108 protein-coding genes (2 of these 108 only partly in view) are annotated in these 115,343 nt (G+C 45.7%); 83 read left to right on the forward strand and 25 right to left on the reverse strand.

Features of this window, described 5'->3' with window-relative positions:
* Positions 1 to 888 carry the 3' portion of an MFS transporter gene (locus strainIA91_RS01200; RefSeq protein ID WP_400167270.1) on the forward strand. It extends 963 nt beyond the left edge of the window, so only the last 888 of its 1,851 coding nucleotides appear in the window; the start codon falls outside the window, past its left edge; its stop codon occupies positions 886 to 888.
* Positions 889 to 957: 69 nt separating this feature from the next.
* On the opposite strand, the gene strainIA91_RS01205 is transcribed toward strainIA91_RS01200, so the two are convergent.
* From strainIA91_RS01205 to strainIA91_RS01220, 4 genes are all read right to left on the reverse strand, one after another.
* Positions 958 to 2,361, reverse strand: a complete 1,404-nt coding sequence (locus strainIA91_RS01205; RefSeq protein WP_400167271.1) for an FAD-binding oxidoreductase — start codon at positions 2,359 to 2,361, stop codon at positions 958 to 960.
* A complete protein-coding gene (locus strainIA91_RS01210) occupies positions 2,358 to 3,566 on the reverse strand; it encodes an FAD-binding protein (protein WP_400167272.1) in 1,209 nt (402 codons plus the stop codon). The genes strainIA91_RS01205 and strainIA91_RS01210 overlap by 4 nt, the downstream gene beginning before the upstream one ends.
* A 2-nt stretch (positions 3,567 to 3,568) precedes the next feature.
* On the reverse strand, positions 3,569 to 4,363 hold the full coding sequence (locus strainIA91_RS01215; RefSeq protein WP_400167273.1) for an electron transfer flavoprotein subunit beta/FixA family protein: 795 nt from the start codon (positions 4,361 to 4,363) through the stop codon (positions 3,569 to 3,571).
* 116 nt (positions 4,364 to 4,479) lie between these two features.
* Positions 4,480 to 8,322, reverse strand: coding sequence for an Ig domain-containing protein (locus strainIA91_RS01220; RefSeq protein ID WP_400167274.1), 3,843 nt, complete (start codon positions 8,320 to 8,322; stop codon positions 4,480 to 4,482).
* Between the two features lie 188 nt (positions 8,323 to 8,510).
* On the opposite strand from strainIA91_RS01220, the gene strainIA91_RS01225 reads away from it, so the two are divergent.
* Both strainIA91_RS01225 and strainIA91_RS01230 read left to right on the forward strand, forming a co-directional pair.
* The gene (locus tag strainIA91_RS01225; RefSeq protein WP_400167275.1) at positions 8,511 to 9,236 is read left to right on the forward strand and encodes a hypothetical protein; all 726 of its coding nucleotides are present in this window, start codon (positions 8,511 to 8,513) and stop codon (positions 9,234 to 9,236) included.
* A complete protein-coding gene (locus strainIA91_RS01230; RefSeq protein ID WP_400167276.1) occupies positions 9,236 to 9,940 on the forward strand; it encodes a hypothetical protein in 705 nt (234 codons plus the stop codon). Before strainIA91_RS01225 ends, strainIA91_RS01230 begins: the two co-directional genes overlap by 1 nt.
* 3 nt (positions 9,941 to 9,943) lie before the next feature.
* Here the strand turns inward: strainIA91_RS01230 and strainIA91_RS01235 are convergent, their stop codons facing one another.
* Together strainIA91_RS01235 and strainIA91_RS01240 are read right to left on the reverse strand one after the other, a co-directional pair.
* On the reverse strand, positions 9,944 to 10,729 hold the full coding sequence (locus tag strainIA91_RS01235) for a prolyl oligopeptidase family serine peptidase (RefSeq protein WP_400167277.1): 786 nt from the start codon (positions 10,727 to 10,729) through the stop codon (positions 9,944 to 9,946).
* Positions 10,730 to 10,744: 15 nt separating this feature from the next.
* Positions 10,745 to 11,644, reverse strand: a complete 900-nt coding sequence (locus strainIA91_RS01240) for an N-acetylmuramoyl-L-alanine amidase-like domain-containing protein (protein WP_400167278.1) — start codon at positions 11,642 to 11,644, stop codon at positions 10,745 to 10,747.
* A gap of 125 nt (positions 11,645 to 11,769) precedes the next feature.
* Here strainIA91_RS01240 and strainIA91_RS01245 point away from each other — a divergent pair, with 125 nt between their 5' ends.
* The 3 genes from strainIA91_RS01245 to lipB are packed head-to-tail and all read left to right on the forward strand — an operon-like array spanning position 11,770 to position 14,779.
* On the forward strand, positions 11,770 to 12,840 hold the full coding sequence (locus strainIA91_RS01245) for an alcohol dehydrogenase catalytic domain-containing protein (RefSeq protein ID WP_400167279.1): 1,071 nt from the start codon (positions 11,770 to 11,772) through the stop codon (positions 12,838 to 12,840).
* Positions 12,841 to 12,842: 2 nt separating this feature from the next.
* Positions 12,843 to 14,087, forward strand: a complete 1,245-nt coding sequence (gene dgt, locus strainIA91_RS01250; RefSeq protein ID WP_400167280.1) for a dGTP triphosphohydrolase — start codon at positions 12,843 to 12,845, stop codon at positions 14,085 to 14,087.
* Positions 14,084 to 14,779, forward strand: a complete 696-nt coding sequence (gene lipB / locus strainIA91_RS01255) for a lipoyl(octanoyl) transferase LipB (protein WP_400167281.1) — start codon at positions 14,084 to 14,086, stop codon at positions 14,777 to 14,779. The genes dgt and lipB overlap by 4 nt, the downstream gene beginning before the upstream one ends.
* Here the strand turns inward: lipB and strainIA91_RS01260 are convergent.
* Positions 14,737 to 16,044, reverse strand: a complete 1,308-nt coding sequence (locus strainIA91_RS01260; RefSeq protein WP_400167282.1) for a DNA recombination protein RmuC — start codon at positions 16,042 to 16,044, stop codon at positions 14,737 to 14,739. The two genes, lipB and strainIA91_RS01260, sit on opposite strands and share 43 nt — an antisense overlap.
* 140 nt (positions 16,045 to 16,184) lie before the next feature.
* Here strainIA91_RS01260 and strainIA91_RS01265 point away from each other — a divergent pair, with 140 nt between their 5' ends.
* Entirely contained in the window at positions 16,185 to 16,682 is a 498-nt protein-coding gene (locus strainIA91_RS01265; protein ID WP_400167283.1) for an STAS domain-containing protein, read from the forward strand.
* 4 nt (positions 16,683 to 16,686) lie between these two features.
* Positions 16,687 to 17,448 carry a phosphatase PAP2 family protein gene (locus strainIA91_RS01270; protein ID WP_400167284.1) on the forward strand — a complete coding sequence of 254 codons (762 nt, stop codon included), beginning with the start codon at positions 16,687 to 16,689 and terminating at the stop codon, positions 17,446 to 17,448.
* Here strainIA91_RS01270 and strainIA91_RS01275 read toward each other — a convergent pair.
* From strainIA91_RS01275 to strainIA91_RS01285, 3 genes are all read right to left on the reverse strand, one after another.
* Complete coding sequence (locus tag strainIA91_RS01275) at positions 17,445 to 17,768, reverse strand: DUF3467 domain-containing protein (RefSeq protein ID WP_400167285.1); 324 nt, start codon at positions 17,766 to 17,768, stop codon at positions 17,445 to 17,447. The genes strainIA91_RS01270 and strainIA91_RS01275 overlap by 4 nt on opposite strands.
* 9 nt (positions 17,769 to 17,777) lie before the next feature.
* The gene (locus tag strainIA91_RS01280) at positions 17,778 to 18,206 is read right to left on the reverse strand and encodes a hypothetical protein (RefSeq protein WP_400167286.1); all 429 of its coding nucleotides are present in this window, start codon (positions 18,204 to 18,206) and stop codon (positions 17,778 to 17,780) included.
* Between the two features lie 109 nt (positions 18,207 to 18,315).
* Positions 18,316 to 18,879, reverse strand: a complete 564-nt coding sequence (locus strainIA91_RS01285) for a hypothetical protein (protein WP_400167287.1) — start codon at positions 18,877 to 18,879, stop codon at positions 18,316 to 18,318.
* Positions 18,880 to 19,134: 255 nt separating this feature from the next.
* Between strainIA91_RS01285 and strainIA91_RS01290 the strand changes: the two genes are divergently transcribed.
* The 5 genes from strainIA91_RS01290 to strainIA91_RS01310 all read left to right on the forward strand — a co-directional run bounded on the left by strainIA91_RS01290 (position 19,135) and on the right by strainIA91_RS01310 (position 25,585).
* Positions 19,135 to 21,630, forward strand: coding sequence for an adenosylcobalamin-dependent ribonucleoside-diphosphate reductase (locus strainIA91_RS01290; protein ID WP_400167288.1), 2,496 nt, complete (start codon positions 19,135 to 19,137; stop codon positions 21,628 to 21,630).
* A complete protein-coding gene (locus tag strainIA91_RS01295) occupies positions 21,630 to 22,286 on the forward strand; it encodes a hypothetical protein (RefSeq protein ID WP_400167289.1) in 657 nt (218 codons plus the stop codon). The genes strainIA91_RS01290 and strainIA91_RS01295 overlap by 1 nt, the downstream gene beginning before the upstream one ends.
* A complete protein-coding gene (gene dut, locus strainIA91_RS01300) occupies positions 22,283 to 22,714 on the forward strand; it encodes a dUTP diphosphatase (RefSeq protein WP_400167290.1) in 432 nt (143 codons plus the stop codon). Before strainIA91_RS01295 ends, dut begins: the two co-directional genes overlap by 4 nt.
* A gap of 26 nt (positions 22,715 to 22,740) precedes the next feature.
* Positions 22,741 to 23,274, forward strand: coding sequence for a nitroreductase family protein (locus tag strainIA91_RS01305; RefSeq protein WP_400167291.1), 534 nt, complete (start codon positions 22,741 to 22,743; stop codon positions 23,272 to 23,274).
* A gap of 724 nt (positions 23,275 to 23,998) precedes the next feature.
* Positions 23,999 to 25,585 (forward strand): peptide chain release factor 3, encoded by a 1,587-nt coding sequence (locus strainIA91_RS01310; protein ID WP_400167292.1) that lies wholly within the window; start codon positions 23,999 to 24,001, stop codon positions 25,583 to 25,585.
* Position 25,586: 1 nt separating this feature from the next.
* On the opposite strand, the gene serB is transcribed toward strainIA91_RS01310, so the two are convergent.
* Positions 25,587 to 26,804: a phosphoserine phosphatase SerB gene (gene serB / locus strainIA91_RS01315; RefSeq protein ID WP_400167293.1), complete on the reverse strand. Its 1,218-nt coding sequence runs from the start codon at positions 26,802 to 26,804 to the stop codon at positions 25,587 to 25,589.
* 160 nt (positions 26,805 to 26,964) lie between these two features.
* Here serB and strainIA91_RS01320 point away from each other — a divergent pair, with 160 nt between their 5' ends.
* Genes strainIA91_RS01320 through strainIA91_RS01345 form a run of 6 tightly spaced genes read left to right on the forward strand, consistent with a single transcriptional unit; the run spans position 26,965 to position 32,941 of the window.
* A complete protein-coding gene (locus strainIA91_RS01320) occupies positions 26,965 to 27,861 on the forward strand; it encodes a D-2-hydroxyacid dehydrogenase (protein ID WP_400167294.1) in 897 nt (298 codons plus the stop codon).
* 21 nt (positions 27,862 to 27,882) lie between these two features.
* Positions 27,883 to 29,133 carry a DUF1015 domain-containing protein gene (locus tag strainIA91_RS01325; RefSeq protein ID WP_400167295.1) on the forward strand — a complete coding sequence of 417 codons (1,251 nt, stop codon included), beginning with the start codon at positions 27,883 to 27,885 and terminating at the stop codon, positions 29,131 to 29,133.
* Positions 29,133 to 29,642 (forward strand): rhodanese-like domain-containing protein, encoded by a 510-nt coding sequence (locus strainIA91_RS01330; RefSeq protein WP_400167296.1) that lies wholly within the window; start codon positions 29,133 to 29,135, stop codon positions 29,640 to 29,642. Before strainIA91_RS01325 ends, strainIA91_RS01330 begins: the two co-directional genes overlap by 1 nt.
* Positions 29,643 to 30,071, forward strand: coding sequence for a MauE/DoxX family redox-associated membrane protein (locus strainIA91_RS01335; protein WP_400167297.1), 429 nt, complete (start codon positions 29,643 to 29,645; stop codon positions 30,069 to 30,071).
* Between the two features lie 23 nt (positions 30,072 to 30,094).
* Complete coding sequence (locus tag strainIA91_RS01340) at positions 30,095 to 31,372, forward strand: amidohydrolase family protein (protein ID WP_400167298.1); 1,278 nt, start codon at positions 30,095 to 30,097, stop codon at positions 31,370 to 31,372.
* A 39-nt stretch (positions 31,373 to 31,411) separates the two neighbouring features.
* On the forward strand, positions 31,412 to 32,941 hold the full coding sequence (locus strainIA91_RS01345) for a nucleotide sugar dehydrogenase (protein ID WP_400167299.1): 1,530 nt from the start codon (positions 31,412 to 31,414) through the stop codon (positions 32,939 to 32,941).
* Positions 32,942 to 33,255: 314 nt separating this feature from the next.
* Here strainIA91_RS01345 and strainIA91_RS01350 read toward each other — a convergent pair whose 3' ends face one another.
* Positions 33,256 to 34,962 carry a transposase gene (locus strainIA91_RS01350; protein ID WP_400165908.1) on the reverse strand — a complete coding sequence of 569 codons (1,707 nt, stop codon included), beginning with the start codon at positions 34,960 to 34,962 and terminating at the stop codon, positions 33,256 to 33,258.
* Positions 34,963 to 35,546: 584 nt separating this feature from the next.
* Here strainIA91_RS01350 and strainIA91_RS01355 point away from each other — a divergent pair.
* The 20 genes from strainIA91_RS01355 to strainIA91_RS01450 all read left to right on the forward strand — a co-directional run bounded on the left by strainIA91_RS01355 (position 35,547) and on the right by strainIA91_RS01450 (position 53,925).
* A complete protein-coding gene (locus strainIA91_RS01355; protein ID WP_400167300.1) occupies positions 35,547 to 36,377 on the forward strand; it encodes an endonuclease/exonuclease/phosphatase family protein in 831 nt (276 codons plus the stop codon).
* 64 nt (positions 36,378 to 36,441) lie between these two features.
* Positions 36,442 to 37,059, forward strand: a complete 618-nt coding sequence (locus strainIA91_RS01360; protein ID WP_400167301.1) for a DUF975 family protein — start codon at positions 36,442 to 36,444, stop codon at positions 37,057 to 37,059.
* 31 nt (positions 37,060 to 37,090) lie between these two features.
* Positions 37,091 to 38,155 carry a magnesium/cobalt transporter CorA gene (gene corA, locus strainIA91_RS01365; protein WP_400167302.1) on the forward strand — a complete coding sequence of 355 codons (1,065 nt, stop codon included), beginning with the start codon at positions 37,091 to 37,093 and terminating at the stop codon, positions 38,153 to 38,155.
* 91 nt (positions 38,156 to 38,246) lie between these two features.
* On the forward strand, positions 38,247 to 38,561 hold the full coding sequence (gene rplU, locus strainIA91_RS01370) for a 50S ribosomal protein L21 (RefSeq protein WP_400167303.1): 315 nt from the start codon (positions 38,247 to 38,249) through the stop codon (positions 38,559 to 38,561).
* A gap of 13 nt (positions 38,562 to 38,574) precedes the next feature.
* Entirely contained in the window at positions 38,575 to 38,826 is a 252-nt protein-coding gene (gene rpmA, locus strainIA91_RS01375) for a 50S ribosomal protein L27 (protein WP_400167304.1), read from the forward strand.
* A 180-nt stretch (positions 38,827 to 39,006) separates the two neighbouring features.
* Positions 39,007 to 39,975 (forward strand): malate dehydrogenase, encoded by a 969-nt coding sequence (gene mdh / locus strainIA91_RS01380; protein ID WP_400167305.1) that lies wholly within the window; start codon positions 39,007 to 39,009, stop codon positions 39,973 to 39,975.
* A 377-nt stretch (positions 39,976 to 40,352) separates the two neighbouring features.
* Positions 40,353 to 41,915, forward strand: coding sequence for a tetratricopeptide repeat protein (locus strainIA91_RS01385; protein ID WP_400167306.1), 1,563 nt, complete (start codon positions 40,353 to 40,355; stop codon positions 41,913 to 41,915).
* Between the two features lie 22 nt (positions 41,916 to 41,937).
* Positions 41,938 to 43,746, forward strand: a complete 1,809-nt coding sequence (locus tag strainIA91_RS01390) for a GAF domain-containing protein (RefSeq protein ID WP_400167307.1) — start codon at positions 41,938 to 41,940, stop codon at positions 43,744 to 43,746.
* Positions 43,739 to 44,953: a sensor histidine kinase gene (locus strainIA91_RS01395; protein WP_400167308.1), complete on the forward strand. Its 1,215-nt coding sequence runs from the start codon at positions 43,739 to 43,741 to the stop codon at positions 44,951 to 44,953. Before strainIA91_RS01390 ends, strainIA91_RS01395 begins: the two co-directional genes overlap by 8 nt.
* 9 nt (positions 44,954 to 44,962) lie before the next feature.
* Positions 44,963 to 45,574 (forward strand): response regulator, encoded by a 612-nt coding sequence (locus strainIA91_RS01400; RefSeq protein WP_400167309.1) that lies wholly within the window; start codon positions 44,963 to 44,965, stop codon positions 45,572 to 45,574.
* Positions 45,575 to 45,704: 130 nt separating this feature from the next.
* The gene (gene ffh, locus strainIA91_RS01405; RefSeq protein ID WP_400167310.1) at positions 45,705 to 47,030 is read left to right on the forward strand and encodes a signal recognition particle protein; all 1,326 of its coding nucleotides are present in this window, start codon (positions 45,705 to 45,707) and stop codon (positions 47,028 to 47,030) included.
* An 11-nt stretch (positions 47,031 to 47,041) separates the two neighbouring features.
* Entirely contained in the window at positions 47,042 to 47,752 is a 711-nt protein-coding gene (rpsP, locus tag strainIA91_RS01410) for a 30S ribosomal protein S16 (RefSeq protein WP_400167311.1), read from the forward strand.
* Positions 47,753 to 47,778: 26 nt separating this feature from the next.
* A complete protein-coding gene (locus strainIA91_RS01415) occupies positions 47,779 to 48,015 on the forward strand; it encodes a KH domain-containing protein (RefSeq protein ID WP_400167312.1) in 237 nt (78 codons plus the stop codon).
* A 26-nt stretch (positions 48,016 to 48,041) separates the two neighbouring features.
* Positions 48,042 to 48,554 carry a ribosome maturation factor RimM gene (gene rimM, locus strainIA91_RS01420; RefSeq protein WP_400167313.1) on the forward strand — a complete coding sequence of 171 codons (513 nt, stop codon included), beginning with the start codon at positions 48,042 to 48,044 and terminating at the stop codon, positions 48,552 to 48,554.
* The gene (gene trmD / locus strainIA91_RS01425) at positions 48,544 to 49,251 is read left to right on the forward strand and encodes a tRNA (guanosine(37)-N1)-methyltransferase TrmD (protein WP_400167314.1); all 708 of its coding nucleotides are present in this window, start codon (positions 48,544 to 48,546) and stop codon (positions 49,249 to 49,251) included. Before rimM ends, trmD begins: the two co-directional genes overlap by 11 nt.
* An 18-nt stretch (positions 49,252 to 49,269) precedes the next feature.
* On the forward strand, positions 49,270 to 49,614 hold the full coding sequence (rplS, locus tag strainIA91_RS01430; protein ID WP_400167315.1) for a 50S ribosomal protein L19: 345 nt from the start codon (positions 49,270 to 49,272) through the stop codon (positions 49,612 to 49,614).
* Positions 49,615 to 49,752: 138 nt separating this feature from the next.
* The gene (locus strainIA91_RS01435) at positions 49,753 to 50,691 is read left to right on the forward strand and encodes a hypothetical protein (protein WP_400167316.1); all 939 of its coding nucleotides are present in this window, start codon (positions 49,753 to 49,755) and stop codon (positions 50,689 to 50,691) included.
* A complete protein-coding gene (locus tag strainIA91_RS01440; RefSeq protein WP_400167317.1) occupies positions 50,681 to 51,601 on the forward strand; it encodes a hypothetical protein in 921 nt (306 codons plus the stop codon). The genes strainIA91_RS01435 and strainIA91_RS01440 overlap by 11 nt, the downstream gene beginning before the upstream one ends.
* Positions 51,602 to 51,611: 10 nt before the next feature.
* Positions 51,612 to 53,453: a tetratricopeptide repeat protein gene (locus tag strainIA91_RS01445; RefSeq protein ID WP_400167318.1), complete on the forward strand. Its 1,842-nt coding sequence runs from the start codon at positions 51,612 to 51,614 to the stop codon at positions 53,451 to 53,453.
* A 19-nt stretch (positions 53,454 to 53,472) separates the two neighbouring features.
* Positions 53,473 to 53,925 carry a septal ring lytic transglycosylase RlpA family protein gene (locus tag strainIA91_RS01450; protein WP_400167319.1) on the forward strand — a complete coding sequence of 151 codons (453 nt, stop codon included), beginning with the start codon at positions 53,473 to 53,475 and terminating at the stop codon, positions 53,923 to 53,925.
* Positions 53,926 to 53,945: 20 nt separating this feature from the next.
* Here strainIA91_RS01450 and strainIA91_RS01455 read toward each other — a convergent pair whose 3' ends face one another.
* The 9 genes from strainIA91_RS01455 to hflK form a co-directional block, all read right to left on the reverse strand.
* Positions 53,946 to 54,734 (reverse strand): inositol monophosphatase family protein, encoded by a 789-nt coding sequence (locus strainIA91_RS01455; protein WP_400167320.1) that lies wholly within the window; start codon positions 54,732 to 54,734, stop codon positions 53,946 to 53,948.
* Positions 54,727 to 55,371, reverse strand: coding sequence for a hypothetical protein (locus strainIA91_RS01460; RefSeq protein ID WP_400167321.1), 645 nt, complete (start codon positions 55,369 to 55,371; stop codon positions 54,727 to 54,729). Before strainIA91_RS01460 ends, strainIA91_RS01455 begins: the two co-directional genes overlap by 8 nt.
* A 7-nt stretch (positions 55,372 to 55,378) precedes the next feature.
* The gene (locus tag strainIA91_RS01465) at positions 55,379 to 57,154 is read right to left on the reverse strand and encodes a hypothetical protein (RefSeq protein ID WP_400167322.1); all 1,776 of its coding nucleotides are present in this window, start codon (positions 57,152 to 57,154) and stop codon (positions 55,379 to 55,381) included.
* 39 nt (positions 57,155 to 57,193) lie between these two features.
* Complete coding sequence (locus tag strainIA91_RS01470; RefSeq protein ID WP_400167323.1) at positions 57,194 to 57,523, reverse strand: septum formation initiator family protein; 330 nt, start codon at positions 57,521 to 57,523, stop codon at positions 57,194 to 57,196.
* Positions 57,524 to 58,804: a phosphopyruvate hydratase gene (eno, locus tag strainIA91_RS01475; protein ID WP_400167324.1), complete on the reverse strand. Its 1,281-nt coding sequence runs from the start codon at positions 58,802 to 58,804 to the stop codon at positions 57,524 to 57,526.
* A 67-nt stretch (positions 58,805 to 58,871) separates the two neighbouring features.
* Complete coding sequence (locus strainIA91_RS01480) at positions 58,872 to 59,585, reverse strand: TIGR02206 family membrane protein (protein WP_400167325.1); 714 nt, start codon at positions 59,583 to 59,585, stop codon at positions 58,872 to 58,874.
* A 101-nt stretch (positions 59,586 to 59,686) separates the two neighbouring features.
* The gene (locus strainIA91_RS01485) at positions 59,687 to 60,343 is read right to left on the reverse strand and encodes a peroxiredoxin (protein ID WP_400167326.1); all 657 of its coding nucleotides are present in this window, start codon (positions 60,341 to 60,343) and stop codon (positions 59,687 to 59,689) included.
* Between the two features lie 64 nt (positions 60,344 to 60,407).
* Positions 60,408 to 61,346: a protease modulator HflC gene (hflC, locus tag strainIA91_RS01490; protein WP_400167327.1), complete on the reverse strand. Its 939-nt coding sequence runs from the start codon at positions 61,344 to 61,346 to the stop codon at positions 60,408 to 60,410.
* 23 nt (positions 61,347 to 61,369) lie between these two features.
* The gene (gene hflK, locus strainIA91_RS01495; RefSeq protein WP_400167328.1) at positions 61,370 to 62,335 is read right to left on the reverse strand and encodes an FtsH protease activity modulator HflK; all 966 of its coding nucleotides are present in this window, start codon (positions 62,333 to 62,335) and stop codon (positions 61,370 to 61,372) included.
* Positions 62,336 to 62,498: 163 nt separating this feature from the next.
* Between hflK and strainIA91_RS01500 the strand changes: the two genes are divergently transcribed.
* Positions 62,499 to 63,074: a GNAT family N-acetyltransferase gene (locus strainIA91_RS01500; RefSeq protein WP_400167329.1), complete on the forward strand. Its 576-nt coding sequence runs from the start codon at positions 62,499 to 62,501 to the stop codon at positions 63,072 to 63,074.
* Between the two features lies 1 nt (position 63,075).
* On the opposite strand, the gene malQ is transcribed toward strainIA91_RS01500, so the two are convergent.
* The 3 genes from malQ to strainIA91_RS01515 all read right to left on the reverse strand — a co-directional run bounded on the left by malQ (position 63,076) and on the right by strainIA91_RS01515 (position 66,949).
* Entirely contained in the window at positions 63,076 to 64,551 is a 1,476-nt protein-coding gene (gene malQ, locus strainIA91_RS01505) for a 4-alpha-glucanotransferase (RefSeq protein WP_400167330.1), read from the reverse strand.
* Positions 64,552 to 64,566: 15 nt separating this feature from the next.
* On the reverse strand, positions 64,567 to 64,959 hold the full coding sequence (locus strainIA91_RS01510) for a YkvA family protein (protein ID WP_400167331.1): 393 nt from the start codon (positions 64,957 to 64,959) through the stop codon (positions 64,567 to 64,569).
* Positions 64,960 to 65,575: 616 nt separating this feature from the next.
* Positions 65,576 to 66,949 carry a DegQ family serine endoprotease gene (locus tag strainIA91_RS01515; RefSeq protein WP_400167332.1) on the reverse strand — a complete coding sequence of 458 codons (1,374 nt, stop codon included), beginning with the start codon at positions 66,947 to 66,949 and terminating at the stop codon, positions 65,576 to 65,578.
* A 129-nt stretch (positions 66,950 to 67,078) separates the two neighbouring features.
* On the opposite strand from strainIA91_RS01515, the gene strainIA91_RS01520 reads away from it, so the two are divergent.
* The 30 genes from strainIA91_RS01520 (at position 67,079) to strainIA91_RS01665 (ending at position 97,406) form a co-directional block, all read left to right on the forward strand.
* Entirely contained in the window at positions 67,079 to 68,644 is a 1,566-nt protein-coding gene (locus strainIA91_RS01520) for a response regulator (RefSeq protein ID WP_400167333.1), read from the forward strand.
* A 2-nt stretch (positions 68,645 to 68,646) separates the two neighbouring features.
* Complete coding sequence (tsaE, locus tag strainIA91_RS01525) at positions 68,647 to 69,108, forward strand: tRNA (adenosine(37)-N6)-threonylcarbamoyltransferase complex ATPase subunit type 1 TsaE (protein WP_400167334.1); 462 nt, start codon at positions 68,647 to 68,649, stop codon at positions 69,106 to 69,108.
* Complete coding sequence (gene tsaB / locus strainIA91_RS01530; RefSeq protein WP_400167335.1) at positions 69,056 to 69,724, forward strand: tRNA (adenosine(37)-N6)-threonylcarbamoyltransferase complex dimerization subunit type 1 TsaB; 669 nt, start codon at positions 69,056 to 69,058, stop codon at positions 69,722 to 69,724. Before tsaE ends, tsaB begins: the two co-directional genes overlap by 53 nt.
* Positions 69,684 to 70,178 carry a ribosomal protein S18-alanine N-acetyltransferase gene (rimI, locus tag strainIA91_RS01535; protein ID WP_400167336.1) on the forward strand — a complete coding sequence of 165 codons (495 nt, stop codon included), beginning with the start codon at positions 69,684 to 69,686 and terminating at the stop codon, positions 70,176 to 70,178. The genes tsaB and rimI overlap by 41 nt, the downstream gene beginning before the upstream one ends.
* A gap of 4 nt (positions 70,179 to 70,182) precedes the next feature.
* Positions 70,183 to 71,025, forward strand: coding sequence for an acetyl-CoA carboxylase, carboxyltransferase subunit beta (gene accD, locus strainIA91_RS01540; protein ID WP_400167337.1), 843 nt, complete (start codon positions 70,183 to 70,185; stop codon positions 71,023 to 71,025).
* Positions 71,018 to 71,809, forward strand: a complete 792-nt coding sequence (gene surE, locus strainIA91_RS01545; RefSeq protein ID WP_400167338.1) for a 5'/3'-nucleotidase SurE — start codon at positions 71,018 to 71,020, stop codon at positions 71,807 to 71,809. The genes accD and surE overlap by 8 nt, the downstream gene beginning before the upstream one ends.
* The gene (locus tag strainIA91_RS01550) at positions 71,806 to 73,611 is read left to right on the forward strand and encodes a penicillin-binding protein activator (protein WP_400167339.1); all 1,806 of its coding nucleotides are present in this window, start codon (positions 71,806 to 71,808) and stop codon (positions 73,609 to 73,611) included. The genes surE and strainIA91_RS01550 overlap by 4 nt, the downstream gene beginning before the upstream one ends.
* Positions 73,612 to 73,613: 2 nt before the next feature.
* Positions 73,614 to 74,297 (forward strand): polyphenol oxidase family protein, encoded by a 684-nt coding sequence (locus tag strainIA91_RS01555; protein WP_400167340.1) that lies wholly within the window; start codon positions 73,614 to 73,616, stop codon positions 74,295 to 74,297.
* A complete protein-coding gene (locus strainIA91_RS01560) occupies positions 74,298 to 75,101 on the forward strand; it encodes an undecaprenyl-diphosphate phosphatase (protein ID WP_400167341.1) in 804 nt (267 codons plus the stop codon).
* Positions 75,101 to 76,081, forward strand: coding sequence for a DNA polymerase III subunit delta (gene holA, locus strainIA91_RS01565; RefSeq protein ID WP_400167342.1), 981 nt, complete (start codon positions 75,101 to 75,103; stop codon positions 76,079 to 76,081). The genes strainIA91_RS01560 and holA overlap by 1 nt, the downstream gene beginning before the upstream one ends.
* A gap of 1 nt (position 76,082) precedes the next feature.
* The gene (locus strainIA91_RS01570) at positions 76,083 to 76,661 is read left to right on the forward strand and encodes a sigma-70 family RNA polymerase sigma factor (protein ID WP_400168225.1); all 579 of its coding nucleotides are present in this window, start codon (positions 76,083 to 76,085) and stop codon (positions 76,659 to 76,661) included.
* 18 nt (positions 76,662 to 76,679) lie between these two features.
* On the forward strand, positions 76,680 to 77,255 hold the full coding sequence (locus strainIA91_RS01575; protein WP_400167343.1) for an anti-sigma factor family protein: 576 nt from the start codon (positions 76,680 to 76,682) through the stop codon (positions 77,253 to 77,255).
* Positions 77,256 to 77,309: 54 nt separating this feature from the next.
* Positions 77,310 to 78,512: a diguanylate cyclase gene (locus strainIA91_RS01580; RefSeq protein ID WP_400167344.1), complete on the forward strand. Its 1,203-nt coding sequence runs from the start codon at positions 77,310 to 77,312 to the stop codon at positions 78,510 to 78,512.
* Positions 78,512 to 78,703, forward strand: coding sequence for a hypothetical protein (locus tag strainIA91_RS01585; RefSeq protein WP_400167345.1), 192 nt, complete (start codon positions 78,512 to 78,514; stop codon positions 78,701 to 78,703). Before strainIA91_RS01580 ends, strainIA91_RS01585 begins: the two co-directional genes overlap by 1 nt.
* A 98-nt stretch (positions 78,704 to 78,801) precedes the next feature.
* Positions 78,802 to 80,394 (forward strand): tetratricopeptide repeat protein, encoded by a 1,593-nt coding sequence (locus strainIA91_RS01590; RefSeq protein ID WP_400167346.1) that lies wholly within the window; start codon positions 78,802 to 78,804, stop codon positions 80,392 to 80,394.
* Complete coding sequence (locus strainIA91_RS01595; RefSeq protein ID WP_400167347.1) at positions 80,387 to 81,322, forward strand: glycosyltransferase family 2 protein; 936 nt, start codon at positions 80,387 to 80,389, stop codon at positions 81,320 to 81,322. The genes strainIA91_RS01590 and strainIA91_RS01595 overlap by 8 nt, the downstream gene beginning before the upstream one ends.
* A complete protein-coding gene (locus strainIA91_RS01600; RefSeq protein WP_400167348.1) occupies positions 81,306 to 82,343 on the forward strand; it encodes a glycosyltransferase in 1,038 nt (345 codons plus the stop codon). The genes strainIA91_RS01595 and strainIA91_RS01600 overlap by 17 nt, the downstream gene beginning before the upstream one ends.
* Positions 82,344 to 82,361: 18 nt before the next feature.
* Positions 82,362 to 84,818 carry a YfhO family protein gene (locus strainIA91_RS01605; RefSeq protein ID WP_400167349.1) on the forward strand — a complete coding sequence of 819 codons (2,457 nt, stop codon included), beginning with the start codon at positions 82,362 to 82,364 and terminating at the stop codon, positions 84,816 to 84,818.
* Positions 84,811 to 86,100, forward strand: coding sequence for a glycosyltransferase (locus strainIA91_RS01610; RefSeq protein WP_400167350.1), 1,290 nt, complete (start codon positions 84,811 to 84,813; stop codon positions 86,098 to 86,100). The genes strainIA91_RS01605 and strainIA91_RS01610 overlap by 8 nt, the downstream gene beginning before the upstream one ends.
* Positions 86,101 to 86,122: 22 nt before the next feature.
* Positions 86,123 to 87,103: a D-glucuronyl C5-epimerase family protein gene (locus strainIA91_RS01615; protein ID WP_400167351.1), complete on the forward strand. Its 981-nt coding sequence runs from the start codon at positions 86,123 to 86,125 to the stop codon at positions 87,101 to 87,103.
* Positions 87,103 to 89,043 (forward strand): asparagine synthase (glutamine-hydrolyzing), encoded by a 1,941-nt coding sequence (asnB, locus tag strainIA91_RS01620; protein ID WP_400167352.1) that lies wholly within the window; start codon positions 87,103 to 87,105, stop codon positions 89,041 to 89,043. The genes strainIA91_RS01615 and asnB overlap by 1 nt, the downstream gene beginning before the upstream one ends.
* Positions 89,044 to 89,051: 8 nt before the next feature.
* The gene (locus strainIA91_RS01625) at positions 89,052 to 89,684 is read left to right on the forward strand and encodes a PIG-L deacetylase family protein (protein ID WP_400167353.1); all 633 of its coding nucleotides are present in this window, start codon (positions 89,052 to 89,054) and stop codon (positions 89,682 to 89,684) included.
* 10 nt (positions 89,685 to 89,694) lie between these two features.
* On the forward strand, positions 89,695 to 90,744 hold the full coding sequence (locus strainIA91_RS01630) for an ATP-grasp domain-containing protein (protein WP_400167354.1): 1,050 nt from the start codon (positions 89,695 to 89,697) through the stop codon (positions 90,742 to 90,744).
* Between the two features lie 21 nt (positions 90,745 to 90,765).
* Entirely contained in the window at positions 90,766 to 91,608 is an 843-nt protein-coding gene (locus strainIA91_RS01635) for a LysR family transcriptional regulator (RefSeq protein WP_400167355.1), read from the forward strand.
* 69 nt (positions 91,609 to 91,677) lie between these two features.
* Entirely contained in the window at positions 91,678 to 92,724 is a 1,047-nt protein-coding gene (locus strainIA91_RS01640; protein WP_400167356.1) for a hypothetical protein, read from the forward strand.
* A 12-nt stretch (positions 92,725 to 92,736) separates the two neighbouring features.
* Positions 92,737 to 93,702: an ABC transporter substrate-binding protein gene (locus tag strainIA91_RS01645; protein ID WP_400167357.1), complete on the forward strand. Its 966-nt coding sequence runs from the start codon at positions 92,737 to 92,739 to the stop codon at positions 93,700 to 93,702.
* Between the two features lie 17 nt (positions 93,703 to 93,719).
* Positions 93,720 to 94,511 (forward strand): ABC transporter permease, encoded by a 792-nt coding sequence (locus tag strainIA91_RS01650; RefSeq protein WP_400167358.1) that lies wholly within the window; start codon positions 93,720 to 93,722, stop codon positions 94,509 to 94,511.
* Entirely contained in the window at positions 94,511 to 95,272 is a 762-nt protein-coding gene (locus strainIA91_RS01655; RefSeq protein WP_400167359.1) for an ABC transporter ATP-binding protein, read from the forward strand. Before strainIA91_RS01650 ends, strainIA91_RS01655 begins: the two co-directional genes overlap by 1 nt.
* 68 nt (positions 95,273 to 95,340) lie before the next feature.
* Complete coding sequence (locus strainIA91_RS01660) at positions 95,341 to 96,420, forward strand: glycosyltransferase family 4 protein (RefSeq protein ID WP_400167360.1); 1,080 nt, start codon at positions 95,341 to 95,343, stop codon at positions 96,418 to 96,420.
* Positions 96,417 to 97,406, forward strand: coding sequence for a sulfotransferase family protein (locus strainIA91_RS01665; protein ID WP_400167361.1), 990 nt, complete (start codon positions 96,417 to 96,419; stop codon positions 97,404 to 97,406). Before strainIA91_RS01660 ends, strainIA91_RS01665 begins: the two co-directional genes overlap by 4 nt.
* Here strainIA91_RS01665 and strainIA91_RS01670 read toward each other — a convergent pair.
* Entirely contained in the window at positions 97,386 to 98,048 is a 663-nt protein-coding gene (locus strainIA91_RS01670; protein ID WP_400167362.1) for a sulfotransferase domain-containing protein, read from the reverse strand. The two genes, strainIA91_RS01665 and strainIA91_RS01670, sit on opposite strands and share 21 nt — an antisense overlap.
* Before the next feature lie 138 nt (positions 98,049 to 98,186).
* Between strainIA91_RS01670 and strainIA91_RS01675 the strand changes: the two genes are divergently transcribed.
* The 13 genes from strainIA91_RS01675 to strainIA91_RS01735 form a co-directional block, all read left to right on the forward strand.
* Positions 98,187 to 99,635, forward strand: a complete 1,449-nt coding sequence (locus tag strainIA91_RS01675) for a lipopolysaccharide biosynthesis protein (protein WP_400167363.1) — start codon at positions 98,187 to 98,189, stop codon at positions 99,633 to 99,635.
* A gap of 78 nt (positions 99,636 to 99,713) precedes the next feature.
* Positions 99,714 to 102,704: a sugar-binding domain-containing protein gene (locus strainIA91_RS01680; protein ID WP_400167364.1), complete on the forward strand. Its 2,991-nt coding sequence runs from the start codon at positions 99,714 to 99,716 to the stop codon at positions 102,702 to 102,704.
* A 46-nt stretch (positions 102,705 to 102,750) separates the two neighbouring features.
* On the forward strand, positions 102,751 to 105,012 hold the full coding sequence (locus strainIA91_RS01685) for a patatin-like phospholipase family protein (RefSeq protein WP_400167365.1): 2,262 nt from the start codon (positions 102,751 to 102,753) through the stop codon (positions 105,010 to 105,012).
* A gap of 22 nt (positions 105,013 to 105,034) precedes the next feature.
* Positions 105,035 to 105,736 carry a LiaF transmembrane domain-containing protein gene (locus strainIA91_RS01690; RefSeq protein ID WP_400167366.1) on the forward strand — a complete coding sequence of 234 codons (702 nt, stop codon included), beginning with the start codon at positions 105,035 to 105,037 and terminating at the stop codon, positions 105,734 to 105,736.
* Between the two features lie 29 nt (positions 105,737 to 105,765).
* Complete coding sequence (locus strainIA91_RS01695; protein ID WP_400167367.1) at positions 105,766 to 107,103, forward strand: LPP20 family lipoprotein; 1,338 nt, start codon at positions 105,766 to 105,768, stop codon at positions 107,101 to 107,103.
* A gap of 33 nt (positions 107,104 to 107,136) precedes the next feature.
* Positions 107,137 to 108,591 (forward strand): YhjD/YihY/BrkB family envelope integrity protein, encoded by a 1,455-nt coding sequence (locus strainIA91_RS01700; RefSeq protein ID WP_400167368.1) that lies wholly within the window; start codon positions 107,137 to 107,139, stop codon positions 108,589 to 108,591.
* Complete coding sequence (locus strainIA91_RS01705) at positions 108,584 to 109,159, forward strand: DNA-3-methyladenine glycosylase I (protein WP_400167369.1); 576 nt, start codon at positions 108,584 to 108,586, stop codon at positions 109,157 to 109,159. Before strainIA91_RS01700 ends, strainIA91_RS01705 begins: the two co-directional genes overlap by 8 nt.
* A gap of 7 nt (positions 109,160 to 109,166) precedes the next feature.
* Positions 109,167 to 109,766 (forward strand): hypothetical protein, encoded by a 600-nt coding sequence (locus tag strainIA91_RS01710; protein ID WP_400167370.1) that lies wholly within the window; start codon positions 109,167 to 109,169, stop codon positions 109,764 to 109,766.
* A complete protein-coding gene (locus strainIA91_RS01715; protein WP_400167371.1) occupies positions 109,747 to 110,244 on the forward strand; it encodes a hypothetical protein in 498 nt (165 codons plus the stop codon). Before strainIA91_RS01710 ends, strainIA91_RS01715 begins: the two co-directional genes overlap by 20 nt.
* Positions 110,234 to 110,953 carry an RsmE family RNA methyltransferase gene (locus strainIA91_RS01720; RefSeq protein WP_400167372.1) on the forward strand — a complete coding sequence of 240 codons (720 nt, stop codon included), beginning with the start codon at positions 110,234 to 110,236 and terminating at the stop codon, positions 110,951 to 110,953. The genes strainIA91_RS01715 and strainIA91_RS01720 overlap by 11 nt, the downstream gene beginning before the upstream one ends.
* Positions 110,950 to 111,291, forward strand: a complete 342-nt coding sequence (locus strainIA91_RS01725) for a histidine triad nucleotide-binding protein (protein ID WP_400167373.1) — start codon at positions 110,950 to 110,952, stop codon at positions 111,289 to 111,291. Before strainIA91_RS01720 ends, strainIA91_RS01725 begins: the two co-directional genes overlap by 4 nt.
* Before the next feature lie 227 nt (positions 111,292 to 111,518).
* A complete protein-coding gene (gene smc, locus strainIA91_RS01730) occupies positions 111,519 to 115,076 on the forward strand; it encodes a chromosome segregation protein SMC (protein WP_400167374.1) in 3,558 nt (1,185 codons plus the stop codon).
* Positions 115,077 to 115,088: 12 nt separating this feature from the next.
* A protein-coding gene (locus tag strainIA91_RS01735) for a GWxTD domain-containing protein (RefSeq protein ID WP_400167376.1) crosses the window boundary here: on the forward strand, positions 115,089 to 115,343 show its start. The gene runs 1,119 nt beyond the window's last position; 255 of the gene's 1,374 nt are visible here — the first part of the coding sequence; it begins with the start codon at positions 115,089 to 115,091; the stop codon falls past the right edge of the window.

Here is a 115,343-nt window from a genome sequence, read left to right on the forward strand (position 1 = left end):
GGTACCCGCTTTGTGTTTACCCGGGAAAACTGGGATCAGCCGGCCATGGCGTTGATCCAGCTGGATCCCAAACTCGATCAAAGGGAATTTGCCACCTTTGAGGCAAACAGCGGCAATATTGTGCTAAGCTGGTCCGTCACTTTTATCGTCCTTTTTGCCCTTTTCATGTTCTTTGCTGTGTATCATCTCTTTGTCCTGCCGAAAGATGTGGAGGAAGAACGGAAGCAAAGCTCCCTCCTTGAATTCATGAAAAATTTCTTCGGGACTTTTAAAGATTTCTTCACAAAAGAAAAAATCGGCATTTCCATTGCCTTTCTCCTCTTATACCGCCTGGGTGAATCCCAGTTGGTAAAACTGGCGGCACCCTTTATTCTGGATGCCCAGGAAGCCGGTGGATTGGGGCTGACTACGCAGGAATATGGATTTATCTATGGAACGGTTGGTCTTCTTATGCTTACCGTGGGCGGAATTCTGGGTGGTTTTGCCGCAGCCAAACATGGACTGAAATACTGGATCTGGTGGATGGCGATCGCCATGAATATTCCAAATGCCGTCTATATCTACATGTCCTCAGCCCTCCCAACCAGTACCTTTGTTGTGGCTTTTTGTGTCGGTCTTGAACAATTTGGCTACGGATTTGGTTTTACCGCCTATATGCTGTACATGATCTCCGTGGCCGAAGGCAAGTTTAAAACCGCTCATTACGCTCTGTGTACAGGTTTTATGGCCTTGGGCATGATGATTCCGGGAATGATCAGTGGATGGATCCAGGAAATTGTGGGCTACCAGAATTTCTTTATCTGGGTTGTATTGGCAACTATCCCAGGCTTTTTGCTGATCCGCTATCTGCCCATCAGTGCTGATTTCGGGAAAAAGCAGGACGTCTAAACGTTTAAACGTTGAGACGTTCAGATGTTTAAAGTTTGGAGAGACGCTGGAAACGGCGTCTCTCTGTTGTTAACAGCAGATTTTTTCCGGATTGAGGATGTTTTTTGGGTCAAAGGCTGTTTTTATGTTGCGTAGAAGTTGCATATAGGTATCCCCGGCGGTTTTCTTCAGGTATTCCCGTTTGGCGTAACCAATACCATGTTCACCTGAAACGTGTCCCCCCAGTTCTTCACCTTTTTGATATAACCGGTCAAAGGCAGCTGTCAGCTTTTTCCGATACGTTTCATCATCCATCTCATCTTTCAGCAGATAGACATGGAGATTTCCGTCTCCGGCATGGCCAAAGCTGGCAATGCGGATATCCAGCTCTTTTTCTATCTGGCGGGTATAACGGATAAAGCTTGCAATATTTTTCCGTGGAACCACCACATCGCATTCATCCATTTCTGTTGTGGATGCCTTGATGGCCTCCAGAAATGCACCCCGGGCGCTCCAGATCGAATCCTGCCTTTCCTCGGTATCTGAAATAAAAACATCCAGGGCACCGGCATCCAGGCAGATATGGGCAACCTTTTCATACTGTTTTTCTACTTCTTCCCGTGTGTTTCCATCAAAAGTGAGCAGAAGATAGGCATCCGATGTGGCATCCGGGAATTTCTTTCCCAAATAATCTTCGGCATTCAGAATCACCCGCCGTTCCATGTATTCAATGGCTGTGGGAATATTTTTGGATTTGATGATTTTGGGCACGGTTTCGATGGCTGTTTCCATGGTTGGAAAGGGAATCAGCAGGCTGATGGCAATCCGGGGCAGGGGCAAAAGCCGCAGGGTAGCCGCGGTCACAATCCCAAGGGTTCCCTCGGAACCGATGATTAAATCCTTCAAACTATAACCGGAGCTGTCTTTTACAATTTTGCCGCCCATTTTTACGACTTCACCATTGGGAAGCACTACTTCAAGTCCCCGGACAAAATCCCGGGTGACTCCGTATTTCACAGCCCGCATCCCGCCGGCGTTGGTGTTGATATTTCCTCCAATGGTGGCACTTTTTTCTCCGGGATCGGGAGGATAAAAAAGATCATGGGATTCCACGTATTTTGAGATTTCCATCAGCAAAACCCCCGGTTCAACAGTCAGGGTCAGATTGTCTTCATCCAGTTCAAGGATTTTATTCATTCTCACCAGGCTCAGGAGGATACCTCCTTGAACCGGCACCGCCGCTCCGACCAGTCCGGTTCCCTGTCCACGAGGTGTGACGGGAATAGAATTCTTCCAGGCGTATTTCATGATCTCTGCAACTTCTTCCCGGCTTTCCACTTCCACCACCACATCCGGATAACGGTGTATCCCAGCCAGCTCGTCGTGACTGTAATCCTCATGAATTGATTCACCTGTCATCACCCGTTCCGGGTCACAGACCGATTTTAAATATTCAATATCTCTGGCATCTACCGGTTTATATGTGAAACTCATGATGGATCTCCTTTGTGAGCCTGGCCTTCCCGGGCCGGCAGGTTCTTCAATAAAGCGGGAATAACTTCATAGATATCCCCGATAATGGCATAATGGGCAACATCAAAGATGGACGCTTTCGGATCTGTATTGATGGCGATGATATTTTCCGAGTTGTTCATGCCGGCTACAAACTGGACTGATCCGGAAACACCGCATGTGATGATAAGCTTGGGTTTTACCGTTCGTCCGCTAAGGCCGATTTGGGTTCGGGGATCTGTCCAGCCGGCTTCAATCAGGGGCCGGGTTGTGGCCATCATGCCGCCTAACCGGTCTGCCAGTTCACGAATCATGGATAAATCCGCCTCCTTTTTGACCCCTTTACCGGCAACGACAATGACTTCGGCATCTTCAATAGACTGGACTTTCTCTTTTTTCCGTACTTCCAATACCTGGATACGGCTCTCCAGGCGTTGAGATGAAATATCTTCTAAAACAAGCTCTCCCGATGGTTTCTCCGTCCGTTCCGGTGCATTGAATATTTTATATCGGACTGTAGCAAACTGAGGCCGGTGATTCGGTGTATGAATATGAGCCATGATGTTACCGCCAAAGGCAGGCCGTATCTGATCCAGATCGGTGTTGTCCTGGACATCCAGAATGGTACAGTCTGCCGTGAGTCCCGTCCGGAATCTTGCAGCTGTCCGGGGCGCCAAAGACCGTCCCACTGTGGTACCACCCACCAAAACGATGGATGGGCGGACTTTGTTGATGAAATCCTCAAAAACAGCGGTATAAGGCTCAATCCGGAAGTCCTTGAGCTCCGGTTTATCATAAACAAATATTTTATCGGCACCGTAATGCCGGAGTTCCTCCGCCTTGTCTGAAATGTGGTCTCCCATCATCAGGCAGTACACGGGGTGACCGATTTTTGCTGCCATTTCCCTGGCTTTCCCTAAAAGTTCAAACGTGACGGGATGAATCTCTCCCTCTACATGATCTGTGTAAACGGCGATACCCTGCCAGGCTGATTTGTCCACCTGAGGGCGCTCTTCTTCTACGTATTCAAAGACATCCGGATATTTTTTAACACAAATCCTGCACATCTTGCAGGCGGCATTGATACTCAGATACTCGTTAATGTATTCAATGGCATTGAATGGACAGACCTCTACCAGCGCTTTGGGATTTTGGATCTTTTCCTGATGTATGATGATTTTTGCCATGATTACTCCCGGACAAATTTCAGTTCTTTGAGTTTTTCCGCCAACCTTTTTCCCAATTCATCACCGTTTCCGGTCCAAACTTCACTCACGTCTTTTTTAGGTGGAGGAAAGACTTTCAGGACCTGTGTGGGAGATCCATTGAGTCCGTAATGATAGATATCCTGATCTTCCAGATCCTTGAAGGTGATGTGGGGGATTTCCTGGTTGTATGTTTTCAATTTCAGCTTAAAGGATGGGAGCCTGGGTGTATAAATGTCTTTTTCCACCGTGATGAGACACGGGAACAAAACTTCCTGGATTTCAACCGTTTCGGGCATGTCCATTTCAACAGTAATCGCCTTTTCATCCATGGAAAGAATTTTCCGGACATTGGATACATGGGGGATTTGTAAGAATTCGGCAATTTCCGGACCGACCTGGGCCGTATCGCCGTCCGTTGTCATTTTACCACAGAGAAGCAAATCGAAATCCCCCATTTTCCGGATTCCCTGGGAAAGGGTATAGGCCGTAGCAAGCACATCCGCTCCGGCAAATTTCCGGTCTGTCAATAAAGCCCCTTCGTCCACTCCCATCATATAGGCTTCCCGAATGACCTGGGCTGCCTGAGGTGGACCCATACTTAAAACTTTTATTTTCCCTCCCTGTGTTTCCCGGATTTTCAGGGCTGTTTCAATAGCATATAAATCGTATGGATTCATTTTGGAATCAATGCCGTCCCGCTTTAAAACACCGGTCTTTTCATCAACCTCCACCTCTGATGTTCCGGGAACCTGCTTGATGCACACAAGAATATTCAAAGGTCTCTCCTTTCATGCATTCCAGTCATGTTTAAAACCTTAAAATTTAATAAAACAAACCCTCAGCTTCATGGCTTTTCATGAGCTGAGGGATAAAAGGAGGATGGTTTTATGGATTATAAGAGTACCGCCACAACAATGATTCCTGCAAAGGTGATCATCAGGGGAAAGATGGCAATACTGAATTTTTTGGAGGATGGATCCTCAAAAACCTGTACATCAAATTCATGGATAGTGACTTTTTGATGGGCATCGATACATTCAATCCGGAATGTATTCATACCCCGCTCGCTGTTACGGGGCTTCCAGGTGATCAGTCCTGTTTGTTCGTTCAATTCAGCCCACCGGGGCATCTTGACGGCTTTATAACGGACCTTGTCTCCGTTCAGATCCTCAGCAGTGATTTGATAGGAATAATCATAACCTGTCAAAGCCACCAGGATGGGTTTGGATGTAATTTCAGGTGGAATGTTGACAAACACCTTAAAGGATTGACGATCTGTCTGATACCCGTCACTGACTTCGATCTCAACGGGCCAGAACCCTTTTTGGCTGATATCGGGTGACCACATAATGGTTTTGGTGGAAGGATAAAGCTTTACCCCTTTGGGCGCGGAAACCAGGCGGAGTTCCATCTCCTGTTCGGCATTTAAATCCTCAATTTCCACGGGATACTGCCATACATCTCCATGATGGACAATGTTTTCAGGAACGGATACGATGTGTGGCGGGCTGTTCACGTAGACCTGAAACGTAAGGGTATCTGAAACAATGGCATCGGTCGCGCGGACTGTCACGGGATAGGTTCCGAATTGAAAAGATTTTGGTGTCCACCGGATTTCTCCTCCAGCACTGACACTGAGTCCTTCCGGTCCCTCAATCAGGGCAAATTCCACCGTTTTATCCCGCCAGATTTTGTGAAGGGGCAGATATTCCACGGGTTTACCCAAAATACCTGCAAAAATTTCCCGAAGGGATATTTTTCCCGCATATTCGGGATTCACTTCCACAAAAAGATCAGGTCCTCCATGGTATAAGTGCCGGACAGCCGGACGGACGTCCACTGTTTCTGAGTCTTTCTGACTCGACAGCATCACTGGTACCGATTGTCTGCGGAGAAAGGTTTTTATCTGACGATCTATCTGGGAAAATTCATCTTCATGTTCTACCTGGATGCGATACAAATGAGTGGCATTTTTGTCTTCGTATTGCAAAGGATATGTCCAAAGGCTGTCCGTAAAAGCGATGGGTGACGGAGGAGGGATAATCCGGACCGGGTCATTTACGTACAACATCATCCGGATAGAATCAGCGGCGAATCCGTCATGGGCGATGACAGTTAACTGGTGGTAATCGTAATCGTCTTCACCTACACTCCACACAACACGTCCCAGGCTGTCTACATGTGCCGGGGGCGATTGCCTGCCGATGGAAAATCGGATGCGGGCATCGGAATTTTGATCTTCCACCTTGCATGTGTATCCAAACATATCCCCGGGCATGAGAATTTTATCAACAGGCCCGGATACAATCTTCGGCGGACTGTTGACATACAGTTTTAATTGCTGCACATCCGATGACAAATCATCACTGGCAGTCACAACAACCTGATGACTGTCCAGCTGGCTTATATCCGGTACCCATTTGATAAGCCCTTCCGGGGATATTTCCATTCCCTCCGGAGTGTTGCTATCCAGGGCAAACCGGACACTTTTCACCTGACGGACAGTGTAGCGGGGCAGATTTTGTACCGGACGCTCCAGGCATCCTGCCAGAATCTCTCCCAGGGTAATCTTTTCCTTTTCCTCATTTCCTGTCAGGGTTACCAGCAGGTTTTTTCCATAGTAAGTGATGTTTTCAATCACCGGGCGGACATTCACATAACGATCCGGTTCCCCCTCACGTGCCACTGAAAGTGCGTCTCCGGATAAAATTTGCTCCGGTTTTATGGTGACAGGTCTATCAAAAGTAAATTCATACAGGTTGGCTTGATTGCGATCCTGAACGGCTACCGGGTAAACCCAGGGTTTCTGAACCGGTAACACCACAGAGGTGGGGGATGAAACAATTTCTACCGGATCATTGACATAAATCATAAAACGTGCCGAATCAATGGAAAAACCATCTGTTACGCGGACAGTTGCGATGTTTTCATCCAGGTTATCCATCCCGGGAGTCCAGTGTACCTTGCCCTCTTCTGTGATAAATCCCTTTTCAAGACCTTCCAATTCAAATTGAAATTCAGAATTTGAATTATTGTCGCGGAGTTCCACCTGAAAAGAAAAGGTTTTGTTCACCGGGGTTGTTAAAAGCCGTTCCTTGTTTACAATTTTTACCGGATCGTTCACATAGACGGACCAGATGGTGCGGCTGGTATCTTTTTTATCACTGATGGACAGATAGATGGCATGGGAATCCAGTTGTTCCGGCATGATTTTCCAGGTGATGAGACCGGTTCTGAGGTTGTATACAGCCCCTTCAGGAGCAATCCATTCCAGATTCAAAGAGCCGGGATCCAGTTGATCCAGCGCGACGGTTCTTGAAAAGATCTCACCGGGTTCCAGGACGGCATCAAAAGCCATACGACGATTTCGGACCCGGGTCATGATATCTGTATCCTCTGTTTCAGAGGGAATGATTACCAGGGAATCCCCCTGTTCTGTTTTCTGAAGTCCCATATCCTGTGTTGTGGTTTTGCTTGTATCCAAAAGGGATTTCAGCTCTTCCAGCATGTTTTCCCTGTCCGTTGCCACAAAAATTTCTTCATCGGGTGATGCGGTACCCAGGGGACTCAATGTCAACACACGATTCCCAGCATCTGTCCCGGCGGCCAAAATCCGGTTCTGAGCAGGAGCATATGCATAGCCCTCTGTCGGTTCAAAGGGGATATGTTGCGATCTCCGGAATGTATATTGCCCTGATTCACGATCTTTTTTAAACACATGGACCGAATCGCGATAAAAGGTAAGAAGGGAGCGGCCATCTGTATCCACCCGGGTCAGGGGTCCCTTCATTTCCAAAGGTAAAAAGACAAGCCCTTTTTCTGTATCGTTTCTAATCAGGGCTCCCCGGTTCTGTTCGTTGATAAGTAACACATCTTCACGGCTGCCCGGAAAAGGTTTCAGTGTTTCAAACCGAAGAGATTGGGTGGGAAAAGATTTGCCTGCCGTACTTAAACGGGCCTTTTCAATGCTTTTTCCATCCTGAAGGGTCACCAGGGTGAAATCACAGGACTTATCAGAAATATTTTGCATGGTGAATATGATATCCGCCAGAGGTTCCCTATCCCAGTAAACCACAGAAAAATTGAGTTTTCCGGCTTCAGACAGGAAAGTACCCGAGCTGATTTCAGAACCCAGGGACCAGTCCTTATTTTCTATACCTCCGTTTCCTCTTAAAATAAAAATCTTACGGAGTGATCCACGAAATAAAATGGCCAGTTCGGTCTCATCGGCCGTTGTGTAATAACCAGGTGCGATTTTTACCGGTTGGGCCCGTGTAAACCGATCCACCCTGAGGGATACACGGCTTGTGGGTGTGTTGGGGAAAGCATTCCCCGTCCATTCAAACACCCGAAGCCAATCTGCCTCATCCATTCCACGGGGAACCACATCGTTATTCAGCAGAAGACATATTTCAGGACGACCATTTTCGTTCAAATCGGTCACGGCAAAATCACTGAACATTCCCTGCCGGTCATCGGGATATGCCGTACGCCAGATTTCTGTTACCCCGGTTTGCTCGTCCAGACGATAGACTATCAGGGTAGATTTTCCCCTGAACCGGGAAGCCGGAGAGAGTAATACGGCGGTGACAAGTGAATGGTCATCACTCAGGCTTTCGATGATTTCCCATTTGTCCACCTGACTACCGTGGATGGGGATTTCCCATACCGGAGAAGCAACAACACCGCTCACAAGAGCAAGTGTTAGCAAAAGAACCATCAGGGTTTGTTTCATAGGCTTCCACTCAGGTATAGCTTAATGAAGATTGATGTTTAACCGAAATATATTCAACCTTATCAATATAGGTTCACACCCCTTGAAAATCAAGGGAAATCGCAGGCTGTCACAACAATTTATATTGATATATGGCCACCTAACCCGCTAAATTTGATACGTCCATGAATATTTGATTGGAATGATCCGTGAAAACTTTCCGTGATTTCCTGCGAATCCTAATCATTGTGCTTGTCTTTTTCCGGTTTCTGCCTGCCGGGGAGGAGAATGTTTTTGAAGGAGGTATTTCCTATATCCCTTCTGTTTTAAATCTCCGTGGAGATGGTTTTCAGAATTTGCCGGATATGTATCGCGGCGGAAACTCAAGCTGGTCTGGTGAGGATTTGACAGGTATCTGGTTTCTTCATGGGGTGGAAGGGTATCTGCGCTTTGTGGGAAATACCCTCCTGGGTGTGGAAGTATTTGCCGGTGAAAAAAATTTTTCGGGTACGGCACAGGATACCTCACTTTTTGCCGGTGCCGATCTGGCCGGTGTGGCCGCATTTATAGAATGGGGTGTACCTGCAGGGCGGCGTTTTGAAGTGTTGGTGGGGGGAAGCCTCGGACTGAATCGTTTCCGGATTCATTACTCCGCTGTGAAACAGGTTCCCGCCTGGAATGAACTGACAAATGCCCGCATCAGCCCCCTGACGTGTACCACGATGGATTCAGGGTTCCGGGCCTGCCTTAAACCGTATATCTCTTTGAAATACCGTATCATGGATCGTCTGGGTTTTGAAATGTCCACATCCCTGCTGGTCAGCCGCTATCCCCAGTCCGGATGGACCATCAACGGACACATCCCCCTGGGTGACGGTGTGGAAATGTCTGTCTATTCACCGGGTATTCATCTGGGACTTATGTTAGGATTGTAATGATGAAAAAAATACTTTTATTTTCGGTGCTTATTTTTTCCATGTTTCTGCCCCTTTCCGGGTCTGCCGAGTTTTATGAAGAATTCAGGGGAGGTGGTATTGGTTATGCCCCTACACTTATCATTTATGATGCAAAAGAGTTTGGCCTTCCGGGCATGAATATGAGCTACGATTTCTCCGGAAACCGTTATTTTCATGGCCTTCAGGGATGGGGAGATATCAATGACCGGTGGCGGATTGGTGCATCCCTTTTGGCAGGAACAGCGGAAAATTCAGAAGCATCAGGAGGGATGGTCTGCTATGCCGTGTTTTCACAGGTCAGTGGTTTTCTCTTTCTTGAAGGAATTATCCCCTTCTCCTATCATGCCCAGCTTGCCCTGAACCTGTCTGCAGGTGTATCGGCTCTTTCTGCCGAGTATTTCGAATCAAGCCCCACCCGGGACTGGACCACACTCTTTGTGGGCCCCCTCACCTCCACTAAACTTACTGCCCGGAAAATTCCTACCCTCATGCCTCAACTCTCTTTCCTGTACCAGTTTTCCAGGAGATCCGGTGTGAGAATCAACGGAGGACTTCTTTTTATGGCCGTCAGTACAGATCAATGGAAAGTCAACGACAGGGTTACCGTTTCCAACGGGTTTGATGGGGAATTACTAAAGGTTATGGCCCCGGTTTTACAGATGATGATCTATTTCGGTATGTAAACCTTATTTACTTTGGGATTTTTTATGTGAAAACAACCAGGGGAGCAGCTCCGGTTCTTCATACGCCGGTTTCCAGGAACCATGTCCCGCATCGTTGTATTCCGTATACCTGAATGTTGCACCGGCTTTTTCAAGAGCCAGGGCCATCGAGCGGGATAATTCCACCGGGACTACCCCATCATCCGAACTGTGGAAAATCCATACCGGGATATGGGCAATCCGGGGTGCTTTGGATGTGTCACCACCTCCGCAAATGGGGACTCCGGCAGCAAACAGATCCGGCCAGCGTGCCAGCATATCCCAGGTGCCGTAACCCCCCATGGACAGACCGGTCACATATATCCGGTCCGGATCAACAGGAAGGCTTTCTGTTAGTTTCACAACCAGATCGTGGACCATGCTTAAGGGTTTTGAAGGATTATCCGGCATGTGGTGGGTGGAAGAATCCCAGGCTGCTTCGACCCAGCGGTTGCCTTCAGGACACTGGGGAGCCAGGACAAAACAGGGGTAATTTTTGACATTTTCGGGTTTTTGAAACAGGTAGGTTCCGTGAGTCAACTGCCGAAGATTGTCATTTCCCCTTTCTCCGGAGCCGTGGAGAAAAACAACCAGAGGATACAACTCACCCCGCCGGATTTTAACCGGTTCCAGTAAGCAGTACGGCAGTGTATCGGTTCCAGTGGTATATACATGAGGTGTATATTCGGGAATGCCTGGCTCCGGCGGCCGGATAGACGCACATCCTGCCAGACAAAGCATACAGATCAATATAAAGATGGGGCCTTTCACAGTTACCTCCTCATTTTATTTCATGGATTGGATATCCCAGGGAAGGATAATCCGGCCGGGTGTATTCAGTTCCGGATGAATCCGCATCACTGCCAGTCCGGCATAGCGGGAACTTCCTGCAGTTTTTTTCAGCCATGTTTCCCAGGGGGTTTCAAAGGTAGTCCACCGGCTGTTGGAGGCTTCGCGGATGAACATTCCACTCTCATTTTTTATCATGATCAGCATGTGGGCCGAAAAGATATCCTCTTTATTGGCAAACAGCAGCGCCAGGATATCCCCGTTTTGAAAACGGTTTTCCACGGCCTCCAGATCCTTCAGGGGGATATAATCCACCTTGAGGGTCCTGTCCGGTTTAATATAGCGCAGGTCACGAATGCCCTTATCCCGGAAAAAGGCTCTGTGCGAAATGGTTCGGGTCAGAGTTCGGGTGTATTGTCCCCCGACTTTTTTACTTACATTGCTTAAAAGCCAGCGGTTTTCCGGCAACCAGTCTGCCATGGTGTAATGATTTCGTGTCCGCATACCCATGATGCCGTTTTGATAACGGATTTGTTGAAGATTGTTGAAAAAATTGTCCCAACTGTCAGAGATGGATAACGCCAGCACATGTTCGCAATACACCATGCAGTTGGTGGAATCCAGGTTATACAAAGGCTGGTTTTCCAGCAACGCCCATTCACCATCTCCTGTCGCGGTCCAGCTGTAAGGCATTCCCAGAAAAAGACGGGAATAATAGGCGATTCGGTCTGTTATCGTGGCGTCGCCTGAAGCATTCTCCCGAAGCATGGAATCGATCCGGGCATGGGAAAAGGTGGATATGATTGCCGTATTTTCCGGGATTTTTCCGCCCTGAACCGATATAAGGGGAAGGGCCAGCAGGATTAACAGGGTCAGGATCTTTTTTTTATGTAGCATGGTTTCCTCCGGTTTTAAAATGCAAATTAGAATTTTTAACCGGGAAAGTCTATGGAATCCCCGCTGGTAATTCCGATTGAGAAAAATTCTTCTCTTATGACAAATAAAAATTATACATTCAGGCTATGACAGAAAAGAAAACAGAATCAAAAGCCAGCATGAAAGCGGCTGTCTTTCGTCATGCGTATGAACCCCTTACCATAGAAGATATCCCCCTTAAGCCCCTCAAAAGCACCGATGCCCGTATCCGCATTGAAACCTGTTCGGTATGTCATACGGATCTGCAGTTTATTGACAGGGGTTTGGCCACATCCAAGACCCCGCCCCTGATTTTGGGACATGAAATTGCCGGTGTAGTTGAGGAAACGGGAAAAAATGTGACCAGTTTCGGTGTTGGGGACCGCGTGATTGTTCCGGCGACTATCAGTTGTGGTAAATGTCTGGCCTGCAAATCCTGGAATGAAACCCAGTGTGACAACCTGAAAATCTTGGGAAATCATATCGATGGAGGATATGCCGAATACATTGCTGTGGACCAGAATCAGCTGATTCACCTGCCGGATGAATTTCCCTTCGAATTGGGAAGTCTTATCAGCAATGTTTTTGTCGGTGCCTTTCATTTAGTGTATGACCGTGTGAATATCCGGCAGGGTGAAACGGTGGTTATTTTCGGATGTGGTGGTTTTGGTCTTTCCCTGCTTCAGATGGCAAAGCTGAAACAGGCCCAGGTGTTCATGGTGGATATTTTTGATTGGAAGCTGAATATTGCCCGGGATTATGGTGCGGATGGGGTGCTGAATTCCAACAAGTGTAAAGTGTGTGAAGAAGGGGTATGCGACATGATTCGGGGGAAAGCCGACGTAGTGATTGAAACCATCGGAACCCCCAGGACCATGGTTCAGGCTATGAATGTCCTGCATAAGGGCGGACGGCTGGTGCTGAGCGGCTATTCAGACAACACCATTCCCTTTCTGGCGGGACGGATTATCATGGATGAGATGTCCCTCATCGGTTCAGTTGGGGCACCTATGCGGGAAATCCCCGATGTGATTAAACTTTTAAAAGACCGTAAGATCCGCTGGCAGGAAATGGTATCCGGCCATTATCCCTTGTCACAGATCAACGAAGCCTTCAACACCCTGAGAATGGGGCATTCCATACGGACGATGGTTCACCCCAATCAACAGGAAACCTGAATATGTCAGATGTGATGCAAACTGATTTTTATAATGATTTTGACCGTGAAACCCTGGAGCCGCGGGGCAAAAAAGATTACCGGTCGGTATTCCAGGTGGATCGTGACCGGATTTTATACAGCCCGGCCTTCCGGAAACTCCAGAGTAAAACCCAGGTTTTTCTTAGCGGAACCTATGATTTCTACCGCACCCGCCTGACCCACAGCCTGGAAGTCGCCCAGATCGGCCGCTCCATAGCAAATGTCCTGAATCGCAATGTCCTCAGAGAAAATGCTATTGATTCGGATCTGATCGAGGGAATCTGCCTGACTCATGATATTGGTAATCCCCCCTTTGGTCATGCCGGTGAAGCGGCCTTGAACGAACTCATGCGTCATGCCGGCGGTTTCGAGGGGAATGCCCAGACATTAAAAATTGTCACGGAAAAAATTCATGACAGTGATGAAGGGGACGAAGGGATGAAACCCTCCCGGGCTTTTATCGACGGGATTATGAAATATAAGATTCTGTGGTCTGAAAGTGACCAAAAGGGCAAATTTCTCTACGATGACCAGAAGTCTTATGTGGAATTCCTCAGTCCTGACGGAACCTTGTATCGTGAGCGGAGCCTGGAATGCAGTATTATGAACTGGGCCGATGATGTGGCCTATGCTCTCCATGATCTGCTGGACGGTTATCAGGCAGGCTTTATTTCCCGGAAAAATGTCTACGAATGGGCCGTAAATCACCATATTCAGGGGCAAGAAGAGCAGGTGATACAGCGCCTGTTGGATCCACTGGAATACAAAGTGCGCTTTGAAAAATACATAGCTGCCCGAACGGGTGATTATATTGAAAATGTGACCCTGACCCCTTCGGATCATCCCATGAAAGATATCAGTAACCGATATAAATACACTCTTAAAATCCCCGAAGAAATTATCCGGGAAATTGAGGTATACAAGCAGGTTGCCGTGGATCTGATGTTTAAGTCCCCACAGCTGGAGCAAATTGAATTTAAGGGACAGTATATTCTGAAACGGATTTTTTCTACTTTTCTCCAGGGGAATCCTGAATCATTTCATCTGAACCGCCGCATACTCCCCGAAGAGGTCCGAAGCCGGCTCAATAAAATCCCCGAAAATGATTATACCCAATCCGCCCGGATCATCTGTGATTACCTGGCAGAACAAACGGACCAGTCTTTGCCGCGACTGTATAAACGACTTTTCGATCCGGATTACGGTTCTTTTTCTGATTTGATATGAAAACGCTTACCCTTTGGACTCCGGGCCTTGTAGAATACGGAAAAGCCTGGGACGCACAAAAACGAATCCATGCCCTTCGCCGTGAAGACAAAATCGGTGATACTTTAATTCTTTTGGAACATCCCCATGTATATACCATCGGTCGTCATGGGGACCGGAGCAATATCCTGTTTGATGATGAAACGCTTCGGGAAAAGGGGATTTCTGTATATCACATTGACCGGGGAGGCGATGTGACCTATCACGGGCCAGGTCAGTTGGTGGGATATCCCATTTTTCACTATAAAAATTTAGGCTTTTCAACCCGTCGCTTTGTTCATTCCATTGAAGAGGTAATGATCATAACTCTTGCCCGTTTCGGACTGACAGCAAAACGGGATCCCCTATATCCCGGTGTGTGGATCGGTTCCAATAAAATCTGTGCCATTGGTCTCCGGGTGATTGACGGCGTGTCCATGCACGGATTTGCCCTGAATCTTCGAACCGATCCGGCCTATTTCGGGGGAATTATTGCCTGTGGTATTCAGGACCGGGGGGTAACATCCCTTGAAATGGAAATGAAAAAGCAAGGAAATCCTATGCCGGATCAAAAAACCGTTATTTCAGAACTCACGACCACTTTTAAAGAAGTGTATGGATTTCACCGGATTCAGTCGTTTTCAGACAAATCATCTGTTCCCGGTTTAAGTTGACTTACCGCTTCATCTTCCCGTTCAATTTCCACATTAGAAATTCGGTCAAAAGATTTGGTGATTTTTTCTGTGGATGTATGTATCTCTTTCACATCTTTTTGAACGGTATCGATATGTTTTGTCAGGTTATCCCATCGTAATCGGTACCGCTTAAAATCCTCGGCCAGTTTCATGATCTCTTTCTGGATGATATCCGCGTATTCTTTTCGTTTCATATCATTGAGGATGGTCTGGGTGGTGTTTAAAAGGGCCAGAAAGGTAGAAGGAGAGACCATACTGACTCTGTGTTTCCAGGAGTAATCCACCAGATCATAATGATAGGCGTGAAGTTCGGCAAAAATTGCTTCTGCAGGTAAAAACATGATAGCCTGCGAGGATGTTTCGCCGGGTATAATATATTTGGAGGCGATATCATCGATGTGTTTTCGGATGTCTTTCTTAAACAGGTCAGCACTCCGCTTACGCTGCAATTCATCCAAAGACCGGTCCGTCATGCGTTTGAAATTTTCCAGGGGAAATTTGGAATCAATGCAAATCATCCCGGTAGGTTCGGGAATAAAGAGAACGGCATCCGCCACCATTCCATTGGATAAGGTATACTGCAGACGGTAAATCTGCTCGTTCCGGTCCCCGAAGACGGCACTTAAAATCTGGTGAAGCTGGACCTCTCCGAAAATCCCCCGGCTTTTTTTATCTGTGAGGATATCCTGAAGGGAAATGACGTTGGTGGAAAGGCTGTCGATTTTTCGTTGGGCCTCATCGATCTTTGCCAACCGCTCAATCACGTTGTTAAAGGTTTCGTTGGTCTTTTTAAAACCCTCATTCAGGTTTTCCAGTACTTTTTGGTCTATCTGGGTCAGCTTGCTTTCTGTTGTCTCCGTCAGTTTTTCAAAATTTCGGGTTAAAATCTGGTTCAGGTTATCTTTAAACAGGCCGAATTCTTCTGTCAGCTGTTTGCTGTTTTTTCCCAGGACGGTGGACAAATGTTCCTGGAAGTTGCTGATTTGACGGGTGGATTCAAGCTGGGCATGGTGGAGAATATCTTTCAGTTCCGTAAAAAGGCGGGATTGGTGCTCTTTCAGGCGGGATTCGGTTTTTTCCGGCAGGTCTTCGATTTTCCCCTGCTGGATGATGAGGGAATCCCGAAGAGGTGTGAATTCCTCCCGGATGACCGATTCAAACCGTTTTGGCCTTAGGCGGATGAGGAGAATGATGAGGAAAACAAGAATAAGAACTGTACTTCCGATGACCAGAATATCTGTCATAGAATGACTCCGGTTTATGGTTAACACAAGAAGTTAACCAAATTCATGAAAGATATCATCGGTGAATGCATACCAATTCCTTGAATTCATCCCGGAATTAGTCATAAATTCCCTGTGATAAAACAAGGACAGGTGATTCTATGGATTTTTTCAGCAGATTTTATGGTGACACCCTGATTTTTAAACCGAAGAATGTCCTTCTCGATGATTTGGGAACCCTGAGGTTTAAAAGGGAATTGATGATGGCTCTCGGAAAAGGGGAGATTAAAACCATCATTATCAATTTATCCACGGTAAAGATGCAGGACAGTACGGGATTGGGAGCTTTGTTGTTTGCCCGGCGATATGCGATCGGAAAAGGCGGAGAGTGTGTGCTTGTATTTCCGGCCCCCAAGGTCATGAATCAGCTGAAACAATCTAAGCTCACAGACTCTTTCCGGATTATTGATAAAGATGAAGAGTATCAGGCCTTGAAAAAAGAGCTCGAGGAATCCCTGAACATTCCGGAACCGTTGGAAGAGGAAGAAGAGCTGGAGGAATTGGAAGAAGAGGAGGATAACGGGCAGGATAAGTTGATATACAACGGTATGCCTGAACCGGCTGTCCCCAACGATGATGATTTTACTTTTGAAGAGTAAATAAATGCTGTTGTCATTGGATCTGATCTTTTTTCGTCTCATCAATCAGGTATGGGTGCATCCCTGGCTGGATGTTTTGTTTACGTTTATCACCCAGGCGGAAACCTGGATCCCTGTATGGCTTGGCATGTCTGTGTATTTTCTGGTCTGGGGTAAACGAAAAGGCCGGGTAACTTTTTTGATGATGGTACTTGCCTTTGGAATCACTGATTTTACGGCAGCCCGGCTGATCAAACCCCATGCCGGTCGTATCCGTCCCAGCCGGCTTCTAAGGGAATACGAACCGATAAAAGAGAAACAGGAAATGCTCCGTACTAAAATCCTCTCCATGGAGAGGGTTCCGCCATCCCTGGAAGATTCTTTAGCCGTGTTGACGGCACAAGTCCGCCATTTTGAGGATTCCCTTTCCCTTACACCTGAAAAAATACGCGCTCTGGAACACATTCGCCGTCTGGATGGTTATGGCGGACGGTGGACCTTTCCCTCAAATCATGCTGCCAATTTTTTTGCCCTGGCAGCTGTTTTGACCTTTTTTTACCGCAAACGGCGCTGGATCCCTTTGTTCATAGCTGTTTTGGTTGCTTATTCCCGGGTTTATGTAGGCCGCCACTATCCCCTGGATGTTTTGGCCGGTGCTGTCCTTGGATTTATCATCGGCCGGGCGTTGTGTACCCTTTGGCAGGCCTGGTTGTATCGTAAAATTCTGGGAAAACAAAAAAGCGCCGAAACGGCGCTTTCTGATGAATCATTGGATGTTAAGTCTTAGTTGATGATATCTTTTTTAGGCTTCAGATTGATGGTCTGATTCTGGGGATGACGGATTTCTTTGATTTCCCCAAAAGATTGTTCATACCGGTGAATGTTGACTTCAAGAGTCTTTAAAAGGGCTTTGGCATGTTGCGGATTCAAAATGATCCTGGATGCCACGTTTGCTTTAGGCATACCGGGAAGGACCTGGCAGAAGTCCAGAATAAACTCCGACGCGGAATGGGTAACAATGGCCAGGTTTGAGTAATCACCTGAAGCTTTTTGTTCACTCAGGTTGATCTCCATCTTCTTCGATTTTTGATTCTTTTCGTCGTTCATAAATCCCCCTTAATCATCATCGTCTTCTGAACCGGCATCATCTTCGGACATATCGTCAATTTCAGAAGGATCAAAAATCGTATAGTCTTCCGGAGCATCCTGATCTTCATCAATGTCCTTGATGTACTCTTCCTCAACACTCATCATATTGTTGGATAAAAAGCCACCCGGTTTCTGAGGTGCTTCCACATCTGCAATGTCTTCTTCGTCCAGTTCGTTGGTTTCATATTTCATAAAATCACTGCCATACAAATCCGTATCGAAAAAATCAATGTCCTCAACAATCCCCTGGGCCACCAGGTATTCAAGGAATTCAATATACTTGGGATCCCTCAGTTTTGTTTTGCAATGGGGACACACCAGATTTTTCTGGAGGTCTTCGGCCGTGAGGGGTTCTTCGCATTCGGGACAAATGAGTTCATTAAAGTATTTGGTCATACAAGCCTCTCCTAATTTGGGCGATAATCTACATTTCCAAATGCTCTATTGCAATGAAAATGTCTTTCCTTCTTCTCTTTATTAACAATGTGCTCTAAATAATAAAAGGTTACAGCGCTTTTTGTTCCGGAACAGGCAGCCCGGCCATCATAAACAGAGATTCAAATCCATTGTCGTATGAACTGGTTTCTCCCAGTTTCAAGGTCATGCTCAACAGGGGAGCGCTGAAAGGATTGTAAAAACCCAGGGACGCTTTTTCTGACCGGGTGGCAATCAGGTAATGAGACAGGATATACGGGGAGATGTTCAGATCAATGCCGATATCACATGTCTCTACCACTGTTCCTGCCACCATCTCTTCCGTAATAGGAAAGGTTGTCGGTTTGACTGCCGGGAGAATCTGAATACTTGTGTAACACCGCATTCCCCGGATAAAATCTTCAAAAGCGGGAGGGACCAGGACGGAAATATGCAGGGAAGGATTTTCTGATAAAATCCGACTCAGCATGTGGTTGACCACATGAATATGCCGGGTATCATCAGGAAGAGAAATATAAAATTTGTTCACATCCGCCTTGAGTGTGTTCCAGTTTAAAGGTGCTGTAGGTTCAGGCAGGATGTTTTTTCCTCTTAACAGGCGGACCCAATTTGTGTAACGAAAGTGTTTAAACATGCTTTCTCCGTAACCGCAAAAATTACACGCGTCCATGTGATTTAACAAGTCCCGTTTCAGTCAAAAAAATTTTTTCTCTATAGATCCGCACATATCAGTCACTTAGAAAGAGACAAGAAAAAACTGAAGGAAAAATCAAAAATTCACTTTGACTTTAATTTCCCTATATTGTATCATACCTAAGATCAAACACAATATCTTGTGTTAGAAAGTTAAAAATAACAAGTCAACGCAACCAGGGTCCGGAGTCTTCTCATGTTTGAAAAAATGTTTTTGCACCAGGGTAAGCTGTCTCGGATGGTAGGAGAAAAGAAGATTGAAACCTACCGAACTATTTATGAACATCTGAAAACGGCCATTGAAAATCAGGAACTACCTTTGCACCCCGATTACCTGTGCGGGAATGATCTGGCAAATAGTATTTATAAAAAGAAATATTTTTTAAAAGATATTAATGGTGAAATCATTGAAAAGCGTCCTGAGGATGTCTTTTGCCGAATTGCCTCATTTGTCGCGTCCCAGGAAACTACAAAGATTAAGCAGAAAAAATGGGCTGAGGCTTTTTACAAAGATTTATATGAGGGATACTGGATGCCGGGAGGGCGGGTTTTGGCAGGTGCCGGTGATCTGTACCGCTTGAAGACGCTGGCAAACTGTTTTGTTACCCAGATTGAGGATGACGATATTGAAGCCATTTACAAGGCAGCGGCTGAGTGTGCCCGGACCTATTCCTATGGGGGCGGGATTGGTGTGGATATTACGCCTCTGCGTCCACGGGGATCTGTTGTACACAATGCTGCCGATACATCCACCGGAGCCGTATCTTTTATGGAACTCTATTCCATGACGACAGGACTCATCGGTCAATCGGGCCGCCGTGGAGCCCTCATGCTGACTATCGATATTAAACACCCTGATATTTTCCACTTTCTCAGTGTCAAAAAATCGCCCAACTGGGTCTCGCAACAAATTGTTGAGCAATGCCGCTGGTCCGGGAAATTTGATGAATCCCAATTGGATCTCATCAAAAAACAGGTGGTGGAAAATACGCAGATACGTTTTGCAAATATCTCGGTAAAGGTGACCGATGAATTCATGAAGGCTGTCAAGGAAGAGAAGCTGTATGGCCGGGACCGGATCATCATTTACCGGAAAAAAAATAAGCAACGCCTGATGAGGGCTTATCAGAAAGATGGATATTTTTATTCTCTGGGCATCCCCAACAAAGATATCCGGGACTATGAAGAATTGAAAGTCTTTGATTCCTATGCCCTGTTCAGCCAGTGGATGGAGGATCAGTTTGGCAAAGCCATTTCCCAGGTGGATCTGAAGGATGCCATGAAACGGGATGTCTATGGAGATTATCTGGTGGATACAGGGGATGATAACGAAGAACTAGCCATTCATTTCACCGGTGATTTTCTACTCTATTTTGGTTCCGATGAGACCAATGAAGTCCGTGAACTGGTCAAGGCCAGGGATGTGTGGGACACGTTTATTGAATCCAACTACCGGACCGCCGAGCCGGGACTCATGTTCTGGACGAAAATGAGCCGGTATTCACCGTCCAACTATGTAGGACGCCCCATCATTTGCACTAACCCTTGCGCTGAGGTTCCCCTGGAAGACGGTGGTGCCTGTAATCTGGGTTCTGTAAACCTGGCCCGTTTTGTAAAAAATGGATTCATGGATTCAGCGTCGGTAGATTGGGAAAATCTGGAGAAAGCGGTATATAATCTGGTTCGCTTTCTGGACAATGTGGTCAGTTGGAATCAGGTTTTGAATCCCCTGGAAAAACAGCGGGATGCTGCCGGCGAAACCCGTCGGCTCGGAGTGGGTATTATGGGAATCGCGGATATGCTCTATCAGCTGAAAATTCCTTACGACAGTCCGGAAGGAGTGGCTTTGATGGACAAAGTGATGCAGTTCATCAACAACCAGGCTTATCTGGCATCCTCCAGACTGGCCAAGGAAAAAGCCCCCTCCGATATTTTTGAATATGAAGATTATGCAAATGGCCCCTTTTTCCAGGAAGCCCTGTCAGATGAGGTCAAAGATCATATTCTTCATCATGGCCTCCGGAACATTGCCATCACCTCTATTGCTCCAACCGGCACCATCAGCAATATCATCCGGGGTGTGTCTGTAGGACGGAAAAATTACATCGGGGTCAGCGGTGGTGTAGAACCGGTTTTTGCCCTTTTTTATACCCGCCGGGCTGAATCCTTTGACAACCAGTTCTTTAAAGTCTTTCACGCCTCGGTCCAGGCCTATATCGATATGTTTGAACTCACGGACAAAGTGGCAAAAATTGAAACAGAAGAAGAATTAAGAAAATATCTGCCGGAAGCATTTTTCCGCACGGCTCATCATATTTCTCCCGAACGGCGGATTGAAATTCAGAGTGTTTGCCAGAAATATGTGGATCACTCTATTTCTTCCACGATCAACCTGTCGGAAGATATTGAGCCGGAGGTGATTTCAAATATATATCTGAAAGCATGGGAGAAAGGACTGAAAGGTGTGACGGTTTACCGGGACGGAAGCCGCTTTCCCATCCTCACAGCAGATAGCAAGCCGTCTGAGTTTCAGGCTTTTAAGGATAAAAAGTTTGAAGTGGAAGCCGGACGGGAAAAACGGGTCTTTTTTGGCGATGAGGTGATGAGAATGCCGGATGGCACACTGACAACACCGTTCCACTATTTCAGAACCCTTGGAATCAAAAACAATCAAGATATTGAGGTTGTGTAATGCTCACGTTAAACAGTGAATTTAAAATCCGGGAAGTCAAACCGAAGGAAAAACCAGCAGGAGACAAACCGGCAGTCCAACCCCCAAAACCACAACCCTCCAATAACCTGATGCGCCCCGATGTAGTGGATGCTAAAGTCTATAAGGTGAAAAGCCCTTTCGTAAAATTCAGCGTCTACATTACCCTGAGTTATGTATGGGAAAATGGAAAAAAACGACCGATGGAAATTTTTATCAATTCCAAGGATCTTACCCATTCCGCTGAGTATGCAGTGCTCACCCGTTTGATTTCTGCCATCTTCCGCCGAGCCAGTGACCCCTATTTCATCCTGGAGGAGCTGCGCAGCATTTATGACCCGAATGGAGGATATTTTAAGAATGGGAAATATATCCATTCCTTTTACTCGGAAGTCGCAGATGTGATTGAACGCTTTTTCAAGGATGAAGGAATGATCAAGTCGGATAAAAACGTTGAAGATACCCAGATCAGCATTCCCATTGAAACACAGATGCAAAAAGAAGAGACATCCTCTCGCGAGACCATGATTTCCGATGCCAGCTTTAAAATCTGTCCGGAATGTAATGCCAAGGCCCTGAAATTTGAAAATGGGTGTGAATTTTGCGTTCAGTGTGGATATACAAAGTGTGATAAGTGATGACAGTTAAGATTAAAAGACTTTCTCCCCACGCAAGCCTTCCTTCACGTCAGCACAGTTATGATGCAGGATACGATGTGACTGCCGTTGAGGAAACGGTAATTCCTGCAGGAAAATGGACACTTGTCAAAACAGGTATTGCCGTGGAACTGCCCGGCGAGATGGAGCTACAGGTTCGTTCCCGGAGCGGACTCGCTTTAAAACATGGAATTTTTTGCCTGAATGCCCCTGGAACAGTGGATGCCGGATACCGGAATGAAATTGGTGTGATCCTGGCCAATTTTTCTCAGGAGGATTTCCTGATTCACCGGGGAGACCGTATCGCCCAGTTGATTTTTCAAACACCGAAACATCCTGAACTGGTGGAAGTGGATGATTTGAGTGATTCGGACCGTGGACTCGGAGGTTTCGGCAGCACAGGTCGTTAGAATATTCGCTTAAGATGGGAGATGGTATGGAATTTTTAGAACTGGTCAAAACACGTTACAGTGTACGGCGCTATAAACCTGATCCCGTCCCGGAAGAAGATGTAATGAGCTGTTTGGAAGCTGCCAGGCTGGCTCCGTCTGCATCCAACTCCCAACCCTGGGAATTTATAGTGATCAAAACTCCCGAACTTCGGAAACACATTGCCGAAAGCACCTATTCCAGGCTTATCTCTTTTAATAAATTTGCCCTTCAGGCACCACTCATCGTGGCGGTTATCATGAAAAAAGGACATATCCTGTCACAGATTGGCGCTTCCCTTCAGGGAACGCCCTACCAGCTGATTGATATCGGTATAGCGGCAGAACATTTTTGTCTTCAGGCAGCTGAACGGGGACTAGGAACCTGCATGCTGGGCTGGTTCAATGAAAAAAAAGTCCGGAAGCTTTTGGAAATTCCCAAATCCAAAAAAATCGCCCTTCTCATCACTGTGGGATATCCTGCAGATTCACCAAAACCGAAGCAGCGGAAAGAGATGAATGCGATGGTGCAAAAATTATAAGAATTGAGCTGGATTAAAAGTGACGCGTGACCAGGGTACGAGGGGTAATCACGAATTGGGTGATTGGTTCGATTGAATGATTGAGTTGACAGGTACATCAGGAGTGAATCAAAGAACTTCCAGCTTCTGACTTCTTATACATGATTCATTTGATTGAATAGCAAGAAATAAACTTTGGGTCGCAAGGGTCAGGAACGTTCATTGATCCATGTTACCCAATTCATCCTGTGAAATTCCCTGTCTTGATTGGGAGCCCTATTTTACGGGATCATCATTCATTATTCATAATTATCCAATTATATGAATAATAATATTATCTTGCTTCGTGCAGGATTTTGCTGTATTTTACCCTCGGGGTGGGGGGCGTCATCTAACCATAATCATATATTCCATCTCTCTTATTATCTCACGATCAGATCAGCAAAATTTTATCATCTAATCAAACTCCCAATCATTCAATCAAATCAATCATCCAAACTATCAATTCCTCTGCGTTCTCTGCGCGCTCTGCGGGAGAAATATCTCAAAACGCTCCATTCCCATTCAGGGGCAGAGTCCGCTCAGCCACCCCTTCGACTTTTAACTTTCCACCCTCACTCAGGGGCAGAGCACGCTCAGCCCCTACAACTCTTAACTTTCCACCCTCACTCAGGGGCAGAACACGCTCAGCCCCTACAACTCTCCCATTGTTTATCCATCATCCTCTGACTAAATTCCGCCCGGTATGACAGAGAAGCAGAGACTGAAAGAAATCAGACGGCGGCGAACCTTCGCAATTATCTCCCATCCGGATGCAGGTAAAACAACCCTCACGGAAAAACTCCTCCTTTTCGGCGGGGCTATCCGGGAAGCAGGTGCTGTAAAATCCAATAAAATCAACCGCAATACTATGTCTGATTTTATGGAAATTGAACGACAGCGCGGGATTTCTGTGGCTACATCGGTGATGGGATTTGAATATAACGGGATTAAAATCAATATTCTGGATACGCCCGGACACAAAGATTTTGCCGAAGATACCTACCGGACTCTCTCTGCCGTGGATAGTGCCATTATTGTGATAGATGTGGCCAAAGGGGTGGAAGAGCAGACGGAAAAACTGGTGGGGGTGTGTCGTATGCGGAATATCCCCGTAATTGTCTTTATTAATAAATTGGATCGCATGGGACTTGATGCTGTTGAATTGCTGGATGAGATAGAGGCGAAACTGGATCTTAAGGTCACACCCCTGAGCTGGCCGGTGGGTATGGGTCCTTCTTTTAAAGGCGTATTCAATATTTTTGAGCAGAAACTGGCTCTATTCAACCCCCATGGTCAACAATCGGAAGATGATACGGTGGTTATCCGGGATTTGGATGATCCCCAACTTAACCGGCTCCTGGATTCCTCTGCAGAGACACTCCGGGAGGAACTGGCACTTGTCAGAGGAGTTTATCCGGATTTTAATGTGGAGGATTATCGCAAAGGAGAACTCTCTCCGGTCTTCTACGGTTCGGCCATCAATAATTTTGGAGTCAAAGAGCTCCTGGATTGTTTTATCCAAATAGCTCCTTCACCCATAGCCCGGGAGACTGATATTCGGGTTGTGGAACCAGGAGAAGAGGCTTTCACCGGTTTTATTTTTAAAATACACGCCAATATTGATCCCAATCACCGTACCCGTATAGCTTTTATCCGGATCTGTTCGGGTAAATTTGAACGAGGAAAACCCTATTATCACACGCGTCTGGATCGTGAATTCCGCTTTTCCGGTCCCACATCCTTCATGGCTAATAAAAAGGAAGTCATTGACGAGGCTTTTCCCGGCGATGTGGTAGGCGTAAATGATAATGGAAATTTTAAAATCGGGGATACCCTGACGGAAGGTGAATCCATGCGATTTAAAGGAATCCCCAATTTCTCACCGGAACAGTTTCGTTACCTGGAAAACACGGATTCCATGAAACATAAGCAGCTGGCGAAAGGACTTGAACAGCTGATGGATGAGGGAGTTGCCCAACTTTTTGTGAGTCAACAGAGCAACCGGCGGATTATCGGAACCGTGGGAGCTCTTCAGTTTGATGTCATTCAATACCGTCTGGAACACGAATATGGTGCATCCTGCCGTTATGAACCCTTGAACCTGTACAAAGCCTGTTGGATGACCTGTCCTGATGAAAAAATTCTCAAAGAGTTTCGCTTACGCAAAGCCCGCTATATGGCTCTGGATAAATATAAGCGGGACGTTTTCATGGCTGAAAGTCCCTGGGCTCTAAACCGGGCCATGGAAGAATTTCCAGACATAAAATTTCACTTTACCTCGGAATTTTAATTTAATCCTTTAGTATCCGGTCCCGGAAACCCAGGAGATAGAGAATGCCGTCCAATCCGATGGTGGAAATGGCGTGACCCGCATTTTCCCGAACGACCGGTTTGGCATGAAATGCGATGCCCAATCCTGCTGCATTGATCATGGGAAGATCATTGGCTCCGTCTCCCACGGCGATCACCTGTTCCCGGTGTATGCCTTCCATCTGGGCAATCAACTTGAGCAATTCCGCTTTCCGGGATCCGTTGATAATATCCCCGAGATGTCTGCCTGTCAGCTTGCCGTCACGGATTTCCAGTTCATTGGCAAAAACATAATCGATATCGAATTTTTTTTGAAGGTATTCTCCGAAAAAGGTAAATCCGCCGGATAGGATGGCAGTTTTATATCCGCAGCGGTTCAGTGTGCCCAAAAGTCGTTCGGCCCCTTCTGTGATGGGCAGGTTTTCGGCAATCTTTTTCATGACTGAAACATCCAGACCCTTGAGGAGAGCAATCCGACCCTTGAAACTCTCGTTGAAATCCAGTTCACCCTGCATGGCAGCTTCGGTAATCTTGTGAACCTCTTCGCCTACACCATGGGCTTTTGCCAGTTCTACGATAACTTCCGCCTGGATCAGCGTGGAATCCATATCAAAACAAACCAGTCGCCGGCTCCGGCGATAGATGTCATCTTTCTGAAAGGAAATATCTGCTTCTATTTTCCGGGAGATATTGTAGAAAGCAGTTTTCATGGCTTCTGTATCCCGGGGAGTTCCCCGGACAGAAAGTTCCACACAAGCACGGGTAGGCTGATCTCCTGAAAGAGGAATGCGGCCGGTCAGACGATTGATGATATCAATATTCAATCCCTGCTCATAAATGATTTCTGTGACTCTTGATATGTGTTCACCGGTGATTTTCCGGGCAAGTAATGAGATGATGAACCGGTCTTTCCCCTGGGACCGGACCCAGTGACTGTAATCATCGGCATTGATGGGATCAAAACGGATATCGATTCCCAGTTCATAAGCTTTAAACAAAAGTTCTTTTAAAACCGGGGAGGATTCTGTTTCCGACGGTAGAGCGATGAGCATCCCCAGGGAAAGGTGATTGTGGATAACAGCCTGTCCGATATCCAGGATCGTCACATGATGCTGACTTAAAATGTGGGTGATGCTGGATGTCACTCCCGGTTTGTCTTCGCCTGTAATGGTCAACAGAATCACGTCCTGGGTTTTCAAGCAGTTCTCCTTTCGTGTTTCTCTTTATAGATACGCGGAAAATACGGATTTGAACCGTCGAAACGAAGTTTTTTTGACAGTATTTTCCTCTTTTTTTCGTTACCTTATAATACTTTCCTGAAGGAGCTGGATCATTAATAACGATAAAGGAGTGACGTGTATGAAAATTCTGATCACCGATGGAATCAGCGAAGACGGTCGGAAAATATTGGAACATGCGGGACATGAATGTGTGATTGAGCATTTTGAACCGGAAGCATTGATCCAAAAGATTCCGGCATTTGATGCCATTTTGGTCCGGTCTGCCACAAAGGTACCGAAAGATGTTATTGACGCCGGAAAAAACCTGAAAGTGATAGCCCGGGGTGGAGCCGGTATCGACAATATTGATCATGCCTATGCCAAATCCCAGGGAATTCCCGTCTTGAATACACCCGGCGCCAACTCTGCTTCTGTGGCAGAACTGGCCTTGGCTCATATTTTTGCCTTGTCCCGTTTTATTCATCTGGCAAATATCACCATGCGGGAAGGGAAATGGGAAAAGAAAAAATATAAGGGCATAGAAGTAAATGGCCGGATCCTGGGAATTGTAGGATGTGGTAAAATTGGACGGTTACTGGCGGAAAAAGCGATTGCCCTGGGAATGAAAGTTTTGGTGTATGATGTCGTTGATGTAGAAACAAAATTACCGGTAACCAAAGTATCTCTCGATGAACTGCTGGAAAAATCAGATTTTGTATCACTGCACGTCCCCAAAATGGATAAACCGCTGATCGATGCCCCGGCACTGAAAAAAATGAAAAAAACAGCTTATCTCATAAACTGTTCCCGGGGCGGGGTAGTGGATGAAAAAGCCCTGCTGAATGCCCTGAATGCCGGAGAAATTGCCGGCGCCGGTCTGGATGTCTATGAAGAAGAACCGACTCAAAATCTGGAACTGGTCTCTCATCCAAAAGTCAGTGCCACTCCCCATATCGGAGCAAGCACAGTGGAGGCCCAGGACCGGGTTGGTATTGAAATCGCCACCAAGATTGTGGAGGCATTGAAAAAAAGTTAATCAATTCCGGAGGTCAGGGTTATGGTTCGTATCAAACCGTTTCGCGGACTCCGTCCACAGCCGGGACTGGAGGCAAAGATTGCTTCAAAACCCTATGATGTGTTAAATTCGGAAGAGGCACGGAAAGAAGCGGAAGGTAATCCTTACTCTTTTCTCCATGTGGTAAAATCGGAAATTGACCTGCCCGGGGATCTTTCCCCCTATGATTCCCGGGTTTATGAAAAAGCAGCTGAAAACTTACGGAACTTTATACAAAATAAATGGCTCATCCGTGATGAAAAACCGTTGTTATACCTGTATGGTCAGCAAATGGGTGACCACACTCAATATGGACTGGTCGCTGCTGTCCATGTGGATGATTACCTCGAAGGAAATATTAAGATCCATGAACTCACCCGGGAGGTGAAAGAAAAGGACCGGATCCGGCACGTTGAAACGACCAATGCTAATACGGGACCGGTTTTTCTTACATATCAGGCCAGTGAGTCCATCGATAAAATCCTGGATAAGGTAAGACAGGCAAAACCGGTGTATCACTTTACAACACCGGATGAAGTGACCCATTCCCTGTGGATTATCGAGGATCAGAAAATGCTTCAGACTCTGGGAAATGCCTTTGAATCCCTTCCCTGTGCCTACGTTGCAGATGGGCACCATCGGTCCAAATCAGCTGCCATGGTGGGTAAAAAACGCCGGGAAGCCAATCCCAAACACACTGGAGAAGAAGAATATAATTGGTTTCTGGCAGTCTTTTTCCCCCATAACCATTTAAAAATTCTTGATTATAACCGGGTCGTGACGGATTTAAACGGATTACCGAAAAAAGAATTTGTAAAGAAAGTATCCCAAAAATTTGATGTAAAAAAAGTGTGTTGCGCCCAGGCAGCAAAACCAGCAGAAAAGCATCGTGTGGGCATGTATCTGAAAGGTGAATGGTATACGTTGAAAGCTCGCCCCGGTATATTTGATGAGACGGATCCTGTGGATCGTCTGGATGTATCGGTTCTCCATCGAAATCTGCTGTCTCCTATTCTGAATATCGGAGATCCCCGCACCGATGACCGGGTGGATTTTGTGGGGGGGATTCGGGGACTGACTGAACTGGAAAAACGTGTGGATTCAGGAGATATGGCAGTAGCGTTTGCACTTTATCCCACATCTGTGGAAGAACTCATGGCCATTGCCGATGCAGGAAAACTGATGCCACCGAAATCCACCTGGTTTGAACCGAAACTCCGGAGTGGTCTGATAATTCATACACTGGATGATTAATGCGTTTACCAGAACTTACCCGGAAAGATATTCGGGATATTCTGACCATATTTGCTGCCGTTACCCTGCTGACAGGATTTCATTTTATCATGACAGATTTTCCCCTGTTTCCGGAGACAAAGGAACTTGTAGGGGATGATAAAACGTATACGCTGATAAATCCCGGCATGGCACATGCAGTGGATTATAATACCTTTCAAAGACTGATAGTCATGGATAGTACCTTATTAGTGGATACCCGAAGCCGGGAGCTTTATCTGGAAGGACATATTCCCGGAGCAGTGAATATTCCCGATGAGGAAGGAGATGCCTCTCTGTCCCGCCTGGAACAAAGGCAGGATATTCACAGGGTCATTACCTATTGTGACGGAGATGAGTGCATGTCGAGTATACATCTGGCGGAAAAACTGGCCTTCATCTTCCCGGAAGTTTATTACTTTTTTGGAGGATGGGAACTCTGGTTAGAAAAAGATAATCCTATAGAAAAAGATGAAGGGACAACTTTCTGAATGAAAGTACATACGGTATTGAAAATTGGCTGTCTGATTCTTCTCAGTGTCGTATTTCTGGTCAGCGGTTTTTCTAAACTGGTCAATCCACATCTCTTCGTCAGGGATATTATGAATTACCGGCTTTTCCCGCCTGAGCCCCTCCATATTCTGGCAATCTGGCTCATCATGCTTGAACTTTTTATCGGTTTCGGTCTATGGATTCCCTTTCTTCAACGGGCATCTGCCTGGATTTCAGCCGGGTTGATGGCATTCTTTATTCTGATGGTTGCTATTGCCATGGCTCGTGGACTTGATATCAATTGTGGATGCTTTGGACCCGGCAGCCAGAAAGTGGGGTGGGGGAAAATTCTGGAAAATGCCGGACTCTTCATCGCTGCTCTGTACCTGTTGTGGCCCAAAAATTCAGAGTTACCTTCAGATTCATAAATAATTCATAGTTAGGATGTATCATGACATCATTACTTATCAAGGAAGTTGTCCATAAAGACAAAATCGTTGATGTCTATATTGAAAATGGCTTCATTCAACAGATTCATGAAAAAATTAATAAACCTGCTGGTGAAATCATGGAATGCCATGGCCGGAAAGCCATTCTTCCGGCTTTTTATAACGGACACACCCATGCGGCCATGACATTACTGAGGGGGTATGCCGATGATTTGCCTCTCTTTGAATGGCTCGATGACTATATTTGGCCTGCCGAAGCTGCATTTACTCCAAAACACATTGAAGCCGGAGCCCGCTTGGCCTGTCTGGAAATGATACGTTCCGGCACCGTTTTTTTCAATGACATGTACTGGAATCCCCCAGTTGTAATCAAAGCAGCTACCGATATGGGAATGCGAATATGTACAGGGCCAATTGCCCTGGATGCCTATGAATCCGGTAGTCGGCTTTCTCAACAGAAAGACCGGGAAGACTTTCTACAGGAAATGAAATCGTATTCTGATCTCTTCATTCCATCCCTGAACGCACATTCTATTTACAGTGTCTTACCCGAAACACTGGATACAATTCATTCCATCCTGGAAAAGTATGATCTGTATTTTCATATTCATCTCAGTGAGACACAGAAAGAAGTAGAGGATTGTCTAAAAACCCATGGATGCCGGCCGGTGGAATATCTGGACAAGATAGGACTCCTCACCCCGAAAACCATTGCCGCCCATGGTATTCATCTGACAGACAGAGAACGGAAGATTTTGGAACGTAAAAGTGTGACCCTGGTTCACATGCCTGTATCAAACATGAAACTGAGCAATGGATCATTTGATATCCCGGCAGCTGAAAAAGCAGGTTTACAGGTGATTTTAGGGACCGATGGGGCATCCTCCAATAATTGCCTGGATATGATGGGAGAAATGAAAACCGCATCCCTTTTGGCAAAGCATGCCTGGGAGGATGTCACCGTGTTGCCGGCAGAAAAAGTGTTTCACATGGCAACCCGCGCAGGAGCGGAAGCGTTTGGCCTCCATGCCGGTGTGATTGAGGTCGGATATCTGGCTGATGCCATTCTTGTGGATTTGAAAAATCCGCGCCTTGTACCGGGTTATCACCTTGTGTCTGATATGGTTTACAGCGCCGATTCCTCCTGTATCGATTCGGTCATTTGCAACGGACGTTTTCTCATGAAAAACAAGAAAATTGAAGGTGAAGAGGCGATTTTAGAAGAGGTGGCAAAATGGAAAATCAGCGACTCGAAACCGCACCGTTATAAAGATAATTAACACCGGACGTCAGTCCGGGAAACTTAAAAGGAGTTTTCCATGCAAAAGTTTTCTGTCTCACCGGACGGTGAAAAATTTCTGCTTCCAACAGAGGAAGAAGGATTAAAGGAACGGGAAGAGGTTTTACGGATTACGGAAGAGCAGCGAAAACTCGGCCGTGAAATTGTGGCTGTTCAGGGAATGGGATTTGTCGGATGTGTTATGGCGGCTGTCGTTGCTGATTCTGAAAATGAGAAAGGTGAACCCTGGTATTTTGTCCATGGCCAACAGCGGGCTTCTGTTCGTTCCTATTGGAAAGTTCACAAAATCAACCGGGGCATACCGCCTGTAAAATCATCTGATGCCGAAGTGGATCGGATATTTAAATCCACAGTATCCCAGAAAAAGACATTCAGAGCGACTTTCAGAAATGAAGCCTTTGAAGTGGCAGATGTCGTGGTGGTAGATATCCAGCTGGATGCCACAAAGCCTGCTTTTGGTGAAGCGGAAAAGGGTTTTTGCGACCTGGCGGCTTTCAGAGACGGTATCCGTAATCTTGGAAAACATATTCAGCCACATTGCCTGGTCCTTGTGGAAACCACGGTGCCTCCCGGGACCTGTGAACGGGTTGTGAAACCGATTATGGAGGAAGAATTCACCCGCCGGGGTATGGATATTGAAAAAAATCCCCCACTCATTGCCCATTCCTACGAACGGGTAATGCCCGGGGCCAGATATGTAAGTTCCATTCGGGATTTCTGGCGTGTGTATTCCGGAGTGAACGCCGAAAGTAAACGGCGGGCAAAGGAATTTTTATCACGTGTAATTGATGTGAAAAACTTTCCCCTGACGGAACTGGAAGATACCAATGCATCTGAAATGGCGAAAGTCATGGAAAATTCTTACCGGGCGACCAATATTGCCCTTACCCTGGAATGGGCCCGGTTTGCAGAAAAAATTGGTGTGGATATTTTTAAAGTCCGGAATGCAATCCGGAAACGCAAAGGCACGCATGACAATCTTCTCCGTCCCAGTCTGGGCGTGGGCGGTTATTGCCTGACCAAAGATCCCGTACTTGCAAACTGGTCCATGCAAAGCCTTTTCGGTATTGACGATATGCTGGATATGGCCATCGAGGCAGTCAATATTAACGACACAATGCCTCTTCACACCATAGAACTCATACAGGAAGTCATCCCTGATTTGAAAGATGTTAAAATTACAGTTCTGGGAGTCTCTTATCTTGAGGAATTGGGGGATACACGTCATTCTCCTTCAGCGACACTGGTGAAATTCCTTAATGAAGCCTGGGCGGTAGTCAAAGCTCATGATCCCTATGTGGATTTCTGGCCTGAAATGGAAAATGTCCCTTTATATACCGACCTGAAAGTAGCCCTGAAAGATGCGGAGGTCGTTATTTTTGCCGTTGGGCACAAAGTATATAAAGACCTTCAACCGAAAGAGATCCTGTCGATGACAGGTACCAAACCTCTGATTGTCGATTGTTCTGATTTTATCAGTGACACAAAAATACGTCAGTATCTGGGACTCGGGTGCGCATTCCGCGGTGTGGGAAAAGGCGCGAAATAACACTGGTTAGAGGGTACAAGGGAACTATGGTATGGAGGAGTGTGAAGGGTAATCCCGGGTGTCCACCTGAAAAATTGGGTGATTGATTTGATAGGGACATCAGATGTGAATCAACGCGAACTTCCAGGTTCTGACTTCTTATACATGATTCATTTGATTGAATAGCAAGAAACAAAGATTGGATCGCGAGAGACAGGAAGGTGCATAGACCTACGTTACCCAATTCATCCGGTGAAATTTCCAATTTTGATTGGGAGTCCTATTTCACAAAATCATCATTGAGCCTCCTCCGAAAACCCCATTAAAAAATACGGTTATAATTGTATAAATACGGGGGTTTTCGGATAAATCGAGGGATTGGATTGGAAAAAGCCATAAAAATTAGCCAGATGGCGACCGATTGAGGAAAAAATGAAAAAGCAAGGGGTGGATGGGACTGTGTTTTGAACCTTTTGTGCACATAATGCTGCTTTTTGCTCTTCAAACGGCTTTTTTGGACGTACGTATCCCGCGATTCGTTTGATGTTTACCGCCATCGCCCGGCAATAAGCCCACATCTGCTGTTTCTGCTTTCGACGGTAGGGTGTTTTATTATTCAGAAGTCCATAAGCAAAATGACCAATCGTGGCTTCCACGTTATTACGGATCTGCAGTTCTCTTTCAGGACGGGATATCAGTTTTTGACGTTGCAAAGCAGTGTATATGGCCAGACTGCTAAAGTATTTCCGGCCGGAGTCTGTTCGGATATAATATCGTGCTTCTTCCGAGTCTTGATACGTCTCTGCTTTATGAAGTTCATACACGCTCCCGCTCTCGCGGTCCACGGCAACATACCCTTCGTGTGTTTCATGGATCAGATATCGGGGCTCACTTCCTTTGATTCCGGTCACCACAAAATCAAGGTCTCTTTCTTCCGAGTACCGGCTGTTACTTTCGCTGTAATAAGCCCCGTCAGCATGCACATGTTCTACCCTTTGACCCGTGACTCTTTCACTGCCTTCCACCGCCTCTTTATAAAAACGGGCCTCCCCGCAACTGGCGGCCTCTATCCGGATATCCGTGATTAAATGCAAGTCCTCTCCACAGGTCTCTGTCACATTCGCATGATACCCCTTCACCTTCTTTCCTGACTTGCCCCGATAGGTGCAGTCCGGATCATGGGGCGATTGAACACTATCCGGGGGGATTTTCTCCTTCGGGCGTAAGATAATCTTCTCCTCTTCATTCACCTCATATTGGTTCTCAAAGACCCGCTTCAATACCCGGAATGATTCCTCCTTTTTTCCCTTATAATGACGGATGACCATATAAAGTAATTCACCTAAACGCACTAGGCGTTCATTGACTTCATCACGGTTATGACGATAGACAACCTTCTCTGCCTCTTCTCCCAACAAACGACTGATCTCTGTCCGATACCGCGTCTGTAGAAAACGCTTATCACTCTTGGTTAGCCCCCGATAAAACATCTCAAAACTCTTGTGGACCAACTCATAACGACTGTACCAGCCTATATTGCTCCCCAGTAATTTGCTGTCCATCCGGATACGCCGTCCATCCACCTTGAATTCACGAACTTGTGCTTCCGTTATCTGGGAAAAAGTCTCTTCCAGCAATTCCTCGCCCGTCTCTTTACCATGCTCATAGATCCGCTTTCGGAATAAGTAATAGGTGGAGGGAACCGGGATATCTTCCGTGAGCGTGTCGATTCCGATGGCGCGACGGACCAAAACATTAAACTCAAACTGCTCAAATAACTGACTGTCGCTCCAGCGAAACAGCTCTTTGATAATCATCATGGATACCAACTGTTTTACTGGGGCATTCGGTGCGCCCATCCGCGCATCAAACAATATCCGGTAAGGCGTCTCGTCAATGACATCATAGACCATGCACCGGAATTGATTGTGCCATCGCGTCTCATCACGGTATTTCTTCAGCTTCTTCTTGTTCCATTCTAACAGGTTCTCTACATCACCAAACAACTCTACCGGCCGACTGGACTCTGTCTCTTTGAACATCTTTGCCTCTTAAAATATTGCTCATATTTTACAATATTTTATCAACAATATCAAGTTATATTACTGATTATCAAAGACTTATAGACTATTTGACGCCTGTCATAACGCCTGTACCCGAGCATGGCTGTCGACTTTTCGGAGTGGGATCATCATTCATCATTCAATTTATCATTCACTATTCATAATTATCCAATTATATAAATAATAATATTATCTTGCTTCGTGCAGGATTTTGCTGTATTTTACCCCCGGGGTGGGGGGCGTTACCTAAGCGAAATCATATATCGGATTTCTCTTATAATCTCATATTCTGATCAGCAAAAGAATCTAATCAATCATTAATAAGAAATTGGAAGCTGGAAGATGTAGGGACAGGCTGCGGCCTGTCTGAAGTTAGCGTCGCTTCGCTCCTGGTGTGTCAATCAAATCAATCAAACCAATCTAGTCAATCGACTTTTCGACTTTCGACTATCGACTATCGACTGACGACTGCCGACTGTCAACTGTCAACTGTCAACTGCCGACTGCCGACTGCCGACTAATGACTATCGACTATCGACTTTAAAATGTAAATTCTTACACTTATGAAACGAACAATCATCTTTTTCACCCTGTCTTTGCTTTTGGTTTCCTGTGCCTGGTTTGGAAAACGGGAATCGATTCCTCCAAAATATCTCACAATTATGACCTACAATATACACCATGGAGAAGGGGTGGATGGGGCTTTGGATCTGGACCGGATTGTTGATCTTATCCGGAAATCGGGAGCGGATCTTGTGGCTCTCCAGGAAGTGGATGTGAAAACTGAAAGAGTCCAGGGCCTTCATACAATGCAATACCTTGCTGAAAAACTGGATATGGAATGGGTTTTCGGACAAAATCTCTCATTTCAGGGTGGTGGGTATGGCAACGGTATCCTGTCGGCTTATCCCATTGAATCATGGACAAACGAGCATTTTCCACCATATCTTGAAGGTGAACAACGGGGACTACTACAAACAATGATTCATTGTCAGGGAATGACCATTGCGTTTTGGAATACCCATTTGGATCACCGGCCGGATGATACGGAACGAAAGCAGAGTGCAACAACTCTTGTCGAAAAATCAGACACACTTAAATATCCTCTGGTGATCGCCGGGGATTTTAATGATATACCGGAAAGCTCTTCCATCCAAAAAATAAATCAATCTTTTCAGGATACCTGGCATGAAACGGGTCATGACTCCGGATTTACATTTCCAACCCAGGCGCCTGAAAGGCGTATTGATTATATTTTCTATCGTGATCATTCGGATAGTTATTTTCATCTGAAACCAGTAAAAAGTACGATACTGCAATCTCCAGCCTCTGATCATCTGCCACTGGTTGTGGTTTTTGAAATTCTGACATATCCTCAAAAAATTCCATCTTGATTTATGAGACCGTAGAGAGTAGATTGATAGAAATAATGAAATTTAAACATAGGAAAAATCTGACATGGTAAAGGAAAACGTTGTGTTGATCCGTGAAACGCGGGATCTTCTGTCCGGACGTTGGGGACTTGCTGTGGGTGTTTTTTTCATCTATATGATTATTATCGGTGCACTTAACGGAACCCATGAATCAGGCTCACTCCTATGGATTTTACTGGCCGGTCCATTCAGTCTGGGTGCGGCTATCTTCTCATTGTCACTTGCACGTCGCCAGGATGCCTCAGCAGGACAGCTGTTTCAGGGGTTTAACCATTTCGGGACAGCTTTTCTTGTAAATATAGTCCTGATGGTGATTATTGGTGTCGGTTTCATTTTGCTGGTGGTTCCAGGTGTGATATTTGCCCTTTCTTATTCATTAACATATTTTATTCTGGTTGATCATCCGGAACTCAAACCCATGGAGGCTATCCGGAAAAGCCGTATGATGATGAACGGATATAAAATGAAATTATTTTACTTGTGGCTTCGTTTTTTGGGTCTGGCATTGCTTTGCGTCCTCACGGCAGGAATCGGCTTCCTGTGGCTGGCCCCCTTTGTCCATGTATGTATGGGACGTTTCTATGAAGATATACAGGAAAATACCCAACCAGCGACGAATCATACCACATCTGAAATGGAATAATTTAAACAGACTTTAATAAGGGTGACTGCGGATGAAAATCAACCATAAGCGAAAAGTTAGAAAAACGGCATTACCACCGGGGACACTTATATTTACCGGGGAACAGAAGATGGATCAGGTGGAGATCCATCTGATAGACTACGACAGCGACTCTATCCATGAAAAAGAGTTGAAAGATATTGAAAAAGCCTTTCCCTTTAAAGATTTACCAACAGTTACCTGGGTGAATGTCAACGGTCTGCACGATGTGACCCTCATTGAAAAATTGGGAAAATACTATACCATTCATCCTTTGATACTAGAGGATATTCTCAGTGTGAACCAGCGGCCCAAAATGGAGGATTCGGGAAACATCCTCTTTATTGTCCTTAAAATGCTTCGATATCAGGAATCAACAGAATCTGTAGAGTCGGAGCAGGTGAGTCTGATTCTGGGTAAAAACTTTCTCTTCACTTTTCAGGAAAAACCGGGGGATGTTTTTGAACCGGTCAGGGATCGCCTTCGTCAACATAAAGGTCGTATCCGCACCCTGGGCCCCGATTATCTGGCTTATGCTTTGATTGATGCGATTGTAGATAATTATTTTCTGGTGTTGGAAAAAATGGGGGATCGGATTGAAGCGCTTGAAGAAAGACTGGTTCAAAATCCCACAGATGATATTTTACAAACACTTCATCGCTTAAAACGGGAAATGATCTATCTCAGGAAATCTGTTTGGCCTCTCCGGGAACTATTGAGCGGGTTGGAACGGAGTGAATCCTCTCTGATTCAACAATCAACCGGAGTATACCTCAGGGATGTTTATGACCATACGATTCAGATAATTGACACGATTGAAAGCTACCGGGATATTATATCCGGCATGCTGGACACCTACCTGTCCAGCGTGAGTAATAAAATGAATGAAGTGATGAAGGTTCTTACAATTATTTCAACTATATTCATTCCTCTCACCTTTATTGCCGGAATCTATGGTATGAATTTTGTGTATATGCCTGAACTGAGCTGGAAATGGAGTTACCCCCTCGTCTGGCTTCTTATGATTGGAGTAGGGAGTATAATGGTGGTTTTTTTCAGGAAAAAAAAGTGGCTTTGAAAGACTTTGCGGGGATAGATTAAAATTTCTTTGACATCTGGTTTTTCTGTGTGTAATTTTATAAGCTTATGAAATCTGGAGGATCTAAAGGATGTACGCGATTGTAGAAATATCTGGCAAACAATACAAGGTAGAGCCCGGCGAAGAAGTAAAAATTCCCCTTCAGGCAGTGGATGCCGGAGCAGAATTGGCTTTTGATTCCGTTATGTTTTTGGAATCAGATGGGGAAGTAAAAGTCGGCGCACCGTATGTTGATAAAGCTTCTGTCAAGGCAACGGTTGTGAATCACGGCCGGGATAAAAAGATTATTGTTTTCAAAAAGAAGCGACGCAAACGGTTTAAATCCAAAAACGGGCATCGCCAGGATTTTACTCTGGTGAAAATAGACGACATCGCCGTGGCTTAAGGGAGAATTTATTATGGCACATAAAAAAGGATTAGGAAGTACCAAGAACGGTCGGGACAGTAACCCCAAGTACCTGGGCGTGAAGCGTTACGGTGGTGAATTCGTCACAGCCGGAACGATCATTGTCCGTCAGCGCGGGACAAAATTCTGGCCCGGTGAAAATGCAGGACGCGGCGGGGATGATACGATTTTTGCCACTGCAGATGGATTTGTGAATTTTACAAATTCTGCAGGGCGTAAGAAAATCAATATCCTGCCGAACTGACTTTTTTCATAGATTCTTTTTTCTGAAGCCTGCGGAAGCAGGCTTTTTTACTTTTCCACCTAAATCGTCCAGCTATTCGTCCCTTTACCCGTCAAAAGATTGGATCAAGAAGCCAATCTCCCATTCTTCTCTTCTCTAAAATTTTTTACATTGACAGATAACGTGAAAGGGAGGTATAGGATGTCTCGACCTAAAATTGCAGTTATCGGTGCCGGGCAAATTGGGACCGTCATTAGCCATCTGATAGCTTTACGCCAACTGGGGAATGTTGTCCTTTATGATATAGTCGAAGATTTACCGCAGGGGAAAGCACTGGATGTGCAGGAAGCATCCCGGATTGACGGGTTTGATGTCTCCATCCTGGGGACCAACACCTATGAGGATATTCAGGAAGCAGATCTGGTGATTGTAACGGCAGGTGTCCCTCGAAAACCCGGAATGAGCCGTGACGATCTTTTAAAGGTTAACAGTCAAATTATCCGGTCTGTTGCTGAAAATGTCCGCCAATATGCTCCTGATGCCATTGTTATTCTGATTTCCAATCCCCTGGATGCCATGGTGACACTTTTTCAAAAAGTATCAGAGTTTCCCGTCAAACGGGTGATGGGACAAGCGGGTGTTTTGGATAGTTCACGTTTTTGTACATTTATTGCACAAGAACTGAATATAAGTGTCAAAGATGTAAATGCTATGGTTTTAGGGGGCCACGGTGATTCTATGATCCCTCTGATTCACTCGGCAAATGTCCATGGAATTCCGGTTATGGATCTGCTGATTCAAAAATATGGGGATCAAAAAAAAGCTCAGCATGTCATGCAAACCATGGTAGATAGGACACGTATGGCTGGAGGCGAAATTGTTGGACTCCTGAAGTCCGGATCTGCCTTTTATTCACCTGCCTCTGCGGCGGTTGCCATGGCTGAAAGCATTCTTCGGGACGAACACAGGCTTTTACCAGTCTGTGCCTCTCTTCAGGGAGAATATGGCTTCCATGATCTGTATATGGGCGTGCCGGCTGTTCTGGCCCAATCCGGAGTTATAAAAATTGTGGAAATTCTTCTAAGCTCCGAAGAAAAAAAAGCATTCCGGGTCTCTGCCAATCATGTAAAAAATCTTATCGACAATATGAAAAACCTGAAATTACTCTGAGCAGGGATTAAATAAACAGGAGTTATATACGACAGACCGGCTGTTATAATATTTACCATGAAGTAACTTACGAGAATTGTGGTAATGATTATAGTGGGAGCACATAGAAAAAGAGGATGAGGTAAACTATGACTATTATGTTTCCATACCAAGTTAGGTATTGATGTAAAAATTCCTACTAATGTAGAGAAACCGCCAATCCTGAAACTCCCTTTTGTTCAATTAGCCCTTTCATACAAAAGAGTCATAAAACTTCTTTTTCTTTTAAGGCGTCTTGCTTTTCATCCCTTTCTATTTCCTTGAAATGATGAGATAATTTATTTAATATGTTTTATCATGACTGCCAGCATTTGTTCACACACACAGGACAAAAACCAATGATTAAAAATTCTTTTTTTCGACGTGCCGGACATTTGGGGATGATCATATCCCTGTTTTTTATAACACAACTGTATGCGGTGACGACAGATCAGATGACCACAGCCCTGAAAACTCTGTATCAGGAAGCAGTTTCCTTTTCCAAAAAGGTGGAAGGCTATCCTTCTGACAGTAAAGAAAAAGTAGCCATCACCCGTATTCTGAATATGTTAAAGCAGGATGCAAAAAAAATCAGGGTTTTAGCCGATACTGAATCATCTGCCAAGACTCAGGCAGAGTATAAAAAAATGGCTGAACAGTGGAAAAAGATCCGGTCCTTTATTCAGGATATGGAAAAAGATTTGAAACAGGCAGAATCCGCTGCGCCTAAGACACCGGAGGACATTTTACGGGAAATCGAAGCCTATCGCCGGAGAATTGAATCCCTCGAATCCCGTCTGGATGAAATGCCGGTCCCGGTGGACCGTATGAGTGAACGGCAGCGGGTTGAAAAGGCAGTGAAGGAGAAAGACTGGCAGACAGTGAAAACCCGCCTGGATAAAGCCCTTTTGCATTATCCGGATGACCCCGAACTGCATTATTACCTCTCTTTGTATATGGAAGCACAGAAAAATTATCCTTCCGCCAGAGATGCGATCCTGGAAGCCCTGAGATTGGGCCCCCGAAATGCCCGTTACTGGTCTAAGGCCGGAGATATCTATCAGCAGCTTGGTTTATATGAACAGGCCTTTGGGGCTTATGCTGAAATACTTCTTTTGGATCCCCGGAATGTGCCGGCCAGACTGAATCTGGCTGGTTTGTTGATGGAAACGGGCCGGATCGACAGTGCCCAATCCCTGTATGAAGAAGTCATTCAATTGAATCCTTCCTATCCTGATGCTTATGAGGGTCTGGGGAGAATTGCCTGGCAGAGGGGGCATAATGAAACGGCAAAAACATATTATCAGAAAGCCATTACACGAAACAGTCGTTCACCTAAACTCTATTTAAGTCTTGGACAAATTTACATGGACCAGAAGCAGTATACATACGCCATCCGACACCTTGAAGAAGTCATTCGTCTGGATCCGGATCATACAGAGGCCAGGTATCTCCTGGGGAAAGCCTATTGGCATACATTCGATGTAGCACGGGCGACGGTTTACTGGTCCCAGGTGTATCGCCGGAATAACAGAGCTTACAATATCTCTTTCTGGTTGCCGGCGGCGTACTATGTTCAGGCTGAAATTCTAAAAAATAAGGACCTGTTCCGGGAATCAACCCGGGCTTTCCGTAATGCCCTGGATATCAATCCCGATTCTTATCACTGGATAAGCTGGGGAAATTACTGGCTTGGTAAATACTATCTGTCCCAAAATAAACCCTTATTGGCAGAAACCTATTACCTTAATGCCCTGGAAACCAACCCCAATCTCTCGGAAGCACTGATTGCCCTGGGCATCCTGAAATGGGAACAATCCAGCCCAGATGAAGCCCGGAAATACTGGCTACAGGCTCTTAAAATAAATCCTGGCAATCAGGAAGCCTCTGCCTGGTTGAAAATGACTCAAAATAATCCCTGATTTACAAAAGGTTAGGACATCTATGGAATTGTCTATTTCCCAGTTGAAAGGACTGATGAATATTTTTACGGAACTTGAACCGGAAGAGATTCTCCGTAAAAGTGTGGAGCAGATTTCCCGAATGTTGAATGCCAAAGGGTGTACGATTTTTCTGTATAATGAAGGGACAGATTGTATTGAACTGGCTGAAACCACAAGTCAACAGGTTCACGATGCCGGAACCGTCAGGTATAGCCGGGGAGAAGGACTTACAGGATGGGTTTTTAAATTTCAGAAACCTTTGTTGATTCAGGATTTTGACCGGAAATCTGTGGATGATTTGAAAAAAGAACATGGGAAAGAGATCAACTGGATCAATAAATTTTCGGATGGTGACCGCCGTATTGCCAAATCATATCTGGCTGTTCCCATTGTATCCAAAAGCGGACGTTTTTACGGGGTGATCCGGGCATCCAGCAATGAATATAACTTTGATGAAACCCATCAGGACCTATTAATTCACATTGCAGGATATATCAGTATTGCCCTGGAAAACAGTTATCATTATCTGCAGGAACGGAAAAAAGCCGATTATTTTAAACTCTTGATGGAATTCGGCACCCGCCTGCATACCCACTATAACCAGACGGATCTTTTGAATTTTGTGGCTGAAGCCGCAACACGGACTTTTTCGGCTGAAACCAGTGAAATTTACCTTCTGAAGGAAAAAACCGGGAATGTCCTCGTATTAAGAGCAGGTCATGGTATCCCAAAAGATTTGATCAATAAGGCGGAGCATAAGATCGGTGAAGGGCTCACAGGGACTCTGGTGGAGGAAAACCGCATCATCCGCCTGAATAACGTCCTCACCTTTCCCAGGTATAAAGGAAAATACAGGTCTCAAATGAAGCGGAATCTGAAACATGGTGACCGCCTGGCTTTTCTGGGGAGTCCCATCGCCATGAAGAGTGATGTCATCGGATGCATTAAACTTTATAATAAAATTGCCAAATATCCTGGTGATGAAACTATTTTTTCGGAAGATGATGAAAAGTATATTGCCGTCCTTGCCGATATGCTGGCAGTTGCCATCGAAAATCTCCAATATCTGGAAAGCATGAAAACCTCTGCCATTCAAATGTTTAAAACCCAGCGGTTGACAGCTCTTGGAACCATGGCAATCCGCCTGCCCAACGAGGTAATCAATCCCCTGACAACAGCCCAGCTCAATGTACTTAACCTGAAGCGGATGATTGAAAGGAAGAAAGCACTGAAGCCGGAAGATTTTTTAAAACGCCTGGGAGTGATCGAAGAAAAGCTTACAGAAGTCGCCAGTGGCATCAAGGTCTTACAGGAATTTTCAACCAAAGCCGGATTTTTAAAGGTCCGGAAAACCTGGAGTGATATTATTGACGAAAGCCTGCTTTTCCTCAGCGATGAGATCATCCGAAAAAAAATCACGGTCTACAGGGACCGCCAGGCTGAGAGGGCCATACCAAAAGTCATTGTAGAACCGAACGAGATGATGGAAGTGGTGATCAATCTTCTTCTGATTGCCATTTCTCAATTGCAGCACTATAACGGTTTTATTCATATCGAAGTGACCTATGATAATGAATCCCACATGATAAAGACCCATATTATTTCGGAAGATAACGTATCGATGCAGGCGTTTGGATCGGCCATTTCCATGTTGCCGGACGGCAGCGAAGTGGTTACCCCCCAGCAGTTTATGTTCACCGTAGCCAAAGAAATTGTTCACAATAATTATCAGGGAATAATAAATTTGAAGCCTGAAAAAAACGGGGTCTCAATTACCATCTGTATTCCTGCCGGAGGTGAAAATGTTTGATAGTGACCTTCTGATTGTAGATGACAGTCTGGCCTTTTGTGAAAGTATCGTTGACCTGTTGGAAGATGAAAACTGGAAGGTTGAATATGTCCTGGACGGTGCAGAAGCGATCCGGAGACTGGAAAGTTCTGAATACCGGGTTGTCCTCCTTGACCTGAAAATGCCAGGCATGAGCGGCATTGAAGTCCTTAATGAACTGAACAAACGGTCTTTGATCAATCGGAACTATATCATTGTTCTGACAGGTGAAATCACCATAGAAAACGCCGTGGATTCCCTGCAATACGGTGCCAGGGATTTTATTCAGAAACCGGCAGTTGTCGAGTTCCCCGATGAATTTGTCAAACGGATCAAGCGGGGTTTTGACTGGCAGAGTGAACGGCTGTTAAATGAAGAACTCCGGAAAGAGCGGCAAAAAGCCATTGAAGAATCCCAGTTGATTGTCAAAAGCGTAGGACACGATATGTCCGGGTCGTATTATGGATCCCTTATGCTCCGGCTTCAAACCCTCCGGCGGAAAATTAACCAGCTCCAGGAAATCAGCAGTACCCGGGTGAATGGCCTTGTGAATCCTGAGACAGGTGATGTAAAGGCAGAACAGCTCATTGAGGAAGTAGGTAAAATGAACGAACTGGTCAATGAGAGTGATGAACGTATCTCAGGCATCATTGACCTGATGAAATTTTTCAAGGAACTGGGAGAAAAACTGAAGCATCTGGGGAATGCCATTTCTATTGATAAAACCCATGAGAAAAAAGTGGATCTGACTCAAATTATTCAATCGGCTATCCGGGTTTTTGCCGAATCCAAGGTCCATGAGAATCCGGAAGTGACGGTTCAGGAGGATTTTGCCGATGAACCGTTGTATATTTCCGCTTCGGAAGAGGATTTATTACGGGTCTTTCTCAATCTGATTGAAAATGCCTACAAGGCGATGGAAGGCAAAGGAACCCTCACCCTCAGGACCCGCCGGAAGGGAGGTCAGGTTATCGCTGAGGTGGAAGATACAGGTTGCGGCATCCCTGAAGATGTGATTGATAAAATCTGGCGGCCTGACTACACCCGCTGGAAATCTACGACCGGTACTGGTTTAGGTCTGCTGATTTGCCGGAAAGCTGTTGAGAATTCAGGAGGGACCATTTCGGTGAAAAGTCAGGAAAATGTGGGAACAACTTTTACATTATCCTTTAAGAATATTGAATCATAGGAGATAGAAATGCAAAAGACAATATTACTGGTTGATGACAAAAAGCTCCTCAGGGATACCCTGATTGATTATCTGGGGAATGACCGTTTTCGTTTCCTGGAGGCGGAAACAGGGGAAATTGCCATTGACATTTTTCGTGAAAAATCCGAAGAGGTGGATGTCGTGCTTCTGGATGAAAACCTGCCTGGTATTAACGGTATCAAAACCCTCCGGCTTATGAAAAAAATTAATGAAAAAGTCCCGGTGATTGCTCTTACCGGTGAACTGACCATAGACATCCGGAAATCCTTTATTGATGCCGGAGCTTATGATGTCCAGGCAAAATCTGCCATTTATGAAAAACTTATCCCGTCTCTGGAAGGGGCTCTTGAAGGGAAAGAACCCAGTGCCGGCAGTGGAGAATCGGACATTGATTTTGAGAAAATGGCAGAAGCCTTGAAAAATGACGGCCGGTGGGAAGAATCGGCCCTCTATCTGAGAGAAGCCGGTATGGAACAGAAAACACTGGGAAACCTGGATAAAGCTGCTGACTATTTTGAAGAATCTATCACGCGCTATAAACGGGCCGGACGGACAACAAAAGCCAAAGAAGTTGAAAAACTTTTGGATGAAATCAGCTGATTCTGTTTTTTAACAGTGCCGGGCCATGGTTCAGGTGAAAGGATGAGTGGGATCGTTAGTCAGCGTGTGGAAATCATACTTTCCGCAAGTCTTTTGATTTTGTATATTTCCCGGCTGAAAAGGAAGAAAGATGCTCGAACAACTGCGTGAAAATCTGGATGGTGTTCTAAAGAAGCTCCGGGGTCAGGGAACGATCACGGAATCCAATATTCAGGATGCCATGCGGGAAGTCCGCCGAACCCTCTTGGAAGCGGATGTCAATTTTACCGTTGCCCGTGATTTTATCCGGACCGTGACGGAAAAAGCCCTGGGGGTCCGGGTATTGAAGAGCATCACTCCCGGTCAGCAGATCATCAAAATCATCCATGAAGAACTGACACGTATTTTAGGTGAAGAACATATTCCCCTGAATTTAGGAGGACTTCCCCCTGCCGTGCTGATGCTTGTGGGTCTGCAGGGATCAGGGAAGACCACCCTGGCAGCCAAACTGGGGTTACACCTGAAATCCTTGGGAAAACGGCCTTTACTTGTAGCTGCTGACGTGTACAGGCCCGCAGCCATTGATCAGCTTGTAAAATTAGGCATTGAGACAGGCATTCCCGTACATGCTGAAAAGGGTGTGGATCCTTTGACAATTTGTCGGAATGCAATGGATATAGCACGTCAGGACAATACCAATGTGGTGATTGTGGATACGGCTGGCCGACTGCATATTGATGAAAAGATGATGGGCGAACTGCAATCTCTCCAAAACTTCCTGCATCCCCGTGAAATTCTTTTCGTGGCCGACGGGATGATCGGACAGGATGCGGTGAACTCTGCCCATGAGTTTAATCAACAGCTTTCCGTGACCGGACTGGTTTTGACTAAAATGGACGGAGATACCCGGGGCGGTGCCGCACTTTCAATTAAATCTGTGACTGGCAAACCTGTGAAATTTATATCTTCCGGTGAAAAACCGGGGGATCTGGAACCTTTTTATCCAGACCGTTTTGCCGACCGGATCCTGGGAAAAGGGGATATTGTCTCGCTGGTGGAAAAAGCCCAGGAGGCCGTGGATGAAAAAGAAGCGGAAAAACTGGAGCAAAAACTTCGAAAGAATCAGTTTACCCTTACAGACTTTCAAAAACAGCTCAGAATGGTGAAAAAAATGGGCCCCCTGGGGTCTTTAATGGAGATGATCCCGGGCTTTAGCCGTTTAAAAAACGTCCAAGTTGATGAAAATCATTTCATTAGAACGGAAGCTATCTTAAATTCTATGACGTTCCAAGAACGGGAAATGCCACAGGTGATCAATGCCAGTCGCCGGAAACGCATCGCCCGGGGGAGTGGTACGCAGGTTTCAGATGTGAACCGATTGTTAAATCAGTTCGAACAGATGAAGAAGATGATGAAGAAAATGAATAAAATGAAATTACCCGGAAAGGGCTTTAACATGCCCCGGGGACAGTTTTAAGGAGGAAAAATTTGGCAACTCGAATTCGTCTCACACGTATGGGTAGACGGAACCGTCCGTATTTTCGGATCGTTGTTGCAGATTCCAGAAGCCGTCGTGATGGCCGTTTTATCGAACAGGTAGGGACTTACGATCCGTTGAAGCATGAAAACCGTGTGAATATCAAAGAAGACCGGATCATGCATTGGCTGGAGCAGGGAGCCCAACCTTCAGATACAGTCAAAAACCTTTTATCCAAACTGGGTATTATGCTGAAATGGCACTTACGGAACTGCAAATCCGAAGACGTAAAGAAAGTGGAAATCCAGAAATGGGAGATGGCCCAAAAGGCCAAAGCGGAAGAAACGGTAAAAGAATCCAAAGATAAAAAAACATCCAAAGCCGCACCTGTGAAAGAAGAAACCGAAGCAGACACACCTGTTGAAAAAGAAACAGCGGAAGAAACGGTAACTGAAAATGTTGAGACACCGGCAGAAGAAACAGTTGTTGAAGAAGCTGCCGAAGAAAAGGTAGAAGAAGAGGTAACTGAAACTCCTGCTGAAGAGGAAAAAGCCGCTGCTCAGGAAGAGACGACGGAAGCACCTGCTGAAGAGGAAAAGGCTGAAGAAAAGGTTGAAAAAGACGCCGCTTCTGAGGAAGCAGAGGATGATAAATCAGGACAACAAGCTGATACAGATAAAGCAGAAGACGCTGAAACAGAAACAGAAAAAACTGAATCGTGAATGAATCCTTAAGAGCGAGGTAGACAATGAAAGAGTTCGTTGAATTCATCGCAAAGCATCTTGTTGATCACCCTGAGGATGTGAAGGTCAGTCAAATCGACAGCGAGAATAACATCATTTTCGAGCTGTCTGTCAACTCTGCGGATCTAGGTAAGGTAATCGGGAAAAACGGACGGACAGCCCAGGCTCTGAGAACTCTCCTGACTGCCGTTTCCGCCAAAGCCGGACATCGCAGGGCAACGCTCGATATCATCGATCGTTAATCTTCGACTGCCAGATGATGTGAAAAATGTCCTTCAAAAAAATCGGTACTGTCCTTAAACCGTTTGGACTTGAAGGCAGGCTTCTAATACGACTCGAGAATGTCGATACAGAATTTTTGCGCTCTTTGAAATATGTGTACTGGGGACATGGTTCCACAGCAGAAGAGGTCAGTGAAATCCACAGCCTTTCCATCCAACCGAAAAAGATTATTCTTGGGTTGAAACAGGTGGCTAACCGGGATGCAGCGGATCAATTAAGGCAAGCCTCCCTTTTTGTACCGGCTGAAATAGTGCCTGAGCCGGAAGATCCGCAAGGAGAGTATGCACAGTATACCGGGTATGGCATACGAAACAGACAGGGACATTTTCTGGGAAAGATATTAAGAGTTGAATCCTGGCCGGCCCAGGATATGCTGATTATACAACATGGTGAAGATGAGAAAATGATTCCACTCACCGATGATTTCCTGGTGGATATCCATGAGGATAAACAGGAATTCATCATGGATTTACCGGAAGGACTCCTGGATGAAGATTGATGTTCTCACAACTTTTCCTGACATGTTGGTCCCGGTGATTGAAAGCAGTATTGCCCGCATTGCTGCCGAAAAAGGGATTGTATCCATTGAACCCCATGATATCCGGTCCTTTTCGGAAAATAAACACGGGAAAACCGATGATTACCCCTTTGGCGGCGGAGACGGGATGGTGATGACACCCCAGCCTCTGTTTTCTGGAATCCGCCACTGCCTGGATAACGTAAAACCGGAAAAACCGCGGATTATTTTTCCCACCCCTGATGGTGTACCTTTCTCACAGGATTTGGCTGAAGACCTTGCTCAGGAACCCTACCTGCTCATGATTTGTGGCCACTATAAGGGGATCGATCAACGGGTTAGGGATGTGTGGGTCACCGACGAAATCAGCATTGGTGATTATGTCCTTACAGGAGGTGAAATCGCATCACTGGTGATTATTGATGCTGTCATCCGCCTGATTCCCGGAGTGATTGGTACCCTGGATTCGGCTTTGAGTGACTCCTTTTCCCATCCTCTCCTGGATTGTCCCTGGTATACCAGACCTGAAGTTTTTGAAGATTTGAAGGTCCCGGACGTGCTCCTGAGTGGTCACCATGCAAGAATTGAAACATGGCGGCAGGAAGAACGCATAAAAAAAACAAGAGAAAGACGTCCGGACTTGTATCATAAATGGCTCAGTGAACAAAAAAAAGATTGAAAGTAAAGGGAGTATGTGATGGATAAACTATATACCAGCGCTTCTCATCAGATGCGCGATGATATTCCGCTGTTTAAAGCCGGCGATACACTGGTGGTGGATGTAAAAGTCCGGGAAGGGGAAAAAGAAAGAATTCAGCAGTTTAAAGGAATTTGTATTGCCCGTAAAGGGACAGGTATCAATGCAACGTTCACCGTACGGAAGATTTCCAATGGTGTAGGTGTAGAGCGGATTTTTCCGGTCCATTCACCAAACATCGCAAAAATTGAGCGGGTTTCTATTGGACGGGTCCGTAAAGCGAAATTGTATTATATCCGCAAGCTGAAAGGACGCAAGGCAACCCGGATCAAAGAAGTACGCTGATCCTTTTCTCGAAATAAATCATGAAAAAGCTGTCCGCCAGTCGGAGAGCTTTTTTTTTATCTGCTTCTTTCCCCTGAATTGTGTCTTTCTACCTTTCTGAATCGTTGTTTCATCTCATGGAGCTTTATAAATTGATACATGAAATTTATTTTTCGGGCCGGTTGCCTGATCGTGTGTTTTTCTGCATACCTTTTAGCCCTTCCCCGGGATCAAATAAGCGGCTGGATCCACCGGGGGAACGGTGATGTGTTTCCCGGTGAATTGGCTTATTCGGGAAACCGGATTATCTCCGTCCGGCGGGTGCAACTGGAAGATGTTGATACGACCCTCCATATCATACCGGCCATGATTGATTTAAATTTTTACTCCAGCCAGGATACCGCTACGATTGATTCGGTGATGATTCACCGGGGGGCAGGACTCTATCTTGCGGAAGAACCCCCCTATATTTTACTGAGGACTGTCCGAAACCTTCAAGAACCGGATACTCTGGGGCTCCGTGTTTCAATCCCTAAAGAAGATGGCAGTATTCATGCTTTGTATCAGCAAATTTTCGATTATCTGTCCAAAACGCCGGAGGATTCCTGCCGTTTAAGCTTACCTTTTCAATTCCGGGATCCCGGTAAAATCTGGTGGGATGAAATTCCCGGTATGTGGATTCCGGAATTTCAAACCCTTATTCAGAGTGCTGACTGGAAAGCTGTCTGGGTGGTTCGGGAAAAAAGCCTGCATCCCGATATGATTTTTGAAAATACACGCCTGATCCTCAATTATGAAGACCTTAAAATTTATGAAAAGGGAAAACCGGCTGAATCAGATTGGTTTGAAACATTGGGGAATACAGGTCTCCGGTTTTCTGAGTCCTGGTTTTACGGAATGTCCGGTTCGATCCTGAAAGCGAACCGACTTTCCCGGGAAGTTTTTCTCCAGCTGACGACAGTCCTTCCCGCTGAGTTCCTGGGAATTGATCATCGTTTTGGCCTCCTGGTTCCGGGATATTCTGCATCCTTTGCTGTTTTTAAAGGAGTAGAAGGACCTTGTGATCACCTGGTTATTGAAGGTTTATATGTTCAGTAAATGTATATCTGCAATTCTGCTGCTTATGATGCTGGGCGTATCAGCCCGGACTGAAAACGAAGATACCCTATACATTCGATGTGGCCATGTTTACAGAGGGGAAGGTCAATGGAGTGCCCCGGGCGAGATGTGGGCTGTTACATCAGGTAAAACATTTCCCGTTTTATCCTTTGAGAAAAAATCCGGCTACCTGGATATGAGCCGCTTCTGGATGGTTCCGGCTCTGGAAAATTTCTGGATTCCCAGGGTTCTTGACAGTTCTTATAGTTGTTATCCCTACGTGCAAACAGGATTACCCCAGTGGCAACTTCGGGAAATATACCAGTCGATGCTGAAGAAAGGAATTATATCCTTTGTTCTTTATCCCGACGGTCCGGATATTCGTTCAGGAGATGTGTTGGAATTGGTCTACCCGGGAACTTTCTCTCTTAAAGGACTTATGATTTTTCAGGAGAGCGTGCCAGAATCACTTTACAGACCAAGGGTGAATGCCATGGAGCATTCCTGCTCAGCCCGTGAAAGAGAAAGACTGTATCAGTGGAAAAACAATGTATTTCCCCTTTTTACCATGACAGAAGATTCAACGGGGCAACGATATCTTCTGGAAATAGATTACCATGAATATGATACAGATACAAGTGTTACACCCATGATCAGAGTGCTTCAGGAAGTGGAATTACTCCAGGAGTATGATTCTTTGCAGGTAACATATAAAGACCCTGATCATGTGTTCAAGACACTTCATCAGCTGGAAGCTGCTGCAGGAATCCGAATACTGGATCATATCACCAGCAGTCCTTCCGGAGATTCATATTCTCCACATATCCTCTTCCTCAACGGGAATCCCCTGATAAAACCCGCACACGTGAAGTTTATGATGATAAATGGGAAATTTTCTGTCAACAAATAAAGGACTACCTATGCGTCTCTTTCGCCTTAATCTTGTTTTTTTATGGGTGATTCTTAGTGGATGTGCCTATTTCAATACATTTTACAATGCCAAAACGTATTTTTCTGAAGCGACGCGCCAAATGGAGGAGGACCTGAACAAAGACGGCAAGATATCCCGTGCAACCTATTCCACATTTGAAAATGCATCACTCAAAGCCCAGAAAGTCATCGAACGCTTTCCGGATTCCGATTATGTGGATGATGCCATGTACATTGCAGGTGTATCCAACTTTCATCTTCAAAAATATACCATTGCCCGGACCATGTTTTCACGCTTGACGATAGAATTCCCTTCAAGTCCCTATTATGCTGAATCCCATTTGTGGATTGCAAGATGTTACTATGAACTGGGTGAAAAGGATATTGCCTTTCGGATGCTTGAGGAGTTTATTTCCAATTCAAAAAACAAGGTTTTTTTCGGTGAGGCCATGTCTCTTGCCGGGTACCTGGCTTTGGAAGAGGGTGAAGATGAAAAGGCCTTCGAATATTTCAACCAGGCTGTGGATATGTCTCATGATATCCAATCTAAAAGTAATTTACTCTTTGAATTGTCTCAAATTTATATTGATCGGTCCATGTTGGAGAAAGCCTTGTCTGTGTTACAGGAAATTGAAGAAATCTCAATAGATCCTTTGATGCTGACCCGGGTTCAGCTTCAGTATGCCAAGATTTACAGGATCCGGGAGATGTATGAGGAAAGTGAAGAATTGATCAAAGAGATGTTGGCAAACGAAGAAAATCAATCGGTCTTCCCCGATCTGGAATTGGAATTGGCACAGGTATACACCCAGCAAAATAAAATGGATCAGGCGATTCAACGTCATAAAACAGTGACTGAAAATTATCCCAATACACCCCAGGCAGCAAAAGCATCCTACAATCTTGGTGAGATCTATTTACATGGGCTAAATGATTACGAAAGTGCCCGGAATGCTTTTGTAGCCGTGAGGCAGCATGACCGAAACTGTCTTGAAGCAACCCTTGCCCAGAGTAAGATCAATGAAATCGGACAATTTGTCTCTCTTAACAATGAAATCCAAAATCTGGAGGAAGAATATCCAGGTCTGATGAATCCTGAAGTTGAACAGGATACGTCCCTGACAGATAAAGTGATCAATGATTATGTAAAAAACAAATTTCGACAGGCGGAGTTTCTGGCATTTAATTTTCAAAGTCCTGATTCAGCTCTAGGAATTTACCAGAGCCTGACAACCCGTTTCAAAGACAATCCCTTTATTCCCCAGATCCTGAATACCTGGAGTTACTTGTTGAAAGAAACAGGGGATACCCTCCGGGCAGAGATGTTGAAAAATCGTTTAATCCGGGAATATCCCTATTCTCCATTCAGTCTTCAGTATCTGGGCCGGGAACACCCTGATTCCCTGAAACAGGAAAAAAACCAATCCTTGATTTTTCATATCGAAGAGACATACTTTAATCAGGCTCGGGAACAGGAGGGAATGAAAGCATTCAAAGCCCTTCTGGATACGGCATCACTGGATTCTGTAAGCCGGGCCCAGGTTATGTACCGGATTGGTCTGGAATATGATCAGACATTCTCTGATCTGGACAGTGCCATGTTCTATTATCAGTTGGTAAAAAACCGTTTTGCTTCCACCAAATATGCCGATGCCGCCGAAAAACGCATGAATGAATTGAATCGAATCATTGAAAAACTGATGGAAGCATCGGTTGACGATACGCTTGAAACCACGGTAGTGGATTCCACTCAAGGGTTGGAAACGATGATGGATGAGATGGCAATGGATAGCTTACAAAGGGAAGAGGCACATGAATCAATACAGGAATAGGACACTTATCTTTTTTCTGATGTTAGGTCTTATGTCAGGATGCAGTTCCGCACCACGATATGGCAATCAGGCGGTTCCGGAGAAAACCCGAAAACCTGTAAGGACTCAGCCCACCAGACAGATTCCTGTGGAAAAAAATCCCGAATTGAGTTATCAGCGAAGTTGGATTGGCCTTAGTTCCTGGTATGGTGAAGATTTTCATGGGAAAAAGACTGCGAATGGGGAAATCTTCGATATGCATGCCCTGACAGCTGCTCATAAAACTCTGCCTTTGGGAACCTTGATCCGGGTGACGAATCTGGAAAACAACCGCTCTGTTGTTGTAAAAGTGAACGACCGTGGACCTTATGTGGAAGGACGGATTCTGGATTTATCCTACGGGGCGGCAAAAGCCCTGGGATTTGAAAACATGGGAACGGCAAAAGTTCACATCCAGGTGATTTCTTTCGGAGACAACAGTTACCAAAAATAGAAAAGTCCTTTTAACACCGTTTAGTCTTCTTCATTCAGGATTTCCAGCATTTCACGATGTATCAATCCATTGGTGGCTAAAAGACTCGGGATATAGGGGGAATACCCCTGACCGCCTACAGTTGTTACCTTACCACCGGCTTTGATCACCAGATAGGCACCGGCAGCACAGTCCCAGGGTTTTAATGTGAATTCCCAGTACCCATCTGACCGGCCGGCAGCAACATAGGCCAAATCCAATGCGGCAGCACCCGTCCTGCGAACTCCATGACTCCTTTCGTAAACCCGGCGGTGCAGCAGAAAATTTTTGTAAAATATGTCGTTATGCTCGTAAGGAAATCCGGTAACCAACAAACTATCCTGAACGCGTTCGGTTTGGGTTACGGTGACGGGCTTGTCATTTAATAAGGTGCCTTCTGTTTCCAGGTCACTGTAAAAGAGTTCTTTCCGGTATGGATCATAGACGGCAGCAGCCAGGATTTTATCCTCTTTTTCTATGGCAATGGATATGCAAAAGTAGGGGAATCCATGTAAAAAATTCGTGGTTCCGTCGATGGGATCGATAATCCATCTGATGTCCGATGAATTATCAAGGGGATCGCTTTCTTCGGCCAGAATTTTATGATCCGGGAATTCGTTCGTGATTTTCTCTTTCAGGAATTGTTCGCATCGGAAATCAATTTCAGTAACCGGATCTGTTTTGCTTTTCATTTCCACGGCATATTTTTCTTCCATGCCTTTCAGGATCAGGGAGCCTGCCGTTATGATCCATTCCCGGGCTTTTCGGCCAAAGTATTGTGCATCAGACATCTTTCACTCCAATTTTTTTTATATACCAATTCATTCTATGAGGATGAGGTTTAAAGTGCATTTTCTTTAAAAAGCGGATATGCTGTTTTTCCATTCCTGGAGTCACAAAATACTTTTTCCCCTCAAGATTCAAGGAATCGCAGCCTTTTCTGAAAAAATACCGGGCATTTTGCATATCCCTGAATTCCGGATGAGCATAGTCCAGTATGATTTCGGCTTCCGGCCCATCTGTTTTTCGAAGAATCACAATACTGGCTGGTAAAACATCCCGCATGATGATGACAGATTCATAATCTTCATTTTCCAGGATGGCAAAATCAGGGAAAATTTGTTGGATATCCTCCCGGAAAAAATTCAAATAATATTCCAGATACCAGGAATTCTTCACATCGATTGTATGTGCTTTAAAGACGATATCCCGCCTGCTGAGTGAAATGAGTTCCCGGATGTTGATTAAGACAATAAATCCATTCAGAACCGCCACCGGCCAGGCACCAATGAGTGCCCCGTATATGGAAAACAATGCAGATCCAATCAAATTATAAATCCGGAGCTGCCGGATCCTGCGCATCATCAAAGAAACAGCAACGATCAAAGTGGCGGTATAACCGATGAATTCATAGAGAGTCACATTCATAAAAACCTCATAGTGTAAAGTGTATCTGGAGAAATCCGTTTTGATTATAAACCTTTTTCTGTCCGCTTTGCCGGATGGCTTCCAAAGTATATTTAAATCTTACATTTCTGTGGAATTGAAAGCCTCCGGTAATCCCCCGCCGGTAGACATAATGGATGAGCGACCATTGATCATCCAATCCTTTTTGGTAAAACCACCGCTTTGAAAAAACAGGTCCGCCGGAAATTTTAAAAGCTCCTTTTCTATATGAGATCAGATATTCCTGATTGACCTGTATCCGCTCTGAGCTTTTATCCTGGATGAAACTGTTCCAGTCCAGTGCGCCATCGTCTTCAAACCGTCCGCTGAGTCGCAGGGATATTCCCCAGTTTGATGTAAAAAAATAATCCACATTCTGATCAATATACAAGGAACGAAAGATTCGGCTGTTGACATTGACAAAAGCGGAATCTTCAAAATCATAGACAAAATAATTGGAACTCAGGCTTTGGGTGGATGACCAGGTCAGCCGTGCCGGAATAGCCAGGTTTAGATGAGATCGGAGGGAATAAACCCGGTTCCAGTGGTTTTGCCCAGAACGGCCTGCATGAAGGTAGATCAGATGATGAAGATACATTTGACCGGACAGGTTCCAGCGGATAAAGGGGGATAAACGAAGGCTCAGTTGGGGGTTCACCACGTAACTGAGTTCATCCCGGTCATCCGTGTTATTGCTGTCGGGTGTATCAAAATGCAGCAATGACACCTGATACCGCAACAAAAGGCTGTCGCTTGTGTTCAGTGTATAAGATGCCTGCGTGTTGATGGTTTTCCGGGCGTATTTATAATCAGCAGGGACCCTGATCTCATCCCGGTCGGCCGAGGATTGGTCCTGGTTTTGATCCATGGTGAATTCACCCCTTACATTCAGATCGCCCTGTTTTTTCGTAAGTACGAATTGATTGTGGAACTGGTAGCTGTCCCGCTTTCGGGTTGCTGAACTGTCGGACAGGTAGAAATTCAGTTTGTCTGTTGTGGAGGAAAAGCGGACGTTATATAAAAACCGGATCTTCCATGGGAAAATATATGAGAACTTATCCTGAACCTGCCGTGTGCTGGTGGTCCGTATTTCAGTCCGGGATAAATCGGACGGATTGACAAAATATTCTCTTCGGGTTTCTTTAAAATGAAGGTTCAGGTTGTTAAAAATATCCTCTATAAAAGCTGTTTTGAACTGCAGAGTATTATCAGTGGTATAATTTGCACGGTGGGGTGTTTTATCATATTGAAAACGCAAAGCCGGAGTGAACATCTGTTTTCGGTTTTCGCTGAGGAGTTCCAGGGCGGAATACCATCCCACATCCTGAATCCCCCGGCGTTTTTCCTGAAACAGTCCGGCATTTCCGGACAGTGAAAGTGTTTTCCGTAACAAACCGGACATTCCGATACGGCTGTTGGTATAGTCGTTTTCGGAGCTATGTTGTTCATCGGATAAACGATATCCCCGAAAGGAGGGACCTATGAAAAAGAGGGGATTTTGTTTATAGAGAAAACGGGTTTCCAGTGCATTTTCCTGCTTGATTCGTGTGGGATCTCCAGGCTTTTTATACACATTGCTGCTGTTTTGGTAATTCGCCCGGATGAGAAAATGAGGGGTATTCATATTTAAACGGGAAAAGGCATTCAAAGTATAATAGTGATTCAATTGATAGAGACGAACAGAAGTGGTATCGGCAGCCATACTCAGCCGGGCCAGGGCAAAAAGGCATGCGATGATTCGGCACCATGTTGGGAGGATTTTCATATCCAAATATACCTGTCGACATTGGATGAGAGAATGGGATTATGGCTTGTCCTGGGGTTTAACCGGTTTTTTTTCAATCACCCGGTAAACAATTTCCCCTTTTTCAGACATGCGGTATTTTTCCCGGGCGATTTTTTCAAGATACTGTAAATCATTTTCCAGGCGGTCCCGCTCACTGGCCTTTTCCTGTTCCAGGGCTCTTAAGTATTCCTGTTCCTGACGGGCGGCTTTTTCTTGTTGAAGAGTTTTGTAATAGGTATAGAAGCCGTAATCTCCCAGGATCAGGGAGACTACGGCTATGATTATGAGAAGCACCAGTAACTTGATGACAAGTTGTGGCGTCAGTTTTTGTTGCGTTCTGCGGGCCATTTAAGGTCGAATGGCTTTGATTCCCGGAAAAATTGCCTGGTCTTCAAGCTCATCTTCGATACGCAGCAACTGATTATACTTGGCAATCCGGTCGGACCGGGAAGCGGATCCTGTTTTAATCTGTCCAACACCCGTGGCTACAGCCAGGTCAGCAATAAATGTATCTTCGGTTTCACCGGAGCGGTGACTGATCACACTGTTGAAACCATAAAGTTTGGCCAGTTCAATCGTTTCCAGGGTTTCCGTGACGGACCCGATCTGATTCAGTTTGATCAGAATGGCATTGGCACTCATCTCATAGATTCCCCGTTGCAGCCGTTCGGGATTGGTAACAAAAATATCATCACCTACAAGCTGAATCTTTTTACCCAGCCGTTCAGTCATCAGTTTCCAGCCATCCCAGTCATTTTCATCCAGACCGTCTTCAAGGGATATAATCGGATACTTTTTCAGCCAGCTCTCATACAGGTCGATCATCTGGTCTGCCGTCAGTTTTTTGTTTTCGGAAGCCAGGTGATATAATCCGTCTTCTTTGTGATAAAATTCACTGGCTGCCGCATCCAAAGCGATGAAAAGGTCTTCACCCAATGTGTAATCCGTCCGTTTACAGGCCTCCACAATCACCTGCAATGCCTCTTCGTTGGATTTCAGGTTGGGGGCAAAACCGCCTTCATCCCCAACAGACGTGTTCAACCCTTTTTCTTTCAAGACTTTTTTCAGGTTATGAAAAACTTCCACTCCCATCCGGAGCGCATCGGAAAAACTGGAAGCTCCGGCAGGATAAATCATAAACTCCTGCAAATCCACATTGTTATCAGCGTGGGATCCACCGTTCAGAATATTCATCATGGGAGCCGGTAAACGACGGGCATTGGCACCTCCCAAATACATATATAGCGGCACACCCAAATAATCTGCCGCAGCCCGGGCAACAGCCATGGAAACACCAAGTATGGCATTGGCACCGAGATTTTCCTTGTTGGGAGTCCCATCCAGCTCCAGCATGATATTATCAATATATGCCTGATCCATGGCGTCCTCTCCAACCAAGCGGGGAGCGATAATATCATTTACATTCTGAACCGCTTTTAAAACACCTTTTCCCATATAACGTGAACCGCCGTCCCGGAGTTCAATGGCTTCGTGTTCACCGGTGGATGCGCCGGACGGAACCGCTGCACGGCCGAAGGCGCCACTTTCCAGTAATACCTCTACTTCAACTGTGGGATTTCCCCGCGAATCCAATATTTCCCGGGCATAAACATCAACAATTGTAGACATAATAATTCTCCTTTTTTTCATTCTAAAAGTTACGGCTTTTCCAATACATTGTCAATAAATATAACAATTATAATTTATCAAGCGTCAAGACCTTTTTTCTTTTCCGTTTCAGGAAGCCGACGGGGGTGTAGACCACGAGAAACATGATCACGCCCATGCCGATCATGGGGAGAAGATAAAGGGGCCAGGGGCCGAAATAATCCAGGACAGAGGCCGTTTCCGGCTTATGGGCTATGAAGAAGTAGTTACCATGAGTCAGTATATTGATGAGCCCAATGGGAATAAGAAGAAACAGGGTAAGTACCGATGCTTTAGCCAGGGAGCGGAGTGTGGGCAGGTAATTCCAGACCACAGTGGCATACATGACGGTAAAGACTATCAAACCATGTGATACAAAGAACTGAAAGAACCGGTAATGGGGTATTCCCACATCAATATTTGGAGTGAGTAAAGCCTGGGTTGCTCCTGCCAGTCCCCAGAAGTATAAAATTTCGTACAGGGCATATGATTTTTTATACAGCATGACAGGTAACATCAAAATGGCAAAACCGCACAGGTGAAACGGCAGGCTGTTGGAAAAATCCCACTCCTGGTAAATAACCCGATACACATTCAGGGAGATTTCCTGTCCCCAAATCAGGATTCCCAACACAAGCCGGATATAATATTCCTTCTCTTCTGGAACATGTTTTTTAACATAAACCGGGATAAAAATTGAAGCCAGGATAATCAATCCAATGGCACTCAGATGTTCCCGCCCGAATAAGATGAACGGATTCATGGTTCCCTCCTGATTCCGTATGAAAACTACAGAGAGAAAAACTTTTCAGGCAATAAAAAAAGGGAGCATTTGCTCCCTTTTTGGATATGATTTTGTTCTTATCAGATCTCTTTTTTACTGAAGTACCAGTCGGTGATCTCGTAGTTTTCAGTCACCCGTTTTTCAGCATCTTTTTGAGTCTTTGGTGGTGGAACAATCACCTTCTCTCCGGGTTTCCAGTTTTCCGGTGTGGCAATACCGTATTTATCAGATGCTTGTAATGCCTGAAGAATTCGGATGAATTCATCAATACTGCGTCCGTTGGAAAGTGGGTAGTAGACCATCGCCCGTAGTTTCTGTTCCGGATCAATGAAGAAAACGGCACGGACAGCCTGTGTGTCTGAAGCATCCGGCTGAATCATACCGTATTTTTTGGCCACATCCATTTTCAGATCTTCGATGATGGGAAATGGAATTTTTACACCGAAGTTCTGTTCGATATTCCGTACCCATGCAATATGGGAAAAGATACTGTCGATACTGAGTCCGATCACCTGAGTGTTCAGTTTGACAAACTCATCGTGTTTTTTGGCAAAGGCAAGAAACTCTGTGGTACAGACGGGGGTAAAATCCGCCGGATGGGAAAAGAGGACAACCCACTTTCCTTTGAAATCCGACAGACTCAATGTTCCGTGTGTTGTAACAGCCGTAAACTGTGGTGCAGGTTTATTTAATTGCGGTAAACCTGCGACGGCTTCCTGTTTGATTTCTTCATTCATAATCACCCTTTCATTTTTTTGTCAATGTTCATTATGAACATATGATTGATAAAAAAACAGAGGGTTACATATCTCCGGTGCTTTTCAGATATTTATAGAAATCGCCGTCTGTTGATAGCATGACGGTTGTCGTGCTGTCAATGGTATTCAGGTAGGTTTCCATGGTTTTCATAAACTGGTAAAAATCCCGGCTTTCACTGGACTGGTTATAGGCCTGATTGTAGATAGCTGTTGCTTTTGCATCGGCTTTTCCCTTGATTTCCTGGGCAGTACGATAGGCTTCGGAACGGATCCTGAGAAGTTCACGTTCTCTTTCACCTTCTATGCGGGATGCTTCACCCTGGCCTTCACTCCGGTAACGGTCTGCTATCCGCTTCCGCTCGGATATCATCCGTTCAAAGACCTTTTCCTGAACTTCCTGAACATAGTTGATGCGCTTAAATTCAAAGTCCAGGATTTCAATTCCCAGATCAGCACAGCGTTTTTGGGAATTTTCTAAAATCATATCCCCAATTTTTTCCCGGCCTACATCAATTTCTTCCAGTTTAATAATTTCGTCCAAAGCCGTCGAATCTATCATAGATTCCCGGTTACTTTTCCGGACGATTTCAATCAGGTCGTGGGAAGCTACGGCATTTCGTGTTTCTCCGTCAATAATATCATCCAGACGGGAATGGGCTCCCTGTTCATTATACAAACGCTGGTAAAATTTCAGGGGGTCAGTGATATGCCAGCGGGCATAGGTATCCACCCAGATAAACCGTTTGTCTTTCGTGGGTATCTGGTTTGGACGGCCATCCCACTCCAGATACCGTTTGTCAAAATAGTGCAGGACATCAAGAATGGGAATTTTAAAGTGGACACCCGGGTTGGTGACAGCTGCCCCAATGGGCTTCCCAAAACGGGTTTTTATCACCTGCTCGGTTTCATTCACAATGAAAATGGATGAATACAAACCCACGCCGATGATGATCAATAATATGAGAAGAAGTATTTTTTTCATGGTTTTATCTCCTGTATTTCCGCTTATTTATCAAGGTTCAGCAGGGGTAAAATGCCGGAGACACTCTCATCGATGACAAATTTCTTACCCAGTTTTGGCAGGATTTCGTTCATCGTTTCCAGATAGATCCGCTGACGGGTTACGTCAGGTGCTTTCCGGTATTCCTCAAAAACCGCGTTGAACATGGCCACCTGTCCCTTTGCTGTATTTACACGGTTCAAAGCATACCCTTCAGCTTCCTGGATGGTTTGCTGAGCCTGTCCCTTTGCCCTTGGGATAACCCTGTTATATTCCGCTTTAGCCTGGTTAATAAGCTTTTCACGGTCCTGTTGGGCTTCATTCACCTCATTAAACGAAGGTCTTACCGGTTCCGGCGGCGTTACATTCTGCAGAACCACCTGGTCAATCCGATAACCGGTTTCGTAATTGTTCGCCATTTTTTGAAGCTCCACTTTAACGGTACTGGCAACTTCCGCCCGGCCGATGGTTAAAATTTCGGCAACCGTCCGGTTTCCTATGACTTCCCGCATGGTAGCTTCCGCCATATCTCTCAATGCATTCCGGGCATTCCGGATCCTGAACAGATATTTAAAGGGATCATCGATCCGGTACTGAACCGTCCATTCCACGACCGCCACATTCAAATCACCGGTAAGCATGACGCTTTCATCTTCATAATTCCGGGTGTCATAGGTTGACCGTACACCCGGAGAAAGAGTCCGAAAACCGAATTCCTCTTTTAACTGGCGCTGAACAGGTACTTTAAAAACCTGTTCCACACCAAAGGGGATTTTAAAATGCAGCCCGGGATTGACCGTTCGGCTGAATTTCCCAAGACGAAGGATAACTCCCACTTCTTCCGCATCCACGGTAAACCAGGATGTGAAAAGCAGCAGAAGGACAATCACAAGAATCACAAAACTTTTAATCATTCTTGGATTGATTTTTAATTGATCCGTAAAAGAACGGAGTACATCATTCTGACTCATGATTTTTTCTCCTGTCGTTTTCTTATCTCCATAACATGGTAATGTATGAGAAGATCGGCTATAAATCTACAACTCTATCAACCAGGGAGGGTTTAACCGGAATAATTTGCCGTATGGAGGAAAGAAATTTTTCATTCAGAATTGGGGGTATTATATTTGGGACATGAGTGGACACACCGAATCGCTTTTTCAGCAGGAAGAAACATCCCGTGTGGATATCCTGGCCAAAACTCCAGATGGATTTCAGCTGGAGCTGGTCCGCCAGCTTGATGACCGGGATGCCCGGGCCATTATTAACCTTTCAGCTCTCCAGGAAAGTGATCCGGACAAACACGCCCGGTTCAATGCCACATCCGTCAGGAAATATTTCCACTATCCTAAAACGTTCCCTGTTCTGGCCCGTCATGAAGGCATACCTGTCGCCTATATTGTCGGTATCACCCTGGAATCACTTAACAAAGAAAGTTGGGTGAAATGTGATGCGCACTGGGGAATGGGCGATACCGTGTACATTCATTCATTTTTTATTCATCCCAAATATGCCCGACAAAATTATTCCAGGGTTTTGATCCGCCTTTTTTCTAACTGGCTTTCCGGGAACGGTTTTCATTATATCACAGGTCATGAAAGGGAAGAGGATCTGTTATACCTTTTTCCTGCATGTGAAAAAATTAAACGTTTCAGCAACTGGCAGAACCAGGGCGTAGATTATTGGTACTACCGGAGAAAAATCCGGTAATTTATATCCGATTTGTTTTTTCAGTCAGCTTTTTTAATCTGTCAATCCGGCTTTTATCAAAAAGAGCCATATCCATCCGCCAAGTCCAGTTTCCCTTTGTAGTTCCGGGAAAGTTCATCCGGGCCTTTTCATCCAGTTCAAGGATATCCTGAATGGGCGTCACCATCCATACAGCTCTGGACTCCATGCCATAACGGATCATATTCCAGGGGATATCGTCAGGATCGCATTGCAGACGTTGAAGGCAACGCTCTTTTTCTTCGGGTGATGCATCTTGGCGAAACCATCCCAGAGTTGTATTGTTATCATGGGTGCCGGAATAGACAATGCAAAGGTCCGTATCAAAATTTTCCGGTAAAAAAGGATTATCGTCGCTGTCAAAGGCAAACTGAAGAATTTTCATGCCGGGAAATTCAAAATCATCCCGGAGTTTTCGCACCGCTTCGGTAATCACCCCCAAATCCTCGGCGATGATGGGCAATATCCCCAAATGTTCCCGAAGATAGTGGAAAAACTCATGTCCTGCACTGGGGACCCAGTTCCCCTTTTGGGCCGTGGTTTCGTCGGCTTTGATTTCCCATACACTTTCAAATCCCCTGAAATGATCCAGGCGGATATAATCCACGTATTCCAGCAGGTGTTCCAAACGATGAATCCACCAGGCATATCCCGTCTCTTTCAGCCGGTCCCATCGGTAATGGGGATTCCCCCAGAGCTGGCCGGTGCTGCTGAATAGGTCCGGAGGCACTCCGGAGACGACATAAGGCCGGCCGTTATCATCCAGTTTGAACAAATCGGGATGGCTCCATACATCCGCCGAATTGTGTGAGATGAAGATGGGGATATCCCCGATAATCCGGATATGACGGGCATGAGCATACTCTTTTAACTGATGCCACTGCCGGTTGAATAAAAACTGTTCAAACATGAGCTGTTGTATGGATTCCCGGTGTTCCTGATCCAGATTTTCCAGAGCTTCGGCATGACGCCATTTGTATTCATCGGGAAATGATGTCCAATCTTTGCTTTGGTACACATCCTTCAAGACATTAAACCGGGCATAATCGATAAGCCAGTAACGGTTTTTTTCAATAAATTCTCCAAAGGCAGAGAGCGTGCTGTCAAAATTCCTGGCATGGATCCGGGCTTCCCGAAGCAAAGATTTCTTTTTATCTACTGCTGGTTGGTCTGAGGACATGATCTCATGATAACGGTCCTCTGGTAATAGGCCTTCTTCCATCAGACGTTCAGGATTGATAAATAAGGGATTTCCTGCAAACGCAGAAATACTGGCATAAGGAGATCCGTTGGCATCCGGTATGGAAAGAGGTAATATTTGCCAAAGGGTTTGCCGTGCCTGATGCAGTTTATCGATGAATTGAAAAGCCTCTTTTCCAAAATCACCGGTGTCCCATGAACCGGGCAGTGAGGTGATATGCATGAGAACACCACTTGATCGGGTAAAAACACGGTTCAATTAAAACCTCCGTTGCTAATGTCTGAAATCCTGTAAATCCACACGGACCTTATAAATCATATCTTTCCATTCTATAATGGGGATTTTATAGTCCCAATATGCATCCAGCAGTTCATGAGGACATGTATCCAGGATTTTCTGTATGACAATAAGTACCAGTGCCAGATCATCCAGATAATTTATGATTTTGAATGGGAACCGTTTAAAACGCTTTAAGGAAAAATTGACAGGAGATACGAGATACAGTATGGTTCCACCTAACCAAATTTTAATGTGCATCGGGGTGCGCCTGTCTTTCATCAGACGAAACAGGAGTTTTATCAAGGCTGGAATACCCCCTGCAATATGGCCCAGAGCCTCTTTCATGGTTGCATCCAGCGGATATGCGGCACGTGTTCGAAAATTCATAACTCAAATTATAACAAATACGCTTTTTTTGAAAGAGTTTATCCTTATTAGTCGACTGTCGACTAACGACTTTCGACTGAAACCCCAGGAGCGAAGCGACGCCAAATTCCAACTTCTAACTTCATATAAATGATTGGGGATTTTTTTCTAAGTGAAACAGAATTATAAGAGAGATGGGATATATGATTTCGATTAGGTAGCGCCCCCCACCCCGGGGGTAAAATACACCGAAATGCGACACAATGCAAAATAATATTGTTAATCATATATGTGTTATTTCGAATAATATAATGGATTAAATACAGTTCTCATTTAAACTTTGTGGCAGTCGTATTAAGAATATCAGCTTATGAAATATAATGGATTTGAACGCTGCGAAGCAGCGTTTGAACACCGAACGCAGTGAGGTGCTTGAACACCACAAAGTGGTGCTTGAAAACCGTGTAGTGGCTATTGAACACCGAACGCAGTGAGGTGCTTGAATCCCTTGTCACTCGTCACGCGTTACTTTTTCAGTTGACAGTGGGCAGTCGCGAGGGGATTGTAGGCTAAAAAGAGGAAGGCCGCCCGAAACCGGACGGCCTTGTGAGGAGCATTGAGGGGATTTGAGAAGTATTTATTGTATGGTGAGCGCGACAAAAAGTTTCAGGTTTTTTCGCTGGACAAGCAATAACACCGTATCGCCTTTGTCATATTTTTCGAAAGCTTTGTCGAATTCACGAACGGAGGAAATTTCTTCATCCCCCACACGAATGATGATATCTCCGGGACGGAGTCCTTTTTTTGCCGCTTCGGATCCCGGTTGGACTTCCGTGATAATAACGCCTTCATCTTTTTTGATGCCATATCTGGCAGCCAGGTTTTTATCAAGATCCTGAACAGAAAAACCGGGACCGTCCTGAACCGTTCTGCTTTCCATCGACTGGTTCAGGTTTTCCGGCAGTTCTTCAAGGGTTACATCTATATTTTTTTCTTTTCCGTCCCTCACAAGCATCAGGGTCACTTTATCACCGGGCCGACGGGCCGAAATGGTATTCCGCAATTCTGAAGAAGTATGTATTTTTTTCCCATCCACTTTCAGAACCAGATCGCCGGTTTTTAATCCAGCTTTGTCCGCAGGGGTATCTTCCACCACATCAGCAATCAAAGCTCCGGCGACTTCTTTGAGTCCCAAAGACCTGGCAATTTCATAATCGACTTCCTGAATCTGAACACCCAGATATCCCCGGATAACCCGGCCGTTTTCTATCAGATCCTTCATGACCCGTTTCGCCAGATTGATGGGGATGGCAAAGCCTACCCCCTGGGAACCACCGGAACGGGAGGCGATAGCTGAATTAATGCCGATTACTTCCCCCTCCAGATTCACCAGGGCCCCTCCTGAGTTACCGGGATTAATGGCTGCATCTGTCTGGATGAAATCTTCATAATCCACAAGTCCTACCCTTGATCGCCCCAGCGCCGATATAATGCCATGTGTGACCGTACTATACAACTGGTCGCTGAAAGGATTCCCAATAGCTAAGACCCATTGTCCCACCTGCAATTTGTCCGAATCACCCAGTTTGGCTTCCGGAAGGTTATTTCCATCTATCCGAAGGACGGCAATATCCGATTTGGGATCCCGGCCGATAATTTCTGCCTTGTATTCATGCCGGTTTGTCAAATGAACGGTTATTTCCTCAACATTCTCCACGACGTGATTGTTTGTTAAAATATATCCATCCTCTATCAACACCCCGGATCCCAAAACATCCGTCTTGAATTCCATGTCCCTGCCCTGGGGTAAACGGAAACCGAAAAAATCATATTCCCATCCACTGAAAATATCGGGACGTCGTACCACCTTCTCGGCACGTATTGTAACAACGGCCGGACTCACTTTGTCGGCAACTTTGACAAATTCAAAACTTAAATCATCAAGGACCGATGCTGCTATGGGGGTGACAAAAATGATAAGAAAAAGTAATGCTGTATGTAACCGTTTCATGCTTTCCTGCCTTTCTTTTTTTCTCCTTGTATGAAAAGATCCGGAAATTTGTTCCAAAGACGGGAACTTTGCCGGGGATTGTCTTTAAAGTCATTGGGTCAGTATAAAAGTTGAAGTAAATTAAAAACTATGAAGAATCTGAAAAAACAGAAGATATTGTGGGTTGATGATGAGATACATCTTTTAAAGCCGCACATTCTTTTCCTTGAAAATAAAGGCTATGAGGTCTTAACGGCCACAAACGGTGTGGATGCCCTGGACTTGATCCGCAAGGAGTATTTCCACGCTGTTTTACTGGATGAAATGATGGATGGCCTGGATGGGTTGGCCGTTTTGGAGAAAATCAAGACCCTTCGTCCGGCCCTTCCGGTGATCATGATTACCAAGAATGAAGAAGAATCCCTCATGGAAGATGCCATCGGGAGAAAAATCTCCGATTACCTGACCAAACCCATCAATCCTTCCCAGATCCTTTTGGTGCTGAAAAAAAATCTGGACGGGCTGGATATTACCCGGGAGACCCAGGCTCAGCAATATATGAGTACGTTTGCGGAGATGAACGAACGTATCAATGAAAACAAGAGTTCCCTCCGCCACTGGGCCCGTATTCACACAGATCTGTGCCGGTGGGAAATCGAATTCGATGAAAATCCCCGGGAAGACCTGAAGAATATTTTAAACGACCAGATATCTGAAGCAAATTACCGCTTCGAAAAACAGGTTATCGACAATTATGAATCCTGGATCAACGGGGATGCTGATTTACCCTTGTCCCATCAGATGATGGATTCCTACGTGCTTCCCTATCTGAAAGAAAACCGGAAGGTCTTGCTTTTGGTGATTGACTGCATGCGGCTGGACCAGTGGCTGATGTTATCTCCCATCATTTACCAGCGTTTTGATTCCGAACTCCACCATCAGGTGAGTATTTTGCCTACCGCCACACCTTATAGCCGGAATGCCCTTTTTGCCGGGGATCATCCGGAAAATATCCATAAAAAATTTCCGGATTTATACAGTGATCCTGATTCGGAAGAGAGTATGAACCGCTATGAACGGGAGTTGCTGGAAGATTATTTGTTAAAACAAGGTCTTTCCGGCAGCATATCCCATAAATTCCAAAAAATCATTCAATCCCAGCAGGGAGATCAGATTGCAGCGCGCTTTTCTGACTATTCAGGGACCCGTTTTCTAACCTTTGTGGTAAATTTTGTGGATATTCTGGCGCATCGGCGCTCTGAATCGGATATCCTTCAGGAGATTGTTCCCAATGAAACCAGTTACCGGCGGATTGTGCGGAACTGGTTTGAAAATTCCTACCTGTTCACCATACTTGAAAAAGCCGCGGAGCAAAATTATACGGTTATTGTCACTTCGGATCACGGGAGCCGGAAAGTCTCCCGGGGGAGTCTGGTCAAAGCGGATAAAGAAACAACTACCAGTGTCCGCTACAAAGTGGGACGGAATTTAAAAGTGTCCGATAAACATGCTTTTTATCTCCGGGATCCGGAACGATTTCATTTACCAGCCACCCAAATTTTCACCAATTACATCTTTGCCAGGAGCGACTATTTTTTCCTTTACCCAAATAATATGCGGAAATTTGAAAAGATTTATCCGGATACTTTTCAGCATGGTGGGATTTCCATGCACGAAATGATACTGCCGGTTGCGGTATTACACCCCAGGACATGATGATGGCTGAGTATAGAAAGACATACCGGACATTCAGCGCCGGTGAAACAACAGCCCTGGGAAGACACATTGCCCAGGTTCTGAAACCGGGAGATGTGCTGGCTCTGTACGGGGATTTGGCTGCAGGTAAAACAACCCTGACCCGGGGACTTGCAGAGGGGTTTCAGGCAAACCAGCCGGCGACGAGTCCTACCTTTACCCTCATCAATGAATACCCCGGAACCCTCACCTTGTATCATTTTGACTGTTACCGCATTAAGGATGCCCGGGAGATTCTCTACCTGGGTTTTGAAGAGTATTTGGATATGGGAGGAATTGTGGTTGTGGAGTGGCCTCAAAAGATTGAAACATACCTGCCGGAGGATACGATTCGTATCCGGCTGAACCGGTCCGAATCCCGGGATGATGTCCGTGAAATCACCCTTGAATTACCAGAGGAACGGCATGTTAATTTTGGCTGTTGAGACATCATCACCCGTCTGTGGTGTTTCGCTCTGTACTCCGGAAGGAGAGAAAGATAAAGAAGTGCTGATCCATCCCAGGGTCCACGCGGAAAAATTGGCAGTGATCTGCCAGAAACTCCTTCTCAGGCATACTCTGAAGGTATCGCAGCTGGACGGAATTGCTGTCTCTGCAGGCCCGGGTTCTTTTACCGGTCTCCGGATCGGAATGAGTTTTGTCAAGGGACTGGCGTATGCTCATCAAGTTCCTGTAGCTGCTGTGAACACCCTCTTTGCTTTTCGTGCTGCGACCCGTACATCCGGCAGGGTAGAAGATGAAACGGTGTGGGTCATTCACTCACACCGGGATTTTATCTATACCCTTGGGGATCATGAGGATAATATCCACTATATGAAAATGAGGGAAATGGCCGACTTTTATCCCCGGTGCCGGCATATTGTTACCAATCAGGCTTTGGAAGGATTTGATGCATGGTCACAGGATGTACAACCCATTATGCCGGCCTGGATCGGTACTGCCGTTTTTGAAAATCCTTCGGTCAGCCTGACGACCCAATACGATCAACTCAGGATATATTATGGTTCACGTTATGAACCCGTACAGTGGAAATCCGATTGAGGAATCAGAGGATATCTGCCTTCGCCCCATGAAGCCGGATGATCTTGACCAGGTGCTGGACATTGAAGAACGGAGTTATGTCGATCCCTGGTTGAGGGAACATTTTGAGTATGAGCTCCTGGTGAGTTCAATTTCAAAGATGATGGTTCTTGAGATACATCATGAAGTGATTGCTTATGTGGGACTCTGGCTTTTAGCGCCGGAAATTCACATAACAAATATTACAGTGGATCCGGAATACCGATATCGGGGACTGGGATCCCGCCTGATGGAATACGTGATAAACCTTGCTTATGAATTGAGAATCAAGCAGGTTACCCTGGAAGTCCGCCATAACAATATGGCAGCCCTGGCTCTTTATCGGAAATTCGGGTTTGAAGTCAGGGGAATGCGTAAAAATTATTATGCGTCTGAAAGAGCTCATGCCCTGATCATGAGCCGTACAGTGAGGTGAGGACATGGGAAAATGGTATGAACGAACAGAAAAACCGATATTAACGGAAGATAAAAAAGAAATTCCCGATGGTGTTTGGGTTAAGTGTCCCAGATGCAGTGAAATCATCTACTATAAGGAATTAGCCCGTCATCAGCATGTGTGCTTCAAATGCAATCATCATTTCCGGATTCACTCCGGACAGTATTTGAGCATCTTGTGTGATGGAGAGAAATACACGGAATATGACGGATTCATGCGTTCGGAAAACCCCCTGGAATTTTCCGATCCCGTGCCGTACAGGGAACAGCTTGTCGCAGCCCATCAGAAAACCGGATTATATGAAGCCATCAGAACCGTAGAAACCCGGTTAAACGGGATTCCCATTCATCTGGCAGTTATGGATTTTCGTTTTATTGGTGGAAGTATGGGATCGGTGGTAGGGGAAAAGATTGCCCGCTTGGCAGACCGCTCCCTGGAAAAAGGATATCCGTTGGTGATTGTGAGTGCTTCCGGAGGGGCCAGAATGCAGGAAGGTGCCCTGTCCCTGATGCAGATGGCAAAGACCGCTTCCCGCCTTGCCCGAATCCATGAAAAAGGAATTCCCTTTATCAGTATTCTGACTCACCCCACGACCGGCGGAGTTACAGCCAGTTTTGCCATGCTGGGAGACATTATTTTTGCCGAGCCGGGGGCTCTTATCGGTTTTGCTGGTCCCCGGGTTATTCGCCAGACCATCGGTGAAGAACTGCCGGAAGGATTCCAAACGGCGGAATTTCTGTTAAAAAAAGGATTTGTGGATGCTGTTGTGGACCGAAGACATTTGAAAAAAACGATTGATGAGGTTTTAAAATTCTATTATGCCTGATAAACCATCTATTTTATTAGTCAATGATGACGGCATTGCCGCCCCGGGATTGCAGGCCCTGGTTGATGCTCTCGAGGATCTGGGACATCTGACTGTTGTGGCGCCGGATAAAGAACGGAGTGCCACAGGTCATGCTATAACTCTTCACGATGTGATCTATCCCCGGAAATATTATAAACATGGAAAATTCTTCGGGATGGCCGTCACGGGGATGCCGGCGGATTGTTCCAAGCTGGCTCTTCATCAGCTGATGAAAGAATTGCCGGATCTGGTGGTCAGCGGCATTAACCTGGGAAGCAATACAGGATTTAATGTCTTATATTCCGGCACGGTGGCTGCGGCAGCCGAAGGGACTTTTATGGGGATTCCATCAGTCGCAGTTAGTCTGACAACCTATACCGATCCGAACTTTGAACCGGCTCAGATTTTTATCCGGCACGTAGCAGAAAAAATCCTGAAAAAAGGCCTTCCCAAAGGAATACTTCTCAATATTAATGTCCCCAATGTCCCGTCTCCCAACCATATTCAGGGTGTTGAAGTTACTCGTCAGGGACAGGCCCAGTGGAAGGAAATTTTTATCGAGCGGATCAATCCCAAACAGGAACCCTATTATTGGCTCTCCGGAGAAAAGGTCGCCGGTACGGAAGTGGCAGAAACAGACGAAACAGCGATTCTGGAACAAAAAATTTCCATAACACCTCTACAGTTTGATCTGACCGCCAAAGAGTCTTTTCAGGAATTATCCAATTTTCATTTCAGTTTTCGTCGGGAGGATCCGGTGTGAAAGTTTGGCTTCGTAAAATCCTGATTCTCTGTGTTATGGCCTGTTTATTACCTGTATCAGTCTTTGCCTCGGCCCGTTCTCTCATGGAAGAGGGATTAAAGGAATTCGAAAGGGATAATTATTATGATGCCTACCTGATGTTTCACAAAGTGTTTCATCAACTGCCGGTGGATGTTAATCCGTACGCATCCACTTCCCTGTTTATGGTGATCCGGAGTCTTTATTTTCTGGACCGTCATGAGGATGTCATTTCCCAGGCGGGACTCTTTACGGATACATTTGAAGAAAGCCGTTACAGGGGTGATGTTTTATATACCAAAAGTGCCTCGCTGATGAAAACAGGCCGTTATCTTCCAGCGGTGTCTTTTGCGTTGAAAGTGGTGTATCAGGCCGAGAGGGAATCTCTGCAACGGAAAGCCCTTGAGCTGGCCCGGGAAGGAACCCGGCAGTTCCTGAGCCCTGAAGAGATTAAGACCCTGAAAGCCCTGGCAGGTAGCCGTGCGGAAATGCGGGGTGTTGACCTTTTAATGGCTGAGAAAATGAAGCTGAAGGGAGATGTGGCAACAGCTCAGCAAATTCTCCAATCCGTAAAGACATCCCTCATGACACTTTTTGAGGTCAATTATTACAATCAGATTCTGGATGGCATGAAGGAAGAAAAGCGGGCTCAGATTGATCTGGCTGTCATCCTACCGCTGAGCGGCCCCGAAAGATCTGCCGGCAAGGCGCTGTTGGATGGAATGCTCTATGCCCTGAACCGCTTCAGGCATGATTTGCTGCACAATATTTCACTTGTGGTTCTGGACAACGAAAGTGATATCCTGAAAAGTATTGAATACACCCATTCCGCGGCGGACATGAAGGATGTCATCGCGATTTTGGGACCCCTATCCAGTCAGGATGCCATCGCCATGGCCCCTATCTGCGATTTTGAAAAAATTCCTCTCTTTACACCGACAGCAACCCGGGATGGACTTTCTGCCCTGAGTTCCTATGTCTTTCAACTGAATCCGGACCAGGATGAACGTGCTTATGCCCTGGCCAGTTATGCTGTGGATTCTTTAAAATATGAAACGTTTGCCATTCTTGCACCGGCTGATGATTACGGACGGAGAATTTCTGACAGTTTTTCAAGAACCGTTGCCCGAAGTGGCGGGATGGTGATCCGAAGGGAGTGGTTCAGCGATCCCAATGATTTGAAATCCCAGTTTATGAATATCCGTAAAGAAGCCTTTACTTTACAGGCAGCCGATACCCTCGATACAACAAATATCCTTTTGGATCCGGAACTGGAACTGAAAACTCCCGGCGATTCGCTGAAAATTACCCTGAATGCCATCGATGCCTTTTATCTGCCGATTTATCATGATCAGATCGAATCTGTCGCTCCCCAGTTGGCTTATTATAACTTCGATACTCACCTGCTGGGAGACGGGAACTGGCTGGATGAAGGTCTATTATCCCGGTATCGCCGTTATGTAAACGGCATGATCATTTCTGCCGATCATCTCATGTTGGAGCAGGATCCCCGGGTGAGTTTTTTCCGGGAAGAGTATGAAAACCAGACGGGTAAAACACCGGACCGCTTAACGATTTACGGATATGAGACCATGGTACTGATGTTGAATCTAATCGAAAACGGCAATACAACCCGGGAAGCACTAAGGCTTGCTGTCAACAACATGGGCGAGTTCCGGGGTGTTATCCGTAATGTGCGCTTTTCTAAACGGAAACCGGGCGTCAATGCAGCGGTAAGGCTCCTTGAGTTCAGAAATAACACCATTTATACCCTGCAGGAGTAATAGTGGGGGATCGTTATTTTGATACATATCCTTCATTCTCACGACTGACGGGAGCTATTGCCCTCACCAGCACCGGGACTTTTTTTGATGATGGGATTCCTGTCCAAAAACTGACAAGTGCTGTGTTTCAAAAACTGAATCTGAAGATGGAAAATGCGGTTTGGCCTGTACAAATTCATTCGGGGACCGTACATTTCACCCGAAATCCGGGGCCTGTAGCAGGTTGTGACGGCGTGATAACCGATCATGATTCCCTGATCCTCCTTTTGCGGACCGCCGATTGTGTCCCTGTTTTTATGGCAGATACCCAGGGACGCTTCCGGGGACTCATTCATGCCGGGTGGCGTGGACTCCGGCAGCACATTGTAAGCCATGCAGCAGAGTTCATGAAAGAGAAAGGCGTTCCATGCAGTGAACTGATCGTTGCTACTGGTCCGTCTATTTGCAGGGAGTGCTATACAGTGAAAGATGATGTGGCACAATACTTTCCAGATCATATCGGCTTAGATGACAATCAAATGACTCTGGATCTTCAGGGCATTGTCCGGGATCAGCTTCTTCAATCCGGAATCCCCGGTGAAAATATTCTGCTAACAAACCGGTGCACTCTGTGTCATACAGAAAGATATGTGTCTTACCGGTTGAATCAAACACATAACAGACTCCTGTCAATACTGAGGAAATAGATGTCAACACTGGAAGTCATGATCATTGCAATTGTTCAGGGACTCACGGAATTCCTGCCTGTCAGCAGTTCAGGACACATGGTTCTGACGGAAGCACTGTTTGGATTAAAAGTCCCGGGTATCACCCTTGAAATCGCCCTCCACTTTGGGACCTTCATGAGTGTCCTTCTTGTATTCCGAAAGGAGATTACCCACATTCTCATCTCCTTTTTTACAAAAATCTGGAGAATCCGGCAGATACCCCTGAATTACAGGGAAGATGAGTGGTTCCGGATGGCTGTATTGGTTTTGCTTTCCATGATTCCCGCTATCTTGGTAGCTCTTTTCCTCCGGGATTTTATTGAAGGGTTGTTTGAAAGTACACGAAGTGTGGGTATCGCCCTGATTTTTACGGGTCTTCTTCTTTTCATCACACAGTGGGCACCCCGGGTCCGAAAGCCCCTGAAAGGTTGGAATGTGCTTTTTATGGGGATTTTTCAGGCACTGGCTATGATCCCCGGGATATCCCGGAGTGGAAGTACCATCTCGGCCGGACTTTTGGCAGGTGTGGACCGGGAAAAAATCGCAAAGTTTTCTTTTATTATGGCTCTGCCTCTGATCGTCGGAGCCACCATCCTGGAAATTCCCGAAATAAAAGGGGGGAGCCAGATAAGCCTTTTCAATATTTCATTGGGCATGCTTGTTGCTTTTCTCACAGGGATTGTGGCACTGAAATGGCTGATTAAAATTTTAATGCGGGGGAGACTGTCCTCTTTTTCATATTACTGTGTTCTATTAGGTTTTATTACGGTGGCATTGAGCTGATGACCTGGTTGCAGGATTATTTCAAAGAAATGGAAAAAGTCCGGAAGGGTCAGATTCGTCCCGTATACCTTCTCTTTGGCAGCGATTTTTATCTTGCATCCACTTTCATTCAGGAGGTTCGGAGTGCCCTGTCCAACCGGGGTATTGAACGGCAGCATGTGACAGCGAAAGAACTTCGGGTCAATGATCTTCAACAGCTTCTCTATGGGACATCTCTCTTCCAGACGGGAAATTTTATCCTCATCGAGGAAATAAAACAGATGATTCCAACCGTTCGGAAAATGTTTCTGAAATACCTTGAAAATCCTGCAGAAAGCAATACGGTTATTCTAACAGCTCCGGTCATTGAACGGCGTCATGATTTTTTGTCCAAAGTGTCCAAAATGTCCACGACGGTTTATGTAAATCCCCCTTTTGACAATGAAATTCCCCAATGGGCTGTAGAGTATCTGAAAGAAAAGAAAAGGTTGGCTGATCGTGAAGCAATCATGACACTGATCCGTATGACAGGGAATGATTTAAATGATCTGGCCAATGAACTGGATAAACTGGATCTCATGCTTCCGGCGGAAGAACGGATCACCACTCAGGCCGTGATGAAATCGGCAGGATACCAGCGGACCTGGTCACCGGAAGATCTCACAGAGAGCATCGGAGAAAAAAACAGGAAAAAGGCGACAGCTATTGCCGAAAATCTCATGGATCATGGTGTCAGTGAAGTTTTTATCTATACCACGCTTTTCCACTATTTATGGAATCTGAGAGTCTTAAGGGATCCCCGGGTGGAACATGGCGAAAAAATTACCCGGACATGGCGCCGGGATAAATATGAAAAAATGCTCAATGCTTCAAAACGGTTCACAAATGCAGAACTGGCCCGAGGCATTCAGGCAGTCCTTCAAGCTGATACAGAATTAAAAACTATTAGCGGAGACCCTTTAACACGATTAATTTTAACACTGGACAAAATACTTGAATAAGATGCGGGAAACGGCAAAATACACAGACGAAGAACTGATTGCCCTTTTTCAAAAAGGGGACGAACGGGCTTATTTGGAATTAGTCCGGAGGTACAAGGACAGACTTGTCAATTTTGTTTTTCGTTTTGTGACTTCCCGCGAAATGGCTGAAGACATTGTCCAGGACACTTTTTTAAAACTGTATACAAGCAGTCACATGTATAAGGAAATCGCCCGTTTCAGTACCTGGATTTATACCATTGCCGGGAACCTGGCCAAAACAGAACTGCGAAAGCGAAAACGGCGAAAGATTTATTCCATTCATGATATGGGTATTGATGACAAGGAATTTGAAATCCCTTCGGACACGTATAATCCGGAGCGGGAATCCCGTTCAGCGTATCAGGAGAAAGAAATCCAGATTGCCATTTCACGTTTACCGGAACAATTTAAAACGGCTATCATTTTAAGAGATATCCAGGAACTATCTTACGAAGAAATCAGTAAGATAGTTGGTGTTCCTGCAGGAACGGTCAAAAGCCGGATTAACAGAGGCAGGCAGAAATTGCAGGAAATATTGAAAGAATTGAAAAGTAAGTAAGGAGGGTACGCTTATAGAATGGATTGCTACAGTTTTTCCAACCTTTTAACAGACTATCTGGACAATCAACTGAAACTTCCCCTGCGCCGTGAGGCAGAAGCCCATCTTCGGGATTGCCCGGTGTGCCGCAGGAAAGTTGAAGAGATGTCCGGACTTGTAGATGCCCTGCATGCTCTACCCAAAGTATCGGCTTCCGATTCTTTTGAAGCGGTACTCATGGAAAAAATTCGCCAACATCAGGAAAATCTTCAGCATCCCCGGAACCTCTGGGCTCTCTTTTCAACCCACAGCCGGACCTTTTCTGCTGCAGCTGCCTTGATTTTGGTGATGGCAGGAACCCTTGTCATCTGGAGGGGATATAACCCTCGTCTGGAAAGTCTACCCCCTGTCATGAATTCTGCTCCCGTCCTGTCGTCTATGGGATCGGCAAATACGACATCTCCCATGCAGCAACGTACCAAGCCTGCAACAGGCTCTACTGCGTCCTCCATGGCCCTGAAAGACAGCAGTGACACAAAGGATCCGGATAATCATGACGGTCTGGGACCTGAAGATTTCCGAAACCGGATCCAGCTGGTCAATGACCGGCGTTGAAACGCGGTTTTTTTTTACGTAACTTCCTGTGTTTCATGAGGATTTAAGAGGGTTATGAAAAAAGCCGGATTTGGTGTTTCAGCGCTTATATGGGTCTTGGGGCTCTTTGTATGGGTTTTACCTTTGCCCGGTACTTCGCGGTGGATGGATTTTGTCCATGTGTTTCTCTGGATATTATTGGGGCTCAGTTTATATTTATTATACTCCATTACGGAAAAGCAGCCGGAAACTGGGGACGAATCTGATCCAATCACCGGCTATCTGACCCGTTTGAACACAGTGTCGACGGAAGACGAGATTTTTAAAGCCCTCCGGGATGTATTAACTGCTGAATTTCACTACGATAAACTGACGGTATGTCGCAGAATTCCCCATGAACCCAATGTTCTGACAGTTATCTACACAGATGGTCCGGGAGATATGCCCGGTACCGGGGATACCCTGTCTGTCAGAGAAGGATTATGGGCGTATATGTTAAACCGAAAGAATCCTGTTGTTTTGAATCAATACCGGGATAACGCCCCTTTTACCTTCAGGCTTTCTGCCGGAGATTTAAGCCATACCCCGTATCACAGTCTTTTGGGATGGTCCGTTCATTTGGATCACTTTAAATCGGGGATTGTCACCCTGGAAAGTTATAATCCCGATGAATATTCTGAAAAAGACCTTGATACATTTCACCTGATCAGTTTAAATTTCGCGTCTGCGTATCACAGGCTGACAACCCTGGATGCGTTGAAACGCTTTGCCACGGTGGACGGTTTGACAGGCGTTCTGAACCACCGGGCATTTAAAGAAAAGCTCTTTGAAGAAGTATACCGGGCCCGGCGCTATGATCATTCCCTGACCTTGATGATGATGGATTTGGATGATTTCAAGAAAATCAACGATACCCATGGTCATTTGTACGGGGATTATATGCTGAGAATTGTGGCCGATATCATCAAGAACAATATCCGTATGGTGGATATTGTTGCCCGGTATGGAGGCGAAGAATTTACGGTTATCCTGGCCAATGCGGAAAAAGAGGCTGTTATGGGGACCGCCCAGCGGATACGGCAGAAAATTGCCGAATATCCTTTTGAACAGGATAGTGTCCGGGCATCTGTCACCGTGAGCATCGGCATGGCGTCTTTTCCGGAGGATAGTCATGACGGGATTTCTCTGATTCAGGCTGCGGATGATGCCATGTATAAGGCAAAACGGGCCGGGAAAAACCGTGTGGAAATCTATCACAAACCTAATGGAGGCTCTTAATGGCTCGTCCCAGTGGATTCGGTGCAAAAATCGCCAACCGGCAAAAAGAGGGGAAAAAATGTCCCGTCTGCGGTGAAGCGATCTCACACCTGAAAGTGTTCAAATCCGTCAACAGTGATAAAGAAGGCGTCAAGTTCAACCAGAAAATGGTTTCTGTATGTGCTTGCAATAAAAACGAAATCTTCAACTGATTGATGAAAGAAAACCTAAAAAAACCCCTGCTCACAGGGGTTTTTTATATGTGTAAACATTTTGCATAAACACCCCCGCCTTGGTAAATTGTAATCTCATGAAAAAGCTTCTATCATACACATTTCTGTTCGCCGTTTTTCTGTTTTTGTCCGCTTGTTCAAGCCGGAAAGCCCTGATTTCGACGAGTGAAGAAAAACAACGTACCTATCCTACGACGGCCGTTCAGAAATTTGCATACGGTGAGCTATACCGGCAGGCAGGAGATTTTGCCCGGGCTCTGATGGAATATGAAGAAGCGGCATCCATTGACTCTTTGAGTCCTGTCATTTATGCCCGGATCGGGGAAACCTATATGGCATTAAACCGGATGGCCAAAGCCCGGAATGCCTTTTTGGAATCTGTGGAGTTAAACCCGGATCAGCCTGGGCTCTATGATATGATTGCCCTTACCCTTGTCATGGATGGTAAGGCAGCCGAAGCAGAAAAAATATGGCTCAACCTGATAGAAAATTATCCCGGGTATGAAGATGCCTGGTACAATCTTTCGGATTTCTATTTTGAACGGAAGGATACAGCAAAGGGACTTGACATACTCCAGCGTTTATTTAAAAAAGATCCGGATAATACGGATGTGCTGGGGCGGATCGTGGATGTGTTACACCAACTGGGCCGGTATGAATCATCCATCCCCTATCTGGAAAAACTTATTTCACTGGTTCCCGACTATAGCCGTTTTTATCAGAGTCTTTATAAAACCTATATGGAACTGGAACGTACGGAAGAAGCCCGGAAAACCCTTCTCAGATGGCGGGAACAGGTAAATCCTTCACCGCAGGTTGAACTGTTATATGCCGATCAGCTGATTCGGAACGGAGAATGGGATAAGGCCCTGGATGTCCTCTATCAGGGACATGCAGTATGGCCTGGACAATGGGCTTTCCCTCATCTTATGGCGATTGTCTATATTGAGAAAGAAGAGCCGGACAGTGTGAGGAAATATTACAATATAGCCCTGAATGAAGGGACGGCTCTCCCCATTGCCTATCGAAATTATGCTCTCTGGCTAGCTGACCAGGATGATATCCGGACGGCACTGGATGTGATTCTGGAAGGCCGGGACCTGCATCCGGACGATCAGGATCTGATGTATATGGAAGCTCTGCTCCTGGATGAATCGGATGAACCGGTGAAAGCAATTCAGGTCCTGGAAAATCTTCGAACCCTCCAGCCGGACAACGAAAATGTGCTTCAGATGCTTGCTGCACTCTATGACAGGACCGGGCAAAGTTCCCGGGCCGAAGAGCTGTACGAAATCCTCTTGGCCAAAAATGGAGAAAATCCCCTCATTCTCAATAATTACAGCTATCTTCTTGCAGATCATAAAAAGGATCTGTCAAAAGCCTGGAGTATGATCCAAAAAGCACTCTCCCTTGAACCTGAAAACGGGGCTTACCTGGATACGGCAGCCTGGATTTTGTACCGGCTGGGCCGGTATCCCGAAGCACTCAATTATATTAACCGTGCCCTGTCTGTCCTCCCGGATGATTACGAGATGCTCTACCATAAAGCCATGATTTTACTCTCTTTGAATCAGGGAAGAGAAGCAAGTCAACTTCTACAAAAATCCCTGGAAAAAAATCCCGATTATAAACCGGCTCGTGACCAATTGGAGGCCATGAATCATGATTGATGTTTCCCTTGTCATACCGGTCCTGAATGAAGAGGGGACCCTTAAAACCCTGACGGATAAAATTCTTACTGTACTCCGGTCGGAAAATCTTCAGGGTGAAATTTACTTCATCAACGACGGCTCGACGGATCAAACCCCCGAGATACTGGATACCCTGGTAAAAGATATTGAGCAGGTATCCGTGATTCATTTCAGGCGGAATAAAGGGAAAGCCGCTGCATTACAGGCTGGTTTTCGTCAGGTAAAAGGCCGCTACGTGATTACCATGGACGGGGATTTGCAGGATGATCCTGAAGAGATCCCCCGGCTTCTTGCCAAACTGAAAGAGGGCTGGGATATGGTCTCCGGATGGAAAAAGGTCCGCCATGATCCCCTGAGTAAAACACTGCCCAGTAAACTCTTCAATAAAACCACAAGCCTCCTGACCGGTATCCGTATCCATGATTTTAACTGTGGGCTCAAGGCATACCGGAAAGAAGTGGTCCAATCCATCAGCCTTTATGGCGAACTTCACCGTTATATTCCTGTCCTGGCCAAAATGGAAGGCTTCCGGGTGACAGAGATTCCCGTTACACATCATCCCCGGACGTCCGGAAAAAGTAAATATGGTGCAGGACGGATGTTTAAAGGATTTTTTGATTTGATTACCGTCCTTTTTCTTGCCCGCTTTACGTTGAGGCCTATGCACTTTTTCGGGATGTTAGGACTCCTTTCCGTAATAGTGGGTGTGGGTGTTGAAGTGTGGGTCCTTATTTTAAAATATGCCTATCATGAACCCTTCCAAACCCATGTGGCCATGTTGCTTTTTGGAATTTTACTCCTGATTTTGGGGATTCAGCTTGTTTCCATGGGACTCATCGGCGAAATGCTGGTGTATCAGTTTAGAAAGAATAAAGGAAAATCAGGAGGTGATGATGACACAGGATGATTCCTACCTTTTTACGGTCATTATCCCCACCTATAACCGCCTGTCTGAAATCCGGGAATTGCTGGTATCCCTCCGCGACCAGGTGTTTTCACCGGCGAATTTCGAGGTTCTTATAGTGGATGACGGCTCTACAGATAAAACTGAGGAATTTGTTGAACGTTTCAGTCATGAAACATCCCTGAATCTTCGTTTTATCCGGCAGGATCACCAGGGACCCGGTGCTGCACGAAATCTGGGTATGAAACATGCAAGGGGGAAATACTTCATTTTTGTGGATAGTGATTGCATTGCCCACCCACGATGGCTTCAGGCCTATGCCGATGCTGTGTCCAAACAGGATGTGGCCGGATTTGGAGGTCCGGACAGGGTACGAGCCGATTTTTCACCCCTGCAAAAAGCCATCGATTACAGCATGACATCCTTCATTACAACCGGCGGAATCCGTGGACATTCACAGAAAAAATTATCCAAATATTATCCCCGGAGCTTCAATATGGGGGTCCGGGCCGATATCGTGGATAAAATCGGTGGTATGAATGATCTACGACACGGACAGGATATCGAGTTCAGTCACCGTATCCTGGCCACAGGTGAACCGGTGATAAAAGTGGATGATGCCATTGTCTATCATAAACGGCGCACATCCATAAAAAAATTTTTCAAACAGGTTTTTAACTGGGGTGTCGCCCGGATTAATCTGTATAAAATCGACCCCGGGATGCTTGAACCGGTCCACTTTTTTCCGGCAGCAGGAACCGTGTTGACGGTTTTGGTCCTTGTCCTTTTTCTGCTGGCACCTGGTTTTTTCTGGCCCTTTCCGGCACTGGGTATCCTTGCCCTTTTGATGATGGGGCTTCACGGGATCATCAAGTATAAGGATGTCCGGGTTTTTCTTTACATCCCGGTTATTGTGCCGACTCAGATTTTTGCCTATGGACTGGGTTTTATCCAGGCTTATTATAAACGGGTGATTTTAAAACAGGATGCGTTTACCGGCTTTGTCCGAAATTACTATAAATAATCAACTATCGGGGGTACCATGTCTGATAAAAACGTGCAACCGGCTGCATGGGAAGTGTTGAGCGGGAAAAAATCCCTTCTGGCGGCAGTGATTATTCTGCTGATTCCCCTGATCATTTTGTATGCAGAGTACATATTTAATAATGTCCGCCCCCTGGGTGTGGATTCAGTGGCCTCTGTTGCCAGTACCCGGAATTATCTGGAGTGGGAAAAGGAAAGCGGTGAAAGAGCTTTGTGGAATCCCAGTTTTTTCTGTGGCATGCCCACCTACCATCGCATTACACCTCCATTGCTCCATCCGGATACGCTTGTCAAATTTTTAGGGAAGTTTACCTACCTTTATTTCTGGTATTTCCTTTTGGGGGGCCTTGGGATGTTTGCCTTGCTCATATCCCGGAAAATCCCCTGGTATGCCGCCGTGATTGTGGCCCTTGGGTTTATTCTGCTGCCACACTGGCAGTCCCTGATTCATGTGGGACACTATAGCAAACTCCGGGCTTTTATGGTGATGCCCTGGCTGATTCTGAGTTTTCAACTTTTAGTGGATAAACGAAAGTGGTATACCGTAGGCGTGTTTGCCCTTATCTTTTCCTGGATGGTACGAACCCAGCATATTCAGGTTGTTTTTTACGGTATTCTCATCCTTCTTTTTCTTTACCTGATCCCTGTTTTAAGGCTGCTTTTTCGAAAAGAGTATCGCTTGTTCGGAGACCTATCCCTTAAAATCGTTGTGGCAGTCATTTTAACCGTCTTGGTTTCAGCCCAGCCTTTTATCAGTCTGCATGAATATACGCCCCATTCAACCCGTGGAGGCAATCCCCTTCAAATTGGCCAGGAACAGGCCTCGGCCACCCGTGCCAAAGGTGTCAGCCTGGATTATGCCACACGCTGGTCTCTTGCCCCTAAAGAAATCCTGAACTTCTTCTTTCCCCGTTTCTTCGGCGGTATGTCCTCGGAAAAATATGACGGGAATGCCTATCCCCGTCTGAAAGGACAAAACCTCCCGGGCTATTGGGGGGATATGCCCTTTACCCAAAGTTACGATTCCATGGGTTTTCTGCTCTTTCTGTTAGCACTTATCGGCATTATCCGATATTATAAGCTGGGGCAGGTGAAATCCCTGACGATTTTTGCCGTTTTTACCGTGCTTCTGGGATTCGGTCATCACCTGATGCCCCTTTATAAACTCTTTTTCTACTATTTCCCCTACTTTTCCAAATTCCGGGTCCCGGTGATGATCATCAATATGACCTTTATAACGCTGTTGGTTCTTGCCGGCTATGGTTTGAAAGCCCTTTTTACTCCCAGAGATCATGAAAAAGATTATCTTGAACCCCTTGTCTTCGGGGGTGGGGTGGCGTTTATCCTTCTTCTGCTTTTATTTCGGGGACAGTTTTCGTACATGGCTCCGGGCGAAGCGACCAGGTATCCCGGTGAAACACTGGGAATTCTCAAAGCGGTCCGGAAAGAGATGCTTACCGGTGAATTACTCCGGGCTTTATGGATTACCGTGATTGCCGGTTCGGCTGTCATGGCATACCGCTTTAAAAAACTGGCAAAATTTCCCCTGGCCCTGATACTTTTGGGACTTGTTTCGGTGGAACTGGGGATTATCACCGGGAAAGCCTATGATCAAATTCCCCTGGGAAATGAAAAGGTCATGGAACGGCGCCAGTTTTCCGATACGGATATTACCCGGACGCTGGAAAAAGCTCCGGACGGATACCGGGCACTGGTTGTGGGGCAGGGATTTCAGAATAATCATTATGCCTATTGGTATCCATTGATTAACGGGTACAGTGCCATAAAACTTCAGACGATTCAGGATGCCGTGGATCACCTTCTGTTTGAGGGGTCCGGCCCGGCCCGGCTGAACTGGAATGTGGTAAACATGCTCAACGGCCGGTATATCATTGCTTCCGGGCAGTTGGAACACGCTTTTCTCAAACCCCTGGCTGTCGATCAAAGCCGGAAGGAAATCCTTTATGAAAACTCCCGGGCTCTGCCGAAAGCCTGGCTGATTCAAAGACTGGAAAGGATCGATTCCTGGGAAGAGGCTGTCCGGAACATGAATGGCGGGGATTTTAATCCGGCCGCCGTTGCCTATGCCCTGGATACAGAGGGAGATTACAGTGGAGATGGCACGGTCCGATTGGAATCTCAAACCCCCAATTCACTTACCTTTTCTGTTAACATAGCGGAAAAACAGTTTATGGTGATTTCCGAAATGTTTTACAATAAGGGATGGATTGCTGAATATCAGGGGAAACCCCTGCCCATATACCGTGTAAACTATATGCTCCGGGGGGTTGAACTCCCGGCCGGGGAGGGAACCCTTCAACTGCGCTTTAATCCACCGGCATATCGGCAGGGACTTGTTGTGAGTTGGATTGGTGTGATGATCGTGTGGATTTTGATCGGAGGTGGATGGTGGCTTGAACGAAAACCACATGGTGAGCCGGAAACTCATGCCTAAAGTCCTGATGATTACATATTACTGGCCGCCAGCTGGTGGACCGGGTGTGCAGCGCCTGGTGAAATGGGTGCACCTTTTACCTGAATACGGATGGGAACCTCTTGTACTCACGGTGAAACATGGTGATTATCCTGCCTTAGATCCGGGACTTGTCCGGGAAATTCCACAAAACTTAAAGGTTTTCTACACGAAAACCGTAGAACCTTTTGGTCTGTACAAACGGATGACAGGAAAGGGAAAAGAGGATAAGATTCCGACCTATGTGCTCAGCCGGAATGATAATGAATCGCTGAGTCAGAAATTTTCCCGATGGATACGGGCCAACTTTTTTATTCCCGATGCCCGGAGAGGGTGGAATCCTTTTTTAAAACGAGCAGGACGCCGGATAATCCTCCGGGAAAAACCGGATGTGATTCTCAGTTCATCACCCCCTCACAGCCTCCAAATTGCTACGGGAAAACTGGCACGGCTCTTCAGACTCCCCTGGATTGTGGATTTACGGGATCCATGGACGGAAGCATTTTGGGAAAAAGATCTGAGCCGGACAGTCCTTTCCGAATGGCTGAATCGCCGCTATGAAAGGCAGGTTCTGAAAAAAGCAACGGCCGTGATTACGGTGAGTCCCGGCCTGGTGGATATGTTTAAACAAAAAGCTGAAAACCACTATCATGTGATCCATAATGGATTTACATGCTTGAATGGGCCGGCGGAAGCCTCTTCTTCTTTTACGATTTTGTATGCAGGCACCCTGAGTAAATTTCAGGATCCTGGTCCTTTGCTGGAAGCTCTCCTTCTGCTGCCGGATAAGTTATTGAAAATGATGAAATTACGGTTTATCGGAAAGGTTTATGACGCCCATAAGGTACAGATTGAGCACACCTCACCGGTTCCGGCAACCTTTGAACCGTATATGCCCCATGACAAGATGATGGAAGAAGCCCGTTCGGCGGCTTTGCTCCTGAAAATCCAGGCACAGAGCGGTTATTCCGACAAGAGCATCGGGGCGAAAATGTACGATTACCTTGCCATGCGAAAACCGATTCTCGTGATCGGAGGTAAAAGAGGCGTCATTGAATCCATGGTGGCCGGGACCGGAAGCGGTGAGGTCTTTTCAGAACAGGATGTGCCAGGTATTGCAGACTTTTTAACCCGGTGGATACAAATTTTTGAGAAAGAACCCGTCATTTCTCTTCCCGTTGTGGAATCCCTGAACCAATATAAAACCCCGGAAAATGTCCGCAATTTGTCTGAGATCATGTATAAGGTGACTCAGCGTGGCTAAACGTTTGCAAAAAATTGGATTTATGCTGAATAAGTTTCGGCGGGATATTGTAAAAAAATCCCCGCCATTTACCATGTCAACAGACCTTTTTTCCCATAAACTTGGTGAATTTTATTTTCTTTTTGAGGATGACCCCAAAAGACTGAACCGGTTGATCAGCGGATTTGATGAAAAGGGGATTCCTGTAAACAGAGCGTATATCGACGTGGAATCGCCCCGCTCCCATTATTACCCCATTTCCATTGGTCAATATGCCCTGGCCCGTTTTAACCGTTTTATTCACAGTGGAGACCCTGCCGTTTCTGAGCATTTCCTTCGTATTGCCGATTGGTTTATTGAACAGGCCGAGCGGGATGAAACCGGTGTTTTCTGGCTTACGGATATTCCCAAACCGGAATACCGGGTAACCAAACCCTGGAAATCCGCCTTTACCCAAAGCAGGGCGCTCTCAGTCCTTTTACGGGCATGGCAACTGACATCCCATGAAAAATACCTGGCGCTGATTCCGGGAATTCTCGACCTTTTCTTCGTGGATATCCGGGATGGCGGAGTGGTGGCGGATTTATACGAAGGACTTCCCTTTTACGAAGAGTACGTGGCGGCAAAACCCACACGGGTGCTGGACGGACACAATTTTTCCCTCCTGGGTCTTTTCGATGCATACCGGGCGCTGCCGGAAGATCTCTTTCACGCTGATAAAATCAGGGCAAAAGATGCTTTTGATGCCGGAATTCAAACCCTGATCAAACGATTGCCCGATTATGATATGGGATACTGGATCCGTTTTAACCTGTGCGACCTGGATCATTATCCCAGGACAGATCCCTGTTCGGTGGGATATTACCGGCTGATTCTGAGTCAGCTTCAACTCCTGGAAAATCTCTCCGGCCGCCGGGAATTGAAAACCTACAGGGAACAGTTCTTACGCTATGACCGTATGGATTATATGATCCGAATGTATGGAGATAAAGTGAAAACATTAAAAAAACTGGGTCGCATCTGATGTGTGGGATATTAGGTACCGTTGAAGCAGGAGGGACTTCTCCCAAACGCTTTCAGCAGATGCTGGACCTGATCCGTCATCGGGGACCTGATGCTGAATCAACATACAGGCATGGCAATGTGACCCTGGGACACCGGCGTCTGGCCATCATTGACCTGAAAACGGGAGACCAGCCGATTTTTAATGAAGATCACTCCATTGCTGTCATCTATAACGGGGAAATCTACAATTACAAAGAGATCCGGGAAGAGCTGAAAGCCCTGGGACATCATTTTTGCACAGAATCGGATACGGAAATCCTGGTCCATGGCTATGAAAGTTGGGGGACTGACTTTTTCCATCGTCTGAATGGCATTTTTGCCTTTGCCATTCTGGATCAAAGACAGGATTCACTGATCCTGGTACGGGATCATTTTGGCATCAAACCCCTTCACTATACCCATCAGAACGGTCTTTTTGCTTTTGCGTCAGAGCAGAAACCTCTGCTCCTCCATCCCTCCACTCCCCGGGAATTAAACCTCCAGTCTCTTCACACCCATCTGAATCTCCGCTACACACAAAATGACCAGACCCTTTTTCAAGGTATTTACCGTCTTCCACCGGCACATTATCTCGTATATCGTAACAAACAAATCAATATACATAAATACTGGGAATTGACACCGGAAATCCGGGACGATATGACTGAAAACGAAGCAGTAGCCCATTTGCACGAATATCTGCGTCAGGCTGTAAAACGCCAGCTGATTTCCGATGTACCCCTGGGGGTGTATCTGAGCGGCGGCATGGACTCATCGGTTATTGTCCAGAAGATGTCTGAATTGGGTGTTCCGGATATTAAGACATTCACCCTTGGTTTTAATGAACCCACCGATGAATTCCCTGATGCAGAACGGGTTGCCCGCCACTTCAACACAGACCATCATACCCTGAGCCTGAGCATGGAACCCCTGAAAATGTTTCCGGAAGTTTTGTGGCATGCCGAAGAACCGAAAATCAACCTCCTTCAGGGCTTTAATATGTCCGCCTTTGTCAAGCCCCATGTATCAGTGGTTCTTGGCGGACTCGGGGGAGATGAACTTCTGGCAGGTTATGATATCCACCGCTTTATCTATCCCCTGAACCGCCTTCACAACCGGATCCCCGGATGGATGAAAAAAATCGGGGATATCAAATCCCGGATTCTCTTCAGGATGGAACAAAATACCGGGGTTTTACGGCTGGATGAGTACCGGCGGGGGCTTCAGATGCTTCTGGCATTGGGACAAATAGAAAAATATTATCTGATTCTGAGGAATGTGTGGGACTATGATAATCCTATGTATGACCAGATTTATCACAGGGGCATGGCTCAACAGATGAGGGCAGAGTCTTTAAAGGTCCACAAAGCCTTTGATCCTTTTTTCCAAAAGGTAAATCACATGTCTGCCCTGGATCAGGTGCTTTTTACGGAATTTCATACCAAGATGGTCAATGACTACCTGCTGGTGGAAGACCGGATGAGTATGAGCCATTCCGTGGAAGAGAGGGTCCCCTTTCTGGATCTTGATTTGGTGCAGTTTGGTTTTTCTGTTCCGGCTGGATTGAAAATGAAGGGAAACCGGACCAAAGACCTGTTTCGGAAAGCCATGGAACCCTATTTGCCGGAAAAAATCACCCAAAAGAAGAAATGGGGGTTTACCGTCAATCCCTATCTCCAGTTCAAAAAAGACCTGAAGGATGTCTGTGAAAAGGTCTTAACCCGTGACATTGTGGAAAAGCAGGGCTTGTTTAATTACGAATACATTCGCAAAATACTGGATGCGCCGCCCCATCCCCGCCTCCGTTGGCATTATAATTTTCTGTGGGTGATCATGGGCCTGGCGGTGTGGCAAAAGATGTTTATCGAGAGTGATGCTTTTGCAGAGCGTCATTTTGATTTGGAATCCTACATGAATTGAGGGAAATCATGAAGACAGCAAAACGCATATTGATCCTGGCTCCCCATACAGATGACGGTGAATTTGGATGTGGGGGGAGTATCGCAAAATTTCTGGAAGACGGAGCGGATGTATATTATGCCGCTTTTTCCACTGCCAAGGAATCGGTGCCCCCGGGTATGCCGGAAAATATTCTGGAAATTGAAGTGAAAGAAGCCACGAAACGACTGGGTATCAAACCCGAAAATCTTCTCATCTACGGGTTTACCGTACGGAAACTCAACTATGTCCGCCAGGATTTACTGGAAGAAATGGTTCGCTTAAAACAGGATTTAGACCCGGATCTTGTCTTTATGCCATCCCCTCATGACTTGCACCAGGATCACAACACAGTGGCCATGGAAGGGCAGCGGGCATTCAAACAAACGACCATCCTGGCCTATGAAATCCCGTGGAATCATATCAACTTTGAGACACGCTCTTTCATCCGGCTGGAAAAACGGCACATTGATAAAAAAATATATGCTTTGGATGCATACAATTCCCAAAAAATGCGCAAGTATGCCTCAAAAGAATTCATTATGAGTCTTGCCACCACTCGGGGTGTGCAAATCGGGTGCGACTATGCCGAATGTTTTGAAGTCATCCGGTACATCATCTGACAGGAAAGCCATGAAACCTATCCGTATTTTGCTCACAACAGTCGGTTGTCCCGGAGGTGTGACCATGATCCGGGCCCTAAAGGAACATGGAGAACGGCCGGTTCAAATTATCGGGACAGATATGAATCCCCTGGCCGCCGGACGCTTTTTCAGCGATGTTTTTTACCCTGTCCCTGCCGGGAAGGATCCTGCCTATCCCGATACAATCCTTCACATCGCCCGGAAAGAAAAAGTGGATCTGATCCTGCCCCAAAGCTCCTCGGATGTGATGCCCCTGAGTCCCCTCCGGGACGATTTCCGTCAGGAAGGTTTTCCCATCATGGTCCCTAAAACCGAATCGGCGGTTCCCTGTGACAGTAAATCTGCCATGAATGCCTTTTTTGAAAGGAGTCCGGTCCCCCTGCCGGAAACACGAACCGTGAACACGGTGAAAGCTTTCAGAAAAGCGGTCCTGGATCTGGGCTATCCACAAAAACGTGTCTGTTTTAAACCGGCCGTGAGCAAAGGATCCCGGGGGTTCCGTATCCTGGAAGCCGGAACGGACCGCTTGAATATGCTGTTGCAAAAACGGATTGAAGATACCACCTTTACCCTTGAAGCGTGTGAAGAAATCCTGGGGCAAACCCCAAGGTTTCCGGACTTGCTGGTATCAGAATTTCTGGAGGGGACCGAGATAACCGTGGATTGTTATTGCCGCAACGGGGAGGTTTTGTTGGGATTTACAAAAACTCGTGAGGCCATGAAAGCCGGCCTGGCTATGTTTTTCAGGAATCAGGATGCCCCGGAATATATGGATTATGCCCGGGATATTGCCCGACGACTTCAATATGACTATTTTATCAATATTCAATTCAAAGGCGGTAAACTCATGGAAATCAATCCACGGGTTTCTACCTTTGTCCACCAGGAGAATTTTAATATTCCCTGGACAGCTGTCAAACACGAACTTGGACTCATCTCTCATAAAGATCTTGTCAGGATGCAAAAGAATCTTCGATCAACACGTCAAAGCGTCCGGTATTATGATCAGGTGTTTTATGATTCAGATGACATGGAATGAGTCTGCCCAACCCGGGAGCGCATGATGGATCTGCTGGATCTGAAAATTTTTAAGCAGCTTTATATACAGTGTAATATTTCTGCAGTATCCCGTTTTTTATATTTATCCCAGCCGACCATCAGTTATCGTCTGAATAAACTCCAGCAGGAACTGAATATCACCCTGTATGCTTACGATGGGGAATATCACTTTACACCTCAGGGAAAAGTATTTTACGAATATTGTGAACGGATACTCAGGGATCATGACGAGCTGGTAACCCGGCTGGAAGGTATGAATGATTTTACCGTTAATCTGAGCACGGTGGCCACGTATCTCTACCTTGAACCAATTTATAAACTGCTTCATGAAAAAGGCCTTTTCCCCCGTATTCATACCTGCCGGTCTGATGAAGCCATTCGGAATATCATCGATCATCAGGCGGATGTGGCAATTGTCGGGGGGGTGAATATGGAGCTCCCCAGGCATATAGATGTCATCCCCCTGAAAGATGAGCGGATCGTTCTGGTTTACCACCAATCCCTGAGTCATGATATCCGTAAAATTCCCCTGGTGATCGATCAGAAGGATTCAGGTATTCATGCTGTTGTCCTGAACTATCTGGAACAGTTTGAACAAGTGAACATTGTCGCCGAAATGGGAACCACCGCAGATCGCCTGGCCCTTATAAATCATGAACCTCTTGGACTTTTTATCAATGAAACCTATCTGAAAGACATACAGGACAGGTATCCTCATATTGTGATTTCAGACACCTATCAGATCCACCGGAATATTCTGCTTTTAGCCGGTGAATCCTCCCGCTATGGGGATATCATCCACACACTTATCGAAAAATTAAATAATCTGTCCCCTTCCCATTAAATAATTGGAATTTTATCCCCCTTTAATTCTCTCTATACTCATTCAAATTAAAGTAGGAGGAGACTATTCATGAAAAAAATGCTGCTGTGTTTACTTGCCGGGATCATGCTGACAGGTTATGCCCGCGCTGAAATCAGTCTGAGCGGTGATACCTGGATGCGGCCCCGTTTTGATTTGATCACGTATAAAGATGCCGATAGGAAAATCACAAGCCGGACCGGAGATGCCTATTTGCAGTTCAGAACACGGTTGAATGTTGATGCTGATTTAAAGAACGGCTATTTTGTAAATCTTCAGTTATCCCACAATTCCCAGGCGTTCTGGTCCAAAATGGGAGATGGTTCGGGACTTCCTTCTGTATCGTCGGATGGATCCGCCCAATCGCCTTCAGTCGATTTCACCCAGCTTTATGTTGGGAAAAAGGGAGATTTGGGATTTGAACTGGGTCGGCTTCCCCAAAGCGGAAACACCATCTGGGATATTCATTACTATCCTACACGGGTTGTGGATATTCCGTTTCTGATTTTCAACAACAATGCCTACACCGGTTTCAGGGTGAATAAAAAACTGGGGGAAGGACAGGCCAGGGCTTATTTTTCCGTGGATGAAAACCGGACCAACCTGGAGGTCTACCTGGATGGCGATTCAACCATCACCAATCGGGACGGGATGACCTTTGGAGCCGATTATGCCCTGAATGTGGGTTCTTTGGAGATTGTCCCCCATGTTCTGTGGAGTACCAAAAAAAGCAATTACAATCCTCTGACGGCCGGAGCGGTTGTATCTGGCAAGGTCTCCGGATATTCTGTGTGGGGTGAAGCCGCTATAACCGTTGAAGAATTTTATGACGGATGGATTTGCCGAATCGGCATGAAGGGAGAAACCGGCCCTGGCATCTTTCGGGGATTTCTGGATTACAGCCAGGTGACTGACAACTGGGACAATACGACGAATCACCTTTATAGCTGGTTGGAGTATAAAATCACAGTACACAATTCGGATGCCGGATCGGTAAAGATCCGTCCTACCTGGCGCCGGCAGTGGAAAGGAAATCCGAATGACACAAAATATGCCCGGAACAAAATGGAATGTTTTATTGAATATGCCTTTAAATAAGGGGGTGACAGGATGAAAAAAACAGCATTATTGTTACTGATGCTCTTGCTGGGTTTATCTTTGCTTTCCTGTGGCAGGAATGTGGATAAGAACCGGGTTGTCGTTGCCCAGCAGTTTGGATTGGGGTATGCGCCCATCATTTTAATGCAGGAACTGAATCTGATTGAAAAATATTATCCCGATGCACAGGTTGAGTGGGTGCGTCTGGGGTCCGGTGGGGCCATTCGGGAAGGGATGGCCGGTGGCAACATTGATGTGGGTAGTATGGGTGTTCCGCCCTATCTGATTGCCTGGGCCAAAGGCTATGACTACAAAATCATTTCCGCTTTGTGTGAGATGCCTTTAGGACTTCAAACATATCATGAAAATGTTAAAACTTTAAAAGATATCAAACCGGGGATGAAAATTGCGTTGCCGTCGCCAGGATCCATTCAGCATATTCTTCTTTCCATGGCTGCGGCAAAGGAACTGGGAAATCCCAAGGCTCTGGATCAGAATATCATCGCCATGGCCCATCCCGACGGTGTCAATGCCTTGATCAACCAGGTGGAAATTGACGGACATTTTACATCACCACCCTATATTTTCAAGGAGCTGGAACAGGAAAATATCCATCAGGTGGTTGATGCCCGGGATGCTTTTGGCAGTGATTTCACCTTTTTGGTGACAGCTGCCACCGGTCAATTGAAAAAACGAAATCCCGAGCTGTTCAACGCTGTTTACAAGGCGCTGGAAGAAGCCATCAATATGTTGAATGAGAATCCTGAAAAGACTGCAGAATATGTGGCACCGGTATTAAATTTGGACCGGGAAACATACATGAAATACACCACCTGGGAAGGAGTCCGTTTCAGTACAAATCCCCATGGTTTGCTGACATTTCTGGATTTTATGAATGAAGCGGGATATGTGGACCGAAATACGGAGAATGTAAAAGACCTGCTTTGGGAAACGTTGGATCCGGCCAGGGCAGATTAAGAACGGAGTTTGTACACATGCTGAAATCGGAAATACGGGAACGGCGCGTTACCGTCATCACGAAAGTCTTGTTTATTTTGATACTATTTTTTCTCTGGGAATATCTTCCGGTGTGGACAGGGCGGGACAAACTCTTTCCGCCCCTCTCCCGGGTTCTGGAATCCCTGTGGAAAAATCTGACGACCGGCGAATTGCTTCAGCACATTAAATTTTCCCTCTATCTGATTTTCAGCGGTATCGGCCTGGGCATCATTCTGGCGTTTTTCCTCACAGCCTTCTGCATGATCAGTAAAACCTTTGCCCGGATCATGGATGTGATTGTATCCATTATGCATCCGTTACCGGGTATCGCTCTGTTGCCCGTTGTCATGCTGCTGGTGGGACTTGGCGCTAAGGCTATTATTATCATCATCATTCATTCCATTCTTTGGCCCCTAATTGTGAATTCCCTGGCTGGATTCCGGGCGATACCGAAAATCCAACTGGAACTGGGACGGAACATCGGCATGAGTGAGTTTCGCCTGATATGGGCTGTGATGATTCCCAATGCGTTTCCCTACATCTTATCCGGACTGAAAATCGCCTGGGCCCGGAGCTGGCGTGCCCTGGTATCTGCCGAAATGGTATTCGGTGCCTCCGGGGTAGTCGGCGGACTCGGTTGGTTTATCTATAAAACCCGCTATTTTATGGATATCGAAGCGGTCTTTGCCGGATTGATTTCAGTGATTATTATCGGTATGCTTGTTGATGAGTTCCTTTTGAAAACATTGGAAAATAAAACTGTGAAGAAATGGGGGATGAGTGTCTGATGAGTAATCTGCTTGTACAGGATCTTGTAAAACAATACTCCCTTGAAGGAAAATCTTTTACGGTGCTGGATAAACTCTCCTTTTCCGTGGATTCCGGTGATTTTCTCACCATTCTGGGTCCCTCGGGATGCGGTAAAACAACCCTCATCCGCTGTATCTGCAGTATTGAAGAACCCACTTCGGGAAAAATCCTCCTGGATGGAGAACCTATCAGCGGTATCGGTCCGGACCGCCTTATGGTGTTTCAGGATTTCAACCAGCTGTTCCCCTGGAAAACCGTTATTGAAAATGTCATCTATCCCTTGAAATTAAATAAAGTATCGGGGGACATCAAAACGCTGACACAGCGGGCTGAAGAGTTTCTGGACCTGGTTCACCTTTCGGCTTTCAAACATGCCTATCCCAATCAGCTCTCCGGCGGCATGAGGCAACGGGTGGCGATTGCCCGCTCTTTGGCACTGAATCCTAAGGTCCTGGTGATGGATGAACCCTTTGGCGCACTGGATGCCCAGACCCGCTCCATCCTCCAAAAAGAATTGAAAAGCCTGTGGCGGAAATTTCAAACAACCATCATTTTTATTACCCATAATGTTCAGGAAGCGATTCTTTTGGGCTCAAAAGTGATGGTTCTCTCCTTAAGCCCGGCAAAAATCAAATATTACGAGAAAAATCCCCTCCCTGAACCCCGTATGCCCGAAACACCGGAATTTATGGCGCAGTGGCATACCCTCTATGATCAACTGGATACCCGGCGTTACTAAAGAGATTTCCTCAATAATGCCGGCTAATAATACTGCACTTTTTCTCTACTGACATGTAAATTCCCCTTATGGGTGTTCATCGTTCGCACAAGCAGGCCGAAAAGGGTAAAGAAAGTCCTTCACTTTGCTTCATTGCTCCACGGTATGAATATGAAAGTTTTTTAATTATTCAGGATGTGGGTATTTTGCGACATTTTTTTTCGGTCCATGTTTGCCGTTTTAAATCGGCTGCCGGTTTTCGAACCGTGGCAAGTATGATAAAGCAACTTTTTCAATTGCCCCTTCCCACATATCGCAGCCAGGCCTTGTTTATATGGTTTGCCGATTATCACGCCTTGATTCCCATGATACTGGGGCGTCTTTTCCGTAAGCCTGTATTTCTGGTCCTGGGTGGATATGATACCACATGGCTGCCGGAATATGCGTATGGTGTTTTTACAAATCCAGTTCGCACCCGAATCGTCCGTTTTTTATATCAAAAAGCTGCCTTAGTGTTGCCGGTCTCGGATTATGCCGCTGCCGAATCGAAAAAGAGAGGGGATTATTCAGGCCGTGTCATCTATAATGCCATCGTATTTCCGGATGTTCAATTGGAAAAACTAGTACCGGAAAAAAACCTGATCCTGACAGTGGGGTATTGCAATACCCGTCGACGGTATTTCATAAAAGGATTTGATCGTTTTCTCCAGATGGCCCGGATGAATCCTGACAATCCCTTTCTTATAATTGGTATGGAGCCGTCCTTTAAGAATGGGCTTTCAAATTTACCGGATAACCTGACAATTCTGACCCCCCAGCCACACAAAGCCCTTACCGAATACTATGAAAAAACATCGGTTTATTGCCAGTTCTCCCGTTTTGAATCCTTTGGCATGGGAGTGGCGGAGGCATGTGCCACTGGAGCCCTGCCCCTGGTTTCTTCTGCCGGAGCCCTGCCTGAAATGGTAAACAACAATACGGATTATATCATTGAGGATTTTGATGATCCGGAAGAGGGCCGGCGGAAAATTCAGTCGCTCTATTCCAAAAACTACAATAAGCGTGAGGAATGTATCCGGAAACTCAAAGAAAAATATAGTCTGGAAGTCCGTGAAAATGCCTTAAAATCAGTTTTTATTGAAAAAGGTCTTCTGCCGGAGGATATATGAAAGGTCCCCTGTTTATCCTGGGTCTGCATAAATCCGGAACGAGTCTGGTCCGCAGTCTGCTGGATGGTCACCCTGCCCTGACCGTGTTACCGGTAGAAACCCATCCTTTTCAGCATTTTGGATATGAAATCCATTACAACTACCGGCGGCAATTTGCTGAAAACCGGAATCGGGAAGATATTATCCGGCATTGCAGGGACTGGATCCACCGGAGCAATACTGCTGATGATCCGCTTACCGATTCGGTGACCCTCAATCTGTTTGATGAAACATGTTTTGCTGAAAAAATGGCTGATATTTCCGGTAAAACGGATCATAGAGCACAGGATTTTACCCTTTATTGGAATGCCTTGTATGCATCCTGTCATCAGGGGAGAAATATTCCGGAAGATACGTGGCTCTGTGAAAAATCAGTAGAACATGCTGAGTTTGCCGCGGAGCTGAAGTATCTCTACCCGGATGCCGTTTTTATTCATATCCTGCGAAATCCCTATGCCAATATTGTCAGTCTGCGCCGGTTTAAAGATAAAACAACCCGTTTTCCCAAAATTGACCGGGTGATTCAAACCATGGACAACAGCTACTACTATTTGCTTAAAAACATGAGAATGCTGTCGGATTATCATGTGATCCGGTATTGCGACCTTGTTTCCTCTCCCCGGGAAACACTCACAATGCTCTGTGAAATACTGAATATCCCGTTTCAGGACTGTCTTTTATATCCCACTCTGCTGGGAATGCCCTGGGAAGGAAACAGCACCTCAGGCGAAAAATTTGCCGGGGTATCCTCCACTCGTCTCACAGACTGGAAAAAACAGATATCTCCCTTGGAAATATCAATTATCAATACACGATACAGGGCTTTACTTGAACTCTTTGACTATGATCAATTTTCGATGAAAGGAAGTAAGTTCAGGCCTGTAAAAGGAGAAAATCCGGTTCGGTATCTCTATAACCGGCTGATTTTAAATCTTCGAAGTATCTAAACGTTTAGAACTCTCTGAGTACATCCAGTTCCAACGGGTTCCCTTTTGAATGATGGTGTGTAATCCTTTGTCAGAAACACCTAAAAATTTGAAAGCAGAAGACAGTGTTTTTTCCGGATCCTGAATCAAATCTTTGTACCGGATGACCATGGTGTTTTCCCGCTCTTCCAGGATTTCTTTCGTATGATATGCCTCGTCCAGGGTCTGTTTGATTTCATTTTCTTTCAGCCGGCGTTTCCATTTAAAGAGAAAAAAGTACCGTTTTATAGAACCCCGGCGGGTCATGCTTTCAGCGTTTTTCTTCCGGTCCCAGACAATAAACAGGATTTTAAGATTGGGAATTTTCAGATAATCTTTGATTGCATAATACGATAATGGGAATCGCTTCCGTACCCCCAGACGTTTCAAAAGTTCTGTCAGGAGATTCTTTTTGGTTTTTAGCTGAATCTGATTGGGGACACAGAGCTTATTTCCCACAACCGGTTTTCCGATAGCCGTTGTCCAGGTGTTTCTAAAATCTTCACTGCACAAGGCAATGTCAGGATGAGCCCCTACCAGACTGGCAAGAATGGATGTCCCGGACCGGGGTGCCCCCAAAATCAGGACATGCGTCCTTTCGGTCTGGCTGTCGCGATTCAGCATATTCGTCATGCAGAAATCTACCATTTATGTGCGAAAGTAACAATTGTTCATAAACCTTAAGACTATTAACCTCTGGAAAAAAATTGTATTTTATGTTCCTGTAAATGATGATATGAGATGTTAAACAACCTGAAATACATGGCGAAACATTCCGGCATCTATATGATCGGGAATGTATCGTCCAAACTGATCGGACTCATATTACTTCCTCTCTATACGTCCATGATCCGGATCTCCGATTATGGGTTTTATTCTCTTTTTGATGTATCTATTCAATTTTGTCAGGGATTTTTACACTTTGGACTCCCCAATGCCCTTTTCCGGTGGATGAATCTGGAAGTGGATGAGGAGAATAAAAAAGCAGTCTTCTTTACAGCATATACGTTTACGGCCCTGATTGTTTTTCTGATGATGCTCCCTCTCTATTTATTTTCCGGTTTTCTGGCAGGGGGGATTTTCAGTAATCCGGGTATGAGCATATATTTTAAACTCAGTGCCGTTATCATAACCCTCTCTGTATTAAATATGATTCCCCTTTTTACGCTGAGAGTTCGGGAGAAATCCCTCTATTACGTCGTTGTGGCTGTTTTGAAATTTGCCCTCCAGCTTTTGGTCACTGTTCTGATGATTGTCCGCTTTGAAAAGGGCATTCAGGGAATTTTTTGGGGACAACTGGCGGGTGAGCTGCTGGCATTTTGTCTGATGCTGCCCTTTGTGATGACACAAATATCTTTCCGGTTTATGCCCGGAACCCTGAAGGAGATGATCCGCTTTGGTTTTCCCCTCTCTTTTTCGGGCCTGGCAAGCCGGGTTTTAAATATCGGCGATCGTTATGTTCTGGGTTTTCTTACCACTCTCGAAATGGTGGGTGCCTATGATATCGGTTACCGGATTGCCAATGCCGTGGATATTATTTTCATTCGTTCATTCAATAATGCCTACCAGCAAATGATCTGGAAGCATGTCCGGGCTGACAATATCCGGCGCATCATTCGGAAATTTCTCAATTATTTCCTCTTTGTCTTTCTTTGGATCATTCTGGCCGTCTCAGTGTTTTCCTACGATCTGGTCAATTTGATGACTGTCACCTATGATGAATATCTGGCAGCTTCCGTCATTATCCCCACGATTCTATTGGCTCTGGTCATTCGGGGTATGGGTTTTATTTTTAAACAGACTCTCCAAATGGCATCCCGAACGGCGGTCATCGCTACCATTACGATTACCTCAGCCGTGCTGAATATCGGACTGAATTTTTTGATGATTCCCTGGTGGGGAATGCAAGGGGCAGCCATGGCGACTTTGTTGTCATTTCTTGTGTCTTCAGGCATCAGCGCCTGGCTCAGTGAAAAATATTTTGAAACCCGTTATGAATGGCTGAACATGGGTAAACTGTTCCTGTCGGCTGCCCTGATTTATCTTTCCATACACTGTCTGCCGGACCTCTCTCTTGTGTCAGACATCCTGGCAAAACTTATCCTATTGTCTTTATTCCCCCTGATTCTGTATCTCTTACGCTTTTATGAATTCCGTGAAATTGAGACCCTGAAAAATATGCTGAAAAAACAATCACGAAAAGGAATGTAAAGAAATATCATGCAGATCCCTTCTGCCTGAAGAGGGTTTCTGCTGCTCTTTTACAGGGAAGACATGTATATTTACAAGATGAAATACTTTATAAATCACAAGATATTCCGGTTTGGATTCCTTTTGACCGTGATGCTTTTTGCGGGCTGTGAGTACGAAGCTCCGGAAACTGAGAATCTCACATCACTGGGGCCGTATCCCGGTTCTAGAATTCTTGGAAACGGGACATTTTGTTTTTCCGCTTCAGGATATCCGCGAAACAGTGAAGAAGTACCGGGTATTCAAACGCTGTACGTGAATGATTACACCCGGAATTTTGTAAAATCAATTCGACTGGAATTAAAAGGACTCCGGGATGCTGAATGGATAGCTTCCACCAGTGACCCTTACTTTGCTGAAGCAACCCAATGGGAAGCAGGTCCTCTGAATGCTGTAACACGTCTGTACGCCCTGCCGGATCCTGACATGAAAGTGATTGTCTGGGAAGGGAGTATTGTGAATACTGCCCGGCGGAAAATCTCTTTCAGGATTGAACCGGTTTTTGAATTTGCCCGCCCGAGTGCTGCTGATTACGGCGAAAAACAGGTCCAGTACCTGGTGGATGAACTGATACTGACTGCCGGTTTTACCGATGCCCGGGATACGGATGTGGATGACGGACGATTCAGCCGGCCTGTAACCTTAGCCCCTTCGGAAGATCACCGGTTTTCCCTCCTGATTGTGATATCAGAAAACCAGCTTCAGGGGCAACAGACCTGGGACACCCTGGCCGTCAAGGATTTGCGCCGTTTTGCCCGGGAAGGTTGGGACGCCTGGCTGGCAGAAGGGGTGGAACCTTCTTTCCAGTCTCCGGAGGATTCCCTTCGTTTCCGGACGAATCTGCTCTCTGTAAAAGCCCTGAATCTGAATGGAGCGGTCCCGGCGGATATTACCGGCCAGTTTGTGACAAACGACCTGCCTCAGCTCTATCCCCGGGATGCCCTGATGACGGCCCGCATGTTTCTGGAAACGGGACACCTTCACGAAGTAAAACAAATTCTGGATTATTGGGCCAATGTTCCCTTTAAGTCGACAGGTGAATGGTTTGCCCGTTATGATGCCTTCGGCCGAGCCACCGAAGGTGGAAGCGGTGCCCGCTACGATGTACCGGAGTGGGACAGTAACGGCTATTATACAACTCTTGTTTATGAAGCTTTTTTGCAACACCGGATCTGGATTGGAGACTTTAAACTGGTCCGGGATCTTCTGACTTTTGTAGAACTTCGGTTAGGACCTGACGGCCTGGTTCATGAAGGCGGTATTGTGGAATGGCCGGGGAAACTCCCCTCTACAAATATGTCCCTGGCAGCTGCATTTAAACAGGCTGCCTTCATGGCAAAATGGCGGAATCAGAAACAACTGGCCCGCCGTTGGGCTGCCGTGGCAGAACGGATGGATGAGGGACTTGCCAGGCTCTTTGATCCCACGGATAAGGTTTACAAGGATATGAGGGATCATGCTTTTTCGTGGAATACATCCGCCCTTTTCGGCTGGATCTGGGGCTATGAGGACCACCTCCGCCTCCAACTCAGTGCGGAATACTGGTGGAATCATTGCAGGAAAACCGGTGACGGCATTCAGTATTTCGATGGGGAGGGTTATGGAGATGACCTCTTCGGCTTTACCACGGGTGCCCTTGCCCAATATTATGCCGCCCAACATCGTAAAGAGCGCTATCTGCTGCTGAAAACCTGGTTTGACCGGAACAGTAATGTATATGGACTCATCCCCGAACGGGTTCACTATCCTGAGGATGATGAGAAAATCAGTGAAGCCTCACCCCTCACGTGGTGTTCTGCAGAATATGTGATGGTTTTAGTGGAAGGAGCACGGCATCTGATGATCAGTGAGGATATCCAGGCCACAGAACGCCGGGCCATCAAGCTCTGCCAAAATGCCGTCTCTGCCCAGATTCCCTTTCAGGATACCCTGACCCGCCGGGAATGTCTGGATTATCTGAAGGATGTTTCCTTCTGGTGGGATAATTTTATCCGTGAAAAAGAAAAGATTAATGCACTCTTCGGAGCCGCATCACTGAAAAAGCATGGCATCACCCTGGCCATGGATCCCTATCCCCTGGAATTGATCAGTCCCAATGCCTTTGATATTCCTTTTCGGCTGACCATGAAAAAACCAGTCCAACGTGTCAGGGTTCAGGACCGTTATGCAACCCGCAACTGGCGCATCAGAACGCCCCGGGTGAGTGAAGGAGGAATCCATACAGTACGCGTCATGCCATTTATTCCCATGCCTGTAACAGATCATTATGGGTATTTCCTTTTGGAATGGCTTTTTTCCGTTGAGGATATCACGGTGCCCCTTTCTTTTCCAGTCCATTATCAAATCCTGGCTCCTTATAAAATAAGTCTGAAAGATACCCTGGTTGTGGATGATCCTGTCTTTCAAATCTTTAACAGATCCAAAGCCCCGTTGGAAATCCTCTGGATGGAAGATACCCTGGCGCAAACCCATATTTTTCCCCCTGATTATCAAGACACATTTGTGATTACTCTTTCGGATTCAGGCGCTCCACAGGATAGTATGAATTTGATCATTCTCTTTGGGAATGATGAACATTTTGAAAAATTCAACTGGATTCCATGCCGGGAAGTGGACCTGAGTGAAGGCTGGGAATTCAGTCCGGTTCAACAGGTGAATCAGTGTTTCAAGCTACGCCGTGATGATTCCTTATGGTTTCCCGTTCAGGTCCCTGCAAACTGGGAAGATGCAGGATTTCCGGATTTGGATGGCACATTCTGGTACCGGCGGTATTTTTCATTGCCTGACAGCCTTCATGACACCCGTATCTGGCTGGATATGGGAGCCGTAGATGATGAAGATGAAACCTATATCAATTGTGACAAAGTCGGGTCTACTGCCGGCTGGAATCTCCCACGACGCTATCTGATTTCTCCCGGTAAATCCCGAATCGTGTGGAATGTAAAAAATACCCTTCTGATGAAGGTGACGGATTATGGAAACGGTGGAGGAATTCACAAAGGTCCGGTCCGCCTGCTGATCGAAAAATAGCACGATTCTATTTTTCTGTTGTGATGATACCTTACATGTGATAGACATGCCGAATTCATTCAAAAAAATCTCCTTGAAACAGATGATACCCGGCTTTCTGGGAATTCTGTTTTTTGCCGGTATTCTATTTGGAAATACAAAATCTGATTTTCCCCGGATTGGTCTGGTTTTAAGCGGTGGCGGAGCAAAAGGCATTGCCCATGCCGGTGTGATTAAAGCACTGGAAGAATATCAAATTCCCATCCATTGTATCAGCGGTGTTAGTGCAGGAGCTTTGGTCGGCGGGCTTTATGCCTCGGGATGGCAGATTGATCAGCTCTATGATTTTGCCCGTTCCGGCATTGGCTGGGACCTTTTTGCCGGAATTCAGGATCGCCGGGATATCCCTATCGAAAACCGGATCGATGCCCTGCCGGAACAGGTGAATATTTTTCTTGATGAATCAGGTAGCGGTTTGTTGCCTATGGGACTCCTCTCCAACCGGGCAATCAAGCAGTACCTCCAAATTCAATTGCTACCGGGACAGGTTTATTCCGGTGGGCATTTTGATTCTCTGGCCATTCCACTCAGGGTGGTTGCTTCCGATATGATTTATCAGAAAGCCACTTCGTTTTCTCATGGAAACCTGGCAGAAATTATTCGAGCTTCAATGGCATATCCCATTGTATTTGAACCGGTCTTTCTGGATTCTACTTTTTACATGGATGGGGGATTTTATAATAATTTACCCATTCAGGAAGCCAGGGACATGGGGGCTGATTTCATTATTGCCGTGAATACAAGTGATATCCCCCCCAAAAAAAGTGAAATTGTAGATGTTGGAGATGTTTTTACGTATCTGAATAATGTCTTTGCCGCCCGGAGCGATTCCGATGCAGTGAGCGGCTACGATTATTTTATTCAGATCAACAATCCGGATGTCATGCTCTTTGATTTTCTGAAAGGGGAGGAGATCTTTCAAAGGGGATATGAAGCCGGTGTAAAAGCGGCCCGTGAAATCCGGGACATGCTGGATACCCGTTGGGATACAGCCACCTTTCACCAGAAACAGTCACGAATCCGGACCTGGCTGGACGATAGAAGAGGATACCGTGTGGAAATCCGGGGAAATGTACGGTTTACCTGTCAACAGATTCAGAACCTGATGGCCTATCAACCAGGGAGTCCATATTCTATAAAGATGCTGAAAAATGATATGGACCGTCTGTATGGCAGCGGATATTTTAATTCTATCGATGTTGGAGCCTATGAAATAAGTGGGACGGATTCTATTCAATTTATCCTGTCGGTGACTGAAAATACCGACCACAGTGTTCAGGGCGGGTTCTATTTTGACAGCAATGCCGGTATGAATGTGTATGTAGCCGAGTTGAACAGGCAGCTTTTTAATACCTCTCTTTTTCTGAAGAATTATCTCTTTGCCGGGAATTACCATATTGGCGGAAGATCCAGGCTGACAGGCATCCAGTCCCTTAAATTTCCCTTTATTAATCTCCGGTTTACCCGTGCTTTCCAAATTTCAGCCCATCGTTATCAATATGACACGAACCTGTTTGATTCCCGTTTTATCCGGAAGAATGTGGTTAATGCGAGTTTGACAGCATCTGCATCTCTGGGGTGGGACAGACTGATTCAACTTGAATTCGGCGGAGTTTATGGAGAATATTTACCCTCCCAGGCTTCCATTCAGGATTATATACGGCGATTGAATACGGATAAACCGTATATTTATGCCATGTTTCGCTATGTTGAAGACATGCGTACGCGACTGATACCCATGGAATCGGGATACTCTTTTGATATGAGTATCACAGGGGGAAGGTCTTTGGTTGAGGAATTCCATCCGGTGCTGCAATTACATGAATATGCCGCCTACTTTTTAAAGGGGGAATCAGAGCTCAGGTTTGGAATTCCCCTGAGCCGCCGGATGGGCTTGTTGGCAAACGCCCGGTACGGCCATGTTTTCGGGTATCCACCGATTCTTGAAAATATACGGCCGGAACATACGGAGCATCTCCGGTATTTTATGGGTGAAGATTTACTGACGACAGATTTTATCGGAGGATCACTGGGGGCAGTTTACCATACCTGGATTGATAATGTGTGGTTTAAACCTCAGCTTTTTGTCCGTCATAGCACATATCGTGTATGGACGGATGTGGAAACTTTCGATAAAACCCTGGATTACGGCATTGAACTTTCTCTGCTCTATGACACCATACTTGGACCGGTCACCTATGGATTTGTTTTTCATAAAGAGGATAATTTTGGTTTAAATTCATGGGCCAGGATAGGCATTGAATTTTGAACGTTGTAAGGAGGAATAAGCGATGAGTAAATCTGTTTTTTCCCAAAGAACCGTGATTGCTGTGGTTTTGATTGTATTAGCCGGCCTGATTTTTTTCAACAACATTCTGGACTGGCATCTTTTTTCATCTCTGAGCCAGTGGTGGCCTTTGCTGCTGATCTTCTTTGGCTTATCTCACCTTGTGTCATCCCATGGGAATAAGTCCATGGGGACGGTGATTTTGATTCTGGGTGTTGTTTTTCAATTGATTGCTTTTGACCGGTTGCATTTCAACTTTTTTGATCTTTTCTGGCCGGCCATATTGCTGGTGATTGGATTGAACCTTCTGAAAAAAAATCCTGCCGGAAAAGATGTGACTGTCAAAGGTTCAAAGCAGGAAACAAATGTTCTGGATCTTTTTGCCATTTTCAGTGGATCCAAACACAGCTTTATGTCCACTGATTTCAAAGGGGGAAATTGTATGGTCCTTTTTGGCGGGATGGAAGTGGATCTGAAAGATGTAAAAACGGAACAAAAGGATGTTGTCATCAATATCACGGCTCTTTTCGGGGGTATTGATATTGCTGTTCCCAAAGGATGGAAGGTCATCACCCGGGGAACACCTCTTTTCGGGGGATTTGATGATGAACGGAAAGAAATTACTCCTGACACCGATGCGCCGGTTTTGGAAATCCGCTATTTTGTTATGTTTGGCGGAGCATCGGTTGTGGATGAATTAAAATAAGACGAAACAGGACGTTGAGGGGAATGATCATGAAACAGTCTTTATTGTGGTTTTGTATATTGTTTTTTCTTTTTATTCACCCGGGACTTCTATCAGCTCAAGCGATTGATTTCACCGGCTCAGATCTGGATTCAATGATGGTAAAACCTGTCATGGAATCAGAGGAAGATCAGCAACCCTATTGGGTTCGTGAAATGAAAATTGAAGATCCGGAAGCATGTTATTTTGGCATCGGGATGAGTAAAGAATCCCGGGAAGATGCAGATGATAAGGCCCGGGTTGAATTTTCAAAAATGCTGGAAGTCCAGGTGGATGCCCGGGTGCAGCATGAAATCAATGAAAAAGGCCGGAAAGTGTCGGAAGCCTTTCAGATGAAAAACACCGTCATGTCCAAAATGATTCTCAGGGGCATTTATGTATCAGAACGGTGGACAGATCCGGAATCCGGGATATATTACAGTCTGATCCGGGTAAACAAGGACGATTACAATAAACTAATTGAGGAAGAGATCGCCCGGGAAGCGGCACGGCAGGCGGCATTGAACCGCTATGAGGAGAAAAAGCGGGAGGAATCCATCCGCCACCAGGAATCTATGGTCAAATTGGATTCTGCCCAGACGGCTGTCAAGCTGACAGAAAAGAAGCAGAAAGATGAAAAAAGGGAAGCCCGGAAGAAAAGGCAGAAAGAGCACATGGAACATATAGCCCGGGTCTACGGGGAATATAACACTTTTCAGCCCCACACCTGTCTGGCAGATATGAAAAATGCAGAAATTGATCCCGGGCGTCATACCTTGTCCGTGAAAGGGGCATTAAACCGGCCGGGTTTTGTCAGCGCCTCCTACAGCGTTAGTATGTTCCGGCTTCTCAACCTTTCCCTGACCATGGGAATGCACCGGAATCGCCTGGATCGACAGGATGCCACCATAAAGTTTAAAATACTCGATGGCATTGGGAAAATCTATCGCGTATCTGCGGCAATTTCTTTTTCCCAATACTTATCTACACTGCCACGGATTCAGGGGTTTGATGGATTGAAAGATGTCTCGTTTCACCATGAATTTACGGTTGGAGGCATGATGAATCTCTCCATACCCAACTTGTATTCCACAGCCTGTTTGCAGGCAGATAAACGGCGGGTATCCCTTGGATGGATTGTCCACCCCCTCTATATGCATCTGGAAGAACATCTGGGAGTCTTTGTGCAGGTAGACTATTATCCCCAGCCCTTTTTCAGGAATCCCTATGGGGATAAATGGCAGCTACAGCCCGGTATTCAGTTTATGGTTTTACCAGATAAGCTGTATACAACCCTAGCCTATGAGGATAACCACCTTTTTAATCTAAATCTGGACTTCCACTTTTGAATTCGATAAGATTAGCGTGACCGGGGACATATTATGATATCAGATAAAAAACAACATTCAGGATTATTACAACGGTTTATTAAGCGTGTGATTACCTTTTTCCGGTTCGATGAAAATGAATCCGGACCTGTTAGAAATATCCTTTACAAGGTGGATTGGGTTACTACCATTACCTTTAAAAAATTCAAGAATGATCTCTGTTTTGAACAAGCCGCCAGTCTGGCCTTTATTACAGTGATCTCCCTTATCCCCCTGTCGGTTTTATTTTTCAGCATTGCCGGTGTTTTAGGCGTTGGGCAGGAAATCATCAATTATGTCCAGGACCGTGTTTTTCCCTTTGTGGCACCGGAATTCCAACAGGAACTGAGCGGATGGCTGAACACGTATATATCCCCAACGGCATTCCGGGGTATCAAAAGCGGGATTATCAGCCTGATTGCCATTGTCAGTTTATTGCTGGCTGCCATGGCTGTCTTTGTGATGGCTGAACGGGTTTTTAATCATATATGGAAGGTTCAGGAACGGCGGAGTTATCTTCAAAAAGTCGTGGCTTTCTGGGTTGTGCTGACAACCAGCCCCTTTTTGATCCTGATGTCTATCTGGCTCATGAATTATATCAATCCTCCTGGAGGCATGATAGATCAGCTGATCCAATCCTCCTGGTTTTTCAGGTTGATGTATAATAATCTGGTCCCCCTGGGAATTAGCTTTGCCGCATTTACCCTGGCGTATATCATTGTCCCTTCCATCTCGGTTAAATTTAAATATGCTGCCTGGGGCGGGTTGATTACCGCCATGCTTTGGGAGTTATCAAAAAAGACGTTCTACTTGTATGTTGCCCAGATCGGCCACGTGACCAACTTTTACAAATCCCTGGCCACAATTCCCCTTTTTCTGATGTGGGTGTATCTTACATGGGTCCTGGTTTTGTGGGGAGCCGAGCTGTCTCACACTTTTCAGAATATGCAGATCTTAAGACGGATCTATGAAAATCAGGGCAGAGAGCGATTTTATTCAAAGCACTATCTGGCGGCGATGATTCTTGTATTTATCGGGAAGGCTTTTCGCCAGGGGAATCCGGTTCCTACCCTGGATGATATCGGACAAAAAGCCGGCATACGAATTGAAGTTTTGGATGAGGTTGCTCAAATTTTGGTTCAAAAGCATTTCATTTTTCCAGATACTTCCCAAAACGGATCTTACTTTTTGGGCAAAGATCCCCGTCACATCTACCTGTCCGATGTGGTCCGGTGTGTCCATGTCCATGAATTCCCTGCAGAAGCCCGGATATTTCCCGGTGGTGGCTTGCGAAGATCGCCGGAAAATGATCCGGTGATGTTGAAACTGAAGGATGTATTTGTCCGTGCGTATGGTGCCATGACATCCGGTTTTGCAGCCATTACGCTGGACAGCATTCTGAACAGCGATGAATCCTTACCTGAGCCGGATGTTCCGGAAGAACCCAAACAAATCGGTGCCCATGAATAATGTAACAAGATGTCCCTGGCCCGGGAAGGATCCCCTGATGATGACCTATCATGATACGGAGTGGGGGGTACCCCTCCATGACGATCAGGGATTGTTCGAATTTCTGATCCTGGATGGTTTCCAGGCCGGCCTTAGCTGGTCTATTGTACTCCGGAAGCGGGGCGCTTTTCGTCAGGCTTTTGATGGATTTGATCCTGAAAAAATTGCCAGGTATGATGAAGAAAAAGTGCAGGCTTTACTCCAAAATCCGGAAATTATCCGCAACCGGCGAAAAATCGACGGGGCTATCCGGAATGCCCGGAGTTTCCTGTCCATCCGGGAACAAAAGGGTTCTTTCAACGATTATATATGGATGTTTACAGATGGGAAAACCATACACAATCACTGGCGGGAGGAATCCCAAATACCGGTGACATCATCGGAATCAGATGCCATGAGCAAAGATTTGAAGCAACATGGGTTTAGTTTTGTGGGTTCCACGATATGCTATGCCTTTATGCAGGCCGCCGGGTTGGTGAATGATCACCTGATTTCCTGTTTCAGGCATCAAGAATTGATAAACCTCTGAGAAAACCATGAAAAAGTTCATATTGCTCTTCATCTTATCAGTTGCTGTTCTTTCCGCCGGACAGCCAAAATCCATGGCGGAGATTCATCGTTTTACCGCATTGGATGTCCATGTAACAGACTTTGGGACGGGTTTCGGGGCGTACCGGCAGTTTTCACCTATCGGACGGTTCCACCCGGCCATTAATGCCCTGTTTACCATGGTATCCGGCGGTGATGAATATACGTGGTATGATATTTACGGGTATGCCCATGTGGAAAATGAGGTCAGCCTGAATATTGTCAATCTGGGACTGAATGGGAAATATCATATTTTCAAAGGAAAAATCGCCAATAGTTTTTCTCCTTTTCTGAGTGCCAAAATCGGGTATGCCCTGGGATTGGATACACCTGAAGGTGAAAGGTTTATGGATAAGATCAAACATATTGACCGGGTGCATGGATTTAACACAGGCTTTTTTGGTGGAGTGGATTTTGCAGTTGACCGGAAATACGGGTTTTCCGTAGCCATTGGCACCCAGTGGAATGTGTTTGAAAAAACGGTGGATGGGCAAAAATATTGGAACGGTACAACAATTGTGATACAATATGGAAAAATCATCCCCTGATCAGATAATCTATCTCAGCAAACCGCACCCTGGAACCGGCTATTTAATGATTGAATTGCTCTTTTTGGCTGCTTTTATTCTGGTTCCTCAAATTCAATGCAAAACCGGATGTTTTATCTGGACACCCTGGCGGATTTTTCTGTTTGGGGTAATCTATCTTGCTCTTTTCTGGCACCTGGTAGATTCTTTTCGTGTGAAATATGTGATAAGCCCCGGGATGCTTGAGATCAGAGCACCGTGGTATAAGAAACAGGTGCCTTTGGATGAGATTCTGGAAATTCGACACATCCGGGGGGGGTCTCTTAAAGTTTTGATGGGATGGTCCAGCCGGAATGTTTTAAACCGCTACAGAGGCCTTGTAAAGATCAACTGTCGCCGGGGAGAGCGTTATCTTGTATCTCCGGATCATCCAGAAGAGTTTTTATCTGTCTTAAAGAATGCCATAGAAGCGTACCAGGAGCCATCCCATGGCCAATGAACATTACGTTTTTGTGCCGGAATGGTCCCCGGAGATGAGCACGGTGGATATTCTGGACGAAGAGCATCATCATCTGTTCCGGGTTTTACGATTAACGGTTGGTCGGCAGATTTATATAGTGAATGGTAAGGGTTCCGGGGCAAAGGCGGAAATCACGGATATTTCCAAAATTGGAACCCGCTGCCAGGTTGTCCAATTGCTGGAACCTTTGGATTCACCTGCTGTTCAGGTCCATCTGGCCGTTGGACTTATCCGGCGTTCCAGGTGGGAGTGGTTGCTGGAAAAAGCCGTTGAACTGGGTGTCCGGCGCGTCATTCCTTTGAAAAGCCGGTATACGGTTCGGGAAACAACCCGGCCTGAGAGAGATAAAAAAATTATGATTGCTGCTTTAAAGCAGTGTGGCCGGTATACTTTACCTGAATTGGAGGATGAGACGGATTATTCCCAGGCAGTGAAACAAAGGCGGGGAGAAGGCATTATCCTTCATCAGGAAGACGATATCCCCTATTTGCGTGATGTCCCTGGCGTGAAAGATGAAATAACCCTGTTTGTGGGTCCGGAGGGAGGATTCTCCGATGAAGAAATTCTCCTTGCTGAACAGGAGGGAGTTCATAAAGCTCATTTAGGAGCAGTCCGGCTCCGGACAGAAACAGCGGCTATCAACGCCATCGCTTATTTTACATATTGGAACCAGGAGGTGATTCAATGACAGATTGTCTGTTTTGTAAAATTATCAGGGGAGAGATCCCCTCTACAAAAGTGTATGAAAATGAGGATGTATTAGCCTTCAGGGATATCAATCCCCAGGCACCGGAACACATTCTTATCATTCCCAAGATTCACATCAACCGGGTTGAAAACCTGAGTGACAATCAAAGCGAAATGGTGGGGAAGCTTGTGATCGCCGCCAAAAATATTGCCCGGCACCTGGGGATACATAACGGCTACAGACTTGTTTTCAATAATGGGCCTCAGGCCGGACAGGAAGTGGAACACATTCATCTGCATCTGCTGGCGGGCAGAAAATTTGCCTGGCCACCGGGATAGATACACAAAAAGACAGATAATTGTAATATATTAAATATAAAACAATCTTGACTTTTATGGGATGGTGAATTATTTTAACCCCGGGGGCTCGAAGACATAGGGGAAATCATATATTATCTATTTTCACAAGTCCTTTCTGATAAAACCTGATTATTGCTTCTATTTAGCGCTTTTAAGCCCAAAATTCATTTGGTTTGAAAATTCAGATGAAATAACTTTTGAAACGTATGTATATATCAAAACTCGAAATTTTTGGCTTCAAATCCTTTGCTCATAAAACGCAATTGAATTTTGGAGAAGGTATCACATCAATTGTCGGCCCCAATGGATGCGGAAAAACCAATGTCGTTGATGCAATCCGTTGGGTTTTAGGGGAACAAAAATCAAGTTTGCTGCGATCCGATGTGATGACGGATGTTATTTTTAATGGGTCAAAGCACCGCAAGCCGTTGAATTACAGCGAAGTTTCCCTGACCATACATAACAATCGGGGGGTGCTGGGTGTTGCCTATAATGAGGTGATTATTACCCGCCGTCTTTACCGGGATGGTACCAGTGAATATTTGCTGAATAACACCCCTGTCCGCCTGAAAGATATTCATGACCTTTTTGTTGATACAGGCATGGGGTCTGATGCTTATTCCGTGATTGAATTGAAAATGGTGGAAGAAATCCTCAGCGAGAATAAGGATAGCCGGAAACATTTGTTTGAAGAAGCTGCTGGGATCAACAAGTACAAGAGCCAGCGAAAGAGTGCCTATCGTAAGCTGGATGCCACCCGGGAGGATTTGGAACGACTGGATGATATTCTGTATGAAATCAAAAAGAATGTCAGCGGGCTTAAACGACAATTAAACCGGTATCAAAAGTATCAGGAATATGCAGATGAATTAAGTGATCTGGAAATCCGGTTTGGTCAGAAGAACTGGTTTTCTTTACAGGATCAGATTGCACCGCTTCAGAGCAAGCTGGAACGGAATCAGGTCCGTCAGAATGAAACCAGTCGGCAGTTGGGTATAGAAGAATCCATGCTCAGTACTTACAGAAAAGAAGAAGAAGACCTTTCCGGAAATCTGGAAAGCCATAATCAACGTCTTCAGGAATTGACCCAGGTCTTGGCAGATTTGAAAACCCGGGCGATGGTTCTGGAAGAAAAAATCCATAATGCCAAAATATCCATAGACCGTTTGAAAGAAGAACGTGAACTGGCAATACAACGTAAAGCAGCCAATGAAAAAATCCGGGATGATCTGAAAATTGAGCTGGAGAAAAATGATCCCCGGATGGAATCCCTCAGGAAAGAGTATGAAAAAGCCCGTGAAACGTTCGAAAAGATGGAAGAAACTACCCGGGAAATTACGTGCCGGGTCGATGATATGGCCGTACAAGTGCGGGAAAAACAGGCGACTTTGAATCAGATTGAACAACAACGGACACGTCTTCTGGATCAACAGGCACAGATCCGGGAACTTTTGGAAAAGGATGACAAAAAGCGGATTGAACTCGAGGAGGAGAATCAGGAAAGGATTCAAATTTTTAAAGATCTGGAAAAAAAATATCAGGAAGCCGAAAGATCTTCCGATTCTGCCGGCCAATCATTGATGGATTTGGAAAAAGAGATTTCTAATCATGCCGATTCGGTCCGTGCCCTCCGTGAAGAGATTATGGAAGCCAAATCCCGTCACGAGCAGGTCCGGAAAGAACTGGTTTTTTATCAGGAATTGGTAGAGTCCATGACAGGCTTTAATCCGGGTGTCCGCTATGTTTTGAAAGAATTGAACCATCCGGGGATTAAAGGAACTGTCGCAGATCTGCTGCATGTGAAGCCCGATTATGCCACGGCTATTGAAATTGCCCTGGGCAATATTGTCAAATACCTGGTTGCGGATACAAAGGATTCAGCCCTGGATATTATTGACGATTTAAAGAAAAATCAAAAAGGACGGGTGACGGTTATCCCTATGGATCTGGTCCGTGAGAGGCTTCGGAAGCCCCGGGAATTTACCCATTGGGATGATAATGTCATTGGCCCGGCCAGGGAGTATATTACGGCTGAACCCGGATCAGAGCTTCTGATAGATTATTTTCTCAGTGATGTGATTCTGGTGCATTCCCTGCGGAAAATTCCCCGAAAAACACTGCAGGAAACCCGTTTTCGTTTTGTAACACCCGATGGGGATTATCTGGAACACCGGGGATTGATCAAGGGAGGTAAAAGCGAATCGGGATATCAGAATATCATTGGTCGCCGTGAAAAAATCCAAATCCTCGAAAAGGAAGAAAAAGAATTATCGAATCAGATTCGTACACTTGAAAAATCCTACCGTGATTCCGAAGATAAAGAAGAGAGTTTAAAAGCACAGCGGAATGTTTTGACAGAGACCTTGAAAAAAAGGGAAAGAGAACGGCTTGAGGCGGAAAAAGAGCTGAGCAGGATCCGGTACGCCCTGGATCACAATCAACAAAGGATTCAAGAGCTGAACGAGACCATATCCAGATACAGTTACCAACTTGAAGATTCTGATGTAACCGTGAGAAAACTGGAAAAAGACAGGGAAAAAGCCGGTGAAGCACTTGAAAAAGCCCGGCAGATGCTGGAAGAAATAAAGGAACAGAATCAAGGTGCTTTAAAGGAAAAAGATGATTTTTTCAGGAAAGTCCAGGATCTGCGGGTCCGCCTGATTTCTGAAGAGCGGGAAAAGGACAATACCCGGTTACGGTATCATAATGCTCTGGATATAATTCATGAGATGGATCAACGCATTGAAGAGCTTGAAGGAAATCTTCAAGTAACAGAAGAAACCCGGGTTCAAAGTGAGAAAGAATTGCAGATTGTCCGAATGGACTCGGAAAAGCAACAGGATATCCTTCAGGCAGAAGAGGAAAAAAGATCCAAACTTGCCGAACAGTTGAAATCCAAACGGGAAATCATTTCCAAAATCGAGCTGTCCATCTCCGAACAACATAGAAACCGGGAAAACACATTTCAAACCCTTCGGGATATTGAGATTAAATTGTCTGAGCTTCAAAGCGAACAAAATCGGATTCGGGACCGGATACTTGAGCGGTACAGGATTGATATTTTGAAGCAGGAATATCAGCACAGTCCTGAGGATGATTATGAGATGGAAGAAAAAATCGAAAGGCTCAGGCACCGGATCGAAATGATTGGTCCGGTAAATATGGCTGTTAAAACGGAATATGAGGAAGAATCTGCACGTTTAAAATTTTTAACTGAGCAAAAAGAGGACCTGCAGGAATCCGAGAAAAGTATTCTTGAGACCATACAGAAACTGGATACAACGGCCCGGAAGCAATTCAGGGAAGTGTTTGATCAGATCCGGCAGAATTTTGGTAAAACATACGGACTCTTTTTTCCCAGTGGATCTGGAGACATCCGGTTGATTGGAGATTCGGATCCTCTGGAAGCTGAAGTGGAAATCCTGTCCAGGCCCAAGGGGAGAGATATGAAAAGCCTTCGCTCTCTTTCAGCAGGTGAAAAGGCACTGACAGCCATAGCCCTTCTATTTGCAATTTATCTGGTCAAGCCATCTCCCTATTGTATACTGGATGAAGTAGATGCCCCCCTGGATGATCAAAATGTGGCACGGTTTACGCAGGCATTAAAACATTTTACGGAACGAACCCAGTTTATTGTTGTAACTCATAATAAACTGACGATGGAAGCAGCCGATTATATGTACGGTGTCACCATGCAGGAAGAAGGGGTTTCTAAAATAGTATCGGTAAATTTTTCCGGTGAAACAAAAGGCGCTTCAGCCTGATTGGGAGGTCTTATGTTCAGTGCAATATTTAAAAAGTCAATATTGATCTTAATAAGCATAACCGGCGTAATTTTTGGACAGGTCCAGATGCCTTTTGATATTGATTATGCCGTTTTTTTGGGGGATGACGAAACGCCGACGCTTGAAATTTATTATATGACTCACCGGTCTTTGATTACCTACCAAAGTGATGAGAATCAGGATTCTTTATATAAGGGGGGGTATGAGATTATCACCACATTATACAGCCGCGGTGAGCCGGTTTAT

It is taken from the genome of Candidatus Neomarinimicrobiota bacterium, assembly GCA_041154365.1.
GTDB classification, from domain to species: domain Bacteria; phylum Fidelibacterota; class Fidelibacteria; order Fidelibacterales; family Fidelibacteraceae; genus Fidelibacter; species Fidelibacter multiformis.

What these genes read in the sequence shown, in the direction of transcription:
- strainIA91_RS01615 (WP_400167351.1), top strand. Translation starts at nt 86,123, where the DNA reads ATGCTGAATAAGTTTCGGCGGGATATTGTAAAAAAATCCCCGCCATTT.
- strainIA91_RS01400 (WP_400167309.1), top strand. Translation starts at nt 44,963, where the DNA reads ATGCAAAAGACAATATTACTGGTTGATGACAAAAAGCTCCTCAGGGAT.
- rplU (WP_400167303.1), top strand. Translation starts at nt 38,247, where the DNA reads ATGTACGCGATTGTAGAAATATCTGGCAAACAATACAAGGTAGAGCCC.
- strainIA91_RS01670 (WP_400167362.1), bottom strand. Translation starts at nt 98,048, where the DNA reads ATGCTGAATCGCGACAGCCAGACCGAAAGGACGCATGTCCTGATTTTG.
- strainIA91_RS01595 (WP_400167347.1), top strand. Translation starts at nt 80,387, where the DNA reads ATGATTGATGTTTCCCTTGTCATACCGGTCCTGAATGAAGAGGGGACC.
- strainIA91_RS01685 (WP_400167365.1), top strand. Translation starts at nt 102,751, where the DNA reads ATGCCGAATTCATTCAAAAAAATCTCCTTGAAACAGATGATACCCGGC.
- strainIA91_RS01305 (WP_400167291.1), top strand. Translation starts at nt 22,741, where the DNA reads ATGGAATTTTTAGAACTGGTCAAAACACGTTACAGTGTACGGCGCTAT.
- strainIA91_RS01605 (WP_400167349.1), top strand. Translation starts at nt 82,362, where the DNA reads ATGTCTGATAAAAACGTGCAACCGGCTGCATGGGAAGTGTTGAGCGGG.
- corA (WP_400167302.1), top strand. Translation starts at nt 37,091, where the DNA reads ATGAAAATCAACCATAAGCGAAAAGTTAGAAAAACGGCATTACCACCG.
- strainIA91_RS01485 (WP_400167326.1), bottom strand. Translation starts at nt 60,343, where the DNA reads ATGAATGAAGAAATCAAACAGGAAGCCGTCGCAGGTTTACCGCAATTA.
- strainIA91_RS01440 (WP_400167317.1), top strand. Translation starts at nt 50,681, where the DNA reads ATGTTCAGTAAATGTATATCTGCAATTCTGCTGCTTATGATGCTGGGC.
- hflC (WP_400167327.1), bottom strand. Translation starts at nt 61,346, where the DNA reads ATGAAAAAAATACTTCTTCTCATATTATTGATCATCATCGGCGTGGGT.
- strainIA91_RS01695 (WP_400167367.1), top strand. Translation starts at nt 105,766, where the DNA reads ATGAAACAGTCTTTATTGTGGTTTTGTATATTGTTTTTTCTTTTTATT.
- strainIA91_RS01590 (WP_400167346.1), top strand. Translation starts at nt 78,802, where the DNA reads ATGAAAAAGCTTCTATCATACACATTTCTGTTCGCCGTTTTTCTGTTT.
- strainIA91_RS01460 (WP_400167321.1), bottom strand. Translation starts at nt 55,371, where the DNA reads ATGAATGTGACTCTCTATGAATTCATCGGTTATACCGCCACTTTGATC.
- strainIA91_RS01310 (WP_400167292.1), top strand. Translation starts at nt 23,999, where the DNA reads ATGACAGAGAAGCAGAGACTGAAAGAAATCAGACGGCGGCGAACCTTC.
- rplS (WP_400167315.1), top strand. Translation starts at nt 49,270, where the DNA reads ATGGATAAACTATATACCAGCGCTTCTCATCAGATGCGCGATGATATT.
- eno (WP_400167324.1), bottom strand. Translation starts at nt 58,804, where the DNA reads ATGTCTACAATTGTTGATGTTTATGCCCGGGAAATATTGGATTCGCGG.
- strainIA91_RS01270 (WP_400167284.1), top strand. Translation starts at nt 16,687, where the DNA reads ATGCTGTTGTCATTGGATCTGATCTTTTTTCGTCTCATCAATCAGGTA.
- strainIA91_RS01360 (WP_400167301.1), top strand. Translation starts at nt 36,442, where the DNA reads ATGGTAAAGGAAAACGTTGTGTTGATCCGTGAAACGCGGGATCTTCTG.
- strainIA91_RS01515 (WP_400167332.1), bottom strand. Translation starts at nt 66,949, where the DNA reads ATGAAACGGTTACATACAGCATTACTTTTTCTTATCATTTTTGTCACC.
- strainIA91_RS01520 (WP_400167333.1), top strand. Translation starts at nt 67,079, where the DNA reads ATGAAGAATCTGAAAAAACAGAAGATATTGTGGGTTGATGATGAGATA.
- strainIA91_RS01675 (WP_400167363.1), top strand. Translation starts at nt 98,187, where the DNA reads ATGGCGAAACATTCCGGCATCTATATGATCGGGAATGTATCGTCCAAA.
- surE (WP_400167338.1), top strand. Translation starts at nt 71,018, where the DNA reads ATGCCTGATAAACCATCTATTTTATTAGTCAATGATGACGGCATTGCC.
- asnB (WP_400167352.1), top strand. Translation starts at nt 87,103, where the DNA reads ATGTGTGGGATATTAGGTACCGTTGAAGCAGGAGGGACTTCTCCCAAA.
- strainIA91_RS01325 (WP_400167295.1), top strand. Translation starts at nt 27,883, where the DNA reads ATGGTTCGTATCAAACCGTTTCGCGGACTCCGTCCACAGCCGGGACTG.
- strainIA91_RS01715 (WP_400167371.1), top strand. Translation starts at nt 109,747, where the DNA reads ATGGAAAAATCATCCCCTGATCAGATAATCTATCTCAGCAAACCGCAC.
- strainIA91_RS01710 (WP_400167370.1), top strand. Translation starts at nt 109,167, where the DNA reads ATGAAAAAGTTCATATTGCTCTTCATCTTATCAGTTGCTGTTCTTTCC.
- strainIA91_RS01575 (WP_400167343.1), top strand. Translation starts at nt 76,680, where the DNA reads ATGGATTGCTACAGTTTTTCCAACCTTTTAACAGACTATCTGGACAAT.
- strainIA91_RS01390 (WP_400167307.1), top strand. Translation starts at nt 41,938, where the DNA reads ATGGAATTGTCTATTTCCCAGTTGAAAGGACTGATGAATATTTTTACG.
- strainIA91_RS01570 (WP_400168225.1), top strand. Translation starts at nt 76,083, where the DNA reads ATGCGGGAAACGGCAAAATACACAGACGAAGAACTGATTGCCCTTTTT.
- strainIA91_RS01345 (WP_400167299.1), top strand. Translation starts at nt 31,412, where the DNA reads ATGCAAAAGTTTTCTGTCTCACCGGACGGTGAAAAATTTCTGCTTCCA.
- strainIA91_RS01625 (WP_400167353.1), top strand. Translation starts at nt 89,052, where the DNA reads ATGAAGACAGCAAAACGCATATTGATCCTGGCTCCCCATACAGATGAC.
- strainIA91_RS01500 (WP_400167329.1), top strand. Translation starts at nt 62,499, where the DNA reads ATGAGTGGACACACCGAATCGCTTTTTCAGCAGGAAGAAACATCCCGT.
- strainIA91_RS01355 (WP_400167300.1), top strand. Translation starts at nt 35,547, where the DNA reads ATGAAACGAACAATCATCTTTTTCACCCTGTCTTTGCTTTTGGTTTCC.
- lipB (WP_400167281.1), top strand. Translation starts at nt 14,084, where the DNA reads ATGAAAACGCTTACCCTTTGGACTCCGGGCCTTGTAGAATACGGAAAA.
- strainIA91_RS01645 (WP_400167357.1), top strand. Translation starts at nt 92,737, where the DNA reads ATGAAAAAAACAGCATTATTGTTACTGATGCTCTTGCTGGGTTTATCT.
- strainIA91_RS01415 (WP_400167312.1), top strand. Translation starts at nt 47,779, where the DNA reads ATGAAAGAGTTCGTTGAATTCATCGCAAAGCATCTTGTTGATCACCCT.
- strainIA91_RS01265 (WP_400167283.1), top strand. Translation starts at nt 16,185, where the DNA reads ATGGATTTTTTCAGCAGATTTTATGGTGACACCCTGATTTTTAAACCG.
- strainIA91_RS01660 (WP_400167360.1), top strand. Translation starts at nt 95,341, where the DNA reads ATGGGTGTTCATCGTTCGCACAAGCAGGCCGAAAAGGGTAAAGAAAGT.
- mdh (WP_400167305.1), top strand. Translation starts at nt 39,007, where the DNA reads ATGTCTCGACCTAAAATTGCAGTTATCGGTGCCGGGCAAATTGGGACC.
- strainIA91_RS01450 (WP_400167319.1), top strand. Translation starts at nt 53,473, where the DNA reads ATGTTAGGTCTTATGTCAGGATGCAGTTCCGCACCACGATATGGCAAT.
- strainIA91_RS01340 (WP_400167298.1), top strand. Translation starts at nt 30,095, where the DNA reads ATGACATCATTACTTATCAAGGAAGTTGTCCATAAAGACAAAATCGTT.
- strainIA91_RS01445 (WP_400167318.1), top strand. Translation starts at nt 51,612, where the DNA reads ATGCGTCTCTTTCGCCTTAATCTTGTTTTTTTATGGGTGATTCTTAGT.
- strainIA91_RS01650 (WP_400167358.1), top strand. Translation starts at nt 93,720, where the DNA reads ATGCTGAAATCGGAAATACGGGAACGGCGCGTTACCGTCATCACGAAA.
- strainIA91_RS01655 (WP_400167359.1), top strand. Translation starts at nt 94,511, where the DNA reads ATGAGTAATCTGCTTGTACAGGATCTTGTAAAACAATACTCCCTTGAA.
- holA (WP_400167342.1), top strand. Translation starts at nt 75,101, where the DNA reads ATGACCTGGTTGCAGGATTATTTCAAAGAAATGGAAAAAGTCCGGAAG.
- strainIA91_RS01285 (WP_400167287.1), bottom strand. Translation starts at nt 18,879, where the DNA reads ATGTTTAAACACTTTCGTTACACAAATTGGGTCCGCCTGTTAAGAGGA.
- strainIA91_RS01335 (WP_400167297.1), top strand. Translation starts at nt 29,643, where the DNA reads ATGAAAGTACATACGGTATTGAAAATTGGCTGTCTGATTCTTCTCAGT.
- trmD (WP_400167314.1), top strand. Translation starts at nt 48,544, where the DNA reads ATGAAGATTGATGTTCTCACAACTTTTCCTGACATGTTGGTCCCGGTG.
- strainIA91_RS01510 (WP_400167331.1), bottom strand. Translation starts at nt 64,959, where the DNA reads ATGAATTTTCGAACACGTGCCGCATATCCGCTGGATGCAACCATGAAA.
- strainIA91_RS01205 (WP_400167271.1), bottom strand. Translation starts at nt 2,361, where the DNA reads ATGAGTTTCACATATAAACCGGTAGATGCCAGAGATATTGAATATTTA.
- strainIA91_RS01635 (WP_400167355.1), top strand. Translation starts at nt 90,766, where the DNA reads ATGATGGATCTGCTGGATCTGAAAATTTTTAAGCAGCTTTATATACAG.
- strainIA91_RS01610 (WP_400167350.1), top strand. Translation starts at nt 84,811, where the DNA reads ATGCCTAAAGTCCTGATGATTACATATTACTGGCCGCCAGCTGGTGGA.
- dgt (WP_400167280.1), top strand. Translation starts at nt 12,843, where the DNA reads ATGTCAGATGTGATGCAAACTGATTTTTATAATGATTTTGACCGTGAA.
- strainIA91_RS01295 (WP_400167289.1), top strand. Translation starts at nt 21,630, where the DNA reads ATGCTCACGTTAAACAGTGAATTTAAAATCCGGGAAGTCAAACCGAAG.
- strainIA91_RS01275 (WP_400167285.1), bottom strand. Translation starts at nt 17,768, where the DNA reads ATGAACGACGAAAAGAATCAAAAATCGAAGAAGATGGAGATCAACCTG.
- strainIA91_RS01560 (WP_400167341.1), top strand. Translation starts at nt 74,298, where the DNA reads ATGTCAACACTGGAAGTCATGATCATTGCAATTGTTCAGGGACTCACG.
- strainIA91_RS01465 (WP_400167322.1), bottom strand. Translation starts at nt 57,154, where the DNA reads ATGAAAATCCTCCCAACATGGTGCCGAATCATCGCATGCCTTTTTGCC.
- strainIA91_RS01210 (WP_400167272.1), bottom strand. Translation starts at nt 3,566, where the DNA reads ATGGCAAAAATCATCATACATCAGGAAAAGATCCAAAATCCCAAAGCG.
- strainIA91_RS01230 (WP_400167276.1), top strand. Translation starts at nt 9,236, where the DNA reads ATGATGAAAAAAATACTTTTATTTTCGGTGCTTATTTTTTCCATGTTT.
- strainIA91_RS01630 (WP_400167354.1), top strand. Translation starts at nt 89,695, where the DNA reads ATGAAACCTATCCGTATTTTGCTCACAACAGTCGGTTGTCCCGGAGGT.
- strainIA91_RS01585 (WP_400167345.1), top strand. Translation starts at nt 78,512, where the DNA reads ATGGCTCGTCCCAGTGGATTCGGTGCAAAAATCGCCAACCGGCAAAAA.
- strainIA91_RS01725 (WP_400167373.1), top strand. Translation starts at nt 110,950, where the DNA reads ATGACAGATTGTCTGTTTTGTAAAATTATCAGGGGAGAGATCCCCTCT.
- strainIA91_RS01700 (WP_400167368.1), top strand. Translation starts at nt 107,137, where the DNA reads ATGATATCAGATAAAAAACAACATTCAGGATTATTACAACGGTTTATT.
- strainIA91_RS01455 (WP_400167320.1), bottom strand. Translation starts at nt 54,734, where the DNA reads ATGTCTGATGCACAATACTTTGGCCGAAAAGCCCGGGAATGGATCATA.
- strainIA91_RS01665 (WP_400167361.1), top strand. Translation starts at nt 96,417, where the DNA reads ATGAAAGGTCCCCTGTTTATCCTGGGTCTGCATAAATCCGGAACGAGT.
- strainIA91_RS01290 (WP_400167288.1), top strand. Translation starts at nt 19,135, where the DNA reads ATGTTTGAAAAAATGTTTTTGCACCAGGGTAAGCTGTCTCGGATGGTA.
- strainIA91_RS01395 (WP_400167308.1), top strand. Translation starts at nt 43,739, where the DNA reads ATGTTTGATAGTGACCTTCTGATTGTAGATGACAGTCTGGCCTTTTGT.
- strainIA91_RS01330 (WP_400167296.1), top strand. Translation starts at nt 29,133, where the DNA reads ATGCGTTTACCAGAACTTACCCGGAAAGATATTCGGGATATTCTGACC.
- ffh (WP_400167310.1), top strand. Translation starts at nt 45,705, where the DNA reads ATGCTCGAACAACTGCGTGAAAATCTGGATGGTGTTCTAAAGAAGCTC.
- strainIA91_RS01480 (WP_400167325.1), bottom strand. Translation starts at nt 59,585, where the DNA reads ATGAATCCGTTCATCTTATTCGGGCGGGAACATCTGAGTGCCATTGGA.
- strainIA91_RS01245 (WP_400167279.1), top strand. Translation starts at nt 11,770, where the DNA reads ATGACAGAAAAGAAAACAGAATCAAAAGCCAGCATGAAAGCGGCTGTC.
- strainIA91_RS01680 (WP_400167364.1), top strand. Translation starts at nt 99,714, where the DNA reads ATGAAATACTTTATAAATCACAAGATATTCCGGTTTGGATTCCTTTTG.
- strainIA91_RS01350 (WP_400165908.1), bottom strand. Translation starts at nt 34,962, where the DNA reads ATGTTCAAAGAGACAGAGTCCAGTCGGCCGGTAGAGTTGTTTGGTGAT.
- strainIA91_RS01720 (WP_400167372.1), top strand. Translation starts at nt 110,234, where the DNA reads ATGGCCAATGAACATTACGTTTTTGTGCCGGAATGGTCCCCGGAGATG.
- hflK (WP_400167328.1), bottom strand. Translation starts at nt 62,335, where the DNA reads ATGAGTCAGAATGATGTACTCCGTTCTTTTACGGATCAATTAAAAATC.
- strainIA91_RS01690 (WP_400167366.1), top strand. Translation starts at nt 105,035, where the DNA reads ATGAGTAAATCTGTTTTTTCCCAAAGAACCGTGATTGCTGTGGTTTTG.
- strainIA91_RS01640 (WP_400167356.1), top strand. Translation starts at nt 91,678, where the DNA reads ATGAAAAAAATGCTGCTGTGTTTACTTGCCGGGATCATGCTGACAGGT.
- rimM (WP_400167313.1), top strand. Translation starts at nt 48,042, where the DNA reads ATGTCCTTCAAAAAAATCGGTACTGTCCTTAAACCGTTTGGACTTGAA.
- strainIA91_RS01705 (WP_400167369.1), top strand. Translation starts at nt 108,584, where the DNA reads ATGAATAATGTAACAAGATGTCCCTGGCCCGGGAAGGATCCCCTGATG.
- strainIA91_RS01320 (WP_400167294.1), top strand. Translation starts at nt 26,965, where the DNA reads ATGAAAATTCTGATCACCGATGGAATCAGCGAAGACGGTCGGAAAATA.
- strainIA91_RS01240 (WP_400167278.1), bottom strand. Translation starts at nt 11,644, where the DNA reads ATGCTACATAAAAAAAAGATCCTGACCCTGTTAATCCTGCTGGCCCTT.
- strainIA91_RS01220 (WP_400167274.1), bottom strand. Translation starts at nt 8,322, where the DNA reads ATGAAACAAACCCTGATGGTTCTTTTGCTAACACTTGCTCTTGTGAGC.
- strainIA91_RS01580 (WP_400167344.1), top strand. Translation starts at nt 77,310, where the DNA reads ATGAAAAAAGCCGGATTTGGTGTTTCAGCGCTTATATGGGTCTTGGGG.
- accD (WP_400167337.1), top strand. Translation starts at nt 70,183, where the DNA reads ATGGGAAAATGGTATGAACGAACAGAAAAACCGATATTAACGGAAGAT.
- strainIA91_RS01260 (WP_400167282.1), bottom strand. Translation starts at nt 16,044, where the DNA reads ATGACAGATATTCTGGTCATCGGAAGTACAGTTCTTATTCTTGTTTTC.
- strainIA91_RS01470 (WP_400167323.1), bottom strand. Translation starts at nt 57,523, where the DNA reads ATGGCCCGCAGAACGCAACAAAAACTGACGCCACAACTTGTCATCAAG.
- rpmA (WP_400167304.1), top strand. Translation starts at nt 38,575, where the DNA reads ATGGCACATAAAAAAGGATTAGGAAGTACCAAGAACGGTCGGGACAGT.
- strainIA91_RS01435 (WP_400167316.1), top strand. Translation starts at nt 49,753, where the DNA reads ATGAAATTTATTTTTCGGGCCGGTTGCCTGATCGTGTGTTTTTCTGCA.
- strainIA91_RS01600 (WP_400167348.1), top strand. Translation starts at nt 81,306, where the DNA reads ATGATGACACAGGATGATTCCTACCTTTTTACGGTCATTATCCCCACC.
- tsaE (WP_400167334.1), top strand. Translation starts at nt 68,647, where the DNA reads ATGGCTGAGTATAGAAAGACATACCGGACATTCAGCGCCGGTGAAACA.
- rimI (WP_400167336.1), top strand. Translation starts at nt 69,684, where the DNA reads ATGGTTCACGTTATGAACCCGTACAGTGGAAATCCGATTGAGGAATCA.
- strainIA91_RS01280 (WP_400167286.1), bottom strand. Translation starts at nt 18,206, where the DNA reads ATGACCAAATACTTTAATGAACTCATTTGTCCCGAATGCGAAGAACCC.
- strainIA91_RS01385 (WP_400167306.1), top strand. Translation starts at nt 40,353, where the DNA reads ATGATTAAAAATTCTTTTTTTCGACGTGCCGGACATTTGGGGATGATC.
- smc (WP_400167374.1), top strand. Translation starts at nt 111,519, where the DNA reads ATGTATATATCAAAACTCGAAATTTTTGGCTTCAAATCCTTTGCTCAT.